This is a genomic window from Gramella sp. MAR_2010_147 (assembly GCF_900105135.1).
GTDB lineage: Bacteria > Bacteroidota > Bacteroidia > Flavobacteriales > Flavobacteriaceae > Christiangramia.
The window spans coordinates 692,056-807,398 of the sequence record NZ_LT629741.1 but is presented as its reverse complement, the minus strand read 5'-3'; the positions used below and the strand labels follow the sequence as shown (position 1 = coordinate 807,398).

The following is a 115,343-nucleotide window of genomic DNA, read 5'->3' as shown; positions in this document are numbered from 1 at the left end:
AAAACAAAATTTAATATAAATCGATAAAAAACATATAAAATCGATGAAATGCAATTTTTCTCCATTAATAGAATATTTCTTTACATTTATAGGTGCTTATGAATTAGAGATTAATAAAAATGAAATGTATATATTTCCAATAGTCTAAGAATAAATCTCAAAAAATGCTAAACAAAACACATATAACAAACTTGAATTTAAGGAATGTAGACCTTGGTATATTAATTTTTAGAATCGCCATCGCTACATTAATGCTTACACATGGCTATCCTAAACTTATTGATTTCTTTGGTTCAGATGAATTAAAATTTGCAGACCCAATTGGCCTTGGGGAAGAAATATCATATACGCTTGTTGTATTTGCAGAATTTGTATGCTCTGTATTTATTGTATTAGGTTTTCTTACAAGATTTGCGGCAATTCCTCTAATAATAACTATGGCCGTTGCGGCATTTATAGTTCATGTCCCAGATGGATTTATGAAGCAGGAATTACCTATACTGTATATGTTTGGATTTATTTTACTGGCTTTTACAGGAGGAGGGAAGTATTCATTGGATTTTTATATTAATAAGAACAAAAAATAACAGCATAAAAAAAGGAAAGCGAAAGCTTTCCTTTAATTTTTCTGTTTAAACGTATTCTTAGTTTTTAGCTACTGAAGCGTCACCTTCAAGCATTGCAAAGAATTTATCAAGATTTGGAATTATTACAATTCTTGTTCTACGGTTTTTAGCCATATTGTCTTTTGAAGAATTCTCAACCAGTGGTTGGTAGCTACTTCTACCAGCTGCGATCAATTTAGATGGTTCTACGTCATATTTATCCTGTAACAATCTAACAATTGATGTGGCTCTTCTAACACTAAGATCCCAGTTGTCTTTTATATAAGACTCTTTCACCATGGTTCTGTCATCTGTATGACCTTCAATCATCACTTCCATAGCCGGTTCACTATTAATCACTTCAGCTAGCTTTTTTAATAATGGTTGAGCTTCTTTAGTAACTCTATAGCTTCCACTTCCAAATAAAAGTTTATCAGAAACATTAATCATTACTACAGTTTCATCAACACTAATATCTATATCTTCTTCATCTGCACCTTCAGAAATATTCTGCTTTAGATTGTAAGACACGGCAAGGTTGATAGAGTCTTCAAGAGTCTTCGCGCCTTTCACCTTCTCAGGATCTATTTTTGCGATTGTACTCTTCATTTTTTCCTTGGTATTCTTAGACATTACCGTTAGGTCATTCATTTCCATCATACCATCATTCTCAGTTCTAAGAGAATTAATCTTGGCATTATAGTCAGCAACTCTTTCTTCAATACGAGCATACTTTTCTTCGATCTCCTCTTTCTCTACACGAGTTTTCTGCAGGGTACTTCTGGTGTCATTCAATTCACCCTCCAGTGCTACATATTTCTTTTTAGAAACACATGAGGTTAGCATGGTCGCTGCTAATACGGTTACAGTTATTACTTTTTTCATAAATCGGATTTTAATGTTTAATTGTTTGATTATTTAGTTTTTTAATCAACTCTTTAAAGACTATAATAATGCCAGAAGAATTAAATTTAAAGAGGCTGGAGCCAGATGAAAGTTCTGTTTAATGCCGGCAGGAGCTTTAAATGGCTGTTTTTATTGGTCTCAAAGGATTTTAATTGGATTAGAAAAATTGAATCTTTTAGTTGGATCAAACTGGATTGTTTAATTGAATAAATATTAAAACTTGTGGAAATTAGAGGGAAATGTGTACAAATTTTCCACAAAACAGGGTCATTTCTTGCTTCGACAAGTCAGGTTATGTGGTAATTTGTAGGCAATTTAACACAAGTTTATTAGAAATTAGGAGGGTATAGTTTCGCTGTAATAGCTCTAAACGATAACTTTGAGATTTTCTAAAATTGAATAATTGAAAAGAAACAAAAGAATATTTTTTAAAACTCTAAAAGTACTGGGAAAGATTCTCCTTGGGATCATTGTTTTCCTTCTTTTGATCATTCTCTTTGTTCGTAGTCCCTGGGGGCAGAATATTATCAAGGACAAGTTTATTTCTTCTGTTGAAAAAAAGACCGGAGCGTATATAGAACTGGATAAGCTATTTATTCAGTTTAACGGGAATATTCAGGTAGACCAGTTATATATTGAAGATCCACAGGGAGATACTATTGTTTATGCTGAAAGTATCTCTGCCAATATTCCATTCTGGCCTATAATAAAAGGTAATAGTTTTAGTCTGGAAGAGCTGGATGCTACAAATTTAAAAGCCAGAATTTTCCGTAAAGATTCTATTCGTGGCTTTAATTATGAATTTTTGCTGAATGCTTATGCTTCAGACACTACTCATACAACTACTGTAAGTGACACTAGTGCCGCTCCAATGGAAATTAATATTGGAGATATCAATCTGAAGAATTTTGATATTACTTATAAAGACGATGTATCTGGTATAGATTCCAAGTTTAAATTCGATTTACTACAATTAGAGTTTACTGAAACTGATCTTGAGAACATGGTTTTTAAAGCGAACGATGCCATTTTAACCAATGCTCAGGTAAATTATGTACAAACCAGGCCTTTTCCAGAAAGTGATTCTGAACCCTCGCCGATGCCGGTGTTTGAAATTTCAAATATCGAGTTTTCTAATGTTAGTGGAATTTACAATTCTGAACCCGATTCGCTATTCACTAATTTCCAGATCGCTAAATTAAATCTGAGTGCTTCAAGGTTCGACCTGAAAAATAATGCGATTCTTAGTAACTCCATCCTGCTGGCCAATTCTGAAGTTGATTTAAGGATGAAGCAACAAGCTACTACTGCGCCTTCAAATAATGTTGAAACTTCGTCTTCATTTGAATGGCCAAATTGGAATGTGGAAATTGGTAGTATCGATCTCAATGATAATGATTTTGATTACATGGTGAATGGAGCCGACGTTAAAAAGGGAGTGTTTAATGCTGATGCTATTAGCCTGGAGAGCCTAATATTTAAAGCTGAAGACATTGCATATAAACCGGGTGAGGCTAAGACAACTATCGATAAACTTCAATTTAATGAAGGCTCAGGAATTGAAGTGAATAAATTAAATATCCAGGCATTGGTAACAGATGAGCAAATGAATTTTTCAAACCTGGATGTTGCGGTAAATACCAATAGTTTATCTGGAAACCTCCATATTACCTATAATTCTCTCAATGATTTTATGGAGAACCCGGGAACTGCCAGCTTGAATCTCAAGCTCGAAAATGTATATTTCAATGTTAGTGATATTTACCGTTTTCAGCCAGATTTACGAAATAATGAATATATAAATTCTCTGGCTGGATCTCCATTACGCGGAAACTTAAACGCTTCGGGAAAACTTGATAATCTAGATCTTAAATCACTTAATTTAAAGTGGCGCAACACCAGTTTATCCGGAAATGGAAGCCTTGTTAATTTACAGGATCCTGAAAATTTAAATTTCAATCTGCCCTATGTCCAGATGAACTCTAAACGCAGCGATCTCCTCAAATTTGTGAAAGAAGAAGATCTTGGTTTAAAATTACCGGAAACAATATCGCTTAAAGGTAGTTTCGCCGGAAATGCCAGTGAGGTACGAACAAACTCTCTTCTCAATACTTCAGATGGAAGCCTGAAAATAGATGGCGATTTCGCGATGGGAGATCAAATAGTATTTGATGCAGAGATCCAGGGAGATAGTATTTCGCTTGGAAATCTATTGCAAAATAAGGCTTTGGGAGATATTCAACTAAATATTAAGACTACCGGGAAGGGTAGCTCTATAAATGATCTCAATGCAACACTGGATTCTGAAATAACTACTTTTTCCTATAAAGATTATGAGTTTAGATATATCGATATCAATGGAGCCCTGAAAAATGGAAAAGGTTCGGTTAATTTAATTTATCAGGATACCAATCTGGATATGGAAGCTCAAACCCAAATCGAGTTAGATTCGGTTTCTCCACGGTTTGATTTTAATGTATATATGGATGGTGCAGATTTGGGGAATTTAGGCATCACCCAAAAGAATATAAAAACGGGTTTCACATTAGAGGGCTGGTTTGAAGGTAATTCCAGTGAATTTGAGATGGAGGCCAAAATCATCGACGGGGTAGCCGTTTATAATAATAAAACCTATTTATTGGGTAGTTTTGACGCCTCTGCATTTGTGCGAGAAGATACCACCTCGGTCAAGGTAGAAAATAGAATACTGGATTTAGATTTGCAGTCCAATGCCAGTCCATTAGCTTTTTCTGAAGCGATTAACAGGCATTTTAAAAGATATATAACAGAGAATTACCAGGAAGATTCTATCACTAATCCTGTAAATCTTAAATTAAATGCCAGGATAAGTGAAGCGCCCATACTAAACGAAGTTTTTGTTGTAAATCTTGAAGAACTGGATACTGTAGATGTAAATGTTGACTTTAGGGAGCTTGATCGCGAGCTTGATGCTTCGGTATCAATTCCGTACATCAATTTCTATAGCAGCCAGATTGATAGTTTACAACTAAATATGCAATCGGATCCCGATAACTTAAAGTTTGATCTTGCATTTAATGAATTAAATGCCGGTCCGCTAGCGATCAAGAGAACAGATTTGCAGGGAGAGGTATTAAACCGAAAGTTAAACCTGGATTTTTCCTCTTTCTATGAAGACGAACAAATTGTTCATGTAAAATCTGAACTAAACTTTCAAGGGGACACCCTGGAATTCCATGTAGATCCACAGGATCTTATCCTGAACAAAAATCAATGGAATATAGATACTGCTAATAAATTGAGCTATGGAACAGAATATTTGAGTTTCTCTAATTTTAGATTGTTCAGGGAAAACCAGGAAATGATACTTAGCAACGCGAAACCGGGTGTGGAAAAAGAGCATTTAAGTCTTGATTTTAAAAACTTTAAACTGGCAGCTTTACTGAATTATCTGAATCCTGAAGATCAATTAGCAACTGGGTTTCTAAATGGTAATATTGTTTATGAAGAACCATTTGGCAAAACAGGTATTCTCGCAGATTTGGCTATCAATGAGTTTAAAGTAATGAATGTAGATCTAAACACTTTAAGCCTTAAAGGGAACTCCAGCGGTTTTAGTGATTATGATTTTGAAATGGCCATAAAAGGTGGTGAAGTAGATCTGGATCTTACCGGTACCTATGCTGCTGCTGAACCTTCAGCTATACTGGACATGAATCTTGACCTTAATAAGATTAAAATGTCTGCTCTTGAAGGCTTTTCCCAGGGAGAGATAAAGAACGGAAGTGGAAGTTTTTCAGGAAATATTACGCTAAACGGTACTTTATTAGAACCAAAGTATGAAGGTAAGCTTGACTTTAACGATGCTAAATTCAATATTGCGATGTTAAATGCAGACTTTGTCCTTCCAGATGAAAACCTAAGACTGGATAACGCCGGCGTTTATTTTGAGGACTTTAATATCAATGATGCCAACAATAATTCTGTAGTTGTAAATGGTGAAATAATTACCACAAGCCTCTTAAACCCTGGTTTCAATTTAGACATACAAGCCAGTGATTTTAAATTACTAAATTCTACGGAAGAAGATAACGACTTATTCTATGGTAGTGCAGTAGTAGATGTGGATGCTCAAATATCTGGAGATCTTAATTTACCAAAGGTAGATATGGATATCGATATTAAGGAGAGTACAAATTTCACCTACGTGGTACCTGAGACAGAATTACAAATTAAGGAACGTGATGGAGTGGTGATCTTTGTGAATAAAGAAGACCCTGATGCTATTCTTTCTCAAACCGAAGAAGAGTCTTATGTAATTTCTGGATATGATATTTTTTCCAGAATTTCAGTAGACGAAGGGGCAACCTTTAATGTGATCATCAATGCCGAAACCGGAGATAAATTTCAGGTTCAGGGAGAAGGAGATCTTATCTTCAATATGTATCCCAATGGTCGTACAGCTTTAACTGGTATCTATGAAGTTAATGATGGTTTTTATGAAATGAGCCTTTACAATCTTGTTAAAAGAAGGTTTGAGATCGCAGATGGAAGTCGTGTTTCCTGGGCAGGAGATCCTTTTGATGCACAACTAGATGTGAGAGCTATTTATAAAGTAGAAACATCGGCTTCTTCACTTATGGCAGCACAAACTTCGGCAACTGGAAACAGGGATAGATTTAGACAGGAAATCCCATTCCTGGTCTATCTGAATATTGATGGAGATTTGATGGAACCAAAGATTTCATTTGGTCTGGATATGCCTGAAGAAGAACAGGGAGTAGCAGGAGGAGAGATATTTGGCAGAGTTCAGCAACTAAACAATCAGGAACAGGAATTAAATAAACAGGTGTTTTCATTATTGGTCTTAAACCGTTTCTTTCCAGAATCGGGTAGCGATGGTAGTAGTGGAGGTACCATGGCCGTTGCCAGGGATAACCTAAATTCAGCTTTATCAGATCAATTGAATATGCTTTCCAGTAAACTTCTTGGAGAAAGTGGAGTTCAGCTAAATTTTAATGTAGATAGTTTTACCGATTATCAAGGAGAAAGCCCGGAAGAAAGAACTCAACTTGGCATAAGCGCTCAAAAAGCCTTTCTTGAAGATCGATTAGTGGTGGAAGTTGGGAGTGAGGTAGATGTGCAGGGCGGAAGTCAGCAAGGGCAGGCGGCAAGTCCTTTAATAGGGAATGTAAGTATTTCTTACTTGCTGGATGAAGACGGAGTATGGCGTTTAAAGGGTTTTAGTAAAAGTCAGTATGAAAATGTGATCGATGGGCAGCTTGTGGTTAGCGGAATTGCTCTAATTTTCACAAAAGAATTCAACAAATTTAAGGAGATGTTCGAGAAGGCCGTGATGGAGAATGTGAAAAATGAAAAGGCTAAAAAAGAAGAAAGTACAGGAGATGAAAATTAAAGATCTTAGCATATTATTTATTCTTATAGCACTATTCCAGGCCTGTAGTGTGGAGAAGTTTATCCCTGATGATGAATTTTTGTATACCGGAGCTGAAATTAAAATAGATTCAGATACCACAATTACAGATAGACCACAGTTAAGAACTGAGCTTGAAAATGTACTGCGGCCAGAACCGAATACGCAGGTTCTGGGAATGCGTCCCGGACTTTATTTCCATTATAAATCACAGCGTGAAAAGCCAGGCTTTATTAATAAATTCCTGAACAAGAAATTTGGGGAAGCACCAGTTTATCTATCTGATGTAGACCTAAAGAACACCGAAGATCTTCTTTTAAACAGATTAGAAAATCGTGGGTTTTTCTACAGCAGAGTGAGCTCAGATGCAGAGACGAATGAAAATTCAAAAACAGCCTCCACATCTTATACGCTTACAGTACCAGATCCATACACCATGGAAACCTATCAGTTAGATTCAGATACTCTGCTGGTTTACCAGGATATAAAAAAAGATATTGATAAAACCTTAATGAAAGAAGAAATGCGTTTTGATCTACCCAAATTGAAACTAGAACGGGAGCGTATAGACATCAATCTCAAAAAGAAAGGCTATTATAATTTTAACCCCGGATTTTTAATTTTTGAAGCTGATACTAATCAATATGATCAGAAGAAATTTGATCTATTTTTAAGACTGAAGAAAGATGTTCCTTCAAAATCGGTAATTCCCTATCAAATTTCAAATGTAAATGTCTACCCAAATTATAATATTGATGAGGATTCAGTCACTAAGAATTATAAAAGGTATAAAGACAAAAACTATTTTCAGGAAGAACTTCTTTTTAAACCGGAATATTTAGATCCTTATATTCTAATTGAAACAGGAGACACCTACGATCCTGAAGTCTCACGAAACACCAGCAGACGTCTTGGCACTATTGGTTCCTACAAATTTGTGAATATACGCTATGATGAGATTGATACGCTGGCAACCGATAGTATAGGATTGCTGGAAGCCAATATATTCTTGTCTCCGCTTAAAAAAAGAGCAATAAGAGCAGAATTACAGGCTGTGACAAAATCTAATAGTTTTGCAGGCCCACATCTGGCACTTTCATTTTTAAACAGGAATTTATTTAAAGGAGGAGAAAGTCTTAAAATATCTGCCAATTTAGGTTATGAATTTCAAATGGACTCCGGAGGAAGTCTACCTGGTAGCAGCTCACTACAGCTGGGACTCACAAACGATCTAATTATTCCACGATTATTATTTCCTGTAAAATTCAGCAAAGACTTTTTTAAATATGATATTCCAAAAACCAAAATAAGCCTCGGAGGAGATTATCTAAGGAGAAGTCAATTATTTACACTGGCCTCGCTTAATGCATCTTTTGGTTATTTGTGGAACGCCAATAGATATGTGTCTCATGAGTTTAATCCAATTAGTCTTAATTATGTTAGTCTAACTGATGTCACGACAGAGTTTGGTAAAATTTTAAAAGCGAATCCATTCTTGGAAAGCAGTTTTGACCAGGAATTTATAGCTGGTCTTACCTATTCTTTTATTTATAACGGACTCATAGACGGAAATAAAACGAATGCTTTTTTCCTGAATGCTAATGTTGATATTGCCGGTAATTCGATGAGTCTATTGGGCAAAGAAGCCGAAGATGGGAAAAAGGAAGTTTTTGGTCTGGAGTATGCACAATACGCCAAACTGGATTTGGATTTAAGATATCATTTGAGGTTAGGCAACCAACAGGTGATCGCCACACGTTTATTTGCAGGTTATGGTCGTCCTTATGGAAACTCAGAGGTGATGCCGTTCAGCAAACAATATTTTTCTGGCGGACCTTACAGTGTAAGGGCATTTAGAACAAGATCCTTAGGCCCCGGGACATTTAACCCGGCAGAACCAGATCAAATTCCCGATAATCCAGAAGAAGAAATTAGTAATACAGGTTTTCGCGATCAAACCGGAAATATTCGTTTTGAGGCCAATGCCGAATATCGATTCCCCATCATCACCTATTTGAATGGTGCTTTTTTTGTAGACGCCGGTAACGTCTGGACTTCTAACGCAAAGCCCGAAACAACCAATTTAAACGGAGACGGTTCAGGAAAATTTGAGTCAGACTTCCTGAATGAACTGGGAATAGGGGCTGGAGCAGGATTACGAATAGATATTCAGAGTTTTGTAATAAGGTTTGATCTGGCGTTTCCAATGCACGACCCAAGAAAACCTATAGGGGATAGATGGGTAAACGATTTTGGCAATCCCGTATTTAACTTTGCTATTGGGTATCCCTTTTAGTGCTGGAGTTTACTACCAAAACAAAGATCACCCGCATCTCCCAGTCCCGGAACTATATAGCCATTATTGTCAAGTTCATGATCTATGGTGGCAATCCATAATTTAGAGTTCTCTGGAAATTCAGTTTTAAGATATTCAACACCTTCCATTGAAGCAATAACGGAGACAAGATGAATTTTATCGGGTATCCCCATTGGTTTTAATGCATTAAGAACATTGCTAAAGGATCTTCCGGTCGCTAGCATGGGATCTGCCAGAATAAGCGTTTTTCCTTCAAGAGAAGGAGAGGCAAGATATTCGACGAGAATTTCAAATTTTTCATCATTATCTGGATGATGTCTATACGCCGAAATAAAGGAGTTTTCAGCATCATCAAAATAGTTCAATATTCCCTGGTGAAGCGGCAATCCTGCCCTAAGAATAGAGCAGATAACCAGTTCATTTTCAGGTAAGAGAATTTTCGATTTTCCAAGTGGCGTTGTGATTTCGGCTGTCTCATATTCAAGCTCCTTACTTAGCTCATAGGCCATGATCTCACCCAGTCTCTCAATATTCCTGCGAAAACGCATCCTATCTTGTTGAATGCCGGTATCTCTCAACTGGGATATGAATTTATTAGCTATAGAATTAGTCTTGAGTATTTCTTCAACCTGCATCGCGATAATTTAAGATTTCAATATCAAATTTAAGACTTTCACTTCAGAACAGAAATTTAGATAAGCATAGAAGTATTTCTTTCTTATAATCAAAAGTTTAGGTTTCACTGCAATATGTAGTAGCCTGGATCAAAAATTGAGATATTTTAAAAATATTAATGTAAATTTATAGGACAACGAACTAATAATCAGAATTATGCTTAGAGATTCAAAAGCATTTACGACCTATTCTACTAATAAATTTGACATTTCAAAAAAATTCTATCAGGAAACACTTGGTCTAAAAGTAAATGAAAATGAGATGGGACTTCTTGAATTAGAGTTGGTAAATTGTTCGGTATTAATTTATCCCAAAGAAGATCATACTCCTGCTGCTTATACAGTGCTTAATTTCTATGTTGCAAATATTGAGGAAGAAGTTGACCTACTTACAAAAAAAGGAGTTCAGTTTGAAAAGTACGATGGTGAAATTAAAACCGATTCCCGGGGGATTTATAAGGGGAAAGTAGGGCCTGAGATTTCATGGTTTAAAGATCCTGCCGGTAATATATTATCGCTTATACAAAAGGGAAATAAAAGTTTATGGCAAAGAGAGAAAAGTTGTTAATGGAGTTGAACAATGCCTTTGCTAAATGTGATACAAAGTTTTTAGCAGATAATGTGACTGATGATATCATTTGGAACATAGTAGGTGAAAAAACGATTTCTGGAAAAGAGGAGTTTGAGAAATCACTGGCAAGGATGAAAATTGGCGGACCATTGAATATTGTAGTAACTGATATGATCACCCATCAAGCAAAGTCTGTAGTTGAAGGGGTAGTGGAGTTTAATGTTGAACCTGGCAAGAAAAGAATGTATTCATTTTGCGATGTGTATATTTTTTCAAAGTCAGATAATAAGGTGAAAGAACTTAGAACCTATGTCACCCAGATAAAAAAAATATAAGAAACATGAATTTACAGGTAGAATCATTTATTTATAAAAACTCTTAATTATTTAAATATGAAAACATTAATAGCATTTTTAAGCTTTGTATTTTTTGGTGCAATTTACATTGGAAATAATATTTGCACCAGTAACGAAAGCTCCTGCCCGGAGCAGAAGGTGATTGAAAACAAAATTGATGTATTTGAATATTTAGACGAAACTCAGGAAGCATTAATTGAAAGCACCCAGGATCTGTCTGAAGAACAAATACAATATAAATCAGATGAAAATAGCTGGTCTATTGCTCAAATTATTGAACATATCAATATTGTAGAAGGATCTTTAAAAGCATTGCTGGAGAACAAGATAAAGGAAGGGATACCAGATATGAAACCTGAAGTTAAAATGAGCGATGAGGAGATCGTTGGTTTCATTACAGACAGGTCTCAAAAGATTCCTACTCAGGATCAATTTCAGCCATCTGGGAAATTTATGAGTGCTGAAGAAGCTTTGGAATCTTTTAAGGATCAAAGGGAAAATATCGTTGACTGGCTCAAAGATTCAGATATTGATATGAGAGCATTTGCAAATGAATTCCCTTTTGGAACGATAGACGGTTATCAAACGGTTCTATTTATGGCTGGACATACAGAACGTCATACAGTACAGATAGAAGAAGTTAAAAACAACCCTGATTTCCCTTCGGAATAAATATATGGGATTAAAAAATACAAGTCAGGAGTCATAAATGTTTGGGTCCTGATTTTTTTTATGGCTATTAATGGGTCTGCGCATTGATAATTACATTTTAATTTAAAAAACCTCAAGTTGAGCTGGCTAAATGACCTAAAGAAGTTTCTTAAACTTCTAAAACTGGCTATTGTAGGACAGGAGCAGGATTACACTAAAATTAATATCAAACGTGCAATTTTGTTACTATCGGTTCCAATGATCTTAGAAATGATCATGGAATCTTTATTTGCTGTCGTAGATATCTTTTTTGTAGGAAGACTTGGCGAAGATGCACTTGCCACCGTAGGCCTCACCGAAGCGGTTGTGATTATTATTTATTCCATAGGAGTTGGGATTAGTATGGCTGCCACTGCCATGATCTTAAGACGTTTTGGTGAAAAAGACTATAAAACGGCAGGAAGTACCGCATTTCAATTATTAATTTTTGGAGGCTTTATTTCGGTTATTCTGGGAGTTATTGGGTGGATATATGCTGAGAATATCCTTAGGTTAATGGGGGCCTCTGAAAATGTAATTAAAACAGGAGCGGGCTATACCAGGATTATTTTCGCGGGAAATACAGCCATAATGTTACTTTTTCTTATCAATGGTGCATTTCGTGGAGCCGGATTACCACATCTTGCTATGCGAACTTTATGGTTATCTAATGGTTTAAATATTATACTGGATCCGCTTCTCATATTTGGTATCGGAAATTTTACAGGGTTTGGACTGGAAGGAGCTGCGATTGCCACCACCACAGGTAGAAGTATTGGGGTACTTTTCCAGTTATATCATTTATTAAATGCCAAGCATAAGTTAGTTATTCTCAAAGAGAATATGATCTTTCAATTAAAGACCATTAAAAAAATAATATCAATTTCTATTGGAGGGATGGGGCAGTTCCTGATAGACTCTGTAGTCTGGATCTTTCTTACCAGAATTGTTGCTGAATTTGGAAGCAGTGCGGTAGCCGGGTTTACCATCTCCTTTAGAATCTTAATGTTCAGCCTTATGCCGGCATGGGGACTATCTGCTGCTGCGGCTACTTTAGTAGGGCAGAATATGGGAGCTTTTAAGTTGAAGAGAGCAAAAATATCGGTATGGCTTACAGCAAAATATAATGCCTGGTTCCTGGGCTTTGTTACCCTATTATATGTATTATTTGGAAACATCTTTGCATCATGGTTCACTCCAAATGAGCAGGTACAGCAAATAGCTTCGATGGGGCTAAAAATCGTGGCCCTGGGTTATATTTTCTTCGGAATTGGAATGGTTATGGTTCAGGCATTTAATGGAGCAGGGGACACCAAAACGCCCTCATATATCAATATAGCTATTTTCTGGTTTTTGGAAATTCCCATGGCTTATTTTTTAGCTGAATATTTTCATCTTGAGATGCTGGGAATCTTTATCTCTATTGCTTTTTGCCATTCATTACACGCTCTGGTTAGTCTATGGTTCTTCAGAAGAGGAAAATGGGCTGAAACAAAAGTTTAGTTATAGTTTTATAACATTTAAATTTTGGCTGTATTTTTGATATATTACAAATGCCATAAGATTAAAACGATGCGTTCTAAATTACTTTTTATTCTTTTTTTGAGTATAGGCCTTACGGGATTTTCGCAAATTGAAATTCCGCGAACAACGAATACCGGGCCCATTATTAAAGCTGAGGAATCAAAATCTACAGGATTTCCAATTCTCAAAAGAGAGGATACCGAAACCGAAAGTAGATTTCTTAAAGAAAAACCTAAGCCTATAGACCTTAGAGATAACCCCAATGGTTTAATGACAGAGGCTGATGTTATTAAGAAAAGATGGGCTAAGGATAATGAGATCAAAGAAGAGTTTAGAAAGGATCAAAGTCTGGGCAATGTAGTTACGCAGGGCAGATTTGTAGAGGTTTATTGCAGGGATCATCAGTATATAGACGGGGATAAAGTTCAGATTTTTGTGAATGGAGAGCTGGTAGCCGCTAGTGTTAGGCTTAATGCCGGTTTCACCCCAATTTTAGTCACTTTACAGGATGGATTTAATAGTATTGAATTTGTCGCTCTTAATCAGGGAAGTTCCGGACCTAACACCGCCGAATTACGTGTTCTAAGCGAAAAAGGAGAACAGTTAGCTGTCAAAGAATGGAATCTCTTAACGGGGGCAAAGGCTGAACTAATAGTAGTGAAGAATTAGAAAATTATAATTTCTAGTTATTTTGAATAGAACCTCAAAAGTAGCTCCTATATCAATTTTAATTATATACTGGTCTACTTCAGATTAGAATTCACTTTTTAGAACTTTTAGATTATAGCATCTTCCAAATATTCATGATCTTTTTTGAATATTTAAAACTTAAACCATTGAGGAGGTCAGAATTGTTAAAGAACGAAATTTGTCATATTAGGTTTAGTTCTTTAGCCAGATTTATGGCATTCTAGATTAAATCCAATAAATTTTCTTTCACAATTTTCATTAACTTAGAAGGACTAATATTTTGATATGAAAAAAGTTCTTATTGGCTTAGATTATAATCCAAATTCAGAAAAGGTAGTTAGAGAAGGATATGAACTTGCTAAAAAGCTGGATGCTGAAGTCTGTTTAATTCACGTTTTGGCAGATGTAAGTTATTATGGAGTTAATTATCCTAGTTTTATGGGGTATGAAGGTTATAATGAACTGGCTGTAGATTTGAATGTTATTTCAGAATTAAGAGAGGTAGCTCGAAATTTTATGGAAACAGCCGCAGGACATTTAAATGATCCTAAAGTTTCTACCCATATGGCGGAAGGGCCAACTTCTACCGCTATTCTGGCGTATGCAGAAGAATGGGGAGCAGATATGATCATTCTTGGAACTCATAGCCATTCTGTCTTGGAGAAAGTTCTAATGGGGACAACCGCCAGCCATATCCTTGAAAGGACAAAGATCCCGGTTTATTTATTACCCATTAAAAAATAAGACACTCAAATCCCACGCACCTATAATCTTCTGTTAATCATTTGAAATACAATAATGTAATAAGTATATTCCTTTTATTATTAAATGTTTAACTCAAAAAATAAAATTATGGGAATCGTAAAAATCATTGAAGTTATAGCAACCTCAGAGAAAAGTTTTGAAGATGCAACTCAAAATGCCGTTAAAGAAGCGGCTAAATCTATTAAAAATATTAAATCTGTTTATGTAAAAGAGATGAAAGCTCACGTAAATGGTGATGCTATAACCTCTTATGCGGTAAATGCCAAAATTTCCTTTGAAAAGAATGCGTAACCGAAATTAGCGGATTTTAATTAAAAATTCTTTAGCCAAAGGATCAGAATTTATTAGGATCTGGCCATTTCCATCATACTGAATAGTTCAAATTATAATTTTCACAGGTGTGTATTGGATAAATTAAATTTACTAATGGTAACGGTAGATAGAAATTGTAAAATCCAGGCAGAGAATTTAGTGAAATCAATAGAATATAAAAATGGCCGGAATAGTTTTCCGGCCGTTTTTGTTTCTGTAATTATAATATAGTTTTAACTTATATAAGTACTATTGGTTTTGCTTATTTCATAAATTAATCCCTGTTTCAAATCAATTTAATCTTGGAAGAATATAGGATATTTACTATTGGAGCTTCTGCTGGTGGAAGAGTGGCCATTGAAAAAGTTTTTGAGAAAATTCCGGCAGGTATAAATGCATCATTTCTTATTGTGGTTCATTCATCATTTGATATGATTTCAAGCTTTTCTAAACATTTGAATCAAAAAATAGCTCTGGAAGTTTTGGATGCCCAGGAAAATATGAAAATTGAAACGGGTAAAGTGTATGTAAGTGCATCTAATCAACATATGGTAATAATGAATGAGAGAATTTCCAATTCTAATGGCCCCAGGGAAAACCTTTTTCGTCCTTCCATTGATGTTCTATTCAGATCTGCGGCGGTAGCTTTCGGAAATCGAAATGTGGGAATATTACTTTCAGGGAGATTAAATGATGGCACCGTTGGACTGGAAGCTATAAAAAAATGCGGAGGATTAACTATAATCCAGGATCCGGAAACAGCTGAATATTCAGGAATGCCCTTAACCGCTCAGAAATTCGTAGATATAAACCAATGTTTGAATTTAGAGGAGATAGGAAATTTTATTGTCGATATTGTAGATAAACCATTACCGGACAAAAAAGACATTCCGTATTCTCTAATCAGAGAATCAGAGATTGCTACAAATCAGAAGTCAGATTAAAACTGAAGATTTTCTTGGAGAGAAAGTTGCCCTTAGTTGTGCTAGTTGTGGCGGGCCATTGTGGAAGATTAAAGAAACCAATATTGAACGATATCGCTGTCATGTGGGACATTCCTTTTCTCAGGAATCACTTCTATTAGCTCAAAACGAAAATCTAGAGGAAACTCTATGGGTCTGTCTTCGAACTCTGGAAGAAAAGAAGATTCTTATGTTGAATATGTCGGAAAATTTCAAAAATAAAGGCTCCAATCAAATTGCCCGATCCTATTCAGATAAGATCAAAGAAGTTGACGAGCATATAGACAGGTTACGACAATTGATGGATATCAGAGATTAGGAAAATGAACTAGCAACTAGAACTGCCAGTAGTCTTTTAAGAAATGAAATTTTGGAGTTTTAACTATTGATAGACATGATATAGAGCAAGTATTGATATTGCAGATGTTTTCGAGAATTTAATTGGATACGAATAAATTTTACAAGTCTCAGCATTAAATCTTTTATTATCTCGTTGCTATCACTATCTTTACAAAAATTTTGATGCAGGCTAAAATTAGCCATTGCTCTCTCTGAATTAAACCTTCAAAAGATAATCTTACACATTAAATTTTCCTGGTATTCGTTTAGTTGGTTCAAAGTATCAAAATTTGAAACGAATAGTAATTAAAATTTAGTGAATGGCAAGATCCGGACAAACCCAAAACAAAAGAGAAAAAGAAAAAAAGAAGCTTAAAAAGCGTAAGGAAAAAGAAGCTAAAAAACTGGAGAGAAAAGAGAACTCTAACAAAGGTGGTTCTTTTGAAGATATGATCGCTTATGTAGATGCAGATGGGAATCTAACAGATACTCCACCAGATCCATCACAAAAAGTAGAAGTTGAAGCTGAAAATATTGAGATCGCTATCCCAAAGAAAGAGGATAGAGAATATGACGAACCTGAAACAGATACCGAAGGAAAAGTTTCATTTTTTGATCATTCTAAAGGTTTTGGATTCATTATTGGGAAAACGACCGGTGAGAAATATTTTGTACACGTAAGCGGTCTTATAGACGAAATAGACGAAAATGACAAGGTAAGCTTTGAACTTGAACAAGGTATGAAAGGGCTTAACGCTGTACGAGTTAAGCAGATCTAAAAGTCTTTTCTTTTAGTTTAGTAAACTATAAATTATCCTGAATCGTAATTTATTGAAAATTAATAGATTATTGTGATGCACACTGAACATTTAAATGTACATTTGCGTTGTTAAAATAATTTAGTTTTCTTCACTTAAGTAAATCCGTTCAGGATATTCAAGTTTTAGTCACTTCAGTATTTAGACATTATATAAAATAGTACCAGTATCAATAATCCAAAATTTGCTCAAAGAAGAGCTTCCGAATTTTCCAAGACTTTAAGAAGTCGGGTAAATTCTTATTTTAAAACTAATAAGATTAGTAAGCATGCTAATTGGAGCATGATCATAAAAACCATATTGATGTTATTGGTTTTCATTACTCCATTAGTGATCATTAATACAGGAATGATCTCAAGTATTTGGTTGGTCTTCACTTTATACATAATCAGTGGTTTTGGAATGGCAGGGATAGGAATGGGAGTTATGCATGATGCCATTCATAATTCATATTCCAGAAATCAGAAAGTAAATCAATACCTAGGATATACCTTAAATCTTATTGGAGCAAATGCAAGTATCTGGAAAATACAGCATAACGTATTACACCATACGTATACGAATATAGAGGAAGCAGATGATGATATTAATCCTCCTTTTTTCTTAAGATTTACTCCACACACCAAAAGATACGGCATTCATAAATTTCAGCATATCTACTCATGGTTTTTCTATGGACTTTCAACAGTTTCCTGGGTGACCGCAAAAGATTTTGTTAGAATGACCCGCTTTAAAAAAATGGGATTCTTTAAAAGTGGGAAAGCTTTTAATAAGGAACTTGCTAAGGTTATTTCATGGAAGGTACTTTCTTTTAGCTTTGTGCTGGTTTTACCCATTATTATGGCTCCCGTTTCGTGGTGGATCATTGTACTGGCATTTATTAGTATGCACTTTGTAACCGGTTTAATGATTACAACGGTATTTCAACTGGCACATATCGTACCTACAACAGAATATCCTTTGCCTAATGAAGAAGGAGTTGTTGAGGGGGACTGGGCAAGCCATCAACTTTTTACAACAAGTAATTTCTCACCAAAAAGCAGGCTATTTTCCTGGTTTATTGGTGGATTGAACTATCAAATAGAACACCATTTATTACCAAATATCTGCCATGTTCATTATAGGAAAATATCACATATAGTAGCGGAAACTGCAAGAGAATACGGTTTACCCTACCATAATAAGCATAATTTTGCATCAGCTGTTGGAGAACATTTTAAAATGCTTCGGCAACTAGGAAAGGTAGATAGCTTAAGTGCAGGATAAAAAATAGATTGGATGTCGTACAATCTTATATCAAAGACGACAAATTTATAATAATTAATAAGTATAGTAATGCAAGAAGGTAAAGTAAAGTTTTTCAATAACACCAAAGGATTTGGTTTTATTAAAGCTGACGATTCAAACGAAGACATCTTCGTACACTCATCTGGTCTTATCGACGAAATTCGCGAAGACGATAGAGTACAGTTCGAGGTTGAGCAAGGCAAAAAAGGTCTTAACGCTGTAAACGTTGAAGTAATTGACTAACTAATTATTTTAAGATTTCACTTGATTTCTGAAAATAATATAGATTGGATGTCGTACGATCTTAAAACAAGAACGGCAAATTTGTAACAATTAATAAGTATAGTAATGCAAGAAGGTAAAGTAAAGTTTTTCAATAATACCAAAGGATTTGGTTTTATTAAAGCTGACGATTCAAACGAAGACATCTTCGTACACTCATCTGGTCTTATCGACGAAATTCGCGAAGACGATAGAGTACAGTTCGAAGTTGAGCAAGGCAAAAAAGGCCTTAACGCTGTAAACGTTGAAGTAATTGACTAAGTAATTTTTTTAAACTCTATTTTTCAGAGATTTTAAAAATTGTAAGATCGCCTGCCGTGTGATCTATAATCTTAAACGGCAATTAAAACAATATAATATATATAGTAATGCAAGAAGGTAAAGTAAAGTTTTTCAATACTACCAAAGGATTTGGTTTTATTCAAGCTGAAGGATCAAACGAAGACATCTTTGTACACTCAAGTGGACTTATTGATGATATTCGTGAAGATGATAAAGTTCAGTTCGAAACTGAACAGGGAAAAAAAGGATTAAACGCAATTAATGTTGAGCTAATTGACTAATTAGTTTATTCTTTTTAAAAACAGAAGCCATCTTTATAGATGGCTTTTTTTATACTTTAAAGTGAGAACCTGATGAAATAGTTTACACTTTAGCATTCTAACTGTCCAGAATCTTTTCAAAGCACCGGCTGTTTTCCCTATGTTCATATGGAGAGTAATTTGGAATTAAATTATAGTTATTCCTATGATATAAGCCTATCGCTTCCTTTTGTCTATGCCCGGTTTCAAGAATACATTTTCTATATCCTAATTCTTTAGCCCAAACTTCCAGAAATTCCAGAATTTTACTGGCATATCCCTTATTCCTGGAAATTGGTATTACGTACATCCTTTTAATTTCAACTGCAGATTCCGAATACTTTTTTATTGCACCACATGCAACAGGTGTATTGTTTTCATAAAGAATAATTACGTGCTCGATAGCGTCTAACTTATTAAACTGGTCGTAGAATTCGTGTTCATCTCCATCAGATATTGCCAGATAAGCATCAAGTTCATTTACAAGTTCTATGAAATCTGAATTACTGGAATTGGTCTTCAGGATTTTTACCATGGTAATATTATTAAGAGTATAAAGTTATAGCAATTTTTCAGAACCCTCGCTAAAATCCATATATCTGAATTTGTCGATTTGTTTATGATTTGTATATTTGTGCCATGGAAATAATTGAAATTAATAAAGCTCTTTCTAATGAAACCAGGATGAATATCCTTAGGTGGTTAAAAGATCCAGATGCTAATTTCAAACCTCATGCAGATCTTGGCCATTTTAATGATGGGGTATGTGTTCAGCATATAAGAGAAAGGGCGGGATTATCCCAATCTACTATTTCAACATATTTAACCCAGATGCAGAAAGCCTCTCTTATAATACCAACCAGACATGGCAAATGGACCTATTATAAAAGGAATGAGAAAGTAATTACAGAATATATAAACGCATTGAAAACAACCATATAATTTTTTTTAAACCTAAAATAAATCTATATATCTCGATTTATAGATAAAACACTTACATATAAATGACGATACAAAATAGCCAGTGGTACTACATAAAAAGACCTGAAGCCCAGATTGGTAAGGAGAACTATAAACTTAGAACAGAGTCTCTTGACAGTTCAAAGATGCAAGCCGGAGAAATACTTATAAAATCGAAATATATAAGCGTAGATCCTTACATGAGAATTCACCAGTCCATTCATGATACCTGGGAAAAACCACAGGCATTAAATACCCTCCAGGGCGGTGGAGTAGTAGGGGAGGTAATTGAATCTTCATCAGCAAAATTCAAGTCCGGCGATTTTGTAAACGCTTATAGCGGTTGGCAGGAATATGCTATAATAAATGAGAGCGATGCTAGATTACTATATCCTGAAAAAGCACCTATATCAACATCGCTTGGAGTACTGGGTATGCCCGCACGTGTTGCATATTTTGGACTACTTGAAGCTGGAAAGCTAAAATCATCAGATACAGTGGTTGTAAGTGGAGCGGCAGGAGCTGTTGGCTCAATTGTTGTCCAAATCGCAAAAATAAAAGGTTGCAGGGTTGTTGGTACAGCAGGCACTCAGGAAAAGCTGGATTATCTTAAAAATGAAATTGGAATTGACGCTGCTATAAATTATAAAGAAAATAATAGCCTGAATGCCATGACAAAGGCACTTCAAAATGCATGTCCAGATGGTATAGACGTTTATTATGATAATGTAGGAGGAAATATCACAGACGCTGTTTTTAACCTCATAAATAAAAAAGCGAGAATCCTTATTTGCGGACAAATATCTCAATACAATCATGGTTTGGATGAGCCAGGAATGGGCCCAAGATTTCTTCACAAGATGCTATATACCCGGGCAACTATACAGGGAATTCTCTCAAGGGATTATAAAGAAAGAATGCCGGAAATGTTGGATGAAATGTCGCCATGGGTAAACTCTGGAGAATTAAAATATGAAGAAACTATTATTAATGGTTTTGAAAATTTACCGACAGCATTAAGCGGGCTTTTTGATGGGATTAATAAAGGTAAATTACTGGTTCAGGTTTACTAGTAATTCTTCAAAAAATTATAGATTATATTTTATGATTTTGTTAGTGCAAAACTTTTAAATGAACTTTTAATTTTAGAGAAAATTAAAATTATGAAAAAGATATCGATGTTAATTACAGGATGTTTCATGACTGGATTAGTAAGCTGCCAGGAGAATAAAGAAGATACTGAAAATTCTGCTCCAGAAGCTGTTCAAATGTCTTTTCAGAAGAAATATCCCGGAGAAAATGATCCCGACTGGAAATTGGATGATCATGGGTACTGGGAATCCCAATTTAAACAAGATGGCGAAAAATATAGAGCTGATTTTAACGAAGATGGTTCCTGGATAGAAACTGAAAATGATATTAAAGAAAAAAATTTGCCTGAAGCGATTAAAAAAGAAATTAAGAACAATTATTCAGAATATGAAATCACAGAAGTTGAGCACGTAGTTAGTGCAAAATATGGAGAGTTTTATGATGTAGAATTTAAGCAAAAAGGTAAGAATAAAGATGTCATGTTTCGTGGAGATGGGACAGTGATTGATAAATAAATTTTCTATATCTAAAAATTTATCCTAATTGTGAACAAGGAAGTAGAAAAAATCGGATTTGGCGGTGGTTGTCATTGGTGTACTGAAGCTGTTTTTCAGTCTTTAAAAGGAGTGGAAAAGGTAGATCAGGGCTATGTTTCAACTACCATGAAACCTGAAAAGTTCTCTGAAGGTGTGTTAGTTTATTTTAATCCTGATGTAATAGGTCTGAAAAAGTTGGTGGAAATACATCTTCGAACCCATAAAAGCACTTCAGATCATAGTATGAGATCTAAATATTTATCTGCGATCTATGTATTTTCACATCTACAATATCATGAAGTGAATTCTAAATTATTAGAATTTGAAATCAATCCTAAAAACAAAATTATTACCAAAGCTTATTTTTTCGGTTCTTTTAAAACGTCCAGAGAGGAAATTAAAAATTATTATCAAACAGATCCTGAAAGACCTTTTTGTACAAAGTATATAGAGCCCAAACTAGCCATTTTACAGGATCAATATCAGAAGTACCTTAAATAGTGTTTTTGATTTTTTAATTGTAGTCTATATTTCCTTAATACGTTTTGAACTATAATTTATATTATGTAAAATAGAATATTTATGTCTGGTATATAATTATATACTATACCTCGATCTTTAATTCTATCTTTAGAAAAAAAGGTGGATATCTAAAAATTCTACTTTTACTATTCAACTCTAAAATTAATATACGTGAAAGAAATATTGTAATTCATATCTTCCATATTGAATCAAGGTATTTTCACATTGAAAACAAAAGCTCTGTACTTTAACAATGCCACAAAAATAGTAGCGCCAAGAGCATTTCCAATTAGAGCGGTGACCAGTGTTTTTAAATAAGTCAGAAAGTCAATATTTGGTGAAACCAACATACCGGCAAATATTTCTATATGACCAATAATACTATGGTGTAATCCTGTAAATCCCATAATCGCAGTAATTATATAAATTATAAAGATCTCTGCCGTAGTCTCTTTTGAAGAAGTTACCAACCAGCTAAGTAACCCCATTAACCAACCGGCAAGCATAGCACTTACAAGTATGGTAGCAATATCATAGTCTACAAAATGTTCTCCAACTTTAGCAATGGTCTCAACATCAAATATACCTAAATTTGGCCCAATCCAGGATAGGGTTAATGCTATGAGCATCCCTCCTACTAAATTTCCAAAAATTACTATACCCCAAATTCCGAATAAACTAAAAATACTTCTTTTGCCATTTAATACTGGGAGGGTTAGCAGAGATGTTTGCTCTGTAAATAAAATAGATTGTCCCAGCACGACCATTATAAAGCCAATTGGATAAACCAGGGCTATAAATTTAAACACAGTTTCTTCGGCGACCTTTCCTTCAAAATAAAAGAAAACAGAGCAGATCATTAGAAAACTAAAACCTATTTCTAATCCCGCAGTAAAGGAACTCAAAAGAATGCTCCTTTTACTTCTATCATAGGTCTCACAGCCTTCAATTATTTGTTCTTTTAGGATCTCACCGTGGGTTTTTGTTTTTGTACCATCATTACTTTCAGATTTTTCTAATTCTTGGTCTACTTTTTTCTGCTCTATTTCTTCTTTTTCCAATTGTTCTAAAGTTTCTTTAAATATAAGTTTAAAATAAAAAATCCGGAAACAGGATATTGCTTCCGGATCAGCTTGATTTGATAGCTCTTTTTAATGTTGAATCTCTTCAGTTATTTAAGACCATATTTCAATAGCCTCTTTTCGGCATAATTGTATCATCTTAAATTCTCTATGTCTTTTTTCGGCTATTGAATCATAATACATTTCGCTGTACTTAAAACCATATTCCCTGGCATCTTCAGCTGAAGCCCCAAAGTAGATATAATCAAAATCTGCCCAATAAGCAGCTCCTAAACACATCATACAAGGTTCGCAACTGGTAAAAAGAACACATCCCTGTAGACTACGGGTATTCAATTTTCTGCAAGCTCTCTGTATGGCTTTCAATTCAGCATGCTGGGTACAATCTCCTTTACTAAGAACTTCATTACGGGATTCAGCAATAATTTCATCTCCCCTGGTAATCACTGCACCAAAAGGACCACCATTTTCCATATCCCTTCCTTCCCGGGCTAATTCTAAAGCCCTGCTCATCATCTTCTTTTGTAAATCTTTTGTTTTCATAACTTAGCAAAACTACGAGATAACGAACGGCTCAGCATGAATTTTACAATATTTCCATAGAGTTTAAGTACATTTTAAGCTTATATTCAGGAAGTCTAAAAATAGTGCTAAAACTTTGCCAAATCTAGCCTAAGGTACTTGGTAAGCCATTTGGAAATAGGTTTATTTAATCAAATAAAAATTGAACTTTATGGAAACTATATTTGAGTTTGTAAATATTGACAAAAGTCAGAATCTGGAAGCTTTTAGCCAGAAAAAATTAGATAAATTAGAAAATAAGTATGATTGGATCGTAAGAGCCAATATTTATTTTAAAAGGGATGAAAATCAAAAACCAAATGGATACATCACAGAAGTGAGATTAAGTGCTCCTGGACCGGAGATATTTGCTCAGTCTAATGAGAATTCTTTTGAAGCTTCTATTGCAGAAACTGTAAGAGATCTGGATAGACAATGCGAAAAGCGAAAAGCTAAAATGAGCACTCATTAATCAACGGAAATTTCAAATAAAAAAAGCGCTTGTTTTACAAGGGCTTTTTTTATTCATTATGATTTCAGAGTTATCAAGCTTTCAATCCTTTTTTATCTAATTTTTCTTTAAAATCATTTATAATTCCTCCTTTTAGCAGAACATTTATCTGGCGATCACTCATCGTATGTTTCGTCTCAAACTCTTCATTACTACCAGATTTCTTTTCTACTATGACTTTTATATTGTTTCGGTTTTCAATATCCTTCTTAAGATCTTTGAATTTTACAATATCTCCCTGTTCAATTTTATCATAGTCTGAAATATCTAAAAACTCCAGGGGTAAAATACCAAAATTTACCAGATTCTGCCACGCGATTCTCGCATATGAATTAGCGATAACAGCAACCTGTCCTAAATATTTTGGAGCTAATGCCGCATGTTCCCTACTCGATCCTTGAGCATAATTATCTTTAGCGACTACAATATGGCCTCCAAATTCCTCTTTAGCCTTCATCGCTCTATCATAAAAAGTATCATCAATTACTATATAGGAATATTTACTAATCTCCGGTAAATTACTTCGGAATGGTAAAACTTCTGCTCCAGCCTTTAAAATACCATCAGTCGAAATATTATCTCCCATTTTTAATAGAACCGGAACTTTATAATTGTCCAGAATTGGATCTATATGGGGTAATGATTGAATATTTGGCCCCTTCTTTAACTCCACATTCGTTCCATCCTCTAATGGAGCTACCAGCATTTCGGTATTAATAATTTCTAATTCAGGTTTTTCAAACTTAGGATAACTCATATCATAAAGCTTTTCCATATCTCTGGGATCAGTAATTTTACCAGTTAAAGCCGAGGCTGCAGCAGTTTCCGGACTGCACAAGTACACCTGATCATCTGCAGTTCCAGATCTGTCTGGGAAGTTTCTTGGCATGGTTCTCAAACTTATGGTATTAGAAGCTGGTGCCTGTCCCATACCAATACACCCCATACAACCTGACTGATGAAATCTGGCTCCTGCTGTAATTAAATTCGCAAAAGCTTTATTATCTATCATATTCTGAATCATTTGTCTGGAAGTAGGATTAATGTCAAAAGAAACATCATTATTTACTGATTTACCTTTTACGATTGCACCGGCAATCCAAAAATCCCGTAAACCCGGATTTGCTGAAGAGCCAACAACCACCTGACTAATTGGTTTACCTGCTACTTCACTAACCGGCACCACATTTCCTGGACTCGTTGGTTTTGCAATTAAAGGAATAAGGTCATCAAGAATTATCTCGTCGTGGAAATCATATTCACAACCATCATCAGCTTTTAGTTCAGACCAGTCCCCTTCCCTATCCTGAGATTTGAGAAATCTTTTCGTTTCTTCATCACTTGGAAAAACAGTGGTAGTGGCTCCAAGTTCTGCTCCCATATTGGCGATCACATGCCTATCCATAGCGCTTAAATGCTTTAGACCATCTCCATAATATTCTATCACCTTACCTACGCCACCTTTTACATCGTATCTTCTTAGCATTTCGAGAATAACATCTTTTGCACTCACCCAGTCTGGTAAATTCCCAGTAAGTTTCACTCCCATCACTTTCGGCATTTTCACAAAATATGGCTGACCTGCAATAGCTGCTGCAACATCCAAGCCTCCGGTACCAATAGCAAGCATACCTAGCGATCCTGCCGCTGGAGTATGACTATCTGATCCGATCATGGTTTTTCCTGGTTTTCCAAATCGTTGCATATGTACAGGATGGCTTACACCATTTCCTGGTCTGCTATACCATAATCCAAAACGTTGTGCTGCGGAAAGCAGAAATAAGTGATCATCAGCATTTTTAAAATCGGTTTGAAGAAGATTATGATCAACATATTGAACTGCAACTTCGGTCTGTGCTTTCTTTAAACCCATTGCTTCCAGTTCCAGTTGAACCAAAGTTCCGGTGGCATCCTGTAGAAGAGCCTGATCTATTTTTATCCCTATCTCTTTTCCAGGTTCCATTTCCCCTTCTAAAAGATGTTCTTTAATAAGCTTTTGTGTTACATTAAGTTTTGACATAGTTGGAAATTTAAACTTTAAATTACCAACTTTTCGTGGAAGAACATCTCCATTTAACAGAACCTTAGCCTCCATATCCAGGTTTTAACCCTGAAATTAATTTCAGGAAATGGTCAATGATCAAATTAGCTTATATTTAAATCTCAAATAAAACTTAACATGAATACTATTGTGAAAAGAGCTATTACGGGTGGTGTCGTTTCCACCATTGTGATGGGAACTGGAACATTTATTCTAGGCCAGATCTCGGGTTATAAAGCTATGGAATTGTTACAAAATTCTATGTCTGGAATTAATATGTTATGTAATACAGTAATTTTAGGTTCAACTACTATTCTGGCTCTTATGCTAACCTTACTGGGGCTTAGTAGATCTTCTGAATCTAGATTAACAGATAGACATTATAAAGATGTATTAATGATTGCAAAATATGATACCGTTCTAATTGTGGTTGCGGTGATCACTTTTCTAATGCTCAATTTACCAATAAGTGAATCCAATGAAGTGGGAGCCAGTTGGTATGAAACCATATACTATACCAGTTTGGGAATGGCGGCTTTACTTGGTGGAGGATTTATTGCTGTGGTTATGATGTTATATGGAACCATCACGAATGTGATATTAATTGTAGGTCTCAATATTAAAGATCATCCTCTCATTTCAAAAGAAGAAGCTGAGGAACAGGAACAGGAACAGGAACAAAAAGAGGAAGAGGAAGAGCAAAAAGAAAAGAAAGAAATTAGAAATTCCAGTAATTAAAAAAGGGCATTTAGAAAGTATTTCATGCTGACGGATTTGCTGAATTCAAGGCAATCGTGATCAGGCAGTAACTTCCGAAATAGCCCTTTCTATAATTAATTTTATAAACTAGCTTTTACCTAACTTATTCAGAATATCAATTTGACTGCCTTCCTCTAGATTAAATCCTGGTTTTCCCTTTCTAGGAAATAAGAAAGTAAAAGGAGTGTCAAATGCTGCCCAGCTTTCGGCTAATCCAAAGTCATTATTTTCATTTTTCTTCTCAGGTCTAATAAATGTATTCAGTTCTGAATCATAATCAGATCCTACGGCATCTTCTCCTGGAAACAACATTCCGTCATTAATTTCAGTATAAACCACTACAGAAGTACCTTCACTTCCAGGAAGATCAAAAATATTAATGTCGAAGCTTTCTAACACCTTATCTCTTGCAGTAATATCTTTCGTTTTGAAATCATCCTTGAAGTTGTTTCTTGGATGTGCATAAACAGGTGCACCACCAGCATCTTCTGAAATTGTTTTAAGATCTCCATATGCAGATTTTAAAATTCCGTCACAGGTAATTAGAATTCCTTTGATATTATATCCTTCTTCTACAAGTTTCTTAATAGCTGGCTTTGAAGATTTTTCAACAACATCTATAAGAAGCATATCTCTTCGATTCAAATGTCTTATCGCGTAGCCCTGATTAAAAACTCCATTTTCCTTTTCTCCCTTTATTATAAAAGTGTCGGGGATCAATTTTAGAAATTTCCCGGTTTCACCTTGTTCAATAAACTCTGCCGATTGGCTGTGAAGCACCTCCATTTTATCTACTGTCTTCATAAATAATTGATTTTTGTTTGACGATTGAAGATACAAAACAGGGAGCGGGACATCAACCCAGTTTTTAAATGTTTAACTGCTTTTATGAGTTAATTAACGGAATAACGAAAGCCGTAAAATTCCCGTGATGACTTAACGAAATAGGCAGGATTTTATCTTCGTTTTTCAGATGGATTGAAGGTATCCCGTTGCAATTTTTTAATAAGCTTACAAATGCTTCGTCCAAAGAAAATACTGATGCCAAATTTTGAAGAAGTTTTTTTTCTGAATAAAAGTCATTATAGTAGATCTTTTGAAAATTTTGTTCTGAATGAACACTACTATGAATATATTTTTCACTCACTTCGGTATGAACAGGATAGATTTGGTCATTTGTTCTCACGAAACCTGAATTGCTTTTAGGATCTAACGAGCAAATATATTGTAGCGGATTTAATTTTCTAGACAAATTGAACTTTCGCTGATGCGCTTTATAGGCTGCTTCCTTCATAGACCAGAATTGCCAGAGCGCCATTTCAGGGTGTTTTGATGTTTTAATTGTATTGATCTCTCCTTCTGAAAAGACCTTTTTTAAATACCGGGTATTCTCCTGCTTTTTTGAGGACAATGAAATACTAAGATCTATAATATCATTACCTATCAAGAAGTAGCCAGTTTTTTTTGAATAATATTTTTCGCATCACCCACGGTTAACATACCTTCCATAGAATCATTATCTATTTCAATATTAAATTCGTCTTCCACATCAAGAACCACATCTACAAGATTTGCAGAGTTTATTTGAAGGTCGTTCAGAAAATCTGTTTGTTCCTGGAAATTATTTAAACCTTCCATTCTTTGAACATAAGGCTCAACGATCTTTTTAAGCCTCGCAATTATATCTCTTTCAAGCATTTTATTCTAAATATTTTTTAAACAATACAACAGCATTTACATCTCCAAAACCAAAACTGGCCTTTGCCAAAATATTGATTCTTTTTTGAATTTTCTGCCTTGGAATTTTAGTCGGGTCAATCAATTCTAAAATTTCTGGATGAACGTCTTCACAATTCCTATTTCCGAAAATAAAACCTTCATAGATCTGGAGGACCGATGCTACACACTCAATAGATCCGGAAGCACTCAAGCAGTGACCTATCATTCCTTTTAATGAATTGATAAAAGGGAATTCTAAACCTTTTCTTTTCAGAGCTTTGGTCCAATTTAAAATTTCAGCTGAATCCCTTGTGGTAGCAGTCAAATGGCCATTGATAACATCAATATCATCAGCCTTAATTTCACAATTTTCTAAAGCCTTTTTTATACAACGTTCTACCGCTTCATTATTGGCAGCAGTCATGCTGCCCCCTCCTCGCTGGCCACCGCTATTAATTTCTCCACCTAAAACTTCGGCGTATATTTTTGCTCCCCTTTTTTTTGCTGATTCTAAATCTTCCAGGACCAAAGCTCCTGCACCGCTACCGGGAACAAATCCGGCGGCAGATGCACTCATAGGTCTGGATGCATTTTCAGGATCATTATTATACTTGCCAGGAAGAATACGCATCGCATCAAAACCTCCCCATACATATGGGCCGTGATCTCCGCAGCTTCCAACAAGCATACGTTTTGCTTTGCCATATCTAATTCTGTCAAACCCCATAAGTAAGGCTTCAGTCCCGGTGGTACAGGCCGAAGAGTTTGTAGTTACCTGATTTCCACAGCCCAGAATTCCACCTAGATATGCACTAATCCCACTGGCCATGGTTTGTATAACACTGGTACTTCCCAGTCTCCTGGTTTTACCTTCGTCTATTAAATGAATTGCTTCCCGGAATTTATCTACACCCAGAATACCGGTTCCAAAGATAATTCCTGAGTCCCAATCTGGAGTGTCTCCCTCCGTAATTGAAAGACCAGCATCTTTCCAGGCATCTGTTCCTGAAATCACTCCATAAACTATTCCGCTACTGTTGAGTCCACGAAGTTGAAGAGGCGTAAAATACTGGTTCAGTAGATCTTCTGAAATTTCTGGCTTCCCTCCTATATGGCAGCTAAAATTTAGTTTTTCCAATTCAGAGAAAAACCGGATACCACTTTTAGTCTGTTTTAGGGCATTTGCAAAATTTTCCAGGCCAACCGCATTCGGTGCAGCTACACCCATTCCGGTAATAACAACTTGTTTACCCATTTAGTAATCCTTATTTCTGATTTTTAACTATCATCCCAGCTATAACCCCTTTGCAAACAAGATTGCTCCCAGAATCGATCATTTTAACCTTACATTTGAGCTTATTAAATCTAAAATATTGCTTTTCTGAAACTACCGTGATTTTCTCTCCGGGATAAACAGGTTTTAGATATTCTATTTCAGAAGAGGATAATGCAATCCTGGGTTCATCAAAAATTTTTTCGTCAGCATTTAATAAATAGATACCCAGACTTACCACACCAATTTGAGCCATACATTCGGTTAAAATAACCCCGGGTGTCACTGGATTTTCTTTAAAATGACCTTTATAAAAATCAAGATCTGGGGAAAACGTATATTCTCCTATTATTGAATTTTCATCAACTTGTAATATCCTGTCTACAAACAAAAATGGTTTTGAATAAGGTAAAAGTGCAAGTATTGATTTGCTATCCAAATGCTTTTTGATTTACATTAAATGTTCGCCGCCGTTAACCGGTATAATTGTTCCTGTGATCCAGCTTGCTTCATCTTTACTTAATAGATAAACCGCATTGGCAACATCATCCGGGACGGTTAATCGTCTAAAAGGATTATGTTTTAAGGCATGCACTCGTAAGGTTTCATTACCCGGAATCATCTGGAAAGATCTGGTAACGGTAATCCCTGCCTGGATACAATTGGCCCTTATCCCATGCTTGGCAAATTCCAGAGCCATACTCCTGGTAATTGCCTCTAGTGTAACTTTTGCTGCTGAAACCGCAGCATAATTTTTCCAGGCCTTTTTATTACCATCACTAGTAAATGAAATCACACGGGCGTCTTTGGTAAAAAGATTATTTCTAAAAATTGCCTGCGTCCAGTCATATAAACTCAACGCCATAGCGTCTATGGTTAACTGAAAATCTATATTTCCCAATAGGTTATCTTCACCAATCATCGGCTTTAAATTACCTTTGGCTATACTATGAAGCAATGTTCTTACTCTGCCTTTCTCTCCAAGTAATTCTTTGATTTTGACTACCAGTTCTTCTCTACTTTCTTTTTTAACGGCATCTGCATTAAAACTTTCAAATTTCACTCCCGATTGTCTAATTTCATCGAAGGCTTCTTCTATATCGGGAATTTCACTTCTTCTATCACGATGAATAATAATAATATTCATACCGTGTTTTGCCAGTTTCTTTGCACTGGCGTAGCCAAGACCGCTACTTCCGCCTAGAATAAGCGCCCAATATTCCTTATCTTTAAATTCTGCTACCATTCTATTAAAATTCTTTGTGCTGAAAAACCCGGTCCAAAACTCAACATGATTCCCTGTTCTCCCTTCTTAATTTCTTTATTCAGAAAGCGTTCAAGGACATATAGAACTGTTGCACTGCTCATATTGCCATAAAGTCGTAAAACTTCGCGGGTATCATCTATATTCTTTCCTAAGTTACCAAAAAGATCAGAAACTGCCTGTACAATTTTTCTTCCACCGGGATGAAATATTAGATGATCTACTTTCTCTATAGAAGAACCATGCTTTTCCAGAAATGGGTAGATAATATCGGGGAAATGATTTGAAATTGTTTCCGGCACGGCAGGGTCGAGTATCATTTGCAGTCCATTATTCGTAAGATCAAAGCCCATCATTTGAGTTGCGTCATAGAAATGATACATTTCCTCTCCGACAATTTTGGGTCCCTGGACAGCTTCTTCTGAAGAAAGTAAAACACAGGCAGCTCCGTCACCAAATATAGCAGCACTCACCATATTGGCCATACTAAAATCATTCAGTTGAAAAGTCGCTGTTGGGCTTTCAACTGCGATCACGGCAGCGCGTTTTCCCGGGTTGGATCTCAAAAAATTATAGGCATAGATCATTCCTGAGATTCCTGCGGCACATCCCATTTCGGTAACAGGTAATCTGGTAATATCCTGTCTTAGATTCAAGTCATTAATGAGATAAGCATCCAGTGAAGGGATCATGATTCCTGTACAGCTTACGGTAATGATATAATCTAAAGATTTGGGATCCCAGTCAGCATTATTTAAAGCTTTCTCAAGTACCTTTTTACCTAGCTTTTTTACCTCCCGCACATAGATATTGTTCTTTTCTTCAAAAGAGGTAGCTGTAAAAACATCTTCAGGAGACATAATAGAATAACGTGTGTCTACACCGGCTCCTTCAAAAATCTTTAGAATTTTTCTTCGGTACCTTTCATCCTGATCTACAAGCCAGTCTTCAACCAATGGCAATACATCTTTTGTATCTTTTGAATATTCCGGCAATTCTTTTTCAGCTCTAACAATTTTTACGCTCATAAGATCAACAATCTTTTTTAATAATCCATTGGTATCGAAATGCCCATTTCCAGGATATTTCATGATTTTCTGCAGGGACTTTCTTAATAAAACCCTGAATATCTCTTTTTTTGAACCCCCTAAGAATCGAGGTTAAACCATCCTTTCTGGCAATTTCATTATTCACAAAAACAGTACAGAATGCCTGAAATAAAATATATGCAGTTTTGTTTCTGTGTAGATCGTTTATGACAACGCCCAAATTAGACTGAGAAACCAACTGATTTATTAAGCTTATGATCTGCCTATCTTTGAAATGATGTAGGGTAAGAGTGCACAGTATAATGTCAAATTCCATTTTTTTAAATGCTTCACTAAAAATATTTATACTCTCAAAACTTACATTTTCATATTCTCCTGATAATTCTTCAGCTATCGCTATTGCATGAGTATTTGCGTCGATCCCTGTTAATTCAAAAATAAAATCATTTTTTTTACCCCAATCAGCAATTTCCCTAAGTATAGCTCCATTGCCACAGCCTATATCTGCAATTTTTACAGGCTTAGATTTTGTTTTGAGTAATTTATTTAAACCATTAATGGTGACCTGGTTCCCTCCAAGCCATGCATTGATATTTTCCAGGTCTTTTAAAGTTCTACGCAACTCCTGGCCCTGGAGATCAAAATCATCCATGATTTCACTCTCATCGGTTCTTCGGGAAGTATCTATCTTAAACATGCACCTGTTTTCCATGCGTTTTCCGAATAATCATTGGAAGTATTCCTGGAACTTTACTCAGGAAACTATGTGAGAGATTAGATAGCGAAGTATTCAGTAATATTTTTTGAAGGAACCTTCCCGCTTTTATCCTCGAACTAAAATTATAATTCCATTCACTTTTATAAGTTCGCTCTATATCTCTTCGGGTTTTATATTTGTGTTCATAGAACAAAATAATATTCTCTGAAGCTATTTTTGCACTGTGAATAGCCATTGCCATCCCGTTACCACATAACGGATGTATCAGTCCGGCGGAATCTCCAATCATTAAAATATGATTTTCAATAATGGATTTTTTATCAAAACACACCTGGGCTATACTTAACTCTTTATCAAAAGTCATTTCAGCGTTATTAAAGAATTCTTTTAAATGCGGATTCTTCATTAACACCTTCGCTTTATAGTCATCTGTATTCTTATAATTTTTAAAACTTTCATAGGTTGCCAGGTAGCATACATTTATGGTCTTCAATTCGGTTTTTGAGAGTCCACAATAACCTCCATTAAAATTATGAAGGGATACCAGATCATCTGGATAAAACTCAGGTTTTGTTTGATAATGAGCCTTTACGGCGAGCCAGCCCGATTGATCCTGAATAAATTTTCTATGTAGTTTTTTATCAAGGTTTGATCTTTTACCAAAAGCTCCTAAAACAAACTCAGAAGTTATTATCTCTCCATTAGATGTGGTCACTGTAAATTGATCATTCTTAAAATCAACCCTGGTGACCAATGTTTTAATGATATGTCTGCCTGATTCTTTTAGCTTCTTATACATAAGATGATCGAGTGAGTAACGACTTACCCCAATTCCGCCCATTTCGAGATCGCAGTTAATTGTTTTTCCTGAAACTGAAGAATATCGCATTCTATTGATTTGTGGAGCATTCAAGCTGGAAATATCGATCTTCAGCCAATCCAAATATGTTAGAATTTCCTGTGAAAGGTATTCACCGCAAACCTTATGATGAGGATAGCCCTCCTTTTCTACAAGTATAACATCAATATCATTTTTACATAAATGAAGTGCCGCTGTTAAACCGGCCAGGCCTCCACCAATAACAATTACCTGAGTCTTTTTCACTTTTTGAAGTTACTTAAAAGAATAAAAAAATCCCGGGAAATTCCCCGGGATTCTTAAAACTTATATTTCAAAAGAGATTAATTATTATCATCCTGCATTTCAGCCTCTTTTTTAGCCTGCTCTTTTAATTCTTCATTGGCTACGATAGCAAGCTCTACTCTACGGTTCTTAGAACGACCATCGGCAGTAGTATTATCATACTTTGGTTGAGATTCACCATACCATTTAGTAGTAAATCTACCTCGATCAATTCCATTATCAACAAGATAACCAGTTACAGCCTGGGCTCTGTTCTTAGAAAGCGTGAGGTTATAACTGTCACTACCAGTGTTGTCTGTATGTCCTTCCACCAATACATTAGATTGCGGGTATTCTTTAAAGATATCTGCAAGTTTATTAAGTGTTGCTTGAGATTTGGCATTGATATTATACTTTTCAGTATCAAAATAAACTCCACTACTTTCGTCAAAAGTTACGTTTATACCTTCACCAACACGTTCTACTTCAGCTCCAGGAATTTCTTCTTCAATCTTCTTGGCTTGTTTATCCATTCTATCACCAATAATGGCCCCGGCAGCACCACCAACTACGCCTCCAATAATAGAACCTAATGCAGTATTTCCATCACCGGTGTTATTACCAATAACTCCACCTATCACGGCTCCACCTGTAGCACCTATTACAGCACCTTTTTGTTTGTTATTCGCATTTCTTGTCGCTTCGCAACCAAACAAAAGGCTTGATACGAATAAGATTGCGAACATTTTATTAAAAACTGTCTTCATAGCTAATTTATTTATTATTTAGTAAAATTCATTCTTATGGTAAAAGGAGATCCGTCTAAACTTACTGTTTGCTCCCAAACCATATTGGTATCAGTTAAACTTTTAAGACTCAGTCTGAATCCCTGATTACCGGTAGTAGATTTGTAATTATCATTTGTTGGCTTTAGCAAGAAGTCATAAACCCCTGCAGGAGTATTCTCCTCATCTATAGACCAAATAAAATAATTTGTTTGCCCATCACAGCCTACACCATTTACAGTATAGGTACCACGATTGTTATTCGAAACAAAATCCCAGGTACTATTTCTAAAACAGGAAGCAGAAGCTTCATTAAATAGAGTTACATTAAAATCTCCCGGGTTATTAGGATAAGTAATACTGGTAAGGATCCAATCACCGTCAAAAGTTTTACGTGCTTCTTTTGCCACTTTGCTGGTTCCACCGCATGACGCAATGAGCGCAGCAATGGTAAATAAAATTAAATACTTCTTCATTTGTAAGTTTGATTTAAACTAAAAATCCAATGCGCACTCTATAAAGAACACATTGGATGATATAAACTGATTTTTAAATTATCTTCTGAATAATCTACTTAAAAGGGAAATCACTAGCAATACAAGGAAAATGTAGAAAATGATCTTAGCAATATCTGCAGCTCCTTCGGCGACACCACCGAATCCAAAGATTGCAGCAATGATCGCGATAATCAGAAAAATAACGATTAAACGTACCATAATTTATAGATTTAATTGATTAGTTGAATCTAAATTACTGTAGGTCTAGCCCGTCAACAAAAGATTATTAATAATTTAACAGTGGATTTGTTAAGGATTCTTAATTACTTTAGTGTTATTATAAAAGCGTATTAATATTCTATCAAATCTTTCAATTTCATTTTAAATCGCTCTTTGGGCAAATATTGTTGTTCGAGTTCATGTGCAAAAGGAATTGGAGTATCCATGCTGCCCACCCTTATAACAGGTGCATCAAGACTTTCAAAACATCTTTCAGAAATAATCGCTGAAATTTCAGCAGCAAAACTCCCAGTAACTGAATCTTCAATAAGAATAATCGCTTTGCTGGTTTTGGTAACCGATGCACAAATGCCATCTATATCCAACGGTTGCAGACTTCTAAGATCAATAAGATCTGCTTGTTCATATTCCATTTCGTCTAAAACATCTATAGCCCAATGAACTCCCAAACCGTAAGTTATAATGCTAACTTCATTGCCTTCCCTAATTTTCGAGGCTTTTCCGAAGGGCAAGGTGTAATAATCTACCGGCACGTCCTGTCTTATACTTCTATATAGGCCTTTATGTTCGAAAAACAGCACCGGATTGGGATCATTAAAGGCTGTGTTAAGAAGTCCTTTGGCATCATATGGAAATGCTGGGTAAATAACTTTTAAACCGGGAACCTGTGTAAACCAGGCTTCATTGGTCTGACTATGGAAAGGTCCTGCTCCAACACCTCCACCACAGGGCATTCTAATTACTACATCGGCATTTTGATCCCATCTGTATTTAACCTTTGCCAGATAATTCACAATGGGGTTGAAACCAGAACTTACAAAGTCGCTAAACTGCATTTCCACCATAGCCTTCATTCCGTTTATTGAAAGCCCCATGGCAGCTCCTACCACAGCAGATTCACAAATTGGTGTATTGCGTATACGATCCTTGCCGAATTCTTCTACAAAACCCTCTGTAATTTTAAAAACACCTCCATAATCTGCAATATCCTGTCCCATCAAAACAAGATCATCATGCTTTTTCATAGATTCTCTTAAGGCCTTGGAAATAGCATCTATAAACCTAATGTTTTCATTTTTATTTTTTGGTGCAAATTCCTGGTAAACAGAATTTTCAAACACATCATTTAACTCTTTAATTGAATCAGTAACGATCTGATCTTCAGAAAAAGCTAACTGCAGGTTTTCATCTATTTCAGAAAGAATATCACTTCTAAATTTTTCTTTTGTATCGTCATTCAGAATATTTTCTTTGAGTAGGTATTCTTCAAAATTTTGAACCGGATCCTTTAACTGCCACTCATCCATGAGTTCCTGTGGTACATACCTGGTCCCACTTGCTTCCTCATGCCCGCGCATTCTAAAAGTTTTAAATTCAATTAAAACCGGGCGAGGTTCGTTTCTAACACTCTCTACTATTTTAGAAATTTTAGTGTATACTTCGAGAATATTGTTTCCCTCAATAATATGAGACTCCATCCCGTAGCCTGCACCTCTATCGGCAAGATCTTTACAGCGATATTGTTCGCTGGTTGGAGTAGAAAGACCATAACCATTATTCTCAATACAGAATAAAACCGGTAAATCCCAGACTGAAGCGATATTGAGAGCTTCATGAAAATCACCCTCACTGGTTCCTCCCTCCCCGGAAAAAACTGCTGTTAACTTTTTTTCTTTTTTCAATTTATGAGCCAGCGCGATACCATCTGCTACTCCAAGCTGAGGGCCCAAGTGTGAGATCATACCCACAATTTTATACTCCTGGGTTCCGAAGTGAAAGCTACGGTCTCTACCTTTAGTGAATCCTGAAGCTTTTCCCTGCCACTGAGCAAACAAACGATTCAATGGTATTTCTCTACTCGTAAAAACCCCCAGGTTTCTATGCATTGGCAAAATATATTCGTCTTTATTTAAAGATTTTGTAACACCAACCGATATTGCCTCCTGGCCTATTCCGCTAAACCATTTTGATATTTTACCCTGCCTTAAAAGAATGAGCATCTTTTCTTCTATCATTCTGGGTTTCAGCATAGACTTGTAAAGATCTATTAAAACATCATTTGATAGTTGGGTATCCTTATACTCTATTCGTAAAGATCTGGTGTTATTTGAAAGCATAAAATAATTTTATATCTCAAATGTAACCAAATTTCTATATGCTAAGAAAAATATAAACAATCGGCATATCCCTTTATTTTACTTAACTTTGCCTGTTACCATAAAATTAAATACTGCTTAAAATGGCAATGAATAACATACCTAGCGTAAATCTGGCCGACTTTCTATCAGATGATCCAAAGCGCAAAGAAAAGTTCGTAAACGAGATTGGTAAAGCTTATGAAGAAATTGGTTTCGTGGCCTTGAAAAATCACTTTCTAAGTGATGATCTTGTGGAAGAACTTTATAAAGAAGTAAAATCATTTTTTGATCTTCCTGTTGAGACAAAACAGAAGTATGAAATCGAAGGCCTTGCAGGGCAAAGAGGATATATTTCTTTTGGAAAGGAACATGCTAAAGGTAAAAAAGAAGGAGATCTTAAAGAATTCTGGCATTTTGGTCAGGAACCTTCTGAAGATGCGAACCTCACCGAAGAATATCCTGAAAATGTAAAAGTGGAAGAATTGAAAGATTTCAACCACACAGGAATGGAAGCATATAGAATGCTTGAAAAGACAGGGATTTATGTACTAAGAGCTTTGGCATTATATATAGGCCTTGATGAGCATTATTTTGATCACTGGGCAAGTAACGGCAACAGTATATTAAGACCTATACACTACCCTCCTATTCAGGAAGAACCTAAAGGAGCGGTTAGAGCTGGTGCGCATGGAGATATTAACCTAATCACCTTATTAATGGGAGCATCTACTGGAGGTCTCCAGGTTTTAAGGAAAGATGGAGAATGGATAGATGCTATTCCCCAGGAAGATGAACTGGTTATTAATGTGGGTGATATGTTGGAAAGACATACCAACAATAAATTGAGATCTACTATTCACAGGGTTACAAATCCACCTAAAGATCAGTGGGGAAAACCAAGATACTCTATTCCTTTCTTTATGCATCCCAGAAGTGAAATGAAACTGGATTGTCTTGAAGAATGTATTGATGAAGACCACCCGAAGCAATATGAAGACATTACCGCTGGTGAGTTTTTACATCAGCGTCTTGTAGAGATAGGCCTTAAAAAGTAAGAAAGATGGCAAAGAAGAAATTAGGCCTTGAAGATCTGGGAGGTTTCGTTTTTTCCACAAATGATGATTTTGACGAATCTGAATATAATGATGGAGAACACAGTGAAGAACTTTCTCCAAAAGATCAGCAGCTTGAAGCTCATTTTAGCAATAAAGGTCGTGGTGGTAAAACAGTTACTATCATCAAGGGCTTTAAAGGTTCTGATGAAGATCTAATTGCTTTAGGCAAAATGCTTAAGAAAAAATGTGGTGTAGGAGGTTCATCTAAAGATGGAGAGATCATAATTCAGGGAGATCATAGGGAAAAAGTAATGAAAATACTCAAAAAAGAGGGATATAAAGTAAAGCGTGTTGGAGGTTAACCTAACACGCTTTTTAGTATTATAAAATGGAAACTAAAACCCTACACATTGTAAACGGTGACAGTCTTGCTGAGCAGATGCAGGAATTAAATTTGCCTGGTGAAATCGTCATTTGGAGAGAACTGCTTTGTGAAGGGCCTACCCGAAAAGAGATAAATTCTGAATTTTTTAAAGCAAGGAAAAAATTCCTTCTTAAGGCTTATAATATTTCTTCAGAGAATTACGAAAAGCGTTTTATTTCTGAAATAAAAAGGCTTAAGTCTCTAAAAAATTATGACAATGTGGTTCTTTGGTTTGAATTTGATCTTTTTTGTCATATAAATATGCTGGCGGCAATTAGTTTTTTAAAAGATAAACATGGTGAGATCCCTATATCCCTTGTTTGCAGTAAGAAACTTCAGGGCGAAAAAGAACTGCAACCTTTATCTCAACTTAATCTTAAGGAACTGGAGAATCATTATAAGAATAGCATTCAGCTTAATGTTGAAGATATTGAAGTAGCCGTTCTTATCTGGGAATTATATTGTGGTGACAATCCTTTGAAACTGAAACCCCAGATAAAGGTTAACACTAATTTTGAATATTTATCCAGTTGTATTAGAGCACATGTTGAAAGATTTCCCAATAGTATTACCGGAATCAATTCTTTAGAAAGAAACGTTCTTCGACTTATAGAAAATTATGACATTAAGAATGAGAATCATCTTTTAGGGTATGCGCTACAATATCAAGGATATTATGGCTATAGCGATACCCAAATGAAAAGGCTTATTGAAAAGTTGTCTATTTTCTTCGAGAAAACAGAAAATAGAATTGTTCTTACTGAACAGGGAAACCTGGTACTTGCAGGCAAAAAGAATTTTTACAGAGATCTCAAAAATGAGGAATATTTTGGCGGTGCTGAAATGTATGATTTTCTCTATGAATCTGAATCTCACCGATTATTAAAATTATAGAATGAGTTTAGAAGCTTCAGAATTAATCCTCAACGAGGATGGTTCTATTTATCATCTTGGTTTGTTACCACAAGAATTAGCCAATACTATTATTACCGTTGGCGATCCGGCAAGAGTTTCCAGAATAAGTGTACATTTTGATGCTATTGAGGTAAAAAAACAGAAGCGAGAATTTTGTACACATACCGGAACCTATAAGGGCAAAAGAATTACAGTGATGTCTACCGGGATGGGAACCGATAATATTGATATAGCTCTTACCGAATTAGACGCCCTGGTGAATATTGACCTGGAAAACAAAAAGATCAAAGACGAGCTTACGAGCCTTGATATTATTAGAATTGGTACTACAGGGTCTATTAGAGAAGAAATATCTATTGGTAGTTATATAATTAGCGAACTGGCTTTAGGATTTGACGGTCTTATGCATTATTATAAAGACGATTCTTTTTTAAGAAAAGATATTGCAGATGCTTTTGTTGAACAAACAAACTGGTCTTCTAAAAAGGCCCTTCCCTATGTGGTTGAAGGAGGAAAAGATCTTATAAATAAATTTAATTCTGAAATAACCATCAAAGGTTTTACAGGCACGAATGTTGGATTCTATGGGCCGCAGGGAAGAGTACTACGTGCTGCGGTTCCAGATGATAAAATGAATGATAAAATCGCCGGTTTCAAGTTCAAAGGACATGCAGTAACCAATCTTGAGATGGAAACTTCAGGTATTTATGGCATCTCTAAATTATTAGGCCATAATGCTGCTTCTCTGAACCTTGTACTTGCCAATCGTCCAAAAGGTGAGTTTCTTGAAAACGCTTCAGAAATGATGGATAATTTAATCAAGTATACCCTTGATAAGATTGTTCAATAAAGGCCTTATTTAACAATATATTAAAAGCAATGCTTGGTCTACTTTGTATTTTTGATCAAACAACTGATAGTCCATGGAGCAACCAAATGAAGAACATTTTAGACACAGAGATCTAAATTGGTTAAGTTTTAATGAAAGGGTTCTTCAGGAGGCCGCAGATAAGATAAATCCTTTATATGAAAGGATTAAGTTTCTGGCCATTTTCTCCTCTAATCTTGATGAATATTTTAGAGTACGGGTGTCTCAACTACGCCAAATGAAAAGGGTGAAGAAAAGCATCCGTAAAAAATTAGCACTTCGCCCCTCTAAAATCACGAAACAGATCATCCAGGAAGTAAAAGATCAGCAAGATGTCTTTGGTGATATTTATAAAAACCAGATTATCCCTGAATTGGCGGAAAATGGAATCCATATTCGGGATGCAAAGCACTTCAACCACACGCACAAAAAATTTATTGAAACATTATTCAATAAAAAGATAGAGAAACATATAAACCCTATTATTCTTGATCTAGAAAAGGAAAATGAGTTATTCCTTGAAAATTCAGTACTCTATTTTCTAGTCACTTTTGAAAACGAAGATAAACTGGCGGTTGTTAATATTCCGGTTGAAGAATGTGGTCGTTTTGTAATGATGGAAGACGTTAAAAACGAGCTCAATATCACTTACCTGGATGAAATTGTAAGACATGAGGCTTTTAAGATCTTTCCAGAAGATAATATTACGGGTATCTATGAGATTAAACTTTCTCGGGACGCTGAACTTTATATAGACGACATCTACGAAGGGGTACTGGCAGAAAAGATCTACACCTCCTTAGAACAACGTACAGATGGACAGCCTACCAGACTTCTGTATGACGCAAAAATGCCTAAAGATATTCAGAAGAAAGTAAGAAAACTTTTAAAGCTTGGGAAAATAGATATGATGCCGGGCGGGCAGTATCATAATTTCAAAGATTTCTTTTCTTTTCCAGATCCTACAAATAATAAAAAATTACATTTTAAAGACCTGCCTGCTCTTCCTCATAAAACATTAGATAAGAGCAAAAACTATTTTAAAGATATTGCAGAAAAAGATCAGTCGCTGCATTTTCCATACATGTCTTTTTCGTATGTGGAAAAGTTTGTAGATATGGCTGCTGAAGATGAAAAGGTGACGGAAATTAGTATTTCATTGTATCGTGTTGCTGATGAATCCCAATTGACAAACTCCCTGATGAAGGCTCTTGAAAATGGCAAAAGAGTGACAGTCTTTGTGGAAGCAAAAGCAAGATTTGACGAGGAAAATAATATTAGTTGGGGACGCAAATTTGAAGAAAAAGGAGCTAATGTTATTTATAGTTTTCCTAAAGTAAAAGTACACTCTAAGATCATGCTTATTTCCCGGCAGGAAGGTGATGAAACTGTAAGGTACGCCTATATAGGAACCGGAAATTTTAATGCAGAAACATCTGCGATCTACTGCGATCATGCAATTTTTACGGCAAATAAGAATATCACGAAAGAGCTTTATAGATTATTTAAAGTATTGGAAGGTGAACTTATAATTCCAAGAGAGAAGAATCTCTTAATCTCTCCGTTTTCTACCAGGCAGGAGTTTGTTAAACTCATTTACAATGAGATAGAAAATGCACGAGAAGGGAAAAAAGCTAAGATCACTGCCAAAATGAATAGCCTGGAAGATGAAGAAATGATTCAACTTCTATATAAAGCAAGTCAGGCAGGTGTTGAGATTAGAATGCTCATACGTGGATTCACCTGCTTAATTCCCGGGATTAAAGGTTTAAGCGAAAATATTTATATAACCAGCGTAGTAGACAGATTCCTGGAGCATGGAAGAATTTATCTTTTTGAAAATGCCGGTAATGAATTAATGTTTTACGGAAGTGCAGACTGGATGAACAGAAACCTGGATAGAAGAATAGAGGTTATTTCTCCGGTGCTGGATGAAGATATTAAGAAAGAATTCAGGGAAATCTTGGATATTCAATTAAACGATAATGTAAAGGCGCGTATACAGGATCCCGAAGAGAGCAATAAATATGTTGAGCGTAAAAAAAATGAAAAAGAGATACGATCGCAATACGAGATATATAATTACCTGAAGAAAAAGCACGAATCATGAAAACGATCAAAGTAGGTGGTGTACCAGAACATTTTAATCTTCCATGGCATCGCTGTATAGAGAACGGGAAATTTAGAGAAGCAGGTGTTGATGTAATATGGAAAGATTTTCCAGAAGGAACCGGAGCAATGTGCAAAGCTTTACGATCTGGAGAGATTGATGTCGCGGTAATCCTTACTGAAGGTATTATCAGGGATATTATTAATGGAAATAACAGCAGGATCATTCAAACCTATATTTCGAGTCCACTCATTTGGGGGATTCATGTAAATGCGGGATCTTCCTATAAAAACCTAAAGGACCTCAAAAACACGAAAGCTGCGATAAGTCGAATGGGCAGCGGTTCTCATTTAATGGCTTATGTGAATGCAGAACATTTAAACTGGGACACAAAAGAACTTCAGTTTGAAATTGTTAATAATCTGGAGGGAGCTATTGACGCACTTAAAAAAGATGATGCCCAATATTTTATGTGGGAGCATTTTACCACAAAACCCCTTGTAGATGATAAGACCTTTAGATTAATCGCAGACTGCCCTACTCCATGGCCATGTTTTGTGATAGCAGCTTCAGATAAAAGCTTGGAAAAGGATTCTAAAGAATTAAAGATCATATTACAGGTATTGAATAAAGAAACTGAAAGCTTTAAACTTCAGAAAAATATCGATTTTGAACTTTCCGAAAGATATGGACAGAAACTTGAAGATATAAGAAAGTGGCTGGATCTTACTAGCTGGAGTCAGGAGCAAATAAGTTTAAACGATCTGGAAAAGGTTCAGCAAAAACTACTGGATTTAAATCTTATTCAAGATAAAAAAGATTCCAAAAAAATTATCCATAATTTTAAGTAAACAATTTCACGAGGCTCTTCCCTGAGAATGGTGGATTTGAGCAAACTTTTTATTTCTATACATTTTATTCATTTCAATTTAAACATTACATCTTTCAACTTTACCTCCTATAATTGGTTAATATTCAGTATATTATAAAATAAATTATATTTACTTTGTATATTTGCATGAATATATTTTTTCTGCAAAAAAAAGCTTATTTAAGCATAAGCTTAAGCTATCCTCCCCCCTAATTTAGCCCCAATCGTCAGTTCTTGCATTGCTGCTGGAAGTGTGTGAAAGTTTTATTTAAAAAGGGTATCATGAGGGCAAAATTAGTTTTACTATTATCTTGTTTAATTATTTCAGGTTATAGTGTAGAGGCTCAGATATTAAAGAAACTAAAAAAAACGGTAGAGAATACTACTGAAAAAGTCCTGCTTAAAAAAACAGAGCAAAAGACAGAACAAGTAGTTGAAAGCTCTTTTGATAGCGTTGTAGACCCGAATCCTGTTAACGTATCTTCTCCAAATCAGGTAAAGACCAGCTCCTATAGCGTAGATCCTGGTGCGAATAAGGCAAAACTCATAAATACAGAGGCTAAAAGATCTTTTTATACATCAGACGTTGTTGTTTTGACATCTGATAGCGAAGGAAAAGGGAGTGAATATTATTTTGATAGTGATGAAATTGCCGCCCGTGGAGTTTCCCCAGATAATGATACACCAATTTTTATTGATAGTGAAGGTTTTCAATATGGCTACAACGACCATGAAGAACGCTGGGAGAAAACCGGTATATTTAAATCTGATGCGATGGCATTTATGATGCCAATGATGTCTATTGGCATGTTAAAGCTTCCACCGGAAGCAACCCTTGAAGCAACAGAAAAGTTTAAGGAAAAAGGAATGAATCTCAATACATTCCAAATAGTTGAATGGGCCTTTATTTATAAACCTGAACATTTCCGAACACATGAATATACAGAAACTACCGGAGCATGTCCCGGTGGAGGAATCTGTCCTAAATTTCTATATAACGATCCTGAATATGAAGGTTCATGGGTATTATTCGATGAACAAGGACGTCTTTCTGAGATCTATGCAAATGTAAATACTCAACAGATAAAAGGAGATGGAACTTATAAATTCCAGTATGAACCAGTAACAGTGAATGTTCCAGCTGCAGTAGAAGTCAAACAGCCATTTCAGGATCTTTTCTCGAGAGGGCTCGATGCAAATCCTGATAATTCCGGTGCTGATAACCGGGTCTCTTCAAATAATGAAAGCTCGGAAAATACAAATCCCAATGAAAAGATCGCGGTTGTAGACCCTGAAAATCCATTGAGTTTTCCTGGTGTTACTTCGGTGGTACAGACCCAAGGAAAAAAGGTCACTTTAATGTTGAATACTGAAACCATGGCCATGAAGATGGACTTTCATGATCCTAAGGTTGAACCTATCTATTTTGATAGAGAAAACAACATCTATATGCAGAGTAATGATGGATGTGTAAAAGCAAAACTAGACCTCAATAAGGCTTTTTCTCACGTAGAAGAAGGATTAAAAGGGAATACTCTTCCCAGTGGTATTAATATGGAAAAAACAAGAGCAGATTATTATAAGAATAATTTCGGAATGCTGAATGCTCCATCTAATTTTCCACCCATAACCGGATGGGCCTATTTTTACAATCCTAAGATGTTAGAATCTCATAGTGAACTTGTAAAAAGCACTGTTAATTGTGATGATGGAACCTGCCAGAAATTTACGATGATAAACGGAGATGGAAAAGACAGCTATATATTATTTGATAAATATGGTAGGCTCAAGAAAATCTATTCTATGGAGGCAAAAGAGGGTTCTGTAACCTATACCTACCCTTCCCATAATGACATTAGAATCCCTGAATTTCAAAATTGTCAGGAAATAGATATGAATGAAAATGTTTTTGGAAAAATGATGGGAGGATAGAAGATTAAATCCCCCACTTTATGATAATTTTCCAAAGGATCTTCATAAAATATGAAGTGCCATTATTGACCCATCTCACCATAAGAACTACAATCCTACTTCTTGCAATATTATGTAGAAGATCTATTGACTAACACTGTTTTAAACAGATTAATTATTAATGTTTAACCAAAATTTTATATTATGAAAAATTCAAACCAACAATCAATTAATCTTAGAACAATCTATCTGTTGCTTTTAAGTTTTACTACGGTTTTCTTTGTTTCGTGTGAAAAAGAGACCAGTGAGCTACCTGGAGTGGTATCAGATCTAAAAGCGAACAGGAATATAGATGCAGGTCCTTACGAATTTCCAGGAGCCCTTGTATTTGACATTTCAGCAGCACCAGACGGAAGTATTCTCGTTGGACTGAATGAATTTTCAGGAGAAAGAAGTATCAAACTTATAAAAAACGGAGAGATCTCTACAATGATAGGTTTGGATGTTGCCAGTGATGTACACGGAGTAGAATCTATTGGTGCTGGAAATGCTTTTTTTACTACTGCAGGAACAGACCTTGCCACCACAGGAGAATTATATAGAGCATCTAAGGGTAAGGTTAGGATGGTAGCAGATCTGGCTAAATTTGAAAGGGAAAACGATCCGGATGCCTTCGAAGGTCTGCAATGGAAAAATCAACAATGTGAAGAAGAATTTACTGATAATGGGGAGTTAGTTTTTTCTGCTGGTCCACAGAATAATCCTTACAAGGTTACAGCTTTTGATGGTGAAACAGCCATTGTTGCAGATGCTGCAGGAAACACTATACTACAGGCGACTACACAGGGCAATGTAGATTGGAAAGCTATTTTAACACCTCCCTTAAATCCTGAAGGCGAATGGATGCAATTATTTGAAACGACTGATGGCAATGAGGATATCACTTGTTATGTTCAACCCGTACCAACTTCTGTTGCCATAGGGGATAATGGTTATGTATATGTGGGAGAATTAACAGGTGGTACCCCGGCAGGACTTCCTGTAGGTCTCTCCAGAGTTTGGAAAATGCCTGCCGATGGTTCTAATCTGGTTTGTTCTGAAATTAATGGTTCAGCAGATTGCAACGTACTAATTGCTGGATTAACTTCAGTAATTGATCTTGAAATAGGGCCTGATGGTCTTCTATATATAGTTCAATTTGATTCTAACAGTTGGTTATCTTCCGTAGTTCCTGATATCCCGTGGGGTGGTGGTTCCATTATTGCTGTTAATACGGAAACGGGACTGGTTGAAAAAGAAGTAGCAACCGGACTGGTTTATCCTGGAGCTATTACTTTTGATAAAAAAGGAAATCTTTGGGTATTAGAAAATAAATTATTTATCGGTGAATCCGCGATTGTTAGAATGCTCGAATAATTAATTAGTTTGGTAAAATAGGCCGGCAATTCTGTCGGCTTTTTTATGTCACGAAATTAATGATTACGGGGGATAGTTTAAATTAATTTTACTGGATTGCTAAACTTTTTTTAGTGTAATTTAAATAAATATGCCTGGGAATCAATCACTAAGACAATACACTTTTAAAAACAAAATTTTCACTCAGAATTTATCATATAATTTTTAGCTCTAAACGATAGTTTTTTATACCATTAATCCTATTTTTGATTGCGAAATCAATTAACGATTATTAAATGAAAAGATTATTACTCCCCGTGTTGCTACTGCTTTTCTGTTTAAATGTCCAGGCTCAGCAAGAAGATGAAGATGGAGAAAGAAACAACGAAACCGGCTTTTTGAAAGATGAAAATTTCGGCAAAAACGAATTAAGTATTAATGCCTTATCGCTTATTGCTGTTGGAGCTTTAGATATAAGTTATGAACGCTATATCAATGAAGATTCAAGCTGGAGCACCGAATTTTGGGTTCAGTTTAATGAAGAGATCGCAGATGAATTCTATCGTGATATCGCCTTAACCGGAAAATACAAACATTTTTTTAGTTCTAATTATGCACGTGGATTCTATGTACATGCTTTCGGAATGATCTCCAATGGGGATTACGGCGAAGAGTTTTATTATGTTGGAGATGAACTCGTAGAACAAGAAGAGATGAGATTTACAGATTTCGCACTAGGATTTGGAATTGGTGGAAAACTAATTTCTTCTGGCGGATTTAAAGCAGATTTTAGTGGAGGTATTGGAAGAAATTTATTTAATTCAAACTCACCTACCATTGTAGGGCAAATTATGGTAAATCTGGGATACAGATTCTAGTATTATAGATTAATTACAGAATAATTATATAGCCGACAAAATTATCTGTCGGCTATATTAGTATTACCAGTCTATTTCTTTTCGGCCATTTTGCTTCAGATAATTATTCGCTGTACTAAAATGTTTATTCCCAAACCAGTATCCTCTGTTCGCACTCAAGGGTGATGGATGACCACTCGTTAGAATAAGATGCTTAGAAGCATCAATAAATTTAGCTTTTTTCTTGGCATATCCACCCCAAAGTAAAAAAACTACATTTTCCTTTTTTTCAGAAATAGTTCGTATCACTTGATCTGTAAAAGTTTCCCATCCTTTCTTTTGATGTGATCCTGCCTGATGAGCTCTAACCGTTAAAGTAGCATTCAAAAGCAAAACTCCCTGACTTGCCCAGCGTTCAAGGTTTCCTGTAGGAGGGACAGGTTTATTCAGGTCGCTTTCTATTTCTTTGAAAATATTAATAAGCGAAGGCGGAATAGGAATTCCGTCTCTTACAGAAAAGCACAAACCATTGGCCTGATTCACTCCGTGGTAAGGATCCTGCCCCAGAATAACCACCTTTGTTTCCTGAAAGGTAGAATGATCGAATGCGGCAAAAATCTCAGGTCCCGGAGGAAAACATTTATGTTTTGAATATTCGTGTTTCACATAACCTATAAGATCTTTAAAATATTCCTTTTCAAATTCATTTTCAAACTCGTTTTTCCAGCTTTGGTGTATTCTTACGTTCATTAGAATTAAGTAACTTTGCAGTGCCTCAAAAGTAGGGAAAATTGATATGATAAAAATAAGTTCCAGGAGCCTTGATGATCTTGAGTTTCCGGTAGTGTGTGATCAAATTAGTGAATTATGCGTGACCGGGCAGGGAAAAGAAAAAGCTCTTAGCATTCAACCTTATCCAAGTTTTAAAAAAACAGTTTTCGGTCTAAATCAAACTAAAGAATACTTTGATTCGAAAACGGTAGATCAGCCGATACCTAATCATGGTTTTGATTCTATTCAACCGGAAATTAAAATGCTGGGTATTGAAGGCTCGGTTATTGAAATTGGCGGCTTCAGAAAAATAGCCTCTATTACCGAAACTGTAAACTCTCACTTAAAGTATTTCAAAAAATTTCAGGAAAACTATCCTGTATTATCTGAAACGGTTTCTCATATTGAATTTGATTTAAGTCTTACTGACAGGATAAACGGAATCATAGATAGGTTTGGTGAGATGAAAGATGATGCATCTCCCCTGCTTCAAAATTTAAGAAGATCAATTAATTCTGTAAAAGGAAAGATTAATTCCAGTTTTAATTCGGCTTTAACTACCTATCAGTCTTACGGCTATCTGGATGAAATTAAAGAAAGTGTTGTTGAAAATGTAAGGGTTCTTGCTGTTAGTTCCATGCACCGTCGCAAAGTAAAAGGCGGCATTATGGGTAACTCCAAAACTGGAAGCATTGTTTATATTCAACCAGAAGCTACCTATCAATTTACAAGGGAGCTGAATAACCTTGAATATGAAGAAAAGGAAGAGGTAAAAAGAATCCTGAAAGATCTAACCGAGTTTTCAAGACCTTACCGGGAGATATTAATAGAATACCAGGATTTGCTCAGTGATATGGATGTAATTTCCGCCAAATCTAAATATGCTGAAAAAATAAATGGGGTCCTGCCAAAGATCACCAGGGAAAGAGAACTTCATATTCAGGATGCCTATCATCCATTACTTTATTTAAGCAATAAGAAAAAAGGAGAAAAAACCTTTCCGCAGAGTATCGAGTTGATGCCTAATAACCGCATCATGGTTATCTCCGGGCCCAATGCCGGCGGTAAGAGTATTACCCTTAAAACTGTTGGTTTATTACAGGTGATGCTACAAAGCGGACTCCTTATTCCTGTACATGAATATAGCCGGATGTGTATTTTCAAGAAAGTACTTACAGATATTGGCGATAACCAGTCTATAGAAAATCATTTAAGTACCTATAGCTACAGGTTGAAGAACATGAATTATTTTCTCAAAAAATGTGATGATAAAACCCTGTTCTTAATTGATGAATTTGGTACGGGGAGTGATCCTGAATTAGGGGGCGCTCTGGCTGAAACATTTCTTGAGGTCTTTTATGAAAAAGGCTCTTACGGGATCTTAACCACACATTATGCGAATCTCAAAAAGCTGGCAAGTGAACTACTAGAAATGAGCAATGCCAACATGATGTTTGATAATAAAACACTGGAGCCCATCTATAAACTTATGGTTGGGGAAGCCGGGAGCTCTTTTACTTTTGAAGTTGCTCAGAAAAACGGAATTCCGTACAGTCTTATTAACAGATCTAAAAAGAAGGTAGAGCGTGGTAAAATACGTTTTGACAGAAGTATTGCGAAACTTCAGAAAGAAAGATCTGTGCTAAGAAAAACAACAGATTCTTTAAAGCAAAAAGAAGAAAAAGCTGCTGCACAAAAAGATAAACTTGAACAGGTAAATTCGAAAATACAGCAGAAATTAGAGAACTACCAGGAGCTCTATGATGCAAACCAAAGACTTATCTATTTAGGTCAGAAAGTGAACGATCTAAGCGAAAAGTATTTCAGCAACAAAAAGAAGAAAGAACTTATTGGTGAATTCTTAAAGCTTGTGGAAATTGAAAATTCAAAGAGAAAGAAAGAAACTGCTAAAGAGCAAAAAAGAAAGAAGGCACAGGAAAGACAATTAAAGCAGGAAGTTCAGAAAAAAATAAAGCCAATTAGAGAAAAGAAGCAAGAAGAGAAAAAGAAAGAAGAACAGATTAAAAAGCAGGAGGCTAATAAGCCTAAGGCAAAACTTAAAATAGGAGATCGCGTTCGTCTGGAAGATGGAAAAGCTGTGGGTTCAATAGATACGATAGAAAAAGGAAAAGCTATCGTAAATTACGGAATGTTCACCACCTCGGTTGGACTGGAGCAGTTAGAACTCGTGCAATCGGCTAAAAAATAAGATATGAGCAATATTCCTAAAAATAAAAAGATCGTGCTCTTTGACGGCGTCTGTAATCTTTGTGATGATGCAGTTCAGCGCATTATCAAACATGATAAGAAAGATATATTCAGGTTCGCCTCCCTGCAAAGTAACATTGGCAAAAAACTAGTAAAAGAACGAGATTTGGATCCGGAAGAATTAGATTCTATTATTTTAATTGAGCCCGGTGTAGCTTATTATAAAAAATCAACCGCAGCTCTGGAAATTTCCAGGGATCTTTCTGGTGGATATTCACTTTTAAAACACTTTCTTTTTATTCCTGAATCATTGAGGGATGGAGTTTATGACTTTATAGCAAATAATCGCTATAAATGGTTCGGGAAGAAGGAACAATGCATGATCCCAACTCCCGAACTAAGATCTAAATTTCTGGACTAAACTTTTTCTGTTTCAGTAACAGGTTCAGTTTCCGGATGATAATCATCATCCCAGTTCTTTACGTTAGGAGGCCCCATCATATCTACAGATTTAGCAACCATTAAGGATACAGCGGCATCACCAGTTACATTAACGGTTGTTCTACACATATCCAGGGGTCTGTCTACTGCAAATATCAGGGCTAAACCAGCCTCAGGAATCCCGGCCTGAGCAAGCACTATCACCAACATGACCATTCCTGCTCCTGGTACAGCAGCAGAACCTATAGAGGCAAGGGTGGCAGTTGCTATAATTCCTAACTGGGCTCCAATACTAAGATCCATTCCAAATGCCTGGGCGATAAAAACAGCTGCCACAGCTTGGTAAAGGCTGGTTCCATCCATGTTTATGGTGGCGCCAATTGGCAATACAAAACTGGTGACTTCTTTATGTACTCCCATATGCTCCTCTACCCTTTCCATAGTAACCGGTAATGTCGCGGCACTAGAGCTGGTGGAAAATGCCAGTAATTGTGCAGGTGCAATTCCGTTGATAAAGAAAGAAGGTGTATTTTTTGTGAATACCCAAACTAGAAGAGTATACACCCCGATCATCAGGGCTAAACCTATTAATACGGTTAAGGCATACATGGCAAGAGCCGCAAATAGATCAGCACTTGGAGACTCTACCACCAGGGCTGCTAACAATGCAAAAACACCATAAGGCGCCGTAAGCATTATGAGATCAATCATTTTCAGGATGACTTCATTAAAACCATCAAAGAAATCCTTTACCGGTTTAGCTGTTTTTTCCGGAATAAGGATCAGTCCGATTCCGAAGAAAATAGCAAAAAATATCACCTGCAACATATTCCCATTATCCCCTGCTGCTCCAATAATATTGCTTGGCACAAGATCTTCCAGCGCCTGTAAAGGTCCTGCATCCTTTTGCTTCTGCGCATCAGATATCCTAACTGAAGCATCTCCTTCATAACTGGTAATAAGGTCACTTCGGGTATCTTCAGAAATAGTACGTCCCGGACCAATTAGATTTACAAGAAGAAGCCCTATTGAAACTGCTATCACTGTAGTAATGATGTAGGTGGCAATAGTTCGAGTTCCCATCTTGGAGAGCTTGGAAATATCCTTAAGATCAGAAATTCCTTTTATAAGTGAAGCCAGGATTAACGGCACTGCAATTAATTTTAAGGCATTGATAAAAATATTACCAAATGGCTTGATCCAATCGCCAACAAATTCTGCTCCCCAACTAAAATTAGTCATGATAAGGGCAAAAACGACCCCGGCAGCCATTCCTAATAGTATCTGCCAATGCAGTGCAAGTTTTTTCATGTTCTGGTATTTCTAATAATTAGATTTTCGATGATTTATTATGAAGGTAAAAATCGGCAATAACTAGAGCGGCCATAGATTCCACGATAGGCACAGCTCTGGGAACTACACAGGGATCATGTCTTCCTTTACCCTGCATTACCACTTCTTCACCTTTAGAATTAATAGTGCGTTGTTTCTGAATTAGTGTAGCAACAGGTTTAAAAGCCACTTTAAAATAGATATCCATTCCGTTGGAAATACCTCCCTGAATACCACCACTTAAGTTAGTTTTCGTAGAGCCATCTTTATTAAAATGATCATTATGATCGCTTCCTCTCATTTTGGTGCCATCAAAACCACTGCCATATTCGAAACCTTTAACGGCATTAATGGAAAGCATGGCTTTACCAAGCTCTGCATGTAATTTATCAAATACAGGTTCTCCTAAACCTTTGGGTACATTCTTTATCACACATTGCACAGTGCCGCCAACCGTGTCCCCATCTGCCCTTATATCCTTAATATAGGCTTCCATTTTACTTGCCATTTCAGCATCTGGACAACGCACCGGATTTTTTTCAATTTCCGAAAAATCAAGTTCAGAATAATCCTTTTGTAATTCCATAGTTCCTACAGAAGATACAAAAGCATTAAAACTAATATCTTTAAGTAATTGTTTAGCCAGACTTCCAGCCACCACCCTGCAAGCAGTTTCCCTGGCTGAAGATCTTCCTCCACCACGATAATCTCTTACCCCATACTTTTCGTCATAGGTATAATCTGCGTGAGAAGGTCTATAGGTATCTTTAATATGAGAGTAATCCTTAGATTTTTGATTAGCATTCTTAATAATGAATCCAATAGGGGTCCCGGTAGATTTCCCTTCGAAAATTCCAGAAAGAAATTCAACTGTATCAGGCTCATTACGTTGAGTGACGATAGCCGATTGTCCCGGTCTTCTCCGGTCCAGGTCATTTTGAATACTTTCAAGGTTAATTTCAAGACCGGCAGGACACCCGTCTATAACTCCGCCTATAGCTACACCATGTGACTCACCAAAGGTGGTTAGTTTAAATAAGTTACCAAAGGAATTTCCGGCCATTCAAATGATTTTGAACAAATGTAATTTTTTAAGAACATAATTAAAAATGGAATCTAATTTAATGTTATAGTAACAAATAGTTCTCATTTTAAAATTTAATCAATAATTCTTAATTCTGCGCAAAGAACTACTGACTGATTTATGAAGTATTTATATAAATTATATTTAGATATCAAAAAAAAGCCATGAAATAAGGTCATGCTGAATATCTCTCATGTGACCAAAGTTGCCGGCAAGTTAACTTTTGAAGGATTTTAATAAAGGTTAACCTGAAAATATGGTAAATGACAAAAGCACGTAGAGGCCACAATTCTAAAAACAAACTGTTCTTATTTCTAATAATCAGAAAAGGTTTTAACACCATGAGACTTGTGACTGCCTGAAAATCTTACATTACTGTAATATAAATAAAAAAGCTTAAATATTTTATTCAGCCTAATGAAGTTGAAACTACAACTCCCAGGGGCGCAAGATATAGCAATATAATATAGGCACAACTAAGGCTTGACGGGATGACTTTTCAGAATTGAGTTGATTTTTTCAATCAATGTTTCCATGTCAAAGGGTTTGGAAATAAAATCTACCGCCCCTGCTTCCCTACAAATATCGTCTACATTATGCAATGCCGACATCATAAGGATTGGAACATGGGCAACTTCTTCATCTCCCTTAATCTGAGCACAAACGTCGGTTCCATCAACACCTGAAATTAATTTATCTAAAAGGATCAATTCTATATCATTTTCCAGAATATTCTCTTTGGTCTTTCTGGGTTGCTGAGAAACAGTAACTGTATGATCATTAAATTCCAGTATATCTCTGAGCATAAAACCAATAGTCTGGTCGTCATCAACAATTAGGATCTTTGCCATTTTTTAATCTTTATTTATTGGTAATGTGAAAATAAATTCGGAGCCCTCCCCCACTTCACTATGAACTATAATTTCTCCAGAATGTCTTTTTATTATTTCATTGGAAAGGTATAAACCTATTCCAAAACCTGCATATGTATAATCCTTATTACCTGCTATTCTATAAAACCTTTTAAAAATTTTATTCTGTTCTTTTTTTGCGATTCCTATTCCAAAATCTTTAATACTTACTCCAACATGGTCATCTTTTCTTTCGAACACCTTTATTATTACCTTATTACCATTAGGGGAATATTTAAAAGCATTGGTAACAAAATTTATTATAACCTGGCCTATTCTATCCTTGTCTGCATATACTTCGCATTGATTCTTATGTTCTAATTCTATTTGAACTTCCTTATTGGAATAGGAAATATCTTCAATGATATTCTCCACATGTTCATTCAGGCTGAAACTTTCTTTCTTAAGCTGTAATTCTTTTTGCTCTATCCTTGATAAATCGAGCATTTCTGAGATAAGCCTAATAAGTCTTTCTATTTGAATTTCTATTTTGTTAAGATAAGGCTTAACCGGTATTTTTTCATTATCTCTTTCTTCCTTCTCTTCTGAGGGAAGCATTGAAAGTAATAATTGTATATATCCTTTAATGGAGGTAACCGGGGTTTTTAATTCATGACTAACCAGCTTTAGAAAATCCTCTTTTCTTTTTTCTTCCTCTTTAAGCTTATGTATTTCTGTATTAGAAGCAATCCACGAGCTTATAACTCCTTCTTCATTTCTAATTGCTGTTGCTCTTGCAAGATGCCACTTCGCTTTTCCGTCTTTATTAAAAATTCTTAATTCAACATCCATATCTTCTCCAGATTCTAGGCTCTTTGCTACCAATTCTTCTGCTAGCTGCCTGTCATCAGGATGAATTAAGGATTGCCAGGGGTTTTCTACCAACTTTTCAAAACTTTTACCAGTATAGCTGACCCAGCTATTATTATAAAAAATTGGTTCTCCAGTAGCTGAAATCATTGAAATTTTATGAGGCATGAAATTTACCAGGTCCCGAAATTCTTTCTCACTTTCACGAATTTTTTTATTAAGAATTCCATGCTGGGTTACATCCTGAGCTATGACCGCAACCCCATCTACTTTGCCATGAATATTGTGCTGAGGCTGATAAACGAAATCAAAATACCCAAGCTTCATTTTTCCTTTATGATCATGCATAATGGGACGTTCCTGCGCGACATATGCCTCCCCGGTTTCATAAACCTTATTAAATATTTCAGGCATACCCTGACCGATCATTTCAGGTAGGATTTCAAATAATGGTTCCCCTTCTATCTCACTACCTTTCCCCCAAACTGATTTGATCGCATCATTAGCGATTTCAACAATCATATCTTTGCCCCTTAATATTGCAATGAGCGAATTTGAAGAGTGAATTAATTGTCTAAACTTAAATTCGCTTTCTTTGATCTTCTCGTGATATTTCGCTTTTGGTGTAACTTCCTGAGCTATGACTGCTACGCTATCAATTTGATTATGCCTGTTTTTTTGGGGTTGATATATGAAGTTGAAGTAAACTAATTCCTTTTTATCCTTCCGGGTTATATAAACAGGCATTTCGTAGCCGTATTGGGGCTCCCCCGTGTCCAGAACACCATGCAGTAAAGATTCTAATCCTTGTTCTCTTATATCTGGATGTACTTCAATCAGAGGTTTCCCTATTACCTTTTCACTCTTCTCCCAAAAATCCAATATTGGTTTGTTAGCCGTTTGAATTAGTAGTTCTTTCCCTTTTAATAAGGTAATCATGGAGGGTGAAGAAAGGATGAGTTCTCTATAGGAGTGAATTTCGTTTTTTAGTCTTTCATTTTCCGAATTAAGCTCCTTATTCTTTTTTTGGATAACGGCTACCTTCCGCTCACTTTCAATTAATTTCTTTTCTAAGGTTTGAAGACTTAATTCTTTATCCATTCCTGGTAATTACAGTTATCCCTATCGCTATTTGACAGGGTTAAATTTAGGGTTTTAGAGGTCTACTGTATTAATTTTAAAAAAGTATTAACATTCAGGATTTTTTCAATGCTTTTCTTAATATGCTAACAGGATGCTGAGCTATTCTTCCGGTACCATCCTTGATCTGATGCCTACAACTGGTTCCGTTAGCAGAAATAATTACAGCTTTATCAGCTTTTCTAATGGCAGGAAATAAAGAGTTCTCACCAATTCTCATGCTTATTTCATAATGTTCCTTTTCATAGCCAAAAGAACCCGCCATCCCACAGCAACCTGAAGGGATCATCGTTACTTTATAGTTTTTAGGGAAATTAAGAATATCAAAGGTTCTGGAAACATTAGATAAGGCTTTTTGGTGACAATGTCCATGAATTTTGATCGTGGCCGCTTTACTTGTAAATTGCTCCTGTTTGATATTTCCTAAAGCAATCTCTTGTTTTAGGAACTCTTCAATAATTAAAGAATTCTTCGCTACTTTTTGAGCTCCTATCTTATCATCTGCCAGTCTTAAATACTCATCTCTAAAACTCAAAATAGCAGAAGGTTCCACTCCAATTAAAGGTGTTTTATCTGAGATCAGCTCTTTAAAGATACTCACATTTTTATTGGCCAGTTCCTTAGCTTTATTTAAAAACCCTTTTGAAATCTGGCTTCGTCCACTTTCAGGATGATCTATAATTAATGTCTTGTAACCCAACCTGGCCAGTAAATTCAATGCATCTTTCCCAACTTCTACATCCAGGTAATTCGTAAATTCATCATTAAAAAGATAAACTGTTTTAATTGAATTTTCTATTTGAAACCGGGCTATATTTTTAAGATAGTATTGTTTTAAAGTTTGTTTAGCTATCACCGGTAACTCCCTTTCCTTAGCGACGCCCAGTAGATTCTTTGCTATTCCAGATGTAAAAGTATTGGACATAATAAAACGCGAGATTTTCGGAAATTTAGAAGCTCTGGCATTCTGCTGGGTAATATTGGCAAAAGCTTTATCCCTGAAACCGGGATTATTACTTTGGTGATATTGATGCAAGAATTCCGCTTTTAATGCAGCCATATCTACGTTAGAAGGACATTCGCTCTTGCAACCCTTGCAACTGATGCATAGATCTAAAACCTCTTTCAGTTCAGGATGATCAAACCGATTGGTTTTATTTGAATTTGTGAGAAATTCCCGCAGTGCATTTGCTCTTGCTCTGGTAGTGTCTTTTTCATCCTTAGTAGCGCGGTAACTTGGACACATGGTGCCACCGGATTCAACAGATTTTCTACAATCTCCACTTCCATTGCATTTTTCAGCAAGCCTTAGAATCCCATCGGTATCAGAAAAATCCATGATGGTTTCTATTTCTGGCTCTTCCCTGTCTGGAACGTATCTCAACAATGAGTCCATTGGCGGGGCATCCACTATCTTTCCGGGATTAAAGATGTTATCAGGATCAAACGTGAATTTTATTTCCTTGAGCAGCTCGTAAATCTTTTTACCGAACATCAATTCAATAAATTCGGCTCTCACTCTACCATCTCCATGTTCGCCACTTAAGGAGCCATTATACTTTTTAACCAATGTGGCAACATCCTTTGTAATATTTCTGAATAAGGCTACATCCTGAGATTTTTTAAGATTAAGAATAGGTCTTAAATGAATCTCCCCTGCCCCGGCATGCGCATAATAAACCGCCTGTTGGTCATACGATTCCATAATCTTACTGAAATCTGAAATATAATCTGCCAGCACAGGTATGGCAACTGCAGTGTCTTCTATACATGCCACCGCTTTTTTATCACCTTTTAAATTTGCCAGCAAACCAAGACCTGCCTTTCTTAACTCTAAAGCCAGATGAATCTGTTCATCATAAAGAACCGGATAGGCATAACCTAGACCTGAACTTGATAAGGTTTCCAGTAAGGCATCCACCTGTTGTTGCAATTCCACTTCAGAATCACTTCTAAGTTCTAACATTAAAATTCCCTGTGGATCTCCTTCAATAAAAAAACGATTATCCCTGTACTTATGACTCTCTTTAGTACAGTCTAAGATCACCTTATCCATCATTTCACAGGTGTAGAGAGAATGCTTCATCACAGGTACAACCGCCTGCATGCAGGCATCTACACTGGAAAAATGAGCAGCTACCATTGCCGCATTTTCTGGAGGCAGCTCATCTAACTGCAAGGTAATTTCAGTAATAAAGGCCAGGGTTCCTTCACTTCCCGCTATTAATTTTGAGAAATTGAAAGCTTGCCTGGATTCACTAAATATTTCTGTATTCAACAAATCATCAATGGCATAACCAGTATTTCTTCTATGAAGTTGGGATGGCGGGTAATTATTTAGAATCTCATCCTGATTTGCTTTATTTGTTAATTGAGCATCAATAAGACGATATATTTCGCCTTCTAAGTTTGATAACTTCAATTTTTCCTGGTATTCTGAAAGGCTAAGATCCTTAAATTCAGCTTTAGTCCCATCGCTTAATAAAACTTTAAGCGATATGAGCTTATCCCGGGTAGTTCCATATTTTATGGAAGTCGTTCCACTGGAATTATTACCCACCATACCCCCAATCATACAGCGATTGGAAGTTGATGTATTTGGTCCAAAAAACAATCCTGATTTTTCCAGTGTTCTATTAAGGTCATCTCTAATAACACCAGGCTCTACAACAACCCGTTTTTGGTCTGGTTCTATTTTAATAATATCGGTAAAATGTTTTGAAACATCAACCACTATACCATCACCCGTACATTGTCCGGCAAGAGAGGTTCCTGCCGTTCTTGGAATCAAAGAAGTACCATGTTTCTTTGCAAATTTGATAAGCTCCAAAAGATCCTTCTCATCCCGGGGAAAAGCAACTGCCAATGGAATTTCACGATATACTGAAGCATCTGTAGCATAAATACTTTTCCATAATTCATCATAATGTAATTTTCCAGATAAATTGCTGGAAAGGTCTTCTAGCGCATTCTTTAATTCCATACTCAAATTTAAAAGTTTTCCCTCATCTTACTTAACAGTTTTTTAATTAATATTAACAATACATTTGCTCGTACCTGCGTTGTTGTGTTAGTATTCAACATAAATTTGTCAACATCAAACAAAAAAATCAAACATGAAAAAATTAGTTCTTTTGGCAGCTTTTACTATGGGAGCTGTTTTATTTAGCAACCTTAAAGCTCAACAGATATCAGCAAATGCTCTTGGTCTAAGAATTGGTGACGGCGGTGGTGTTGGCGCTGAAGTTTCTTATCAAAGAGCCGTAGGAGGCGATAATAATCGTCTGGAATTTGATCTTGGATGGAGAGATGGAAATAATTATGATGCGATTAAGCTTGTAGGTCTATACCAATGGGTATGGAACATAGAAGGTGGTTTTAACTGGTACGTAGGTGCAGGTGCAGGTCTTGGAAATTATGACGACAACAGACGTGATGATGACTTTGACAGAAATGATGGTTTATTTGCCTTGATCGCCGGGGATATTGGTATTGAATATAATTTTGACATTCCACTGCTATTATCTTTAGATCTAAGACCAGAGATTGGATTTTCTGATTATAAAGATCATGATGATTTTACACCAGACATCGCATTTGGGATAAGATATCAATTTTAGATTTTCTTGAATAGGTTTAAGAAAAGGAAAAAGGTGAGGATTAAATTCTTCACCTTTTTTTATGCTTTAACCAATGCTTTCTCATAAAGCTCTTCGTACATAGGAACAATCTGATTAATATCAAATCGCTCTGCAGCATCTCTGGATTGCTTCTTAAACTTCAGCAACCTGTCATTATCTTCAAGGATAGAAAGAGCACTTTTAGACATACCTTCCACATCACCTACATCATGTAAAAACCCTGACACACCCTCAATATTAACTTCAGGTAAACCACCTGTATTAGAAGATATTACAGGGACTGACTGAACCATAGCTTCAAGTGCAGCCAAACCAAAACTTTCGGTTTCTGACGGTAATAAGAACAGGTCTGAAAAACATAAAATCTTATCTATTTCGTTACTCTGTCCTAAAAACAACACCCTGTCCCTAATATCTAATTCTTTAACCAGTTTCTCTGCAGTTTCCCTTTCAGGCCCTTCCCCAACCATCATTAATCTTGCTTTCACCTTCTTTTGAACCTCAAAAAATATCTTTACCACATCTTCTACACGTTTAACTTTTCTAAAGTTACTCACGTGAGTAATAATCTTTTCATCATCATGGGCCATTAACTCCCTTTGACAATCGGTAAAGATTTTTTGCTTAAATTTTGATACATCTATAAAATTAGGAATAACTTCTATTTCCCTTCTAATATCAAAGAATTTAAGAGTGTCTTCTTTTAAGCTTTTTGATACCGAAGTTACAACATCACTATTATTTATACTGAAAGTTACGGCTGGTTTATAAAAGGGGTGATTTCCCACCAGCGTAATATCGGTCCCGTGCAATGTGGTGACCATAGGGATATTTACACCTACTTCTTCCAGCATTTTTTTTGCCATATAGCCCGCATACGCATGCGGAATTGCGTAATGCACATGCAATAGCTCAATTCCATAATTCTTCACTACGTTTACCAGTTTACTACTCAAAGCAAGCTCGTATGGCTGGTAATGAAAAAGTGGGTACTCCGGTACATTCACTTCATGAAAGCGTATGTGACTGGAGATAGTCTCGAGTCTTACCGGTTGCTTGTAAGTCACAAAATGAACTTCATGCCCTCTTCGAGAAAGGGCTAAACCCAATTCGGTAGCTACAACTCCGCTACCTCCAAAGGTAGGATAACAAACAATGGCAATTTTCATTGGTTAAAAATCTATAGATTCGTATATCACTTTCTGGATCTCAGACCTAATATCTTCACGTATCAGTTTTCTATTATTAGAATCAGGATACGTTCTGTTAGATAAAAATACATAAACAATTTCTTCTTCGGGATCGGCCCAGGCAAAAGTCCCGGTAAATCCGCTATGTCCAAAACTCATCATTGAAACACAATTACAGGTAGGCCCTGAATCTCCAAGTTGTGGTTTGTCGAATCCCACACCGCGCCTTACATCATCTTCGCAATAATAACAGGTGTTATATTTGTCTATAGTTTCTTTTTTAAGAAATTGCTCTCCTCCGTAAGACCCTCCATTTAAATAAGTCTGCATGATCTTAGCGACATCATTGGCCGTACTAAACAGTCCTGCGTGTCCTCCTATTCCACCCTGCATCGCAGCTCCCTGATCATGCACATAGCCTCTAACAACCTGGCCTCTCCACAGTTGATCATTTTCGGTAGGTGCTATTTGCAGACTGTCAAATCTGGTTCTTGGTAAATATCCGGTATAATTTGCCCCGAGCTTTTTATAAAGATGTTCCTGGGTTATATTCTGCATGGACGAGTCATAATAAGCTTCCAGGTAATATTTCAGTAAATAATACGGCAGATCACTATACTTATACTGAAGTCTTCTCTCTAGTTTGCTGTTTCTGATAGTATTTAAAATAGTATCGCCGATGTCTTTTCTTATATACATTTTATCGGCTACCTGTGTATTATAATCTTCAGAAGGAAGGTTTCTGTAATATAAAGTAGACAGTTTTTTGGTTTTAGAATCTAACGTAGAAATATAAAAGGGAATCCAGGCCTGTAACCTTGCATAATGCATTAACATATCCTGTAACCTGATGTTTTTCTTATTAGAGTCTTTAAATGCAGGCAACAGATCGCCTAATTTAGTATCAAAATCAAGAACCTCCTTTTCATCTAACTCCATAACCAGGGGTAACGTCGCAAGGATTTTTGTTAAAGAGGCCAGGTCATAAACCGTAGTGTCTGTAACCGGTAATTCCTTTTCATACGTCTGAAAACCAAAATTCTTATCGTAAACCACTTTTCCTTTCCTGGCAACAAGAATTTGAGCTCCGGGAGTCATTTTTTCATCAATCGCATAATTGATTATGCTATCAATCTTCGTCAACTTAGCAGAGTTCATCCCGACACTTTCCGGGGAACCGTACGCTAGTCTGCTTATATTCCTGGTATTGAAGCCTGTACCCACAGGAAATTCATTCTTTATACTTACAGGAAGTTTTCCCCTCGCATCTACGGCACCAAATAAAACCTGAGCTACTTTCTTCTGAGCTACAGGGTGATTTTGATATCCAACGAGTATACCTTCCAGATTAGCAAAACTCTTTATATCCAGCAATGCATACGGACGGGTAAACAACGAAAGTACTGTTTTATTTTGCCTGGCTATTTCATGCAGCCAAACTAATTCTTTATTAGAAAACTTATAGGATGCCCATGGACTACTGTTAGATTTATGAAACCCAATAATCACATAATTATACTCTTCTAGTTTGGTGAGCAAGTCTGGTAATTTTTCAGCCTTTACCCAATCAACTTTGGTATATTTTCTCATCTGACTCAAAAACTGACTCCCATCATCATCCCCAAAATTCACATAAGCTATCTTCTGCTTAGCCAAATTTTTCACAGGAACCACGGCCTTATTGTTTTTTACCAGTGTAATCGCATTTTCATAGAGATCCTCCAGTAATGTTTCATCCCTGGCAGTATATAATTCTTCAATTAAAAAGTTTGTTTTAACAGGCTTGAAATTATTGAGCCCTACTTTATACTTAGCATAAAGTATCTTTTTTACGGAAAGCTCTAACCTTTCTTCAGATACATTTCCTGAATTCACTGCCTCTATAATACTTTGAGATGCTTTTCCAATATCCTCACTCATCAGGAGTACATCGTTCCCGGCAAGAAAAGCTTCCAGATCTACTTCTCCAGGTTCCTTATCTCGAGAAACTCCTTTCATATCAAGAGCATCGGTAAAAATCAACCCATTAAAGCCCATGTTGCGTTTTAGAATGTCTGATATAATAGACCTGGATAGTGAAGCTGGGTTTTCATCTCTAGGATCTAATGAGGGAACATTTAGATGAGCTACCATCACACTGCTTAAACCTTCAGGAATAAGCTCTTTATAAGGGTATAGTTCTATATCGTCAATCCTTTCCGAAGAAAAATTAACGGTTGGTAAAGTTTTGTGTGAATCTGAATCGGTATCTCCGTGACCGGGAAAATGCTTGGCGCTACTTAAAACACCTTCTCTATGCATTCCGTTCATAAAAGCAAGTGCTTTTTCAGTAACATTGATCTTATCTTCACCAAAAGACCTGTTTCCAATAATAGGATTATCAGGATTAGTATTAATATCTACAACCGGAGCAAAATTGAAATGAACGCCAAGTCTCCTTGTATGTTTTGAGATAGCAGCCCCAGCTTGTTCTATCAGTCTATTATCCTGTATGGCGCCCAGCGTCATATTCCATGGTAGTGCAAAGGTACTGTCAAGCCTCATCGCTAAGCCCCATTCTGCATCCATCCCTACCAACAATGGAACTTCAGACATTTCCTGAAACTCATTGGTAAGTTGTGCCTGTTTAACCGGTCCACCTTTTGAAAAGATCAATCCTCCAATATGATTTTCCCTGATCTGTTTTCTTATACTATCAGCTTCGTTCTCATTCTTAGACCAGATACTGGCCATAAATAGCTGGCCAACCTTTTCCCTGATAGTCATGGAATTGTATACACTATCTACCCATTTTTTTTGCTGAGGATAGTCTTCAGCAAATAACGGACTTGTAGTCTGTGAAATTCCCTGGTAAGAAATTAGGAAGAATAGTATGACTGTGTAAAAACTTGGGACTTGTTTCAACTTCATTAATTCATAAAACGTTTATGCCAACTTTCAGATGCCGGAACCTCCCAGTCTGAAAGATATTCGGCTTTATTATTTACAAGGTTATTAAATACAATGGTATTAGATGAAACCGCTTTCTGTTTAACCATCTTCCTGAAATCTGCAAGACTTTTATAAGCGACAAAATCTCCCTGTTTATAAGAAACATTCATCTTGTCTAATAGATCAACATTATAATCTTTCTCTAATTGCTGAATAAATTGAACAGAAGCATCTATTGAACACCCGGAGGCAGCATTTAATTGCTGGTCTAGTGCCAAAGTGATAAAGCGGTTGTATTTAATATCGTATGAAGCTTTGAGATCGGCGCCATGAGCGGTCCACTTTTCAATGAACACATCAAGTTTAGGGGTGATCTCCTGTAATTCTTCCTGGGTAAAAGACCTGTTGGCCTGATAGATCCATACTCGGGAACTATCGGGAAGGCTTTCAAATGGTACTAACATATAGGCTAAAATTGAATTGTTACAAATCTAATTTATTTAGCCATGAGGTCAAATATAGTACCCTGTTTTAACTTTTAGAATTTTTATTTCCCAAACCCAGAACTGTGGAAGAAAATATCCTCATTTTTCAAAGAGGGAAAAGATAAATTAGAAAAACTAATAAGAAAGCATTAGAGAAAATTACTAGATTAAAGATCTTCAGCGTTTGCGATCATTTCAGCAACGTCCATTACCGCCACACTGTCTTCTTTTTCCTTATTCTTTACGCCATCTGTCATCATTGTATTACAAAATGGACAACCGGCAGCTATGATCTCTGGCTTTGTTTCCAAGGCTTGCTCGGTTCTTTCAATGTTCACATCTTTGTTTCCTGGCTCAGGCTCTTTGAACATTTGACCGCCTCCTGCACCGCAGCAAAGACCATCTTTCTTACATTTCCGCATTTCAACAAGCTCTACCTCTAATTTTCTTAGAAGATCCCTTGGAGCTTCGTATTCACCGTTTGCCCGTCCAAGATAGCAGGGATCGTGGAAGGTGATCTTCTTACCTTTAAATTTTCCGCCTTCTACTTTTAATCTTCCTTCATTAAGAAGAGCTTTAAGGAATTGGGTATGATGCATCACATCATAATTCCCGCCAAGGGCAGGATATTCGTTTTTAATGGTGTTAAAACAATGTGGGCATGCAGTAACCACCTTCTTGATCTCGTAACCATTCAGAACCTCGATATTCGTAGCTGCCTGCATTTGAAAAAGGAACTCGTTCCCCGCTCTTTTTGCAGGATCCCCGGTGCAACTTTCCTCGGTTCCCAAAACGGCAAAATCTACACCAGCCTGGTGTAATAATTTTACAAAGGCCTTACTGATCTTCTTTGCGCGGTCATCAAAACTTCCGGCACAACCAACCCAGAACAAAACTTCCGGCTTTTTACCTTCTGCCATATATTCGGCCATTGTAGGAACCTTAAGTGCTTCTGCCATATTGTTGATCTTTATTCTTAGTTTCTTAAATTATTTCTCTTCTGCCCACTTTAAACGATCCATTTGATTATAAGGCCATGGCGCTCCATTATTTTCAATATTGGTCATCGCAATCGCCAGTTCATTTGGAGCGGCACTTTCTTCCATCACTAAATATCTTCTCATATCCAGAATGATTGAAAGCGGATCAATTCCTATAGGGCAAGCTTCTACACATGCATTACAGGTAGTACATGCCCAAAGTTCTTCTCTCAAAATATAATCATCCAGTAATTTCTTACCGTCATCTTCAAATTTTCCATTTTTGTTAATGATTTCTCCAACCTCCTCTACCCTGTCACGGGTATCCATCATGATCTTTCTGGGAGATAACTTTTTCCCTGTTTGATTTGCGGGACATTCTGAGGTACATCGCCCACATTCGGTACAAGTGTAAGAGTTTAATAATTGAACCTGATTAAGGTCAAAAATATCTGAAGCTCCAAATTTATCCGGTTCTCCTTCATCTTCCCCTTCAGCAGGAGCGGCAAAAGGATCGGCATTTGGATCCATCATTAATTCAACTTCTTTCTTAACAGATTCCAAATTATCAAATTCTCCCTGCGGAGTTAATTTTGATAAATACACATTAGGAAAAGCAAGAAGTATATGAAGGTGTTTAGAATAGTATAAATAATTGAGGAAAAATAAAATCCCCAGGATATGCAACCACCAGGCAGTTCTTTCAATGATTATTAACGTAGCATTACTTAAACCATCTAAGAATGGTAAAAGGAACTGACTTACAGGAAAGCTTCCCAGGATTCCAGCTTCAGAAGCATAATGATCTGCGCCATTCAATTGTAATTGATAATCTGCCGCATTCATCAAAAGAAACAACACCATTAACACCATTTCAAAATAAAGAATATAATTGGCATCATTTTTTGGCCAGCCTTTTAATTCTCTAGCTAAAAATCTTCGAATATGAGTAATGTTTCGTCGAATCCAGAAGATCACTACCCCTACAAATACTAAAAGTGCGAGTATTTCGAAACTTGCGATAAGAACATCGTAAAAACCACCCATGAAAGAGAAAATACGGTGGGTTCCAAAAATCCCATCTATAATAATCTCCAGAACTTCAATGTTTATAATAATAAAACCAACATATACAATAATATGAAGAAAACCTGCGATAGGTCTTTTTACCATCTTGCTTTGACCCATGGCTATTCTCGCCATTTTGGCGAATCTTTTCCCAGAATTATCAGAACGGTCTACTTCTTTACCAAGTTTTACGTTTCTAATTACTCTTTTAATATTTCTGGCAAAAAAGCCAATTCCTGCCACCAGGGCAATTACAAAAAGGATCTGCGCAACAATTTGCATGGTTGGTTATTTTAAAGAATCATTCGGCTCGTCATATGGCCCCGGGTTTTTACCAAATACTGAAAAATGAACATAACGTTTAGGATTCAATTTTATATCCTGTAGCAATTGCTCCAGTTGTTTGGTCGCCCTGTCAAGATTGTTATAAACAGCATCATCATTAATAAGTTTTGCCGCGGTCCCTTCACCATTATTCAGCTTGTTTGAAATCCCTTCAAAATCGGCTATCACCTTTTCAAGGTCTCCGGTGATCTTATTAATGTTCATATTTGTAAGTGTATCTGAAAACTTATTAAAGTTCGTAGACATCTCATCAAGATTAGTAAATGTTCTATCCAGTTTTTCAGAATTTCCTTTTACAATACCCTGTAATTCATCTGCGGTAACTCTAAATGAAGATACGGTTGCGTCAAGATTTCTGAAAGTTCCTCTTATATTATTTCGGGTAGAATCATCTAAAATTTCAGTGATTGCCGTAAGCATGGAGTCTGCACTTACTATGGTTCCTTCTAATTTATTTTGAAGAGGAGTTAGTCTGTCATTCACAAGCTCCATGATTCCTTCTTCCTTGGAGCCATTAAGCGTGTCTCCAGATTTCGCCATCCCCATATTTGCATTATATTCCGGGACAATAGCTAGAGATTTACCACCAATAATGCCTCCCCCATAAATCTGGGCCTGGCTATTTTTCGAAAACTGAAAGTCATTTTTTACGGTAAAGGTTACTAACAGGTCTCCAGAGGTGTTAAGGAAATCGATACTGGTGATCTGTCCAACCTTAAGCCCGTTAATTGTTACCTCTGAAGATGGAGATAAACCTTCTACATCATCATATACCGCATAGAAAGTTCGACTGTTATCCAGTAGATTCTCTCCCTTCAAAAAACTATAACCAAAAATTAAGATCACTATAGCAGTGATAGCTAGTAAGGCAGTTTTGACCTCTCTGGAATATTTCAAAAGCAATTTTTTTAGTGAATACGCACAAATTTAGAAATAAAAATAGAAAAGCCGTTCTATTTAAGCCTAGATTTTAACGCGTCATTAACCGTTATTTTTTGCTCATCCTTAAAGGCTACAATATAACTTGTTGTATATCCTTTCTTTATAGCATCCTGGTGAAGCTGTTGAATTTTTAAATAATCTGAGGTTTTACCGTAATAATACTTAAACAATTTTCCCTCTTTACTCCGGTCAATACCACTTAACCCCTTAAAATTATATGGTTTTGGATCTAACTTTTTGGAGCCTGCAGCTAACTGAACTCTAAAAACCACATTATCATAAATTTGCTGAGTAGCAGGTTTGCTTTCTGTTTTAGTATGATCTACCGGATGGCTTTTAGCAATTTTCTCTAAAAGACCAAGGTTTATGGTGTGACTGTATTCTACAATTGCAGCAGTAATAGCCCTTGCCATATCTTCCTGACCTTTATTACTATCTAAATAAGGCCCTTCCTGGTTATTGGTTAAAAAACCGGTTTCTACTAAAACGCTCGGCATATAGGTTTGATGTAATACAATTAAACCCATTTGCTTCACTCCACGATTCACCCTCTTAAGATCATTTGTAAATTCCTTCTGAACCATATCTGCCAGTAAGATACTTTGATCCAGATATTCTTCCTGCATGATGGTTAAGCCTATCGTAGATTCTGGTGAATTTGGATCAAAACCTTCATAGGTCACCTCATAATTTTCCTCAAGATAAATTACAGAGTTCTCCTTTTTAGCAACTTCAAAATTAGTATCACTTCTATTTAACCCTAGAACGAAAGTTTCGGTTCCTTTAGCCTGTGAGCTATGGGAATTACAGTGTACAGAAACAAAAAGATCGGCATTGGCTTCATTCGCAATTCTTCCTCTTTCAAATAATTCTACAAAGACATCGGTTTTTCGAGTATATACAACCTTAACCCCATCATATTTTTCAAGAGCTTTACCTATTTTCAAAATAATACTAAGCGCAATATCCTTCTCTTTAAAACCATTCCCCATATTTCCAGGGTCTTTACCTCCATGACCGGCATCCAGAACCACAACAAATTCATCTTTATTTGGTGGTACTTCTGCCGAAAAGACCGAATTAGAAACACTGAATAAAACAAAAGTGAATACGAAAAGTTTAAGTAAGTTCGTTCTCATAAAAAGCTAACGCTAATGTGGGGTGAATATTTTAATTAATATTTTTGCTGCACTCTCAAAACTCAGCTAAAAAAATATATGTAATTTTGAATTTGCAAAAAGCAAGCCAATCTGTACAAAAATAGCACTTAAAGCATTGCAAACAAATATCCCTAATAGTCTTTTTTGCTTAGTTTTCACGCTGTTCTTTTCCCTTGTTTTATACCCACAGGAGGTTGAAACATCTTCTATTCCGGTAGAAGCAGAAAAGGATTCGATAGCGCCTGCGATCAATCCTCAGGAAATCTCCCAGCAACTGCAACAACAGGATACTATTGCAAGAGATACTGTGAAAAAGCCTCAATTTCTTACCGATATTGTAAACTACACCGCTAAGGATTATATGCGGCTGAGTCCCAAAACCAATAAAATGTATCTCTATAATGAAGCTAAAATTGTATACGGAGATATGATCATTGAAGCTGGCTTGATCATTATAGACAATGAAAAAAATGAAGTATATGCATATGGTATAAATGATTCTACAGATACTTATTCTCAAACTCCAATTTTTACCCAGGCGCAAAGAAAAGTAGAACCTGACTCTATTAGGTTCAATTTTGATTCTCAAAGAGCTTTAGTCTATAACTCAAGAACCCAGGAATCTGAATTTAACGTGAAAGGGATGGTCACCAAACGTGAGAACGATTCTGTTTACTTCATGAAGAATGTTAGGTTTACCACTTCAGATGATATTGATGATCCAGATTATTTCTTTTATGCCCGGAGAATAAAATTTGTACCGGATAAAAAGATCGTTTCCGGGCTTGTAAATATGTATATCGCAGATGTTCCAACTCCATTAGGTCTGCCTTTTGGCTATTTCCCTTTAACAGATGAAGAAACATCCGGCTTTATAATCCCCTCTTTTGGAGATAGTCAGTTTGGCTATAATTTACAAAACGGAGGATATTATTTTGCCATAAGTGATTATGTAGACCTGCTTACTTTGGGTAGTTACTATACAAATGGGTCTTATACTTTCGAGTTTTCATCAAATTACGCCAAGCGATATAAGTATCGTGGAAATGCACGTGTGAGATATGAAAAGTTATTTAACAGTGAACGTGGTTTTCCCGATTTTAGTGAACGCTCCAGTTACAATATCCAGTGGTCTCACAGCCAGGATGCCAAAGCCAATCCTACTTCCAGGTTTTCGGCTTCGGTAAACCTTGGTAGCCAGGAATATTATCAGGAGTCAATAAATCAGGCGAATATTGGAAATCAACTGGTAAACACCTTAAGTTCTTCTGTTTCTTATAGCAAAACATTTCCCGGAGATCCCCAGGTAAATTTAAGCCTGGCAGCAAGGCATTCTCAAAATACACAAAGTGGCCAGGTAAATCTCAGTTTACCTACACTTCAACTAAGTATGGACAGGATCTATCCTTTTGCTTCAAAAGGAGGTGCTAAAAATGGAATTATTGAGAATGTAAATTTTCAGTATAGTTTAAGGGGCGAGAACCAGATGAATACGGTCGATTCTTTATTTTTTAAACCTGAAATGTTTAGAAATGCGAGACTGGGAGCTCAACACTCCATTCCTCTTTCTACAAATTTCAAGATATTGAAATTTTTAAGTGTTAGCACAGGAACCAGTTATGAAGAGACCTGGGTTTCCAAAACTTTCGAACGAAGTTATGATCCGGTTCTGGATGATGTGGTAATTGATACTATTAGGGGTTTTGACTCCTACAGAACCTATAATTTTAACGCGAGTATAGGAACAACGGTCTATGGTTTAAAAAACTTCGGAAAAGATAAAAAGATACAGGCAATTCGACATGTAATGCGTCCATCTGTTAGTTACAACATCAATCCAGCGTTCGATCAATATTACGACACCTATGAAAGAGATGATCTAACAACCGAAGATGAGATAGAGCTTGTGGATTATTCAAGATTTGATGGCACTCTTTATGGGGCTCCTGGAAGAACTTTTTCGAGTTCTATTGGATTAAGTCTTAGTAATACCTTTGAAGCAAAAGTGCGAGATAGAGATAGTACTGCGACAGAACCTAAAAAGATCACGCTCTTAAATAATTTTAGCGTAAGTACCAGGTACAACCTTGCAGGTGACTCTTTAAATTTATCACCTATTTCTATTCGGGGTTCTATCCCAATTGTTCAAAATAAACTGGACATCAATTTTGGAGGAAGCCTGGATGCCTATGCGCTCGATAACAATAATAGACGAATTGATAAACTGAATATTGAAAATGGAGGCAGTCTGTTTAGACTAACCAATGGTAGTGTGAATTTTGGATACTCTTTTAGCAGTAAGGATTTTGAAGGTGGAGAAGAGGAGGAAACTGACGAGTTGGAAAACGAAACCTTTAGAAACGGTGGCAGACCTGATGATCTTTTTGGAAAGGGAATGGGTCCAGACGGGGAACTATTTGAAGAAGATCCTTTTGAAGGGAAAGAAGAAGAAAATGAAAGCTCCTGGTACAACTACACAATCCCCTGGGATGTTAGACTTGCTTACTCCATGAATTACTCAAATAATGCCAGGCAGAGTGAAGTCTCTGCCCACTCCATTATGTTCAACGGTAATGTAGAACTCGCTCCAAAATGGCAGGTAGGTATTAGTTCTGGTTATGATTTGGTAAACAATGGAGTTACCCCTACGCAACTTAGGTTTCAAAGGGATCTTGATAGCTGGTTAATGAGTTTTAGCTGGGTTCCTTTTGGAAATAGAAAATCATGGAATTTCCTAATAAGAATTAAATCCAGCGTGTTGAGTGATATTAAATATGACAAGAGACGTGCACCAGACAGAAGGTTGTAGTAAGTAGAGAGCAATTTTTAAATTCAATTCAAATCTTAATTCAGAAATATGAAAAGAATTATTCAAACCAAAAACGCCCCGGCACCCATTGGGCCATATAATCAGGCGGTATTTGCCGGAAATACTTTGTATGTTTCGGGACAAATCGCCATAGATCCTGAAAACGGAGATCTAAAAACCGATGATCTGGAAGAAGAAACCGTACAGGTTCTGGAAAACTTACAGGCCATTCTTAATGAAGCAGGACTTACTTTGGAACATGTGGTAAAAACTTCCATTTTCATAAGTGACATGAATAACTTCGGTAAGATTAATGAGGTCTATTCCCGCTATTTTGATTCAGAAAATGCTCCGGCCAGAGAAACGGTGGAAGTAGCGAATCTTCCAAAATTTGTAAATGTAGAAATAAGTGCTATTGCAGTGAAATTCTAATTACTCAGTCCTTTTATCAATAAACTGGCAGTTGCAGGATTCGTTGCGAGGGGCACATTATGCACATCACACAAACGCATGAGCATAAAAATATCTGGTTCATGTGGATGCTTATCCATAGGGTCCCTGAAAAATATCACCATATCAACCAGGCCTTCAGCAATCCTTGCCGCAATTTGGGCATCACCTCCCAGCGGACCTGAAAGTAATTTTTCTACTTCATAGCCGGCAGCTTCTGTCTTGGAACCTGTAGTTCCCGTAGCAATGATATTTAATTGTTTAGAATGTAATATCTCACGATTTTCATTAAGGAACTGTACCATTTCAGGTTTTTTACCATCATGGGCAATGATCGCTATCGTTTTCATCTGTTATTATATTTATTTTTCCTGGTTCAGTACAAGTAGTTATAAAACAATTGGAGCAACATTGAAAATTGCCTGAATCTTTAATCTAAGTAGATAAAATCTCAGAAATCCTCAATAGATCTTTATTGATATTGTGTTTTCCTTTTAATGCCTGATCCAGGCTACAGGATTCCATTTCATTATTCAGCATTCCCACCATCAGGTCTTTTTTACCATCTAAGAGCAACTCCACCGCTTTTACAGAAAGTCTACTGGCAAGTACCCTATCAAAACAACTAGGTCTCCCTCCTCTTTGAATATGTCCCAGAACAGTTACCCTGGCATCATAATAAGGAAGGTTCTTTTTTACATATTCTGCCAGCTCAAATACATTTTTACCAATCTTATCACCTTCAGAAACCACTACGATGCTAGATGTTTTACCTGCACGTCTACTTCTTTCCAGCGAATCCAGAAGTCTTTCCAGGCCTAAGTCTTCCTCAGGAATAAGAATCTCTTCGGCTCCCGCACCAATCCCGCTATTTAGGGCTATAAAACCGGCATCACGTCCCATAACCTCCACAAAGAATAATCTGTTATGAGAACTGGCAGTATCGCGAATTTTATCAATCGCTTCCACAACAGTATTTAGCGCAGTATCATAGCCAATAGTATAATGAGTCCCATAAATATCATTATCTATAGTTCCCGGAACTCCAATTACGGGGATCCCGTGCTCCTTACTGAAAACCTGGCCCCCACGAAAAGTACCGTCTCCTCCAATTAAGATCATAGCATCAACATCAGCCTCTTTTAAGTTTTTAGCAGCTTTGGCCCTCCCCTCTTGAGTAAGAAATTCTTTTGAGCGGGCAGATTGCAAAATTGTTCCGCCCTGATTTACAATATTTCGAACGCTTCTAGCATTCAGATTGATTGACTCACCATTGATCATTCCCTGAAAACCTCTGTAAAAACCAACACAATCGGTATGGTAATAAGCACAGGTCCTTACAACGGCTCTAATTGCAGCATTCATTCCTGGTGAATCTCCTCCAGAAGTCATTACTCCAATCCTTCTCACTTTTTTACCCATAAAAATTTATTTGAATTTTAAATCTACAAACTAAATTTTAGATTTTAATGTCCTTTTTATTTACTCCAAAGTTAGCAGGACAGAATAGAACGCTGATTAAATAAACATTAAAAATCTCAATTTTCGTCTGCTGAAGGGAAATTGATATAATCTGGAGCGAGGGATTTAGCAGACTCTTTTCTTTCCTGATCTGAATCTAATTCTGCTATTTCTGTATTGGCAATCTTTCTTATAAGTTCTTTAAAAGTATCGAAATCTACCTTATATGAAAGTCCAACTCCCTGGGTGAACCCTATTTCTTCTCCAATAAACTGTATATTATTTTCCCTGTTGAAAACCTTTGCCCGAAGTGTTCCATCTTCATTTAATAAGAATTCTATCTCAAGATCGCCAATAATGACCGACTCTGTAACTCCACCAATAGGAACTCCCACCTGGCCATTTATAATTACCCGATCTGAAATTTGAGTAGAAAGTGTAAGACCAAATCTATCTACTGTTTGCTGGTCTGGGGTACGGTCTCCCTGAACGTAATTTACACCTACCTGAAATTTTCCTTCATCATTAGCAAAAATATCATTCACTATACTGGAAGCACGTTCAGCCAAAGTGCCATAAATCGCTGCACCCCGAAGACCAAATTCACTGTAAAAAGTTCCCTGGGTAACGAGAAACAGGGCTTGTAATTCCGTAGTTGCCCTATCATCAATTCTATATTGCAACTCAGATTTCACCGTAGAGCTGGCACTTGGAAAATCAATTTCGAAACCAATGTCTGGTTGTTCAATTTTACCCTGAAGATTTATTACAACATCCACAGGAATCTTACGGTTAACGGATGGATTTTCTAATAATACTGCGGGATTGGCGTTTAAAGAATAAACCGCACTAACATCTAATTGAGCATCTGTAGGATCACCGTCCCAATTTATACTACCGCCAGATTCTACCGTAAAAACTTTTTGAACAAGACCGGCATATTTAAAATTGTAAACACCTTCATAAACAATGAAGTCACCCCACATATTAAACTTTCCGTTGGTATTGATCTCCAGTAAAAGATTTCCTGAACCTCTTCCCCTCAAAGTACTTCCACTGGTTTTATCTACTACCACTTCAACTTCAGCGTCGTTGGTGATATCAAGATCAAAGATCATTTCAATTCCCTTCACCTCTGGCAATTCAAGCTCCTCTCCTGCTAGTCTCGCAGCCTTTTCTTCGGGGCTTAAAAACCTGATAAAAGAATTATCACCCACAGATTCGGTATCGCTAAGAGGGATCTTAAACACCGTGCCTCTTTCAGTCGCTGCATTTACATCAATAACCAATTCATCTGTAGGGCCTTTAATAGTTGCCTCACCATCAATAAATGCTGTTCCATAATACAATGCATCTTCATCTGCTTTTGTATCCAGCACCAGCATTCTATCTGAATTTAACGAAAGATCGAGAAACCATTCCGAAAAGTTTCTGTGAGAAATAGTTCCATCCAGAACTCCTGCAGTTTTATATTTTGTGTCTACAATATCTATATTATCAAATACAAATTGCTGTTTCGTTAGATTTACCCTGGTTTCATCCTGAAAATCTATATCTACATTTAAATAGGGGATCTTTAATCCCGCTTTATTTAGTCTCAGACTTCCGGAGAAATTGGGATTTTTATAGTTCCCTGTAACAAATGCCCTTCCAGAAGCAAATCCTCTAATATCTGTAAGCACGTCAGCTCCCAGGGCTGTAAAAATGGACATGTTTAGCCTGTTAAGGTTTACTTCCAGGTCTATAGCAGGTTCATTACCACTTACGTTAATTCCTCCAATTGCCGAGAGGGATTCTAAGCCTTTCTTCTGAAGGACCGCATATACCGAGTAATTGGTAAGATCTGTATTCCCCTGTACATCCATTTGAAGATTCCCCATATAAGTGTCATTTACCTGAAGTGAATCTATTTTAAGATTGGTATTTGGATAATAGGCACCCTTTTCCTGCAGCAGATCCAGATCTCCGTTTAAGGTTCCGGCGAGGTCGAGACTATCAATTTCAGGAGTGATTTTACCAATATCTACATTAGAGAATTTCATTTTGAAATTTTTATAGGTAGAATCCCGCATCTCTCCACTTAAGCGTATTTCTTCATTTTGATGGCTCATTACCAGGGAATCTATTTTAAGATCCCTGAAATTATTATCAAACACTATTTTATTACTTCTATTATTCTCTTCATTCAAAAACCAGATCTTGTCTTTAAATTTAAAATCTGACTGTTGAATACCCACCACAGATTTGTTATTCTCGTTAATGGTATGGAATAAATTTAGATTAAATGCATCATCATTCCCCCCGCCTCCTTTAAATTCTGAACGGATAAAAAGCGTATCTCTCTGGGTTACGTTAATAAAGCTGAATTCAGAAAAATTATAAAAATCAGTAGCGACACTATCGGCTTCAAAAAAGGTATTATAAATAGGATTGGTATTATCAACTTGCAGATTGATTTCTTCCACCATATTGTTAAAAATATCTATTCTAGGAGATTTAAATGTCAATCTAAATTCAGATTCGTCAGACTCTACCCTGCCACGAATAAACGTATTGGGAGCAAGCTCAATCTCAGGATAAAACACTTCCACGATCTGATTATAGATATCAAAATCAAACTCCATATACTGGTTAGTCGTGATGGTTTGTGCTTTATAATTGGTATAAATACTACCAATAGAATTTTCTACAAGAGCTCCAACTTCATTAAGCTTGAAAACCCCCTTAACCTCTCCATTAATAACATCTGGAGAATTAATGGTAATGGTACGAACAGGACCCTCAAAACTTGAAGAAACACTAAGGTCATCAAAATAATAGAGATCATTTTGATTTTTATAAGACGTATTTAAAAGTAAGATATCACCAAAAGCATTATCAATATTGGTTCCCTTCATATTCATGATCACATCTCCCTTAAAAACCGAAATGCTATCCCTGTTTACAAAGTTAAGGGTGTTCAAATCTGCATATTCAACTGATGCTTCAAAGTCATATACATTAATATCTTCTGAAACATCAGCAAGACCATTAAATTCCATTTGAAGATTTGGATCATCAGAAACGAAATATCCATTAAATAGAGGATTCCGTAGATTCCCTATGACCCTGATGTTTTTGTAGGTATAATTATTATATGTAAATCTTGAAATAGCTCCTTTTAGCTGAGTGTTAAGATCTTCACGGGCAAATCCACCTCCGTCAAAATCCAGGTTAAAACTGGTTTTGCCAAATTGGTTATTATCTAACAGCCTCCCAATATTGAAGTCTTTAAAAATAAGTTTCCCTTTGTATGTAGAAGCTGAAGAGCTATTATAATTACGCAAAATAAAATTGGCATTTGCAGAGCCTAACTGGCTGCTCAAGATCACATCTGCATCCAGGGATGAATTGGTCACGAGCGTATTCCCTTTTAAATTCACATTGCCAAAATCCCGAAGGGACTCAGGTAATTTTCCTCTTAGCGCACCGGGAAGAAAATTAACCATGTCATAATAATTCGTATTGAAATCTGAAAAACTTCCGTCTAAACTAAAAGTATCAGGCTGCCTGGAAAAGGAACCTTTGATCTGGAAGTCTCCGTAGATCTCAGTCCTATCAAGCCCTTTCAATTTAAAATTATCAAGTTTGAAATCATTTAGCGTTCCGGTGAGCTTTGTTTCAAATTGCAATAATTGATCATCACCAAAACCGTCATAAAAAGCCTGAAGATCATTACTGGATAGTATACTTTCTCTGAAATCTGCTTCTACCTGCACGAGATTTTCAAAATCTGAAAAATCTGAAAGATCATAATTAAAATAAAGATCAGCATCTATTAATGAAGCCGGCGTTTGAAGCTTCATGCCTACCAGGTTCATTTTATTAGGATCGTAATGAAACTGGGTAGAAAGATTATCAATATCAATCCCGCGATGTTCATACCCCTTTAAACTTCCAATATCAATATCTATATTCTCATCATCTATTTCTAATTCATTCGCATAAATACTTAGATTATCTACAACAAGAACATCTTGTTTATCTAGGTTCTCGTCTATATAACTATACCTGCTATTAAGGATTTGAACATTTTGTGCATGAAGTTCAAAGTGAGTGGAATTTCCAGTTGGCTCTTTTCGCAGCTTTTCTATAAGAATTCCAAGGTTATCTTTATCCTCATTCTTATATCGCTTCATTTCCATATTTAATCCATCAATACGCGTATCGCCTAAATTTGGAGAATTGTTAATAAGATTGGTGAAGCTAAGTATAGAAGACCTAATCTCTTTTGCAGTTAATAACGTGTCGGCATGATGATCTTCCACATAGATATCATTGAGTTTTATATCCCCGAAATAGCCAAGAGAAACGCGGCCAATAGAAAGGTTTACATCATTTTTTTCACGAACGGAATCGGTAAGCCTTTTAGCCACAGATGTTTGCACTGCAGGAATAGAAAATACTATCAATAAAATAATGAATAACAAAACGAGGGCTACCATCGTTTTAGTTAGTATTTTCAAGAATTTTTTGATACGTTATTATGTTTTAACTTTGCTACAAATTTACAACTTCTAAGTCCAATAATTTCTGATGCCAGATCAAAAAATAAACATTCTTGCTATTGAATCTTCCTGTGACGATACAGCTGCTGCTGTACTTTGCAACGGAAAAATACTGTCTAATATTGTTGCTACCCAGGAAGTTCACAAACAATATGGAGGAGTAGTTCCTGAACTGGCCTCCAGGGCACACCAGCAAAACATTGTTCCTGTGATCCATCAGGCATTGGCAAAGGCAAATATCGATAAAAAAGATGTTTCTGCAATCGCCTTTACCAGGGGCCCCGGATTAATGGGATCTCTTCTGGTTGGAACTTCTTTTGCCAAGTCACTTTCCATGGGATTAAATATTCCGCTTATTGAAGTAAATCATATGCAAGCCCATATTCTTGCTCACTTTATAGAAGAAGATGGTTTTGACAAACCACAGTTTCCTTTTTTAGCAATGACCATTAGCGGTGGTCATACCCAAATCGTCATGGTGACAGATTATTTTGAGATGAAAGTAATTGGGGAAACTATAGATGACGCTGTAGGTGAGGCTTTTGATAAAAGCGCAAAAATATTAGGTCTTCCTTACCCCGGTGGACCTTTAATAGATAACTATGCCCGGGAAGGCAATCCAAAGACTTTTAAATTCCCAAAACCTAAAGTGGACGGATTGAATTTTAGTTTTAGCGGATTTAAAACTGCGGTTCTTTATTTTGTTCAAAGAGAAACAAGGAATGATCCTGATTTCGTAGAAAAAAATCTCAAGGATATATGTGCCTCTATTCAATATACCATCATAGGAATTCTAATGGATAAGTTAAAAAAAGCCGTTAAAGAGACCGGAATAAATCGAGTTGCCATAGGCGGTGGGGTTTCAGCTAATAGCGGTATTAGACAAGCCTTGAAAGATGCTGAAAAAAGATGGGGGTGGACATGCCATATCCCAAAATTTGAATATACTACAGACAATGCGGCCATGATTGGAATTGTAGGCTATCATAAATATCTTAAAAAAGATTTCGCAGATTTTTCTGTAACCGCACAATCCAGATATAAGTTTTAATATGCAGTTATTTTATAATCCTGATATCAAAGAAAAGGATACGCAAATTATATTTCAGCGGGACGAAAGCAAGCATATTGTAAAGGTGCTTCGGAAAAAAGAAGGTGATATTTTACATATCACCAATGGAAATGGCTTGTTATTCGATGCAGAGATTATAAAGGCAGATATAAAACAATGTCTTGCAAAAATTATTTCAGTAGAAAAACAACCGCCTCCACCCTACTATCTTCACATGATTGTAGCCCCTACAAAAATGAATGACAGGTTTGAGTGGTTTCTGGAAAAGGCAATGGAAATTGGGGTACATGAGATCACGCCTGTTATTTGCGATCACAGCGAACGGAAAGTCGTAAAATTGAATCGTTTTGAACGCGTTCTCCAAAGTGCCATGAAACAATCTTTACATTATCAAATGCCAATTTTGAACGAGCCTGTAAGTTTTTCAGATTTTATTGGTGAAAAAATTATAGGTTCAAAATATATTGCTCACTGTGAAGAAGAAACGGGAAAAGCCTATCTTCAGTCTAAAGTGAAACCTGAAGAAAATATTAATATTTTAATTGGACCGGAAGGTGATTTCAGCAAAAAGGAAATTTTAGCGGCACTGAAAAATAACTGGGTGGCAATAAGCTTGGGTGACAGTAGGTTGCGCACAGAGACTGCGGCAATAGTTGCATGCCATACTGTTGCAATTACCAATCAGAAATTATAAAATGCCAAAATTGAAAATCTCCATATTCATCTTTCTACTGAGCATTTCTTTCTTAAGTAATGCTCAGGAAATCGCTGTTTTAAAATATAGTGGTGGCGGTGACTGGTACTCCAATCCCACAGCCTTGCCTAATCTGATAGAATTCTGCAATGCCAATATCAATACTCAAATAAGTGCGAAACCGGAAACCGTAGAACCGGGCAGCACCGATATTTTTCAGTTTCCATTGGTACATATGACAGGTCATGGAAATGTAATATTCAGCGACCATGAAATTGAAAATCTGAGAAACTATCTTTTAAGTGGTGGTTTTCTTCACATCGATGATAATTATGGGATGAATGAATATGTTAGAAAAGAAATTAAAAAGATGTTTCCAGAGAAGGATTTTGTAGAATTACCTGCTAACCATCCCATTTTTTCATCTGCTTTTAATTTTCCTAATGGTCTTCCCAAAATCCATGAACACGATGCACTTGCTCCACAGGCATTTGGGATTATAGAAAACGACAGGCTCATTTTACTCTTTACTTTTGAAAGCGATCTTGGAGATGGGTGGGAAAGTCCCGAAGTTCATAATGATCCCGAGGAGGTACGCCAGAAAGCCTTGAAAATGGGTGCTAATATTATTAAATATGCCTTTGAAAATTGATTGATCAACTTACACATCACGAAACGTCTTTTCAAAAAAGAGAATTTCCAATCGTTCTTTTACTGGATAATATTACAGGGGAAGCAAACCTTGGCAGTACCTTCCGCCTGGCAGATGCTTTTGGAATTCAAAAAATAATCTTTTGTGGAAGTAAACCCAACATTGAAAGTAACAGGCTTAAACGCACTGCCAGAAATACTCATAAAACGGTCAACTTTGAATTTTTAGAGGATTCATCTCAAAGCATTAAAAATTTTAAAAATCAAGGCTTTAGAGCTATCGCAATAGAGATTACTTCCAAAAGTCAAAAAATTGAACATTTCAGTATAAAAGACAAAGAGAACATCCTTTTAATCGCTGGAAATGAACGTCATGGAATTAGCAAAGAGGCTCTAGAACATTGTGATGAACTATATCATATTGAAATGTATGGAGCAAACAGTAGTATGAATGTGGCACAATCTATAGGAATCGCGTTATACGAAATCACCAAAGCATTCAACAAGTTTGCTAAGAAATAATATATTTACGGCGTGAAAGCACATGATTTTGCAAATGGGATATTAAGAGCTACCGGTATCATGATTGGTATTGTGTTACTACTCTATTTTTTGTGGGAAATCCAATCGGTCATTATTTATGTAGCTATAGCTGGAGTTATCGCACTGATTGGCAGGCCTATCGTTATCTTTCTTCGTAATAAATTACGTTTACCCAATCAATTGGCCGTTATTACCGTTCTGGTACTGGTGCTAGCGATTTTTGTCGGAGTTATTTTTGTCTTTGTTCCAATTGTAATTGAGCAAAGTAAATATTTAGGACAAATAGATATTGAGGCATTTAAAAGCGATTTAAACGACCTTAATGATCAAATTAACAACTACCTCGGTATCGAGGAGATCAATATCATTGAAGGACTTAAGAGGAGTGAGTTTGTACGGAATTTCGATGTTAGTCTCATTCCACAGTTTTTAAATAACGTATTTGGAATCTTAGGCGCAACAATGGTAGCAGTCTTTTCTATCCTGTTTATTTCATTTTTTTTCCTGAAAGACAGTAAATTAATGCTGAATAGTATTCTTGTTTTTGCCAATCGCGGGGATGAACAAAAGTTCCAGCGAGTTTTTAACAAGATCAAAGTATTGTTATCCAGATATTTTGTTGGATTAACCATGCAAATAATCGTATTGTTTATTCTTTATACCATTTTGCTTTCAGTTTTTGAAATCAATAATCCAATCGCGATCGCCTTTATTTGTGCATTTCTAAACCTTGTTCCTTATTTAGGGCCTTTACTGGCGGGAATTTTAATGGCCTTATTTGTAATATCCAGTTTTCTGGGAGCAGATTTTAGCAGTATTATTTTACCAAGATTAATTTATGTTATGCTGGGATATGGAATTTGCCAGTTAATAGATAACTTTATTTCCCAACCTATGATTTTCGGGGCGAGTGTAAAATCACATCCACTGGAAATATTCCTTATTATTTTAATTGCCGGTTTAATGTTTGGAATTACAGGAATGGTGGTAGCAGTGCCTTTTTATACGGCTTTAAAAGTGATCGCTAAAGAATCACTTAGTGAATATAAGATCGTGAAAAGGCTAACCAGAGACATGTAGTATGTTGAACAAGGCCATCCTTGATCCCGAAGTTTCAAAATTCATCAGAGAGAATCGCAAGAAAGATCTACCAGGCCTTATTTTAAAAGGAAGTCCGTTTCAAGGGGTCAGTATCCAGGAAATTGCCATCCAGATCAATGGCATGAGAATAGCTGAAAAGAAACTTCCTGAGTTCTACCAAAACCTCGATATTCTTTATCCTCCTAAACTCAACTTAGAACAGACCTCTTCTGAAATAACAGCAAAATATAAAGCATCTATTATTCAGGGAAATACCGGAATAGATCTCACTGGCGGTCTTGGAGTAGATTCCTATTTTCTATCAAAGAATTTTGAACAATTTGATTATTGTGAAATCAATATGCCACTTGCCGAAATTGCCCGGCATAATTTTAAAGCGCTGAATGCTGAAAATATCACAGTTCATAATGGCGACGGACTTTCATTTTTGAAAGAGTCAGGAAAAAAGTTTGACTGGGTGTATGCAGACCCTGCCCGAAGGGATGATCATGGAGGAAAAGTTTTCAAATTTGATGATTGTGAACCAAACATTCCTGAAAATCTGGAAAGCATCTTTGAAAGATCGGAGAATTTACTACTGAAAAGCTCCCCTATTTTAGACATTACTGCTGGAATCAAAGAATTAAAGCATGTACGCGAAGTACATTTAGTCGCGGTTAGAAATGAGGTAAAAGAATTGCTCTGGGTTTTAAAAAAAGATCATGCAGAGAATCCCATTATCAAAACTATAAATTTTGAAAAGAATGAGATCCAGAAATTCCCTGAAGTAACTACTGAATCAAAGCGGGCAATTGAATTTGGTCTGCCTGAGAATTATCTATATGAACCCAATGCGGCTATCATGAAAAGTGGGTTATTCAATCTGGTGGGTATTAAAACCAACACAAAAAAAATTCATCAACATTCTCATTTGTATACTTCGTCAGAATTAAAAAATTTTCCAGGAAGAAAATTTAAAATCGAAGATATAAAGGAATATAAGGCATCTCACTTAAAGCAATACTTTAAGTTTAAAAAAGCCAATATTACTACTCGTAATTTCCCTGATTCTGTTGAAAATATTCGAAAAAAGTTCAAGATAAGGGAAGGCGGTAATGATTATATCTTCTTTACTACAAACCTGAACGATGAGAAGATAGTAATCTTCTGTAAAAAAATATAGTTATCTATAATCTCTGAAAATTTGAGGTTTTCTGCTTCCTTCTGGAAACTTTAAATACGAAATTTTTTCGATTTTCGTAGGTTGAATTTCCGGAGTTACATTTAGCTGTGATCTGAAATAATCCTTTAGTTCCTTAATCCTGATAAAGGTGTCTGGTACCCTCACTTGAACCTTGTCATTACCGAATTCATCCAGGCTGGCTTCGATCACATATGATTGAATTATATCATAATTATTCAATACTTCAATGATATGCTGAGGGTATAGACTAGTACCTTTTAATTTGATCTTTTGCTGTTTCCTGCCAATTACAGCGCTTAATTTCGTTGTATTTCGTCCGCAATTACAATTTGAATCATTGAAGGTCATCATATCGCCTGTTGCAAACCTCAATAAAGGCATGGTTTGAGTTCCAAGCGGGGTGACCACTAATTCGCCAACTTCTCCGGGTTTCACCTGTTGTCCCTTTTCATTAAGAATCTCTGTATAAATTAGATCTGCAAGAACGTGATTACCTTCATGTTCAGCACATTCAGTAAAGGCTGTAGACATTTCGGTAGATGCGTAAGTGGAAAATAATTCTATATTCCACTTTTCGGTGATCTTCTTGCCCAGTGCATTCAAATTAAAGTCCTGATCTCTTAAAGGCTCGCCGATACACACAGCCGCTTTTACAGAGGAATTTTTATAGTCTATATTATTTTTCTCTGCATATTTGATCAACTTAAGCAAAAAAGAGGGTACTGCCACAAGGTAATTCGGCATGAATCTGTTAATACTTTCCCATTGCAGTTGCGGCAATCCGCTACCAGTTCTTATAATTCCGGCTCCGAGTTTCCTTAAACCAAGAAAGTAAGCTAGCCCGGCCATAAACCTTCTATCCAGCGTAGTAGTGATCTGAACTTTATCAGATTTAGTTACTCCTGCCATTTGAAAGGATCGAAATTCATTTTCAGCTAGACGATCCAGATCGGCATCATTCAATGCAAAATTAACCGGACTTCCTAAAGTACCCGAAGTGGTCACAAAATCAATAATATCGGCCTCTGGCACCGCGATAAATTCTGAATTGTGTCGCTGAAGATCTTCTTTCGTGGTGACAGGTAATTTTTGAAGATCTTTAAAAGAACTAATTGCAGAAATATCAATAGAACGATCTTTAAACAATTGTCTATAATAAGGAGAATTTTCAGAAATATATTTCAGTTGCTTTTTCAGCAATGTCCATTGTTTAGTTTGGATAATTTTGAGATCCTGGAAATATAAATCGTTCATATTATAATTTTCGGTAACTTTTTTTGATCATTTTATCGATCATTTCAATATTTGGAAGTGTGGTAACTACACGCTTTTTAGCCTGCTTAAAATGGATTATAGCTTTACGAAAATCTCTTTTCTGAAAATAAATTTTCCCTGCCAAATACCAAGCCTCCCAGAAGTCAGGGTTTAACTGAATTAATTTTTGAGTAATTTCTTCTGAAATTTTTTTATCCTGTGAAATTTGATTTTCAACTTCAATTTTCAGCTTTCTGAATTCTTCATAATCCCGAAATAATTCTGATTCTAGAAATTCACTTGCCGGGATATTATTTTGAACACTCGCCACAGACCTTGAAACCAACCCGTTATCAAATTTGGTAAAAACTTCATCCAGATCATAGGCAACGAATTCTCCCATTTGATATGGATTTGAAGAAACCCATACTTTTCTTTCTTCAGGCCTAAAGACAATACCATGATGCGCCAGTAGCTGATTGATCGCCTTTTCATTTCCTAAACCTAAGTTTTCATTATTAAGCCCCTTCATATTCCTTAAAATAGCGACCGCTTTCTGCGGATCCAATTTTTCAGTATTTGAAATCAATTGCTGCATTCTATCATAACGGTATTTTGAATGACTTTCTTCAATGGTTTTCAAATTTCGGATATCCTCCAAATACGGCTCGCTTTGAAAATGATTGCTACAAATTAACTTATTAGAATTTTCAACTTCAAACACTCCAAAATCAGATGGTGAAACTTCAATTAAAATTGCCTTTTTTTCATCGCCACTTCCTACCATAATAGATTCTGAAACAAAGACTTCCCTTTTTCTGGCAATTTGAATAGCTTCAGTAGTACTGGATGCATATTGTAAAATTTCCCTGGCTACCAGGCTAATTGGTGTTTTTGCCATGAAAGGCATTTTAGATTTACCGGCATTAATGGTGACGGTGATCCCTTTTTCGTTCATTCCGCTTACTGCTCCAATCATTCCGCCCCAGGTGTACATCATAAATTTATTTCCTGTATCTGGATTCACAAAAGCCGCGATCTTTTGTTCTCCAAATTCATCACCCGCATAAAAATCAAAGTTCCTGCCTATTAATAATTCTCCATCTTTGGTTTTAGAATCCCAGGCAGCAAAAGAAGTGCAGCCTACCAGCATTAGATCCTGTAAAGCATGGCCAATATCGTGCGCCCCATGAAAATAAAGCATCCTTACATAAGCCGGGGCAAAATCGTTATAGCGTGCAAGTCCGTAACGAGAAACCCCGTAAATTTCCTGTTTGTATTCTTCTGGAACATGTAAATACATTTTTCGATTGAACCAGGAAACAACAGATTTTAGAAAACCTCTGTAATTATCTGAAGGGACCAACTCCTGGAGTTTATTCATAAAAGCAGTTTCCTGGTGGTGTATCAACTCCCGTGTAAGACTTCCGTTAGCCACTCCCCTTTCCAAGGCATCCCCTTCAAGGTAAAGTTCCCAAATTCCTTGTTTATTCTTAAAAAGCTGATTCCTGCCTAAACTATAGAAGTTCTCACTATGCTTAATTCGTGCGGTGCCTATAGACTGAATACCGGAAATATCAGGTCTCTCCTGCAGAGACCTTTTTACTCCGCAGGAAGCAAAGAATATCAACAAAAGCAATATAGAAAGTAACCTTATTTGCATTTATTCAGTTTTTCTTAGCACCAGGATATTATTCTGGCGGTAAACGATCTCAAAATTAAGATCCAGCAACCATCTATTGGGAAGGTCTGAGTCTATAAAGATCACCTTCTCAGCGCCTCGTTTTATCAAATCTCTAAGCTCCTTTTCCTCTTCTAAATTCCCATGAATCACATACACTTTAGTTTCCGGGATTTCTGCCAGATTATTATAAAACAGAATATCTGCTGTTCTGGCTCTTCCGGTACTCTTTGCAATGTTAAGTGAACGTACATCTGTTTCAAAAGCATGGATCCTGGAACTTTCAAATTTATAAGAAAGAAACAAGGCTAAAATTCCGTAACCGGAATTGATAACCGTAATATTCTCACCGTTTTCAATATACCTGCTTACACGCAGATTCTTTTCCCTTAGAAGTCTAAATTTTTTCTTGACCAGTAGGTAAGAAGATTTGTACCTGTAATTATCCAGGACCGCTCTTTTTTGATATAATTTTTCACTTTTGCTCTGACTAATTCTACCTCTAAAATCACTAAGCTTCTTTAGATAAAACGGCGCTCTTCCCTTGTCTGCTCTATTTAAAATCAATTTCCTGAAAATTCCTCGCTGTAGTACAAAACTGACTGATACTGCAGTAAGTACTCCAATAATGGAAATTACAGAAACAGATTTTAGTGCCGGGTGCTGAGCAAATATTAGTGCTCCCATCCCTAATAGTGTAGTAATTACTGAAATTAGGATTGAAGATTGATAGGTTTTCAACTCAGATTTTCCGGTTTCATATTCTTTTAAGCAGGCGTTGGTGATAAAAATGCTATAATCCAACCCTAAGCCGAAGATAAAAGTAGAAATGATAATATTGAGGATATTGAATTCAATTTCCAGCATAGCCATGATCCCTAACGCACACACCCACGTGATGGCAATGGGCAGCAAGGTAAAAAGGCTGATTTCAAGATTGCGATATGAAATAAGTAGTACAATGAAAACCGCCAAAACCGATATCATAATCAGTTTATTAAAATCTGCCCTCAGATTTCCCAAAAAACTCTGATTCATCGCTTTACGATCCAATGCAATGATTCCAGGTTCCTCCTTAAAGTTAGCAACGAATGCATCAGCTTTTTCTTCTTCCAGGCTAATTGTGCTTGTAACAATTGCGAGCTCCTGGCCTTCAGAAATAAAATCATCCAGATAAAGGGAACCGGCATTTTTAAAATCTTTGAGGCCTATAGTTTTAAAATTAGTATCCAGTTGATCATAGAATTTACTGAAGGTTTCAGGTTTAAAGCTATATCCTGAAGAAATCTCTAAAAGTTTTTGTCTCAAGCTATCCCTTTTTGAAACGGACCAGAAAGAATCCCATTTTTCAATCTTTTCAGCCTGGGTCGTTGTAGAATGTATCACTCCGCCAATACTGCTAAAATTATTTATTACTCCGTCATTTTCTAACTCCTTGAGTTTATGATATAGCCTGCTATTTTGTTGCAACGCTTCGTCTATAGAATTACCGTAAGCCACCATATAAACATTTTTTCCAGATGTTCCGGCAAGACCTTCCAGCTTATTTTCAAGCTCCTTGATCTCTGTGGGCTGATAATTTAATTTGGAGAGGTCACTATTAAACTCAACTTTATTAAAAAAGAAAAGTGAGATCACGAAGATGACCATTAGCGCTACCAGTAAAGACTTAACCCTGGAATAATCTATCGAAGCTATAATATCAAGAAAAGTAGTTCTTTGGGTTTTTTCAGATCCCGGAGCATATAACGACGGAATTATTATCAACGCGAAAATGGAAGAAAACAACACGCTAATAGCGGCAAAAATCCCTAAATCATTTAAGGCTTCACTTTTTACAAAAATCAGACATAGAAATGCAATCGCAGTGGTAGCACTACTCATCAAAACGGGTTTGGTAATATCGCCATATAAGTGTGCTATATCCCTGTTATTTCTGAAATGAGTTAGAATATGCAGGGCATAATCCAGTGTGATACCAAGTAATATCGCACCAATCCCTAATGAGATAGCAGAAACACTCCCTTTAAAAATACTTAGTAATGCAATAGCTGAAACCCCCGCCAGGACACTCGGTAAGAACAACAAAAGCGGTACATATATTTTTCTGTAGAAAAAAACGAGTAGCAATAAAAGCAAGCTTATTGCAATACTCATCGTTATTCGAATGTCTGTTTTAATACGATTGGCATTCGCCAGAGAATAAAGCACCCCTCCAAAATAAGTGGCATTTATAGAGACAAAATCCTTATTAAGGGTATTTACTGTTTCTTCCAGGGAATCCATGAACATTTCATTTTTATTCGTTTCAGAAGCGGGAAAAACCGGATCTAAGAACAAAATGATATGCTGCCTGTCTTTGGTAACTAGGTAATTCTTATAAATACTGAAGTTATCACCCACCTGTAATTCCTGAAGTTTTTCAAGACCTAAACTTGTAAAGCTAAGAGGGTCACTTAAAAAATAGTCCTTGGTAACAAAGCCTGTGGGCGACATTAACTGCCGGTAGCCAGATGCAATTCGATCATCTACACTATCTCGATAAAGTCTGTTTTCAATCTCTAAATAATCATCTTCATCTAGAAAAATCGGCAGATTCTCATAAACGAAATTATAGATCTGTTTAATATCCTTATCCGGGACTTTCCCTTTAATTTCAACTATATATTCTGAATAGTCATTTTCGAGAATCTTGGTCAACTTATTTGCGTAGATTACTAAAGAATCTGGAGTGACTTCTTCAGACTCTGCAGAAATACTTACGATAAGCTTATCTGAAAAATCTGATTCTTTTAAAACCTTTTTCAGCAATTCCTGTTCTTCACCTGCAGGAATCAGTTTTGTTATATCTTCTTCCAGATCGATGTTCCAGGCAAAAAAGGAAATGAACAGGATATATAATAAGAGGATTAAAAAACCAACAATCTTGTGGTTCTTCAAATAGTTATAAATATTGAGAAAAGCTCTTTGCATTAAGGTTTTACCACCTGCTTTTGGTTAAAGATCGAAAATAGAAAATAAAATACAATCCACAGGCTTATAGCCATTACAATCGCAAGAGCCATACTCCCCATTATGTATTGCCATAAGCCCATAAAAACATCTGTTCCGGTATCAAAATTTTGAAGTTTCAAGTCCCAATCAAAACCTTTTCCGGTGAGTAAAGAGCCAAACTGGAAACTGGCATAGATAATTATAGGAATAAAAGGGGGTATGCTTATATTAGAGAATAAGAAGGCTATAACCTTATTTAATTTGAAAACCGCAGCCAGGGTGAATACCAGAAGGGTATGCAAACCCCAAAACGGAGAAATTCCTACAAAAATGCCTAAAGCGATCGCTGCTGCTTTTTTATGAGGTGGTTCCTGACTCTTAATAATATCTTCCTTCCAGAATTTCTTGAAACCTTTATTTTTGAAATCCTGGTATTTATTTCTTGGGTGAATGTAAAAGAAGCTCACTAAAACAAACCACATATAAAGCAAAACAATACGCACAATATCCCAAAATGGTCTGAAATGGGATACCCTTTCCCCTTCCTGGTAAAGTACTTTAATTGGAATATTTTTTACTTCTGTTTTTCTCCAGGCGGCTTTTACCAGAACTTCAATTTCCAGCTCAAATTTCCAGGTAATGAGTTTCAGAGAGTTGATGAGTTGAACGGGATATAACCTGTACCCGCTTTGGGTGTCATGAAGTTCTATTCCGGTAACGACCAAAAACCAGAAATTTGAAAATCTGTTTCCTGTGCTGCTTTTACCGGGAATTCCATCACGCCCCATATTCCTGTCTCCAACCAGTAAAACCTCAGGATCTCCTGGTTGCCTGGATTCAAGTTCAGTAAGAAATACGTCGAGATCATCTGGATAATGCTGCCCGTCAGAATCTATCGTAATAGCATAATCATAGCTTAAATCTTCTGCAGATCGAAACCCGGTTTTAAGGGCCATGCCTTTCCCCTTGTTTTCTAAATGCTCTATATGGTGCAATTCCAGATGTGATTTCAGGATTTCCGAAGTATCATCAGTAGAGCCATCGTTTATAATGATGATCCTGTTCGTGTAAAGCTTAAGGTCGGCTAAAAAACTACCAAGGGACTGTGCGTTATTGTAGGTTGGTACAATCACACAGCAGTTAAGATCTTCAAATCTTTTCTGAAAAACCGGTTCTTTTTTCACCCTAAAATACTTTCCTGCAAAAGTATTATTTATTCAGAGAGGAACATAATAGAAAGGTAGAATTAGCAGGTTTTATAAAGAGAACTAATCTTCAGCACAATCCCATCCTTATTCTTTGCAACTCCTTTAAGTTTAATGAATTCTCCGGTTTCGGTTAAATTGGATTCAAGGATAAGCGCTGCGTCATGAGTAGGATCAAAAACTGCTGTAAATTTTACATTTTCGGCTCTTACCAGTTGAAGTTTCTTATCAAAGATTCTTTCAGCTTCCTCCTTAAACAACTGCATTAGCACTACTCCAGGAGTTACCGGCCTGCCAGGAAAGTGACCTTTATATATTTCATGATCCTTATTAACTTTTAAGGTTGTAATGGCATCATCTCCCGCCAGGGAAGTATTGGAAACTTTATAAAAGTCTTCTAAAATCATAGTTTAAATTTAGAAAAAGCAAGATACTTTAGTTTTGAAAAACTGAAGCGGGAATAGGCTGATTAATTTTAATATTCTCCATATTTATCTCGGTAAAATCCTCTGAAGGATCTATAAGTCTTATAGAATTAATAAGATGCTCTTCATTGAAACTAATCCAGATTTCTTTAAACATTTCCTTTAAATTTCCATCTTTAGGGACAATTAGCGCCTTTATATGCGCTCCAGAACGTTGATACGTGATATCAAAATCCTTATCGGCCATCAAAATTTTACCATTTACACTACCGGCAACCAACTTCCCCATTTTATTAAAAAGCTCATTTGACGAAAGATCGACTTCTGAAAATTGCCCTTCTTCCTTTATAAAAAGCTTAGAATCCTTAAATAAAAGCTGATATTGATAAGGTTTCATATATTCCCATTTCAGGGTATTCGGAAATCTATAGTACACTCTACCCTGACTTTCTGGGCTGCCATCCATCATTTTCATGTGTTTCTTCTGAGTGAATTCAGCCGAAAAACTTTTGATCTCACTGGATTTATCGAGGACGCTTGATTTAAAATCCTGCTTTTCAGCAGAACTCATCGCCCCATTTTGAGATAGCATACTAAGACTGAAAAGAAAAATGCAAATTTTAATTATACGCATGAATATCAAATAATTTATCAGCTCTTACTGTGCTGAAATTTTGTTGTTCTAAAATAACCAATAACTGTTCCAATATCACGGCAGTTTTTGGCAGATTATCATGTAAAAGAATTAGATCTCCCCGCTTAAGGTCTTTGGTGATCCTGTGAATGATTTTTTCCGGTGATTTGGTAATAGCATCATAAGGCCTCACATTCCAGCCGATCACCTTATGCCCCGTTTTTTCCAGCGCTTTCTTGGTCTTAGGATTAATGATCCCGAAGGGTGGTCTAAAAAGATTCATTTTAACACCTCCAAGTTTTGCCGCGACCTTATCACAGCGCTTTATTTCATCGATGATGGTTCTCGTAGGCAAAAAACCCATCTTGCGCGTATGAGAAAAGGTATGATTGCCAACAATATGTCCTCTCGCTATTATTTCTTTAAATATTTCAGGATATTTTTCAATATTGCTGCCAATGCAAAAAAATGTGGCTTTCACCTTAAACCGATCCAAGATCTCTAGAATTTCCAAAGTATTTTTTACAGGCCCGTCATCAAAACTTATGGCAACAGCATTTTCAGGATAATCAGGGTTCCGGTTATATGCATTCACGAAGAAATTTAACTGAACATTGGTTGAAAGTACCAGTATAAGAAGTATATAGACAATAGCGATCAAAAGCAGCGGCCAGAAAGACCATATTCCCTGATAATACAGCGCTATTGTGAAGACTGCCGCAACTGCAAAAACAGATTTAATAAGCTTAAAGATCAAAGGCTTTGTAAAAGAATTAGTCCGTGGTTTTTCCCCAGGTATTGATTATATATCAAAATATTTCGGGGATTAGCGCAATTTAAGGTATTCAATTTAAAAATATCAGAAATTTTCTTTTCCTTCAGGATTCGTGAAGCAAGTATTAATGCATAAGAAGAAACCGAATTGTTCTCTCCAATCAAATGTTTGTAAGCCACATGACATTTATCTGAAAATATACTATCCTGCAATTCTTTGTAATAATGATCAAACCTGGCATCTCCATTATTTCCCAATACGACTACATCTATTTCTGAAACCGAAGTATTGTTTCTTTTTAAGAACCGATCGATTTCTTGGGTAATATTGGATACTTCTAAAGAATTTAAAATTGCTGCATCTTTTAATTCACAATAAGAATTATCAGTTATCTCAGAACTCAAAGAAAAAAAAGCGGCAGATTCTGAAATTATCGTACCAGAAGTTTCAGAGCTCAATAGTTCCAGGTTATTAATATTTTCTGTTTTAATCTGCGCATCCAGCCTTTGAAAACCAGTAAATTTATTAGAGATTTCATCCACACCACCAACCAGAACATGCTTTATATTTTCATCTTCCAGTTGTAGTAATCCATCAATTAGTGCACTTTCAAAAGAAACAGCATTCTGGGTAAAGGTCATGTTGTATCCCTTACATTTTAAATCCAATGCGATCTGTCCCGCAACTGTATTGTGAGTAGACTGAATGAAAGAGGTAGGGCTTAATAAGCCTTCTTCAGAATCCAGCATATTCATCATGAACTTTTCAGTATCCTGTAAGCATCCCTGACCTGTTCCTACAATAATAGCATCTGGTAATTCTACACCAGCCTCCAACAGAGCTTTTTTAGAACAAAAAAGTCCCATTTTCACAGCTTTAGACATTCTGCGAAGCATCATGGGTTTTATTTGAGACTTATAATCGACTTCTATAGCCGGCATAATATTTTCCTCATATTCCGTTAAGTTCCCATCCTCGAAAATATTTTCATACTGGGGAGAGATCGACGATATTCCATTGATATAGGCTCTATGCATCTTTATGAAATATTAAAGAGGTGCAATTTCCGCCAAATCCAAAAGAGTTGGAGAGTACTGTATTGATATTGGTTTTTAGAACATTAGTGACCGGAATTAATCCAGTTTCGGTCATTTTAGCATTAAAATTCAAATTAGGATAGATTTCTCCATGATTAATTGAGAGGAGGCTGAAAATTGCTTCCAACGCACCTGCTGCTCCCAGGGTATGGCCGGTAAATCCTTTCGTAGAACTGAAATTTGGAACAATATTACCAAAAACTCTATTTAAAGCTATACTTTCTGAAAGATCGTTATTCTGTGTTCCTGTCCCATGGGCATTGACATAATCAATTTCCATAGTTGATATTTTAGCTTTTTTTAAAGCTTTTGAAATCGCCTGGAACGCACCTTCTCCATCCTCAGATGAAGCAGTTTGATGGAAAGCATCGTTGGCATTCCCGTAACCAATGATTTTTCCCATAATATCCTTCTTTCCTATACAATCTTCGGCTTCTAGCAACAAATAGGCTGCGGCTTCCCCAAGATTTAATCCGTTACGATTATTATCAAAAGGGCAGTTTTTATCCTCAGAAAGAATTTTAAGTGAATTGAATCCGTTCAAGGTGAATTTCGTCAAACAATCTGTTCCTCCAACGATCACTCGTTTAAATTTTCCCGACTCTATCATTCTGGCACCCATCATAATGGCATTTGCAGAAGAAGAACATGCAGTACTAATTGTGGTAACGAAGCCTTTCAGACCAAAATATTCTGCTATTTTTTCCGTAGTAAATCCGGGATGTTGCGCCTGAATATATTTCCTGAATTCCGACTTATCCTTAAAATCGTAGAAATGTTGTTCGGTTTTATCAATTCCACCAACGCTGGTTCCCGAAATCAATCCCATGTCTTCAGGAAATTCATCAAAACCAGAAGTTTTAAGTAATTCTCTGATCGCGTGAATACCGATCAAAGCAGCGCGCGTACAGGAGTGATCTTTAGGTAAATTCAGAATTTCACTCAACTCTGAATCACTTAATTTGATCTCTCCAACCGGTAAATTTGTATGATTAGTTGAAAGGATTTCCGGGTATGAAATTCCGTCCTTTCCATTTTTGAGAGATAAAAGCGTTTGGTCAATGTTTCCGCCAATTGCAGAAGTTATTCCCATTCCGGTAACGGCAACGCCTCCCATAAATTATTTAGTGCGGTTTTTTTCAATATATTCGGCCATACTATTTATGGAATTAAAGATCTCTTTTCCCTGGTTCGGGTCATTGAGTTTAATACCATAATCCTTTTCCAGAAGCACGATCAATTCAAGGGCATCTATACTATCCAAACCCAGGCCATCTCCAAAAAGATGCTCGTCATTCTTAATTTCGCTAACCTCCATATCTTCGAGGTTAAGTTGTTCAATAATACTTTTTTTTAATTCGGTATGCAGGTCACTCATGTAGGTAAGTATAATTTCTTTAGCTCCTCTTCGTTAAAATCGGTTCCGCCGCCAGGGGCAATTTGCCACAAAAATACATCATATTCATTATTGTGCAAGTTCACCCACCCACAAAGCAAGTTTTCGGCTTTTTTCTGTTGAAATAAAGCGGTGCAATAATTAATAAACAAACCGGGATCGAAAGCTTCGGAAATAAAAAAACAGTTTTCAGATTTCAGTTGATGACGAATACTGATTTCTCCTAACATTATATTTGGTAAGGTATAAACGAAAAGAGAGGGCGAAGGAAAATCTTTCAGGCTCTCTGCAAAAGCAGTATCAGTTTCCAGGCTTGAGGCTGAATTTGCAAAAACCAGTGCGGTCTCTTTATTTTGAATATTTCCGTTAGTCAATAATTCTACACCCAGATATCCCAATTTAGAAAGGCTATCCATTTTAAAGAATTTTGGATAGTTCAGGTTTTGTTCTTTATAAATCTCTTTTAAAAATTTGTTTAGATTCAAATCACGATCTACCTGAAAAACCAATTCTCCGTTCTTAAAAACTTTTGAATCCCGAATCTTTACTGAGTTCTGTATGAAAAGTTCGCTGCTCATCAACTTTCCTTTTTTAGTAACATCGCAAGATTACAACCTCCAAAGCCAGAAGCTGTTTTTAAGGCTAATTTTAAATCTTTTTGCTGATTTTTCTGAATGATATTTAATTCTTTGGAAACTCCAGATTCTGTAAAATTATGGGATGTAAGCAGTTCATTATTAAGCAAACTATGTTTTGTTAGAATACTTTCTATTAAAGCTGAAGTTCCCAGGGTATGCCCGAAATATCCTTTAAAACTATTGATCGGAACATTTTCCAGACTGGCACGATGAAAAGCATGTGATTCCATTTCATCATTATAAAGGGTGGCCGTACCATGAGCAGACAAATAATCTACTTCAGAATTCTCAATATCACTTCTCTTTAATAGCCTGGAGATACTTTGAAATAATCCTTCTCCGGTTTTACTGGGACCTGAAATATGATTGGCATCATTAGCTGTAATGGCATCAATATATCTTACCTTATCTAAGTTGTTAGATTTATCTGGCCCAATTAAAACTGCTGCAGCGGCTTCACCCAGGCTCACTCCTTTTCTATCATTTGAAAATGGCCGGCAGGGTTCAGGACTAATGGCTTGAAAAGACTGAAAGCCTGAAAGAACAAATTCTGAAACCAGGTCTCCACCGGCTACTATAGCATTTTCAAATCTTCCAGTTTCAATAAAATCATTCGCAGTTTTAATAGCCAGTGCACCGGAAATACAGGCATTGGAAATTAGGATTGGCTTTTGTTTGAATCCGAAAAAATCGCCTACAACTTCGGCCATTTTCCAGAGATATAATCTATCTGAAGGGAATTCATTTTTATTTAACTGATCAATATTTCCTTTAGTCGTGGAAATGATCAATCCAGTTTTATTGAAATCTATTGAACGAGCATTATCAAGAACCTGATGAACTGCTAGAATTAGTAACTTTTCAAGTTTGGTATATTGTGAAGGCTCGCCAATCTTATTAAATTTCTCATCGATCAATGCCTGCTCGATCAAACCGGCGTAATATCCATTTTGAAAAACGCTTAAATTAGTATGCAATTTAAGAGCTGATTCAGAATTACGAATCGCTTTAAGATTTGCTTCCGTGCTAAAACCAATCGGGGAAATTATAGAATCATGTAGAAGATAGTTCCTGCTCATTTTATCAATCCCATTTTCTTTTTCCAATCTAAGAAAAACGGTGGATTGATCAGAACCAATTCTGAATTTTTATCGGTAAAAACCTGAACGGTTTTACCGGTACAGATTAATTTCTCTGAACAAAATATCTGGTATTTAAAAATGATCTTTGCTGCTTCAGTATTTACAAAGTGAGTCTCTACTTCAAATTCATCCCCATACTGTAGCGGAAGTTTGTGCTCGCATTCCGTTTTCACAATGGGCATTGTAAATCCATTATTTTTAGCATCCAGATAAGAAATTCCATGCTTTTTACTGAATGCTTCTCTGGCTTCTTCAAAATACTTGAAATAATTGCCATGCCATACGATCTGTAAAGGATCGCATTCATGAAACCGAACTTTTAATTTTGTAGTGGTTTTCAATGTAGAATTACTCATTCAACAGTTACGGTTTTCATTTCTGAGGTCGCAATTACCTCTCCCCTTTCATTTTCAGTTCTGGCAGATACTGAAGTTACATTCATGATCTCATGCAAAATTTCTACGTAGGTTTTCAACTTTTCACCAACTTCAGGCAATCCAAAAATTTCTACCGTTTTAATCACGCCAATAAAGCCAGTTTTCGGTTTTGTTTGTCCGCTAAGCGAACCCTGATAACCTCTATGCAAAGACATGCTTTGGGCCATATGTTCTATCAATCCACTTTCCGCGAGTTTATTTTGGTCCAGCATTACACTTTCCTTCGGAATTGTAAAACCGGTAACTCCCGTTAAATTTGTGTATTCATAAAGAGTATCCACAAAAACGAAAGGTTCTTTCTGCGGAATAAGGTTGATAATTTCCTCGTGTGAGGTAATTGGATGATGTAAAAGATTTTCTGCCATTTTAACTAAAATCATTCCAGTAATCGTAGTAATTATACCACTGATGAGGATATTTTTTTACCATTTTTTCAAGATCGTCAAGATAAGATTTTAAAAGTTCCCGTGCAGTAAAGTCTTTAGGTTTATATGGTCTCGCATAAAAATGATAATGAAAATTCTTCTCTCGCATTAAATGGACAAAAAGTACAGGAATCTTATTTCTCCCCGCAAGTTTAAATGGGCCTTGAGGAAATTTCACCTGTTCGCCCAGAAATTCCGCTTTATAGGTTTTGGAATGTTTTAAATACCTGTCGGCTGCAAATACAAGAAGTTGATTATTAGCAAGGGCTTCTTTCATTTTAAAGATATGGCTTAGATCGTCTTTTAGAACTATGATTCTGACTTCTGAAGTACCGGTCACAGATTCTAAATACCTCTTGATCTGCTGATGTTCAAAATCTGTCACCACAAGATTCACAACGGCCTGCGAATGTCGTTCTTCAAAAAAATGTTTAGCCAGATTAAAATTGCCAATATGAGCGGTAAGCAGAATTCCTCCTTTATTCTGCGGTAAAAGATTATCAATATGTTCTACACCATCAAATTCAAAGGTGAATTTATGTTTTAAGCCACTGGTAATTGCAATTCGATCAAGCTGAATCCTTCCAAAGGTAAAATAGCTTTTGTACACGCTAAAAGCGGCGCTCATTCGAGAATAGCCGAGTCTTTTTCTGAAGAGGTAATAGGTGCTTCTGGTAGAATTAAAAGAAAAAAAGATAAAATATAAGGCAACAAAAAGGAGTATGAAATATGCCGAATAAAGTCCGGTCTTTTTTATAATCTGCACGTAAATTTTGAAGCCTAAAAGGGTGCCTCGGGATTGTCCTCTCCAGGTTGCCATAACATTAAGAATATAAACCCCCGTTGATATTGATCACCTCCCCGGTGATATAAGAAGATTTCTCTGAAGCAAGAAAACTCACCAGGTTGGCTACCTCTTCAGCTTCACCAAAGCGATTTAAGGGAATATGCTTTTTAAACTCATTTTCATCAAAATCTTTGGTCATATCAGACTGAATAAATCCCGGAGCTACTGCATTTACCGTAACTTTCCTTTTTCCAATTTCCTGGGCCAGCGCTTTTGTTGCTGCGATCACCGCTCCTTTTGCTGCTGAATAATTTACCTGCCCCGGGTTTCCTTTTAATCCTGAAAGAGAAACGATGTTGATGACTCTTCCAAAACGCGCTTTCAGCATATCTTTTAATACTGCCTGAGTAAGATTGTAAAAACCCTGCAAGCTTGTATCAATTACAGAATTCCACGCTTCTTTATTGGTGAAAATAAACAGACCATCATTAGTGATTCCAGCATTATTAACAAGGATTTCGATCTTAGCATCGGGATTTTCAGACTTCCATTTTCCCAAAGATTCCTGAGTTGAATCACTATCTGCAACATTAAATTTTAAGATGCTGCATTTCAGTCCAGTTTTCTCTATTTCACGCTGAGCAGCTTCAGCAGCCTCCGTATTGGAATGATAATTTAAAAGGATGTTATACTGCAATTCTTCAGCAAGTTTCAAGCATATCGCTTTGCCTATTCCTCTGGAGCCGCCTGTAACCAATGCATACTTCATAACTAATAAGCTTCGTTATTTTTCAAATATTGTTTGAGCTTATTCATCTCTTTATATAAAGGTCGATCTTCTTTTATCTTTGGAATGAGCTGTCTTAAATCCTTTATTTTTGATCTTGTCGCTGAAGATAATTTATCATCAAAATCTAAGTAATAGAGGGCCTGGACAATGGTAGCAACTTCTGTTGCGAGCACCTCAAAACTGTTATCTATTACCTTTCTGGTCATATTCGCTGCATTTGCGCCCATACTCACAATATCCTGATTATCGTTATTATTGGGAATACTATGAACATACATAGAATTGGAAAGCGTCTGATTTTCAGCAGTCGTAGAAACTGCCGTAAACTGAGCTCCCTGCATTCCGAAATTTAGTCCCAATTTTCCCATATTTATAAATGGTGGAAGAATATCGTTAAGTTTCGCATTTAAAAGATAATTGAGTTGCCTTTCAGCCAGCATGGAGGTTTTTGTAATTGCCAGCCGTACTTTATCCATTTCAAGAGAGACATAATCACCGTGAAAATTTCCGCCATGGTAAACATGTTTGGTCTCCACATCAATTATAGGATTGTCATTCGCTGAATTCACCTCTTCCATCAATATTTTCAGGGAGGTCTCCAGAGTATCTGAAACAGGTCCCAGAATTTGCGGAACACATCTCAAACTATAATATTCCTGAACCTTTTCCTTGAAAAATGTATTTTTATCGGCGCCATTTGAATACAAATGCTCATCCCTATCCCGAGTGAGTTTTGAGTCGGCCAGATGATTTCTCATATCCCTGGCTATCCTTTGCTGGCCGGGATGAAGTTTGGATGCATTTAATTCTTCTGAAAGATGATCATCATAAGCTTCTACAATTTCGTTAATTACCGCACTACAATAAACTGCCCAGCTTAACAGGCGTTTTGAGTAAATTAGGTTTACAATGCCAATACCTGTCATGGCAGAAGTACCATTCATGACGGCCAATCCTTCCCTGATTTTAATTTTAGCCGGTTGAATTTTGAGTTCCCTAAAAACCAATTTAGTATCCCTGCGTTCTCCCTGGTAGATAACCTCCCCTTCTCCAATAAGTACCAGAGCCAAATGAGCTAACTGAACCAGATCTCCGGAAGCTCCTACACCGCCATGTTCAAATATAACAGGAATTACATCTTTATTAATTAAAGCAATAAGTGTCTCAGCTACAGATTTATGAATACCCGATTTTCCCAGACATAAAGTATTCAACCGGGCAAGCATCAGCGCTTTTACATAAAGGGGCTCCATCAATGCACCCGCGCCAGATGAATGACTTCTAATAAGATTTAACTGTAATTTGATCTTATCATCATCATCGATCCTGTATTGCGCCATAGGGCCAAAGCCGGTGTTAACACCATATATGATCTTATTCTGAGAAAAATTCTTTAAAAATTCAAAACTTGAATCAAGTCTTTTAAGAGTGGCCTCACCCAGTTCAATCTTCTCATTTTCAAAAAGAACATGGTAAAAATCAGAAAATTCAAGTGCATTATCTAAATTCAGCATATACCGTTTCTGCTAGTAATTATAGGTTTGGGATCGCTGTTAAAGCTTTTAACAAATGTAGCATAATTAATAGAAAACATACTTAAAGATCGTCGTTGATATTTCAACATAAAAAGCGAGAGGTGCCATTATCTCATTATATTTTAAGCGAAGTTAAATACAACCTTAACAGATATCTTCAAGTTTAAATAATGGTTAGATATATCTGATGAAATAAATAATTCAAATGTAGAACCATACATTTGATTATGATTAGTATTGAACGATTAGGTGCAGTAGATTTTTATATATAAACATCTGGCCAGAAATCTTACTAATCATTTTGCTAATATCTCACGAAAAGTCCTGACAATCTAGTCGGGACTTTTCATTTAGTTTTATTCCCAGTTTCTATTTAAGTTTGCTCATAAACTCCATGTATTTTTATGCATCATGAAATCAGAGATATTGTAATTATCGGTGCCGGACCTTCAGGAAGCATTGCAGCAGGATATTTAGAAAAACAGCGTGCCTCTTTTTTGGTTTTGGAAAAACAAAAATTTCCAAGATTTGTAGTTGGAGAAAGTCTAATTCCACGCTGTATGGATAATTTTTCAGAAGCGGGATTTCTGGAAGTTTTGAAAGCCTACGGATTCCAAAAAAAATATGGAGCCCGTTTCATTAGAAAAAATGAGATTGCTGAATTTGATTTCAGCAAGAAGTTCGGGAATGGCTGGAACTGGACCTGGCAGGTTCCCAGAGCAGACTTTGATAAAGTGCTTACTGATAATCTTAAATCTCGAGGTGTGGATATTAGATTCGAAACAGAGATTCTTTCAATTTCCAGAACGGGTGAGCGATGGCAAATTCTGATTAAAAATAATTTAGGGGAAGAAACTGAAATCACCTGTAATTTTATCATTGATTCCAGTGGAAATGGCCGTGTACTTGCTAAACAATTTAATCTGGAAGCGCCTCCAGTAATATATGATCACTCCTCCATTTTTACCCATATCAAAGAAACCCAAAGACCTGAAGGTATAGAAGGAACGCAAATAACCTTTGAGGTTCTGGATACCAAAACCTGGTTCTGGTATATTCCATTTTCAAACGGAGTCTCCAGTCTGGGTTTTGTAGGTCCCAATACCTGGTTTGAAAATTTCGGAAATGAGACCGCAGAAGCATTCAAAAAAATGCTTAAGGAAACTGATTATTACCGGAACCGCTTTGACCAGTATCCCTTTAAGTTTGAACCGATAAGTTATCGCAATATCTCAAAGAATGTAAAAAATGTTTATGGCAATGGATTTGCCCTTACAGGAAATTCAGCAGAATTTCTTGATCCCGTATTCTCTTCTGGTGTTGCTTTTGCAACAGAGTCTGGATTACTGGCTTCTAAATTAGCTCTGAAAGAGATCCAGGGTGAACCTGTGGACTGGGAGAAGGAGTATTCTGGTTATATCAAGGATGGTGTAGATGTATTTGCAACCTATGTAAAAGAGTGGTATTCAGGAAAACTTCAGGATATATTTTTTCATACTAAACCCAATACTCAGATAAAAGCTCAAATTTGTGCCGTTCTTGCGGGATACGTTTGGAATAAAAAGAATCCGTTTGTACGAAATCATCAAAAAGCAATTACCAATCTCCATCACCTTATACAGATGGAAAAACTATAAATTTTGATAAAATATAAAGTAATAAGTCTTCGTCTTTCCCTACAATTATTACTCCTTCTCTTCTATTTTCTTCTGTTTCTACAGCCCAGAAATTTGCAAATACCCCTACGTATAGAAACTTTGCAAACCCTGAATATTTCAGAATAAATTTTGACAATGATATTTTCGCCCATTCCGACGATAATTATACACAAGGCATCAGTCTTGAAATTGTAAATTCCATTTTCAGGAAAAACCCTGTAAACTATCTGTTTTTTAAATCTAAAAATAAAAGTCAGTACGGGATCAGCCTGGAACACTTAACTTTCACTCCAGATGTGATTAGTAGTAAAGAGATCCAATATGGAAATCGTCCCTTTGCTGCGACCTTATACCTCAAGTCTTTTAAAATAACTGATAATCTCCAACGAAAAGAAAGGTTATATTCATCTTTTCTTATGGGCGTTATAGGCCCCAGAGCCTACGGTAAAGAAGGACAGACTCTGATTCACGAAGCTACAGATAATTGGATTCCATATGGATGGAGAAACCAGCTGGGCAATGATGTTCTTATTAATTATGAACTGAATCACGAAAAACAGCTGCTAAATTTCAAAGATCTTTTATTCCTGAATTCTGACCTTGGTTTAAGGCTTGGAAGTATGTATACTGATGTTTCAGTTGGATCGTCCTTAATGCTGGGTCTTTTCAAATCTCCACTATCTATAAACGCGAATAAGGGTAAATTTCAAATCTATTTATACAGCAACCCTAAAGTTTATATTGTTGGTTACGATGCTACTTTACAAGGCGGACTTTTTAACTCCAATAATTTGTATACTATTGGATCTTCAGATATTACGAGACTTAAGGCAAAAATGGATTATGGAATTGTTATAAAATCTGGCTTCTTTTATCTTGAATATACCCGAAGCCAGATTACCAAAGAATTCAAGACGGGTAAAACTGAAGGATGGGGCGGTTTGAGATTGGGCTTTAGAATTTAAAAAATACTCATGTTTCAGTTTTAATTGTAATCAAGGTATCTAAGATCAAAAATTAGAAGAAATTTTAAAAAAATAAAAAGTCTATATCACTGAGCATAAGTTGACTAATTTAAAGTGTATTTTAAATTGAAGGATTTAAAGGAAAAAAGGAATAAAAACTTTGGATGGTTTACAAGTAAAAGTTACATTTGCAACCGCAAAAATACTTGCGAAGTTCTTAAATATTGGAGAGGTGGCAGAGTGGTAATGCAGCAGCCTGCTAAGCTGTCATCCTTCGGGATGCCCGGGTTCGAATCCCGGTCTCTCCGCCAGATTTTTAGTCTAAGGTTTTTTATTCTCTTTTTCGACCGGAAAAATTGGGATAAATTTCCTCCGCTTCCCGGCTACTTTTTTAAGTGATTTGGAACGGAAAAGACTAAAAATAGTTAGTAATTTTTCGGGGTGTAGCGTAGCCCGGTCATCGCGCCTGCTTTGGGAGCAGGAGGTCGCAGGTTCGAATCCTGCCACCCCGACTAAAAGCCTGTTAATCCTTGTATTGACAGGCTTTTTTAGTTTTAAAAATACCCTGGATATATGTGCCAGCATTTTCTAATTGAATATTAATCGCAAGAATGAATCCCGTTAACACCAGATCATTTTTTCTTCAAAGAATTAAAGACTGAAATACCATACTTTCTCTACGCCGTAATTTTCCGTTACTTAGCCTTGATCAAACTTTGTTGTTACTATATGTAACAACTGGCGCCATAAAAATTAAATAATTTTAGGGATACTTATCCCTAAAATATTACCGCTAATTACTTTCGAATTTTCTAAAAGAAAAGTAACATCCTTGCGTTGATTTTTCGCTTTTTGCTTTAATACAAATAGCATGAAAATCCCTGATACATCAAGGACCTCTAAATCATTTAAATCTAAAATTAAATTTTCTTTACTTTTTAGAATCTCCTGCAGCTGTTTTTCAACTTCAGAAACATTTTTTTCATCTAACCTACCCCGTAATCTAATTACATCATTGTTTTCATTCTCTAACATAGTCCCCAATTTTTTTAAAAGAAACTGTAAGGCTGAGCACGTAGGGTATGTCAGAAGGACTAAATCCTATTCTCCTTACAGAATCCGGTCTAAATTAAGATGAATACCCCGTGGAATGGGATTTTTTATTTAAATGGCAAGTATTAAAGGATGAACGGTAAGTGATTAAAAGTAAACGAATTATATCTATAATAGATTTAACCGTGAAAAGAGCTGATTCTTGTATCTCCTGCTAACAGGGATTAGCTCTTTGTTCACTAAAATACTATTATCCTGAATATCAATTATTCTTCTTAAATTGATAATAAACGATCGATGCACTCTCATGAATAATGATGCTGGTAATTTCTCTTCAATTTTTTTTAAGGACGAATAAATCAGGTAAGTATCTGTAGAAGTTTTAATTTTAATAAAATTACCCTCAGCTTCAATAATATTGATATCTGGAATATTAATTTTAATCAGGCGCTTATCTATAGTGACATAAAGGTCATTTTCCCTGGTATTATTGGATTTAGTTTCGCTGTCTTTGTTAATAATTGAAGTATTTTGATGCTTTTTTATGGCTTTAGAAACCGCTTTTTGAAATCTCTCTTTTTGAATAGGTTTTAGTAGATAATCTGTTGCATTAGAAAGCTCAAAGGCTTTTAAAGCATAATTTTTATCGGAAGAAACAAAAATGATCTGCGCATTAGACTTAACAGATTTAATGAAATCAAAGCCAGTAAAGTCTGGCATTACTATATCAAGAAAAATTAAATCTATCTGGTTTTCTCCTGAATTTATATACTTTAGGGCATCTACAGGACTATCTAATAACACTAATAAATTAAGCGCTGGCTCCAGGCTAATTAACTGTTCTAATATTTTTCTGGGCAATTCCTCATCATCAACAACTACACAATTCATATACCTATTAAGATTTTGTATTGAAAAGACACTTTAGTTACATCAATAACCTACGTCCTGCTAACGTGGATCAAAAAATTAAATATCTTTTAAAAATACAAAAAATCAGTTTTTAATCTAACACTTAAGGATAAAATTAAGATTTTTCTTTACTACTCAAACCTGTTCTCCCCATAGCTCCCCAATTCTTTTTCCCATTTATAAGATCCCAGTTTCCCTTGACCGAGGCCCACATGATAAAAGGATGATACAATATGGGCTCGAGTAATATAGTCCCCAATAATCGAAGAATATATTTTGGCTTTTTATATTGTTGAAAAGAGAACTCTTCGAAAAAAAGTGCTGTTATAGAGAATAAAATAGCAAAAGAGTACACCACTCCAAAGAATATAAGATAGACTCCCCAGTTCAAATCACTAAATACGATTAGAAATATTAAATAGAAAAGTCCTAAAAATTCTATGAGCGGAGCTAGCCATTCAAAAAAGAACCAGTAAGGAGTACTTAATATTCCTAAAACTCCGTATTTAGGGTTAAAAAGCATCTTCTTATGAAGCCATAAAGTTTCGGCCGTACCGCGCGTCCATCTATTACGCTGGCGATGCAAGATCTTCCATTTTTGGGGCACTTCTGTCCAGCAAAGCGGATTTGGAACAAAACCAACCGTATATGGAATTTCCTTTTCTCTCATTTCCTTTCGCATTCTCACCAGGAGCTCCATATCTTCCCCTACGGTATCTGGATTATAACCGCCCGCCTGGATCACTACTTCTTTATCAAACATTCCAAAGGCTCCGGAAATAAGTAATAATCCGTCTAACCTGGACCAGGCCATCCTTCCCATCAAAAATGCCCTGAAATATTCTATAATCTGTGCCCTGGCCAGAAAAGTATTGGGTAGTTTCACCTCCAGAATTCTTCCATCTTCAATGGTGCATGAATTTGCAACACGTATGATTCCGCCAGAGGCAATTACTTTCTTTGTATTATTTAAAAATGGTTTAACCAGTTTTAATAATGCATCATTTTCTAAAATACAGTCTACATCTATACAGCAAATTATTTCATTTTCGCATACATTAATTCCTGTATTTAATGCATCTGCCTTGCCTCCATTCAATTTATCTACAACCGTTAAATTTTTAAAAGATTTATTCTTTGACTTATAGACTCCTTTTACTTTTTTAGTTGGAATAAAAGGATGATAAAGAAACGCTTGCCTATGCATATCAAATGTAGTTAACAACTCCTGTAGCGTATTATCGGTGCTGCCATCATTAATGATTACAATTTCGTAAGACGGGTAATTAAGCGTTAAAAGAGAACGCACATTTTCCACCACATTTGCTTCTTCATTATAAGCTGGCGCGAGGATGGAAATTGCTGGAAGGTTTGAAGATTGAAGAAGTGCGAATTCTGCCTGAAAATTATTTTTCCTTTTATAATCTCTAATTTCCAGAAAAGAAAATACAGCGGCAAAAGTGTATCCTGAAGAAATGATAATTCCATAAAACAAAAATAACCAACTGGCAATTTCTGAAATTTGATAGATACTCAAAGCCTATTCTTTTGAACAATTAGAAATTATTCGCAATATATTATTTATACCGCAGAAACCTGAAGTTCTTTATTCCAATTGTTCTGGAGCTTGAAATATACCTGCTTGCTGTTCCAATCCTCTGCAGGGATCATATTCCCAAATCTTCGCAAGTCATCAAAAGACCCAATTTTTCTAATGATTTTAAGCATATAACTTTTTATGGCAGGAGATTCTCCCGAAAAAGAATTAAAAAAATGTTTCATGAGTTCTGGATAGCCCAGTATACCTAAGCTGCGAATTGCTTCCCTTCTTAAATCTTCCTCTTCGCTCTTTAGAAAAGGTATTATAAGGGACAAATTTTCATATTGATTATATTCTCCAATCATTTTTATTGAAAAGCTTTGCAAGCTTGTTAAACTACTATCCAACCATCGTGAAAAATCTGGAATCTCTCCGGTATAATTGCTTTTAAGGCACTCCTCTATATATATTTGCTCCCAGAGAGTTAATGGTTTTTTAATTTTATCGAAAAAAGAAAGAGGCTCACTTTCAGATAAATGAATGAAGTATAGAATGGCCTGCTGTTTTAATTCGTCTCTTTCAGAATCTATAAACCTTTCAATTATTGTATGAAATCTTGCAAGGTTTAACTCGGAAGCTATATAAATAGCTCTTGCAACCTTATACCATTTACCACTTTCCAGATCTCTTTCTACAAGATTGCTCAAGTTCCATTTAAAAAATAGCTCTTTAATACTTTCATTGGTACCCCCTTTAAAGTTTTCCTCAAATATCAAGAGTACTTTTATCGCCACTTTTTGATCCAGAGATGTTGTGATATTTTTGTTTTTAAAACTTTCAATTTCAGCATCCGTGGGTTTGTTTTTGTCAAAAAGATAGACTGTTATAAAGTCTGAAAATAGCTCTTTAAGTCTTTCAGTTTTGCGATCTATAATAATTTTAGTTGACCTAAGATATATAATGGCCACAGTAAATCCCAGCGTAATTACCAGGAAAAGCACCACAAGCAGTAAGTTTAAGTGTAGAACCCAGTTTCCTTCTGCTATTATATCTCTTAGTTGTGTGATCAAAGTTGTCGTTTTAACCGGAAAAGCTGTTTTTCTTCAAAAATCTTTTTACCCTTAAAGACAATTCATTAGGATTAAAAGGTTTTGTTATAAAATCATCTACTCCAAGATTAAAGGCATCCATGATAATATTTTCCTGTTTTGAAGTTGAGAGAACAATGATAGGGGTGCCCGGCAGATTTTCTTTGATATACTGTATCAATTGATTTCCCGCTACGAAGGGCAACATCAAGTCTGTTAATATGAGATCAAAAGATCCTTCTTCCAGAAACTTAATAGCTTCTCTTCCATCTACTGCTATAGCCACATCATAACCATCCCTGTTTAATTTAAATTCCAGCGATTTGACGACCATTGGGTTATCTTCAATAACTAATATCCTCTCCATTTATAGCTTTTTTTGGGGTAAAATCTATTTCAAACTGATACAATATTTTACTAAAAATTGCTTTTAGATCCAGAATCAATGTAGGAAGTTGATGATTTTCCAGATCGTAAGTGAGCTTATTACAAATTTCTGTACCCTCACTGTTTTCAATCATTTCAAAAGAAGGCTTGATATTATGAGCAACTTTTGAAGCATGCAAAGTATTTTTATTTTCGTTCGCTATTTCTAATTCTTCCAGCTTGGTTTTTACCGAAGATTTAAAAATCTCTATTAATTCTGTAACAAATTCCATGTCCCCCCCTGAAATTTCTTTTAAATAATTTAAAGAATATAAAGGCGCATCATCGATGCTTTCTGAAATAGCACCTTCAAGTAAATAGTTGAGAAAAGGTTCTAAGGATGCCTCAGTGAAAGGCTTGGAAATATAATTTTCGCCTTTCAGTACTTCTGAAGATGAAATATAGATTGGAATATCTTTTTTAAGCTCTTGTCTAAGATAATCTGATGTTTGGATAGCATCCAAAGGTTTGGAAGAATGCTCAATCACCATCACATGAGCCAGGTTATTTTGTAACCATTGAACTGCCTCAAAGCTATCGCTTAAAACTTCAATTTTCGCATTTACGAATGTATCCTTCAATACATCGATAAAATATTGACTTTCAACTTGTGAACTTTCAACAAGAAGTATGGATAATGGAGATTGTAGGTTCAGTTTATTCATAAGGGATGCATTTGGGAAAATAGAGCCCTGATTTAGTTTTCAAAGGTAGTTTTAATATAAATATTAAAGCTACAAATTCATCTTAAAATCGTGCAAAACCAATGGTTTAGTCTAATTTTGAACAATTTAGTACTATTTTCTTAATAAGAATATAGGAAAGTATAAATAATGATCTTAGCTGTGCAGGATAAAGTTTTGTTAGTTAGCCGTTATATTTAAATATTTAATCATCATTTCTTTAATATCTTCCAGTATTACTGGCTTGGGAAGATAATCATTCATTCCTGCCTCTATACAACGTATCCTTTCATCCTTTACTGCTCGAGCTGTAAGAGCGATAATAGGAATGTAAGAATTTTCTTCTTCTAATTTCCTGATTTCTTCTGTTGCTTCAAATCCACTCATAACGGGCATTTGAATATCCATAAATATAAGATCCAGCTTATTTGCCTGGAATTGACTTACTGCTTCTTCCCCATTTTCCGCCTGAATAAGATTTGCGTTAGGGAGTATTTTCTTAATTATGGAATTGGCCAGAAATTTATTTACAGGGTTATCCTCTACGATAAGAATATTATAGACTTCTGAAAAATTCACAGAATCTTCTATACCTTCATTTGATCTGTTTTCAAATGATGTTGGCTTTTCCATAGAATCTATCATATTATATAGTGTATGGATCTGGATTGGCTTTGTAAGGTGATAATGTACCTTTAATTCTCTACAGGCATTGATGATCTCTTCATCCTCTGTAGAACTATGCAGCAATATTACCGGAAGTTTCTCAGCATCTATATTCAGTTTATTTCTAACCTGATCTATTAGACTAATACCATTCATATACGGCATATTATAATCTATTATAGCCAGGTCAAAATTTTGATCGCCCTTTGTAAGTACATTTAAAGCTTCTATTCCATTAGCACATTCAACACATTTTATCTGGTTTGGAGCCAGCATTTCCCTTAAAATAATTCTGTTATTGGTATTATCATCTACGATCAATACGTTTTTAATATTCTTTGGAGCTGAAGATTCATAGGTCACCTCCTCATCTGTTTTCAATTTAACCTTAAATGAAAATGTACTCCCCTCATTTAAAACACTCTTTAATTCCAGCCTGCTATCCATAAGATTTAATAACTTATTGCTAATAGTAAGGCCAAGACCACTACCTCCGTATTTCCTGGTAGTAGACGCATCTTCCTGGTCAAAAGCATAGAAAATCTTCTTTAAATTTTCAGGAGCTATCCCAATTCCCGTATCTCTAATAGAGAATGTGAATATTAATTCATGTTGATTTCCGGATATAGCTTTAGAAGAAATGTTCAACTCTATTTCCCCTTCGTGGGTGAATTTTACTGAATTACCCAGGAGATTTGTTAAAATCTGTCTCAAACGTACTGCATCTGCATATACATATCTTCTTAGAGATGGAGAGATATTAAGTAAAACCTCCAACCCCTTTTTATGTGCCTGATGCTTTACAATGTCTATGGTTTGGTCACAAAGCTCTATCAGGTCTGTTCTTTCTTCACTTAATTCTAATTTCCCTGCTTCTATTTTTGAAAAATCCAGAACATCATTAATAATATCTAATAATGAATTTGCAGAGTTATAGATCGTCTGCATATACTTTTGTTGCGAATTTTCGAGCTCACTACGCATGAGGAGATCTGTGAAACCAATAATTCCGTTAAGTGGCGTACGAATCTCATGACTCATATTTGCAAGAAACTCAGATTTAGATTTACTCGCGGCCTCTGCTTTTTTCTTAGCCTTAATTAAAGAAACCTCCATTTTCTTTAATTTTGAAATATCTGTAGCAACACCTAAATACCCGGTGATCCTTCCTTTGTGATTGGTAATAGCGGTAACAACCAGTTGTACTGGAAATTTACTCCCATCCTTTCTAATATAGGTCCATTCCCTGGAATCGTAATGCCCACGTCTCGCCTGAAAAGTAAATACATCAAAACCTCTGATTTCCTGTTTGTATTTAGCGGTTAATTCATCACCTCTTTGTTCTACCTCATGAACTTCATGAATTCGGCCTACATTAAGAACATTTTTCACCTGCTCTTCGCTATAGCCCAACATATTTTCAGCGCCTTTATTAAATTTAGAAACCACCCCATTTAAGTCGGTTTGAATAATTGAGACATGGGTCGTTGCATCCATTAAACTTTGGAGCTCATTTAAACTTTTTTGTAAAGCTCTCTCAGACTGGATTCTTTTGGTAAGGTCGGATATTTGTCCTATAAGGTATATTGGAATTCCGTTGTCATCTGTTACAGCAGAGACACTTAAAAGTCCATATACAGTTTTTCCGTTTTTATGAATAAATCTTTTCTCTACACTATAAGTATCTATCTCTTTTTTGAATAATGACTTAAGTTGCGCAGTATCCTTTCTTAAATCTTCATGATGAGTTAATTCACTTGACTTTTTATTCATGAATTCCTCTTTTGTATACCCAAAAATACTGGCAAGATTCTGATTCACCATTTGCCATTCACCATCGGGTGTAACCACCCCCATACCAATAGGAGAATATTCAAATGCGGTTTTAAATCTTTTTGCATTTTCACTCGCTCTAAATTCTAATTCTTTCTTTTCGGTTATATCTTCTACCTGGGTAATGATAAGACTTTCTCCAAGCCCATTGGAACGAATAATAGAAGAATTGGTTCGGCACCATATAACCTCTCCATTTCTGTTATAAAATTTTGATTCGAGTTGATACGTATCAAGTTCTCCAGATATTAACCTTGTTCTATGTGAAACAGCATCTTCCAGAAAATCAGGATGGATAAGATCTTTAAACGTTAACTGCATCACGTCTTCCTTCTTTGCATCTTCGTATCCAAATATTCTTAGGGTAGCAGGGTTAATTTGAAGCAATTCTCCAGAAGTTTTTACGAGAATGTTTCCAACTGCAGAATTTTTGAAGATCATTTCATACTGTTCCCTGGTTCGTTCATATTTGAGCTGATTTCTCTTTTCAGCATCAATATCCTGAAAAGCTCCATAAACCCTTACACACTGACCATCTTTAAATTCTGGTTTGCCAAAAGATCTTACCCATATCTCCCTATTATTAGCAGTAACGATCTTTAATTCAGAATCGAAAGGAGTGCCATTTGATATGGCATTATTGAACAATTCTGTGATAGTATCTCTACTCCAGCCTTCGCTATAAAAATTGATTCCTTCGCTTAGTGCAGGTTCATAGTCCTGGCTAACTTCATGGATATCTTTTGTAACTTTCGTCCAGGTTACCTTATTCTTTACTAAATCTACTTCCCATCCCCCAACTTTTGCTAGTTCATTAGTCTCATGATAAACGGTCTGTAAATTTTTAAATTCTCTCTGCTTCTCTTTTAAGATATTTTCATCAGCTGGTTTCTCCGATGCTTCCTGAAATTTAATTATGAAAAGCTCGTCATCACTTAATGAGGATATATTTTTGCAAGTAGCCAGTAGAGAAATAGTGCCACCAGATTTTTTTTCGAAATTTATGGTAGCTTCAACTTCAGATTTTTCGTCATCTGCCCTTTCCAGTAAACTTTGAATGGTTTCTTTAACCGTATGTGAGCGGATAAAAGGTGAGTTTTCACCTATATATTCCTCGTTGTCCAAGGAATAATTTAATTCTTTAAAGAAAGCATCATTCACCCATAAATTTACGGGAAAGCTTTTATTCAAGATCCAAAACCCACAAAAGGTGTCCCGAGTGAGCCAATCCAGGACTGAGGGATTAGACGAAATTTTTTGAAAGTAGTTAGCTTTTAGATCCTTACGTTTAGACATGGGAGCAGGTTAAATATCAAGTAATTTAATAAATCTAGATAATACCTTAACTAAATGTCTTAAAGAAAATAATTAATATGACGTTTTAATACGTATCACTTATCAGGAGTAATACTCGTTGCTGGATATTTTGCTTTTATAAACATATAAACACCATAGCCTATAAAGCCTATAGCTACAATACCTAATATTGCAGATCCAAATTCATTTTGAATAAAACTAAAAGCATCTGTTTGAGTACTTATATCACTCCCGCTAGATAATCCTGAGTTTAGTGTTAAGTAAGCCATTAAACCTATTACTAATCCTCTGGCCGTATGTCCAAATTTACCAGCGTTTACCAATAATTTTTGTTCTTTTCTATTCATTCCAATTTGTTCAATTTCTTCCTTGAACTTATTAGAATAGGCTCGATAAAGATCGTACCCCGCCTTTATAGCCATTCCAACACCTATAATTATGGCGACTATTTTACCATTAGAACCAGACATCAATGATCCCATCATAGACCCCGAACTACCTGAACTACCACCAAATGCCAATTTAAAAGCGTAAAACGCAAAACCTCCATAAATTAAGCCACTAATAAAATAAGCTACACGCTTTGCATATCCCTTGGTATTATTCTCCAGGTCTTTAGGATTCGTAAATACCTGATACATTCTCCAGAAAACATATCCTAACAGTCCAACACCTAAAATTATGAGTAGAATCTGGCCATATGATTGTTGAGCGAGATATCTCAAAGCTCCTTTGCTTCCGGTTTGTTGTCCACCTTGTCCAAAAGCAGCAAGTGCAGTAAGAATACCAATTAAACAGTATACAGCTCCTTTTGCGGCCATACCGAAGCGGGCGAAATTTTTCTTTTTGCTCATTTTATTCTTTTGGTTGATTAATCTTAATTAAAGTTATAGGAAAATCATTATTTTCTTGAAGATTTGGACAAACTTTATATTTATTTTGGCTAATTACGAAGGGTCTGGTATTGAGTTTAGCATGCAAAAAATAAAGAGTATTTCTGTATATCTAATTTTTATCATCTACTATACAAAATAAAATCTCATGATTAAATACACCTAAAAGTGTAGCGAGAATTAATGAATACACAGCCCGAAAAAAGCTGTTTTGAAATTTAGACAATCCAGTTTTTGATAAGGTGATAATTGAAAATTTCAGGGATAATTACTGTAAAAATTCATTAGTACAGGGTTGTAATGAAAACAATCAAAGCGACGCTTATAATAAAAATGATCAATCTAATATGATCTTCCCTTTTTGCTTGTGAATCCATAATAAAAGATTTATTAGAATAGATTCTGTTCAGGAAGATATGGGTGGAGTTAAGTGTGCACTATAAATCTTAGTGTCTTTTTAAATATACATCTATTTTTCTTAAAACTGAAACTTATATTTTCTCAATAAATTTCTGGTGATCTTTCAACCACTTATCCAATTTCATTTTTTTCTCTTGCGAAGCTTTGGAGTGATCATCCTTTTGATACCATTCATCATGGTTATATTTCTTCACAAAAGATTTTTCCGTTGAAAATATACGGATTCCGAATAGCCTGTAAGAAATCAAAACCTTCACTTCGTATGCATCTCTTGTTTGTGAGACTTTTATTAACTTCATTTTCCTCCCCTGTTTTTGACACTCAAATTCTCCAAAACTCCATACAACTCAATGGTG

The 115,343-nt window shown here is 36.0% G+C and carries 106 protein-coding genes and 2 tRNA genes; 47 read left to right on the top strand and 61 right to left on the bottom strand.

Annotation, left to right across the window (positions count from 1 at the left end):
* The first annotated feature begins 191 nt into the window (after positions 1 to 191).
* A complete protein-coding gene (locus BLT95_RS03545; RefSeq protein WP_231896404.1) occupies positions 192 to 587 on the top strand; it encodes a DoxX family protein in 396 nt (131 codons plus the stop codon).
* 57 nt (positions 588 to 644) lie between these two features.
* Here the strand turns inward: BLT95_RS03545 and BLT95_RS03540 are convergent, their stop codons facing one another.
* Positions 645 to 1,490 (bottom strand): OmpA family protein, encoded by an 846-nt coding sequence (locus tag BLT95_RS03540; protein ID WP_089664762.1) that lies wholly within the window; start codon positions 1,488 to 1,490, stop codon positions 645 to 647.
* Between the two features lie 424 nt (positions 1,491 to 1,914).
* On the opposite strand from BLT95_RS03540, the gene BLT95_RS03535 reads away from it, so the two are divergent.
* Positions 1,915 to 6,906 carry a translocation/assembly module TamB domain-containing protein gene (locus BLT95_RS03535; protein WP_089664761.1) on the top strand — a complete coding sequence of 1,664 codons (4,992 nt, stop codon included), beginning with the start codon at positions 1,915 to 1,917 and terminating at the stop codon, positions 6,904 to 6,906.
* A complete protein-coding gene (locus BLT95_RS03530) occupies positions 6,896 to 9,220 on the top strand; it encodes a BamA/TamA family outer membrane protein (RefSeq protein ID WP_089666836.1) in 2,325 nt (774 codons plus the stop codon). Before BLT95_RS03535 ends, BLT95_RS03530 begins: the two co-directional genes overlap by 11 nt.
* Here BLT95_RS03530 and upp read toward each other — a convergent pair.
* Entirely contained in the window at positions 9,217 to 9,876 is a 660-nt protein-coding gene (upp, locus tag BLT95_RS03525) for a uracil phosphoribosyltransferase (RefSeq protein ID WP_089664760.1), read from the bottom strand. The two genes, BLT95_RS03530 and upp, sit on opposite strands and share 4 nt — an antisense overlap.
* A 196-nt stretch (positions 9,877 to 10,072) precedes the next feature.
* Here upp and BLT95_RS03520 point away from each other — a divergent pair, with 196 nt between their 5' ends.
* From BLT95_RS03520 to BLT95_RS03455, 14 genes are all read left to right on the top strand, one after another.
* Positions 10,073 to 10,483 carry a VOC family protein gene (locus BLT95_RS03520; RefSeq protein WP_089664759.1) on the top strand — a complete coding sequence of 137 codons (411 nt, stop codon included), beginning with the start codon at positions 10,073 to 10,075 and terminating at the stop codon, positions 10,481 to 10,483.
* Entirely contained in the window at positions 10,459 to 10,821 is a 363-nt protein-coding gene (locus BLT95_RS03515) for a nuclear transport factor 2 family protein (protein WP_157718008.1), read from the top strand. Before BLT95_RS03520 ends, BLT95_RS03515 begins: the two co-directional genes overlap by 25 nt.
* A gap of 57 nt (positions 10,822 to 10,878) precedes the next feature.
* Positions 10,879 to 11,514 carry a DinB family protein gene (locus BLT95_RS03510; protein WP_089664757.1) on the top strand — a complete coding sequence of 212 codons (636 nt, stop codon included), beginning with the start codon at positions 10,879 to 10,881 and terminating at the stop codon, positions 11,512 to 11,514.
* A 117-nt stretch (positions 11,515 to 11,631) separates the two neighbouring features.
* A complete protein-coding gene (locus BLT95_RS03505; protein ID WP_197676991.1) occupies positions 11,632 to 13,035 on the top strand; it encodes an MATE family efflux transporter in 1,404 nt (467 codons plus the stop codon).
* 69 nt (positions 13,036 to 13,104) lie between these two features.
* Positions 13,105 to 13,725 carry a hypothetical protein gene (locus tag BLT95_RS03500; RefSeq protein ID WP_089664756.1) on the top strand — a complete coding sequence of 207 codons (621 nt, stop codon included), beginning with the start codon at positions 13,105 to 13,107 and terminating at the stop codon, positions 13,723 to 13,725.
* 306 nt (positions 13,726 to 14,031) lie between these two features.
* Positions 14,032 to 14,490 (top strand): universal stress protein, encoded by a 459-nt coding sequence (locus BLT95_RS03495; RefSeq protein WP_089664755.1) that lies wholly within the window; start codon positions 14,032 to 14,034, stop codon positions 14,488 to 14,490.
* 108 nt (positions 14,491 to 14,598) lie between these two features.
* Entirely contained in the window at positions 14,599 to 14,802 is a 204-nt protein-coding gene (locus tag BLT95_RS03490) for a dodecin family protein (RefSeq protein WP_089666834.1), read from the top strand.
* A 323-nt stretch (positions 14,803 to 15,125) separates the two neighbouring features.
* Positions 15,126 to 15,767 (top strand): chemotaxis protein CheB, encoded by a 642-nt coding sequence (locus BLT95_RS03485; RefSeq protein WP_157718007.1) that lies wholly within the window; start codon positions 15,126 to 15,128, stop codon positions 15,765 to 15,767.
* Positions 15,742 to 16,104 (top strand): hypothetical protein, encoded by a 363-nt coding sequence (locus BLT95_RS03480; RefSeq protein ID WP_089664753.1) that lies wholly within the window; start codon positions 15,742 to 15,744, stop codon positions 16,102 to 16,104. The genes BLT95_RS03485 and BLT95_RS03480 overlap by 26 nt, the downstream gene beginning before the upstream one ends.
* Before the next feature lie 340 nt (positions 16,105 to 16,444).
* Positions 16,445 to 16,903 carry a cold shock domain-containing protein gene (locus BLT95_RS03475; RefSeq protein WP_089664752.1) on the top strand — a complete coding sequence of 153 codons (459 nt, stop codon included), beginning with the start codon at positions 16,445 to 16,447 and terminating at the stop codon, positions 16,901 to 16,903.
* Between the two features lie 342 nt (positions 16,904 to 17,245).
* Positions 17,246 to 18,208: an acyl-CoA desaturase gene (locus BLT95_RS03470; RefSeq protein WP_231896403.1), complete on the top strand. Its 963-nt coding sequence runs from the start codon at positions 17,246 to 17,248 to the stop codon at positions 18,206 to 18,208.
* A gap of 69 nt (positions 18,209 to 18,277) precedes the next feature.
* Entirely contained in the window at positions 18,278 to 18,472 is a 195-nt protein-coding gene (locus tag BLT95_RS03465) for a cold-shock protein (RefSeq protein WP_011709462.1), read from the top strand.
* 105 nt (positions 18,473 to 18,577) lie between these two features.
* On the top strand, positions 18,578 to 18,772 hold the full coding sequence (locus tag BLT95_RS03460) for a cold-shock protein (protein ID WP_011709462.1): 195 nt from the start codon (positions 18,578 to 18,580) through the stop codon (positions 18,770 to 18,772).
* A 107-nt stretch (positions 18,773 to 18,879) separates the two neighbouring features.
* A complete protein-coding gene (locus BLT95_RS03455) occupies positions 18,880 to 19,074 on the top strand; it encodes a cold-shock protein (RefSeq protein WP_089664750.1) in 195 nt (64 codons plus the stop codon).
* A gap of 97 nt (positions 19,075 to 19,171) precedes the next feature.
* On the opposite strand, the gene BLT95_RS03450 is transcribed toward BLT95_RS03455, so the two are convergent.
* A complete protein-coding gene (locus tag BLT95_RS03450; protein WP_089664749.1) occupies positions 19,172 to 19,627 on the bottom strand; it encodes a GNAT family N-acetyltransferase in 456 nt (151 codons plus the stop codon).
* 104 nt (positions 19,628 to 19,731) lie between these two features.
* Between BLT95_RS03450 and BLT95_RS03445 the strand changes: the two genes are divergently transcribed.
* The 4 genes from BLT95_RS03445 (at position 19,732) to BLT95_RS03430 (ending at position 22,181) form a co-directional block, all read left to right on the top strand.
* Entirely contained in the window at positions 19,732 to 20,034 is a 303-nt protein-coding gene (locus BLT95_RS03445) for a winged helix-turn-helix domain-containing protein (RefSeq protein WP_089664748.1), read from the top strand.
* A gap of 62 nt (positions 20,035 to 20,096) precedes the next feature.
* Positions 20,097 to 21,125, top strand: coding sequence for an NADP-dependent oxidoreductase (locus BLT95_RS03440; protein ID WP_089664747.1), 1,029 nt, complete (start codon positions 20,097 to 20,099; stop codon positions 21,123 to 21,125).
* 90 nt (positions 21,126 to 21,215) lie between these two features.
* On the top strand, positions 21,216 to 21,659 hold the full coding sequence (locus BLT95_RS03435) for a PepSY-like domain-containing protein (RefSeq protein ID WP_089664746.1): 444 nt from the start codon (positions 21,216 to 21,218) through the stop codon (positions 21,657 to 21,659).
* A gap of 30 nt (positions 21,660 to 21,689) precedes the next feature.
* Complete coding sequence (locus tag BLT95_RS03430; RefSeq protein WP_089664745.1) at positions 21,690 to 22,181, top strand: peptide-methionine (S)-S-oxide reductase; 492 nt, start codon at positions 21,690 to 21,692, stop codon at positions 22,179 to 22,181.
* 230 nt (positions 22,182 to 22,411) lie between these two features.
* Here the strand turns inward: BLT95_RS03430 and BLT95_RS03425 are convergent, their stop codons facing one another.
* Both BLT95_RS03425 and BLT95_RS03420 read right to left on the bottom strand, forming a co-directional pair.
* Complete coding sequence (locus BLT95_RS03425; protein WP_089664744.1) at positions 22,412 to 23,263, bottom strand: formate/nitrite transporter family protein; 852 nt, start codon at positions 23,261 to 23,263, stop codon at positions 22,412 to 22,414.
* Between the two features lie 114 nt (positions 23,264 to 23,377).
* Positions 23,378 to 23,827: a nucleoside deaminase gene (locus tag BLT95_RS03420; protein ID WP_089664743.1), complete on the bottom strand. Its 450-nt coding sequence runs from the start codon at positions 23,825 to 23,827 to the stop codon at positions 23,378 to 23,380.
* A gap of 190 nt (positions 23,828 to 24,017) precedes the next feature.
* On the opposite strand from BLT95_RS03420, the gene BLT95_RS03415 reads away from it, so the two are divergent.
* Positions 24,018 to 24,317 carry an HPF/RaiA family ribosome-associated protein gene (locus tag BLT95_RS03415; protein WP_089664742.1) on the top strand — a complete coding sequence of 100 codons (300 nt, stop codon included), beginning with the start codon at positions 24,018 to 24,020 and terminating at the stop codon, positions 24,315 to 24,317.
* A gap of 73 nt (positions 24,318 to 24,390) precedes the next feature.
* Here the strand turns inward: BLT95_RS03415 and BLT95_RS03410 are convergent, their stop codons facing one another.
* Positions 24,391 to 26,376: an aconitate hydratase gene (locus BLT95_RS03410; RefSeq protein ID WP_089666833.1), complete on the bottom strand. Its 1,986-nt coding sequence runs from the start codon at positions 26,374 to 26,376 to the stop codon at positions 24,391 to 24,393.
* A 159-nt stretch (positions 26,377 to 26,535) separates the two neighbouring features.
* Between BLT95_RS03410 and BLT95_RS03405 the strand changes: the two genes are divergently transcribed.
* A complete protein-coding gene (locus tag BLT95_RS03405) occupies positions 26,536 to 27,135 on the top strand; it encodes a hypothetical protein (RefSeq protein WP_089664741.1) in 600 nt (199 codons plus the stop codon).
* A gap of 108 nt (positions 27,136 to 27,243) precedes the next feature.
* Here BLT95_RS03405 and BLT95_RS03400 read toward each other — a convergent pair whose 3' ends face one another.
* From BLT95_RS03400 to BLT95_RS03340, 13 genes are all read right to left on the bottom strand, one after another.
* Entirely contained in the window at positions 27,244 to 27,960 is a 717-nt protein-coding gene (locus tag BLT95_RS03400) for a hypothetical protein (protein WP_089664740.1), read from the bottom strand.
* Positions 27,961 to 28,042: 82 nt separating this feature from the next.
* Positions 28,043 to 28,603: a 4'-phosphopantetheinyl transferase superfamily protein gene (locus BLT95_RS03395; RefSeq protein ID WP_089664739.1), complete on the bottom strand. Its 561-nt coding sequence runs from the start codon at positions 28,601 to 28,603 to the stop codon at positions 28,043 to 28,045.
* Positions 28,600 to 28,854, bottom strand: a complete 255-nt coding sequence (locus BLT95_RS03390) for a phosphopantetheine-binding protein (RefSeq protein WP_089664738.1) — start codon at positions 28,852 to 28,854, stop codon at positions 28,600 to 28,602. The genes BLT95_RS03395 and BLT95_RS03390 overlap by 4 nt, the downstream gene beginning before the upstream one ends.
* Before the next feature lies 1 nt (position 28,855).
* Positions 28,856 to 30,130, bottom strand: a complete 1,275-nt coding sequence (locus tag BLT95_RS03385) for a beta-ketoacyl-[acyl-carrier-protein] synthase family protein (protein WP_089664737.1) — start codon at positions 30,128 to 30,130, stop codon at positions 28,856 to 28,858.
* 10 nt (positions 30,131 to 30,140) lie between these two features.
* The gene (locus BLT95_RS03380) at positions 30,141 to 30,587 is read right to left on the bottom strand and encodes a FabA/FabZ family ACP-dehydratase (RefSeq protein ID WP_089664736.1); all 447 of its coding nucleotides are present in this window, start codon (positions 30,585 to 30,587) and stop codon (positions 30,141 to 30,143) included.
* A gap of 12 nt (positions 30,588 to 30,599) precedes the next feature.
* Complete coding sequence (locus BLT95_RS03375) at positions 30,600 to 31,394, bottom strand: SDR family oxidoreductase (RefSeq protein WP_089664735.1); 795 nt, start codon at positions 31,392 to 31,394, stop codon at positions 30,600 to 30,602.
* Positions 31,388 to 32,440 carry a type III polyketide synthase gene (locus BLT95_RS03370; RefSeq protein WP_089666832.1) on the bottom strand — a complete coding sequence of 351 codons (1,053 nt, stop codon included), beginning with the start codon at positions 32,438 to 32,440 and terminating at the stop codon, positions 31,388 to 31,390. The genes BLT95_RS03375 and BLT95_RS03370 overlap by 7 nt, the downstream gene beginning before the upstream one ends.
* A gap of 4 nt (positions 32,441 to 32,444) precedes the next feature.
* The gene (locus BLT95_RS03365; protein ID WP_089664734.1) at positions 32,445 to 33,158 is read right to left on the bottom strand and encodes a methyltransferase domain-containing protein; all 714 of its coding nucleotides are present in this window, start codon (positions 33,156 to 33,158) and stop codon (positions 32,445 to 32,447) included.
* Positions 33,151 to 34,284 carry an NAD(P)/FAD-dependent oxidoreductase gene (locus BLT95_RS03360; RefSeq protein WP_089664733.1) on the bottom strand — a complete coding sequence of 378 codons (1,134 nt, stop codon included), beginning with the start codon at positions 34,282 to 34,284 and terminating at the stop codon, positions 33,151 to 33,153. Before BLT95_RS03360 ends, BLT95_RS03365 begins: the two co-directional genes overlap by 8 nt.
* Before the next feature lie 77 nt (positions 34,285 to 34,361).
* On the bottom strand, positions 34,362 to 35,069 hold the full coding sequence (locus tag BLT95_RS03355) for an OmpA family protein (RefSeq protein ID WP_089664732.1): 708 nt from the start codon (positions 35,067 to 35,069) through the stop codon (positions 34,362 to 34,364).
* 14 nt (positions 35,070 to 35,083) lie between these two features.
* Entirely contained in the window at positions 35,084 to 35,563 is a 480-nt protein-coding gene (locus BLT95_RS03350) for a lipocalin family protein (RefSeq protein ID WP_089664731.1), read from the bottom strand.
* A 78-nt stretch (positions 35,564 to 35,641) separates the two neighbouring features.
* Positions 35,642 to 35,803 (bottom strand): DUF1328 family protein, encoded by a 162-nt coding sequence (locus BLT95_RS03345; protein ID WP_026934355.1) that lies wholly within the window; start codon positions 35,801 to 35,803, stop codon positions 35,642 to 35,644.
* Between the two features lie 131 nt (positions 35,804 to 35,934).
* Positions 35,935 to 37,941, bottom strand: a complete 2,007-nt coding sequence (locus BLT95_RS03340) for a dehydrogenase E1 component subunit alpha/beta (protein WP_089664730.1) — start codon at positions 37,939 to 37,941, stop codon at positions 35,935 to 35,937.
* Positions 37,942 to 38,069: 128 nt separating this feature from the next.
* On the opposite strand from BLT95_RS03340, the gene BLT95_RS03335 reads away from it, so the two are divergent.
* The 9 genes from BLT95_RS03335 (at position 38,070) to BLT95_RS03295 (ending at position 48,389) form a co-directional block, all read left to right on the top strand.
* Positions 38,070 to 39,017 carry a 2-oxoglutarate and iron-dependent oxygenase domain-containing protein gene (locus BLT95_RS03335; RefSeq protein WP_089666831.1) on the top strand — a complete coding sequence of 316 codons (948 nt, stop codon included), beginning with the start codon at positions 38,070 to 38,072 and terminating at the stop codon, positions 39,015 to 39,017.
* A gap of 5 nt (positions 39,018 to 39,022) precedes the next feature.
* Positions 39,023 to 39,379, top strand: a complete 357-nt coding sequence (locus BLT95_RS03330) for a translation initiation factor (protein ID WP_089664729.1) — start codon at positions 39,023 to 39,025, stop codon at positions 39,377 to 39,379.
* A gap of 26 nt (positions 39,380 to 39,405) precedes the next feature.
* Positions 39,406 to 40,335 (top strand): DUF1835 domain-containing protein, encoded by a 930-nt coding sequence (locus BLT95_RS03325; protein ID WP_089664728.1) that lies wholly within the window; start codon positions 39,406 to 39,408, stop codon positions 40,333 to 40,335.
* Position 40,336: 1 nt separating this feature from the next.
* Entirely contained in the window at positions 40,337 to 41,206 is an 870-nt protein-coding gene (locus tag BLT95_RS03320; protein WP_089664727.1) for a nucleoside phosphorylase, read from the top strand.
* 73 nt (positions 41,207 to 41,279) lie between these two features.
* Positions 41,280 to 43,334, top strand: a complete 2,055-nt coding sequence (ppk1, locus tag BLT95_RS03315; protein ID WP_089664726.1) for a polyphosphate kinase 1 — start codon at positions 41,280 to 41,282, stop codon at positions 43,332 to 43,334.
* Positions 43,331 to 44,185 (top strand): substrate-binding domain-containing protein, encoded by an 855-nt coding sequence (locus BLT95_RS03310; RefSeq protein WP_089664725.1) that lies wholly within the window; start codon positions 43,331 to 43,333, stop codon positions 44,183 to 44,185. The genes ppk1 and BLT95_RS03310 overlap by 4 nt, the downstream gene beginning before the upstream one ends.
* 302 nt (positions 44,186 to 44,487) lie before the next feature.
* Positions 44,488 to 46,137, top strand: coding sequence for a hypothetical protein (locus BLT95_RS03305; RefSeq protein ID WP_089664724.1), 1,650 nt, complete (start codon positions 44,488 to 44,490; stop codon positions 46,135 to 46,137).
* A gap of 183 nt (positions 46,138 to 46,320) precedes the next feature.
* Positions 46,321 to 47,532 carry a ScyD/ScyE family protein gene (locus tag BLT95_RS03300; protein ID WP_089664723.1) on the top strand — a complete coding sequence of 404 codons (1,212 nt, stop codon included), beginning with the start codon at positions 46,321 to 46,323 and terminating at the stop codon, positions 47,530 to 47,532.
* A 275-nt stretch (positions 47,533 to 47,807) separates the two neighbouring features.
* Entirely contained in the window at positions 47,808 to 48,389 is a 582-nt protein-coding gene (locus tag BLT95_RS03295) for a hypothetical protein (protein ID WP_089664722.1), read from the top strand.
* Between the two features lie 63 nt (positions 48,390 to 48,452).
* Here the strand turns inward: BLT95_RS03295 and ung are convergent, their stop codons facing one another.
* Entirely contained in the window at positions 48,453 to 49,118 is a 666-nt protein-coding gene (ung, locus tag BLT95_RS03290; RefSeq protein ID WP_089664721.1) for a uracil-DNA glycosylase, read from the bottom strand.
* Between the two features lie 46 nt (positions 49,119 to 49,164).
* Here ung and BLT95_RS03285 point away from each other — a divergent pair, with 46 nt between their 5' ends.
* Both BLT95_RS03285 and BLT95_RS03280 read left to right on the top strand, forming a co-directional pair.
* Positions 49,165 to 51,348: a DNA mismatch repair protein MutS gene (locus BLT95_RS03285; RefSeq protein ID WP_089664720.1), complete on the top strand. Its 2,184-nt coding sequence runs from the start codon at positions 49,165 to 49,167 to the stop codon at positions 51,346 to 51,348.
* Positions 51,349 to 51,351: 3 nt separating this feature from the next.
* Entirely contained in the window at positions 51,352 to 51,768 is a 417-nt protein-coding gene (locus tag BLT95_RS03280; RefSeq protein ID WP_089664719.1) for a thiol-disulfide oxidoreductase DCC family protein, read from the top strand.
* Here BLT95_RS03280 and BLT95_RS03275 read toward each other — a convergent pair.
* From BLT95_RS03275 to BLT95_RS03255, 5 genes are all read right to left on the bottom strand, one after another.
* Positions 51,765 to 53,099: a dicarboxylate/amino acid:cation symporter gene (locus BLT95_RS03275; protein WP_089664718.1), complete on the bottom strand. Its 1,335-nt coding sequence runs from the start codon at positions 53,097 to 53,099 to the stop codon at positions 51,765 to 51,767. The genes BLT95_RS03280 and BLT95_RS03275 overlap by 4 nt on opposite strands.
* 19 nt (positions 53,100 to 53,118) lie before the next feature.
* Positions 53,119 to 54,183, bottom strand: a complete 1,065-nt coding sequence (gene aroC, locus BLT95_RS03270) for a chorismate synthase (protein WP_089664717.1) — start codon at positions 54,181 to 54,183, stop codon at positions 53,119 to 53,121.
* 497 nt (positions 54,184 to 54,680) lie between these two features.
* The gene (locus tag BLT95_RS03265) at positions 54,681 to 55,055 is read right to left on the bottom strand and encodes a response regulator (protein ID WP_089664716.1); all 375 of its coding nucleotides are present in this window, start codon (positions 55,053 to 55,055) and stop codon (positions 54,681 to 54,683) included.
* Between the two features lie 3 nt (positions 55,056 to 55,058).
* The gene (locus BLT95_RS03260; protein ID WP_089664715.1) at positions 55,059 to 57,026 is read right to left on the bottom strand and encodes an ATP-binding protein; all 1,968 of its coding nucleotides are present in this window, start codon (positions 57,024 to 57,026) and stop codon (positions 55,059 to 55,061) included.
* A 94-nt stretch (positions 57,027 to 57,120) separates the two neighbouring features.
* A complete protein-coding gene (locus tag BLT95_RS03255; RefSeq protein ID WP_089664714.1) occupies positions 57,121 to 60,048 on the bottom strand; it encodes an FAD-binding and (Fe-S)-binding domain-containing protein in 2,928 nt (975 codons plus the stop codon).
* 133 nt (positions 60,049 to 60,181) lie between these two features.
* Here BLT95_RS03255 and BLT95_RS03250 point away from each other — a divergent pair, with 133 nt between their 5' ends.
* Positions 60,182 to 60,685 (top strand): hypothetical protein, encoded by a 504-nt coding sequence (locus BLT95_RS03250; RefSeq protein ID WP_089664713.1) that lies wholly within the window; start codon positions 60,182 to 60,184, stop codon positions 60,683 to 60,685.
* 59 nt (positions 60,686 to 60,744) lie between these two features.
* Here the strand turns inward: BLT95_RS03250 and bshA are convergent, their stop codons facing one another.
* From bshA to BLT95_RS03215, 7 genes are all read right to left on the bottom strand, one after another.
* Positions 60,745 to 61,875 carry an N-acetyl-alpha-D-glucosaminyl L-malate synthase BshA gene (gene bshA / locus BLT95_RS03245; protein WP_089664712.1) on the bottom strand — a complete coding sequence of 377 codons (1,131 nt, stop codon included), beginning with the start codon at positions 61,873 to 61,875 and terminating at the stop codon, positions 60,745 to 60,747.
* 3 nt (positions 61,876 to 61,878) lie between these two features.
* Complete coding sequence (locus tag BLT95_RS03240) at positions 61,879 to 64,806, bottom strand: glycoside hydrolase family 3 N-terminal domain-containing protein (RefSeq protein WP_089664711.1); 2,928 nt, start codon at positions 64,804 to 64,806, stop codon at positions 61,879 to 61,881.
* Entirely contained in the window at positions 64,806 to 65,291 is a 486-nt protein-coding gene (locus BLT95_RS03235; RefSeq protein ID WP_089664710.1) for an ABC transporter ATPase, read from the bottom strand. The genes BLT95_RS03240 and BLT95_RS03235 overlap by 1 nt, the downstream gene beginning before the upstream one ends.
* A 188-nt stretch (positions 65,292 to 65,479) precedes the next feature.
* The gene (locus BLT95_RS03230; RefSeq protein WP_089664709.1) at positions 65,480 to 66,271 is read right to left on the bottom strand and encodes a (Fe-S)-binding protein; all 792 of its coding nucleotides are present in this window, start codon (positions 66,269 to 66,271) and stop codon (positions 65,480 to 65,482) included.
* A 30-nt stretch (positions 66,272 to 66,301) separates the two neighbouring features.
* Positions 66,302 to 67,642, bottom strand: a complete 1,341-nt coding sequence (locus tag BLT95_RS03225; protein ID WP_089664708.1) for a (Fe-S)-binding protein — start codon at positions 67,640 to 67,642, stop codon at positions 66,302 to 66,304.
* A gap of 6 nt (positions 67,643 to 67,648) precedes the next feature.
* Positions 67,649 to 68,602, bottom strand: a complete 954-nt coding sequence (locus BLT95_RS03220; RefSeq protein ID WP_172822562.1) for an MlaD family protein — start codon at positions 68,600 to 68,602, stop codon at positions 67,649 to 67,651.
* A gap of 56 nt (positions 68,603 to 68,658) precedes the next feature.
* Entirely contained in the window at positions 68,659 to 69,786 is a 1,128-nt protein-coding gene (locus BLT95_RS03215; protein ID WP_089664704.1) for an N-acetylmuramoyl-L-alanine amidase, read from the bottom strand.
* A 136-nt stretch (positions 69,787 to 69,922) separates the two neighbouring features.
* Here BLT95_RS03215 and BLT95_RS03210 point away from each other — a divergent pair, with 136 nt between their 5' ends.
* Positions 69,923 to 72,616, top strand: coding sequence for a putative LPS assembly protein LptD (locus tag BLT95_RS03210; protein WP_089664701.1), 2,694 nt, complete (start codon positions 69,923 to 69,925; stop codon positions 72,614 to 72,616).
* A 48-nt stretch (positions 72,617 to 72,664) separates the two neighbouring features.
* On the top strand, positions 72,665 to 73,048 hold the full coding sequence (locus BLT95_RS03205; RefSeq protein ID WP_089664699.1) for a RidA family protein: 384 nt from the start codon (positions 72,665 to 72,667) through the stop codon (positions 73,046 to 73,048).
* On the opposite strand, the gene BLT95_RS03200 is transcribed toward BLT95_RS03205, so the two are convergent.
* From BLT95_RS03200 to BLT95_RS03190, 3 genes are all read right to left on the bottom strand, one after another.
* Entirely contained in the window at positions 73,045 to 73,416 is a 372-nt protein-coding gene (locus tag BLT95_RS03200) for a methylglyoxal synthase (RefSeq protein WP_089664697.1), read from the bottom strand. The genes BLT95_RS03205 and BLT95_RS03200 overlap by 4 nt on opposite strands.
* A gap of 85 nt (positions 73,417 to 73,501) precedes the next feature.
* The gene (gene pfkA, locus BLT95_RS03195; protein WP_089664695.1) at positions 73,502 to 74,488 is read right to left on the bottom strand and encodes a 6-phosphofructokinase; all 987 of its coding nucleotides are present in this window, start codon (positions 74,486 to 74,488) and stop codon (positions 73,502 to 73,504) included.
* Positions 74,489 to 74,604: 116 nt separating this feature from the next.
* Positions 74,605 to 79,032, bottom strand: a complete 4,428-nt coding sequence (locus tag BLT95_RS03190; protein WP_231896402.1) for a translocation/assembly module TamB domain-containing protein — start codon at positions 79,030 to 79,032, stop codon at positions 74,605 to 74,607.
* Positions 79,033 to 79,102: 70 nt separating this feature from the next.
* On the opposite strand from BLT95_RS03190, the gene tsaD reads away from it, so the two are divergent.
* Genes tsaD through BLT95_RS03160 form a run of 6 tightly spaced genes read left to right on the top strand, consistent with a single transcriptional unit; the run spans position 79,103 to position 84,297 of the window.
* Entirely contained in the window at positions 79,103 to 80,125 is a 1,023-nt protein-coding gene (gene tsaD, locus BLT95_RS03185) for a tRNA (adenosine(37)-N6)-threonylcarbamoyltransferase complex transferase subunit TsaD (RefSeq protein WP_089664694.1), read from the top strand.
* Between the two features lies 1 nt (position 80,126).
* On the top strand, positions 80,127 to 80,840 hold the full coding sequence (locus tag BLT95_RS03180; RefSeq protein WP_089664692.1) for a 16S rRNA (uracil(1498)-N(3))-methyltransferase: 714 nt from the start codon (positions 80,127 to 80,129) through the stop codon (positions 80,838 to 80,840).
* Between the two features lies 1 nt (position 80,841).
* The gene (locus tag BLT95_RS03175) at positions 80,842 to 81,492 is read left to right on the top strand and encodes a DUF4159 domain-containing protein (RefSeq protein ID WP_089664689.1); all 651 of its coding nucleotides are present in this window, start codon (positions 80,842 to 80,844) and stop codon (positions 81,490 to 81,492) included.
* Positions 81,489 to 82,013 carry a TrmH family RNA methyltransferase gene (locus BLT95_RS03170; protein ID WP_089664687.1) on the top strand — a complete coding sequence of 175 codons (525 nt, stop codon included), beginning with the start codon at positions 81,489 to 81,491 and terminating at the stop codon, positions 82,011 to 82,013. Before BLT95_RS03175 ends, BLT95_RS03170 begins: the two co-directional genes overlap by 4 nt.
* 12 nt (positions 82,014 to 82,025) lie before the next feature.
* Positions 82,026 to 83,114, top strand: a complete 1,089-nt coding sequence (locus tag BLT95_RS03165; RefSeq protein WP_089664686.1) for an AI-2E family transporter — start codon at positions 82,026 to 82,028, stop codon at positions 83,112 to 83,114.
* A 1-nt stretch (position 83,115) separates the two neighbouring features.
* Positions 83,116 to 84,297, top strand: a complete 1,182-nt coding sequence (locus BLT95_RS03160) for a class I SAM-dependent methyltransferase (protein WP_089664684.1) — start codon at positions 83,116 to 83,118, stop codon at positions 84,295 to 84,297.
* Here the strand turns inward: BLT95_RS03160 and BLT95_RS03155 are convergent, their stop codons facing one another.
* The 17 genes from BLT95_RS03155 to BLT95_RS03075 all read right to left on the bottom strand — a co-directional run bounded on the left by BLT95_RS03155 (position 84,298) and on the right by BLT95_RS03075 (position 101,512).
* Positions 84,298 to 85,572, bottom strand: coding sequence for an AMP-binding protein (locus BLT95_RS03155; RefSeq protein ID WP_089664682.1), 1,275 nt, complete (start codon positions 85,570 to 85,572; stop codon positions 84,298 to 84,300).
* Between the two features lies 1 nt (position 85,573).
* Positions 85,574 to 87,235 carry a C45 family autoproteolytic acyltransferase/hydolase gene (locus BLT95_RS03150; RefSeq protein WP_089664680.1) on the bottom strand — a complete coding sequence of 554 codons (1,662 nt, stop codon included), beginning with the start codon at positions 87,233 to 87,235 and terminating at the stop codon, positions 85,574 to 85,576.
* Entirely contained in the window at positions 87,236 to 90,226 is a 2,991-nt protein-coding gene (locus BLT95_RS03145) for an MMPL family transporter (protein WP_089664678.1), read from the bottom strand.
* Complete coding sequence (locus tag BLT95_RS03140) at positions 90,226 to 91,431, bottom strand: DUF2062 domain-containing protein (protein ID WP_089664675.1); 1,206 nt, start codon at positions 91,429 to 91,431, stop codon at positions 90,226 to 90,228. Before BLT95_RS03140 ends, BLT95_RS03145 begins: the two co-directional genes overlap by 1 nt.
* A gap of 62 nt (positions 91,432 to 91,493) precedes the next feature.
* Positions 91,494 to 91,859, bottom strand: a complete 366-nt coding sequence (locus tag BLT95_RS03135) for a hydroxymyristoyl-ACP dehydratase (protein ID WP_089664674.1) — start codon at positions 91,857 to 91,859, stop codon at positions 91,494 to 91,496.
* A 28-nt stretch (positions 91,860 to 91,887) separates the two neighbouring features.
* Complete coding sequence (locus tag BLT95_RS03130; RefSeq protein WP_089664672.1) at positions 91,888 to 92,511, bottom strand: outer membrane lipoprotein carrier protein LolA; 624 nt, start codon at positions 92,509 to 92,511, stop codon at positions 91,888 to 91,890.
* Positions 92,498 to 93,268, bottom strand: a complete 771-nt coding sequence (locus BLT95_RS03125; protein WP_089664669.1) for a polysaccharide deacetylase family protein — start codon at positions 93,266 to 93,268, stop codon at positions 92,498 to 92,500. The genes BLT95_RS03130 and BLT95_RS03125 overlap by 14 nt, the downstream gene beginning before the upstream one ends.
* Positions 93,265 to 94,323 (bottom strand): beta-ketoacyl synthase chain length factor, encoded by a 1,059-nt coding sequence (locus tag BLT95_RS03120; protein WP_089664667.1) that lies wholly within the window; start codon positions 94,321 to 94,323, stop codon positions 93,265 to 93,267. Before BLT95_RS03120 ends, BLT95_RS03125 begins: the two co-directional genes overlap by 4 nt.
* Entirely contained in the window at positions 94,316 to 95,500 is a 1,185-nt protein-coding gene (locus BLT95_RS03115) for a beta-ketoacyl-[acyl-carrier-protein] synthase family protein (protein WP_089664665.1), read from the bottom strand. Before BLT95_RS03115 ends, BLT95_RS03120 begins: the two co-directional genes overlap by 8 nt.
* A 3-nt stretch (positions 95,501 to 95,503) precedes the next feature.
* Complete coding sequence (locus tag BLT95_RS03110) at positions 95,504 to 95,761, bottom strand: phosphopantetheine-binding protein (RefSeq protein ID WP_089664663.1); 258 nt, start codon at positions 95,759 to 95,761, stop codon at positions 95,504 to 95,506.
* The gene (locus BLT95_RS03105) at positions 95,758 to 96,357 is read right to left on the bottom strand and encodes a 3-oxoacyl-ACP synthase (protein ID WP_231896401.1); all 600 of its coding nucleotides are present in this window, start codon (positions 96,355 to 96,357) and stop codon (positions 95,758 to 95,760) included. The genes BLT95_RS03110 and BLT95_RS03105 overlap by 4 nt, the downstream gene beginning before the upstream one ends.
* The gene (locus BLT95_RS03100; RefSeq protein WP_089666829.1) at positions 96,357 to 97,496 is read right to left on the bottom strand and encodes a beta-ketoacyl synthase N-terminal-like domain-containing protein; all 1,140 of its coding nucleotides are present in this window, start codon (positions 97,494 to 97,496) and stop codon (positions 96,357 to 96,359) included. The genes BLT95_RS03105 and BLT95_RS03100 overlap by 1 nt, the downstream gene beginning before the upstream one ends.
* Positions 97,493 to 97,915 (bottom strand): thioesterase family protein, encoded by a 423-nt coding sequence (locus BLT95_RS03095; RefSeq protein WP_089664660.1) that lies wholly within the window; start codon positions 97,913 to 97,915, stop codon positions 97,493 to 97,495. Before BLT95_RS03095 ends, BLT95_RS03100 begins: the two co-directional genes overlap by 4 nt.
* Entirely contained in the window at positions 97,912 to 98,361 is a 450-nt protein-coding gene (locus tag BLT95_RS03090) for a hypothetical protein (protein WP_089666828.1), read from the bottom strand. Before BLT95_RS03090 ends, BLT95_RS03095 begins: the two co-directional genes overlap by 4 nt.
* A 1-nt stretch (position 98,362) precedes the next feature.
* Complete coding sequence (locus BLT95_RS03085) at positions 98,363 to 99,241, bottom strand: lipid A biosynthesis acyltransferase (RefSeq protein ID WP_089664658.1); 879 nt, start codon at positions 99,239 to 99,241, stop codon at positions 98,363 to 98,365.
* 4 nt (positions 99,242 to 99,245) lie between these two features.
* Positions 99,246 to 99,977, bottom strand: coding sequence for a 3-oxoacyl-ACP reductase FabG (gene fabG, locus BLT95_RS03080; RefSeq protein WP_089664656.1), 732 nt, complete (start codon positions 99,975 to 99,977; stop codon positions 99,246 to 99,248).
* A gap of 2 nt (positions 99,978 to 99,979) precedes the next feature.
* Positions 99,980 to 101,512: an aromatic amino acid ammonia-lyase gene (locus BLT95_RS03075; RefSeq protein WP_089664654.1), complete on the bottom strand. Its 1,533-nt coding sequence runs from the start codon at positions 101,510 to 101,512 to the stop codon at positions 99,980 to 99,982.
* A 425-nt stretch (positions 101,513 to 101,937) separates the two neighbouring features.
* On the opposite strand from BLT95_RS03075, the gene BLT95_RS03070 reads away from it, so the two are divergent.
* The 4 genes from BLT95_RS03070 to BLT95_RS03055 all read left to right on the top strand — a co-directional run bounded on the left by BLT95_RS03070 (position 101,938) and on the right by BLT95_RS03055 (position 104,668).
* Positions 101,938 to 103,170 (top strand): NAD(P)/FAD-dependent oxidoreductase, encoded by a 1,233-nt coding sequence (locus tag BLT95_RS03070; protein ID WP_089664653.1) that lies wholly within the window; start codon positions 101,938 to 101,940, stop codon positions 103,168 to 103,170.
* Between the two features lie 44 nt (positions 103,171 to 103,214).
* Positions 103,215 to 104,156, top strand: a complete 942-nt coding sequence (locus BLT95_RS03065) for a lipid A deacylase LpxR family protein (RefSeq protein WP_089664651.1) — start codon at positions 103,215 to 103,217, stop codon at positions 104,154 to 104,156.
* Between the two features lie 226 nt (positions 104,157 to 104,382).
* A tRNA-Ser gene (locus BLT95_RS03060) sits at positions 104,383 to 104,467 on the top strand.
* 126 nt (positions 104,468 to 104,593) lie between these two features.
* Positions 104,594 to 104,668 (top strand) — tRNA-Pro (locus BLT95_RS03055).
* 241 nt (positions 104,669 to 104,909) lie between these two features.
* Here BLT95_RS03055 and BLT95_RS03050 read toward each other — a convergent pair.
* The 9 genes from BLT95_RS03050 to BLT95_RS03010 all read right to left on the bottom strand — a co-directional run bounded on the left by BLT95_RS03050 (position 104,910) and on the right by BLT95_RS03010 (position 115,286).
* Entirely contained in the window at positions 104,910 to 105,191 is a 282-nt protein-coding gene (locus tag BLT95_RS03050) for an STAS domain-containing protein (protein WP_089664649.1), read from the bottom strand.
* 186 nt (positions 105,192 to 105,377) lie between these two features.
* Positions 105,378 to 106,100: a LytTR family DNA-binding domain-containing protein gene (locus tag BLT95_RS03045; RefSeq protein ID WP_089664646.1), complete on the bottom strand. Its 723-nt coding sequence runs from the start codon at positions 106,098 to 106,100 to the stop codon at positions 105,378 to 105,380.
* Between the two features lie 136 nt (positions 106,101 to 106,236).
* The gene (locus BLT95_RS03040; RefSeq protein WP_089664644.1) at positions 106,237 to 107,658 is read right to left on the bottom strand and encodes a glycosyltransferase; all 1,422 of its coding nucleotides are present in this window, start codon (positions 107,656 to 107,658) and stop codon (positions 106,237 to 106,239) included.
* A gap of 44 nt (positions 107,659 to 107,702) precedes the next feature.
* Entirely contained in the window at positions 107,703 to 108,731 is a 1,029-nt protein-coding gene (locus BLT95_RS03035) for a hypothetical protein (RefSeq protein WP_089664642.1), read from the bottom strand.
* A 10-nt stretch (positions 108,732 to 108,741) separates the two neighbouring features.
* Positions 108,742 to 109,116: a response regulator transcription factor gene (locus BLT95_RS03030; protein WP_089664640.1), complete on the bottom strand. Its 375-nt coding sequence runs from the start codon at positions 109,114 to 109,116 to the stop codon at positions 108,742 to 108,744.
* Complete coding sequence (locus BLT95_RS03025; protein WP_089664638.1) at positions 109,094 to 109,840, bottom strand: hypothetical protein; 747 nt, start codon at positions 109,838 to 109,840, stop codon at positions 109,094 to 109,096. The genes BLT95_RS03030 and BLT95_RS03025 overlap by 23 nt, the downstream gene beginning before the upstream one ends.
* Positions 109,841 to 110,038: 198 nt before the next feature.
* A complete protein-coding gene (locus BLT95_RS03020) occupies positions 110,039 to 113,653 on the bottom strand; it encodes a PAS domain S-box protein (RefSeq protein WP_089664636.1) in 3,615 nt (1,204 codons plus the stop codon).
* A 95-nt stretch (positions 113,654 to 113,748) separates the two neighbouring features.
* The gene (locus BLT95_RS03015) at positions 113,749 to 114,528 is read right to left on the bottom strand and encodes a DUF1206 domain-containing protein (RefSeq protein ID WP_089664633.1); all 780 of its coding nucleotides are present in this window, start codon (positions 114,526 to 114,528) and stop codon (positions 113,749 to 113,751) included.
* A gap of 530 nt (positions 114,529 to 115,058) precedes the next feature.
* Positions 115,059 to 115,286 (bottom strand): hypothetical protein, encoded by a 228-nt coding sequence (locus tag BLT95_RS03010; protein WP_089664632.1) that lies wholly within the window; start codon positions 115,284 to 115,286, stop codon positions 115,059 to 115,061.
* Positions 115,287 to 115,343 lie beyond the last annotated feature (57 nt).

Excerpts from the sequence above, each read along its gene's own strand:
- BLT95_RS03160 (WP_089664684.1), top strand. The coding sequence starts at position 83,116 with ATGTTGAACAAGGCCATCCTTGATCCCGAAGTTTCAAAATTCATCAGA.
- BLT95_RS03420 (WP_089664743.1), bottom strand. The coding sequence starts at position 23,827 with ATGAAAACAAAAGATTTACAAAAGAAGATGATGAGCAGGGCTTTAGAA.
- BLT95_RS03240 (WP_089664711.1), bottom strand. The coding sequence starts at position 64,806 with ATGAAGTTGAAACAAGTCCCAAGTTTTTACACAGTCATACTATTCTTC.
- BLT95_RS03180 (WP_089664692.1), top strand. The coding sequence starts at position 80,127 with ATGCAGTTATTTTATAATCCTGATATCAAAGAAAAGGATACGCAAATT.
- BLT95_RS03405 (WP_089664741.1), top strand. The coding sequence starts at position 26,536 with ATGAATACTATTGTGAAAAGAGCTATTACGGGTGGTGTCGTTTCCACC.
- BLT95_RS03085 (WP_089664658.1), bottom strand. The coding sequence starts at position 99,241 with ATGGCAACCTGGAGAGGACAATCCCGAGGCACCCTTTTAGGCTTCAAA.
- BLT95_RS03205 (WP_089664699.1), top strand. The coding sequence starts at position 72,665 with ATGAAAAGAATTATTCAAACCAAAAACGCCCCGGCACCCATTGGGCCA.
- BLT95_RS03365 (WP_089664734.1), bottom strand. The coding sequence starts at position 33,158 with ATGTTTAAGATAGATACTTCCCGAAGAACCGATGAGAGTGAAATCATG.
- BLT95_RS03150 (WP_089664680.1), bottom strand. The coding sequence starts at position 87,235 with ATGCAAATAAGGTTACTTTCTATATTGCTTTTGTTGATATTCTTTGCT.
- BLT95_RS03410 (WP_089666833.1), bottom strand. The coding sequence starts at position 26,376 with ATGTCAAAACTTAATGTAACACAAAAGCTTATTAAAGAACATCTTTTA.
- BLT95_RS03020 (WP_089664636.1), bottom strand. The coding sequence starts at position 113,653 with ATGTCTAAACGTAAGGATCTAAAAGCTAACTACTTTCAAAAAATTTCG.
- BLT95_RS03490 (WP_089666834.1), top strand. The coding sequence starts at position 14,599 with ATGGGAATCGTAAAAATCATTGAAGTTATAGCAACCTCAGAGAAAAGT.
- ung (WP_089664721.1), bottom strand. The coding sequence starts at position 49,118 with ATGAACGTAAGAATACACCAAAGCTGGAAAAACGAGTTTGAAAATGAA.
- BLT95_RS03155 (WP_089664682.1), bottom strand. The coding sequence starts at position 85,572 with ATGAACGATTTATATTTCCAGGATCTCAAAATTATCCAAACTAAACAA.
- BLT95_RS03440 (WP_089664747.1), top strand. The coding sequence starts at position 20,097 with ATGACGATACAAAATAGCCAGTGGTACTACATAAAAAGACCTGAAGCC.
- BLT95_RS03390 (WP_089664738.1), bottom strand. The coding sequence starts at position 28,854 with ATGCTTGAAAGAGATATAATTGCGAGGCTTAAAAAGATCGTTGAGCCT.
- BLT95_RS03330 (WP_089664729.1), top strand. The coding sequence starts at position 39,023 with ATGGCAAAGAAGAAATTAGGCCTTGAAGATCTGGGAGGTTTCGTTTTT.
- BLT95_RS03010 (WP_089664632.1), bottom strand. The coding sequence starts at position 115,286 with ATGAAGTTAATAAAAGTCTCACAAACAAGAGATGCATACGAAGTGAAG.
- BLT95_RS03135 (WP_089664674.1), bottom strand. The coding sequence starts at position 91,859 with ATGATTTTAGAAGACTTTTATAAAGTTTCCAATACTTCCCTGGCGGGA.
- ppk1 (WP_089664726.1), top strand. The coding sequence starts at position 41,280 with ATGGAGCAACCAAATGAAGAACATTTTAGACACAGAGATCTAAATTGG.
- pfkA (WP_089664695.1), bottom strand. The coding sequence starts at position 74,488 with ATGGGTAAAAAAGTGAGAAGGATTGGAGTAATGACTTCTGGAGGAGAT.
- BLT95_RS03515 (WP_157718008.1), top strand. The coding sequence starts at position 10,459 with ATGGCAAAGAGAGAAAAGTTGTTAATGGAGTTGAACAATGCCTTTGCT.
- BLT95_RS03370 (WP_089666832.1), bottom strand. The coding sequence starts at position 32,440 with ATGAGCGTAAAAATTGTTAGAGCTGAAAAAGAATTGCCGGAATATTCA.
- BLT95_RS03260 (WP_089664715.1), bottom strand. The coding sequence starts at position 57,026 with ATGGATAAAGAATTAAGTCTTCAAACCTTAGAAAAGAAATTAATTGAA.
- BLT95_RS03340 (WP_089664730.1), bottom strand. The coding sequence starts at position 37,941 with ATGCTTTCAAATAACACCAGATCTTTACGAATAGAGTATAAGGATACC.
- BLT95_RS03385 (WP_089664737.1), bottom strand. The coding sequence starts at position 30,130 with ATGGGTAAACAAGTTGTTATTACCGGAATGGGTGTAGCTGCACCGAAT.
- BLT95_RS03275 (WP_089664718.1), bottom strand. The coding sequence starts at position 53,099 with ATGAAAAAACTTGCACTGCATTGGCAGATACTATTAGGAATGGCTGCC.
- BLT95_RS03300 (WP_089664723.1), top strand. The coding sequence starts at position 46,321 with ATGAAAAATTCAAACCAACAATCAATTAATCTTAGAACAATCTATCTG.
- BLT95_RS03475 (WP_089664752.1), top strand. The coding sequence starts at position 16,445 with ATGGCAAGATCCGGACAAACCCAAAACAAAAGAGAAAAAGAAAAAAAG.
- BLT95_RS03455 (WP_089664750.1), top strand. The coding sequence starts at position 18,880 with ATGCAAGAAGGTAAAGTAAAGTTTTTCAATACTACCAAAGGATTTGGT.
- BLT95_RS03030 (WP_089664640.1), bottom strand. The coding sequence starts at position 109,116 with ATGGAGAGGATATTAGTTATTGAAGATAACCCAATGGTCGTCAAATCG.
- BLT95_RS03075 (WP_089664654.1), bottom strand. The coding sequence starts at position 101,512 with ATGCTGAATTTAGATAATGCACTTGAATTTTCTGATTTTTACCATGTT.
- BLT95_RS03495 (WP_089664755.1), top strand. The coding sequence starts at position 14,032 with ATGAAAAAAGTTCTTATTGGCTTAGATTATAATCCAAATTCAGAAAAG.
- BLT95_RS03145 (WP_089664678.1), bottom strand. The coding sequence starts at position 90,226 with ATGCAAAGAGCTTTTCTCAATATTTATAACTATTTGAAGAACCACAAG.
- tsaD (WP_089664694.1), top strand. The coding sequence starts at position 79,103 with ATGCCAGATCAAAAAATAAACATTCTTGCTATTGAATCTTCCTGTGAC.
- BLT95_RS03335 (WP_089666831.1), top strand. The coding sequence starts at position 38,070 with ATGAATAACATACCTAGCGTAAATCTGGCCGACTTTCTATCAGATGAT.
- BLT95_RS03530 (WP_089666836.1), top strand. The coding sequence starts at position 6,896 with ATGAAAATTAAAGATCTTAGCATATTATTTATTCTTATAGCACTATTC.
- aroC (WP_089664717.1), bottom strand. The coding sequence starts at position 54,183 with ATGGCCGGAAATTCCTTTGGTAACTTATTTAAACTAACCACCTTTGGT.
- BLT95_RS03465 (WP_011709462.1), top strand. The coding sequence starts at position 18,278 with ATGCAAGAAGGTAAAGTAAAGTTTTTCAATAACACCAAAGGATTTGGT.
- BLT95_RS03070 (WP_089664653.1), top strand. The coding sequence starts at position 101,938 with ATGCATCATGAAATCAGAGATATTGTAATTATCGGTGCCGGACCTTCA.
- BLT95_RS03295 (WP_089664722.1), top strand. The coding sequence starts at position 47,808 with ATGAAAAGATTATTACTCCCCGTGTTGCTACTGCTTTTCTGTTTAAAT.
- BLT95_RS03435 (WP_089664746.1), top strand. The coding sequence starts at position 21,216 with ATGAAAAAGATATCGATGTTAATTACAGGATGTTTCATGACTGGATTA.
- BLT95_RS03265 (WP_089664716.1), bottom strand. The coding sequence starts at position 55,055 with ATGGCAAAGATCCTAATTGTTGATGACGACCAGACTATTGGTTTTATG.
- BLT95_RS03050 (WP_089664649.1), bottom strand. The coding sequence starts at position 105,191 with ATGTTAGAGAATGAAAACAATGATGTAATTAGATTACGGGGTAGGTTA.
- BLT95_RS03540 (WP_089664762.1), bottom strand. The coding sequence starts at position 1,490 with ATGAAAAAAGTAATAACTGTAACCGTATTAGCAGCGACCATGCTAACC.
- BLT95_RS03285 (WP_089664720.1), top strand. The coding sequence starts at position 49,165 with ATGATAAAAATAAGTTCCAGGAGCCTTGATGATCTTGAGTTTCCGGTA.
- BLT95_RS03510 (WP_089664757.1), top strand. The coding sequence starts at position 10,879 with ATGAAAACATTAATAGCATTTTTAAGCTTTGTATTTTTTGGTGCAATT.
- fabG (WP_089664656.1), bottom strand. The coding sequence starts at position 99,977 with ATGAAGTATGCATTGGTTACAGGCGGCTCCAGAGGAATAGGCAAAGCG.
- BLT95_RS03320 (WP_089664727.1), top strand. The coding sequence starts at position 40,337 with ATGAGTTTAGAAGCTTCAGAATTAATCCTCAACGAGGATGGTTCTATT.
- BLT95_RS03130 (WP_089664672.1), bottom strand. The coding sequence starts at position 92,511 with ATGCGTATAATTAAAATTTGCATTTTTCTTTTCAGTCTTAGTATGCTA.
- BLT95_RS03090 (WP_089666828.1), bottom strand. The coding sequence starts at position 98,361 with ATGGCAGAAAATCTTTTACATCATCCAATTACCTCACACGAGGAAATT.
- BLT95_RS03355 (WP_089664732.1), bottom strand. The coding sequence starts at position 35,069 with ATGAAGACAGTTTTTAATAAAATGTTCGCAATCTTATTCGTATCAAGC.
- BLT95_RS03310 (WP_089664725.1), top strand. The coding sequence starts at position 43,331 with ATGAAAACGATCAAAGTAGGTGGTGTACCAGAACATTTTAATCTTCCA.
- BLT95_RS03025 (WP_089664638.1), bottom strand. The coding sequence starts at position 109,840 with ATGAATAAACTGAACCTACAATCTCCATTATCCATACTTCTTGTTGAA.
- BLT95_RS03325 (WP_089664728.1), top strand. The coding sequence starts at position 39,406 with ATGGAAACTAAAACCCTACACATTGTAAACGGTGACAGTCTTGCTGAG.
- BLT95_RS03305 (WP_089664724.1), top strand. The coding sequence starts at position 44,488 with ATGAGGGCAAAATTAGTTTTACTATTATCTTGTTTAATTATTTCAGGT.
- bshA (WP_089664712.1), bottom strand. The coding sequence starts at position 61,875 with ATGAAAATTGCCATTGTTTGTTATCCTACCTTTGGAGGTAGCGGAGTT.
- BLT95_RS03520 (WP_089664759.1), top strand. The coding sequence starts at position 10,073 with ATGCTTAGAGATTCAAAAGCATTTACGACCTATTCTACTAATAAATTT.
- BLT95_RS03345 (WP_026934355.1), bottom strand. The coding sequence starts at position 35,803 with ATGGTACGTTTAATCGTTATTTTTCTGATTATCGCGATCATTGCTGCA.
- BLT95_RS03460 (WP_011709462.1), top strand. The coding sequence starts at position 18,578 with ATGCAAGAAGGTAAAGTAAAGTTTTTCAATAATACCAAAGGATTTGGT.
- BLT95_RS03200 (WP_089664697.1), bottom strand. The coding sequence starts at position 73,416 with ATGAAAACGATAGCGATCATTGCCCATGATGGTAAAAAACCTGAAATG.
- BLT95_RS03120 (WP_089664667.1), bottom strand. The coding sequence starts at position 94,323 with ATGCATAGAGCCTATATCAATGGAATATCGTCGATCTCTCCCCAGTAT.
- BLT95_RS03500 (WP_089664756.1), top strand. The coding sequence starts at position 13,105 with ATGCGTTCTAAATTACTTTTTATTCTTTTTTTGAGTATAGGCCTTACG.
- BLT95_RS03045 (WP_089664646.1), bottom strand. The coding sequence starts at position 106,100 with ATGAATTGTGTAGTTGTTGATGATGAGGAATTGCCCAGAAAAATATTA.
- BLT95_RS03100 (WP_089666829.1), bottom strand. The coding sequence starts at position 97,496 with ATGAGCAGGAACTATCTTCTACATGATTCTATAATTTCCCCGATTGGT.
- BLT95_RS03095 (WP_089664660.1), bottom strand. The coding sequence starts at position 97,915 with ATGAGTAATTCTACATTGAAAACCACTACAAAATTAAAAGTTCGGTTT.
- BLT95_RS03215 (WP_089664704.1), bottom strand. The coding sequence starts at position 69,786 with ATGAGAACGAACTTACTTAAACTTTTCGTATTCACTTTTGTTTTATTC.
- BLT95_RS03450 (WP_089664749.1), bottom strand. The coding sequence starts at position 19,627 with ATGGTAAAAATCCTGAAGACCAATTCCAGTAATTCAGATTTCATAGAA.
- BLT95_RS03115 (WP_089664665.1), bottom strand. The coding sequence starts at position 95,500 with ATGGGAGGCGTTGCCGTTACCGGAATGGGAATAACTTCTGCAATTGGC.
- BLT95_RS03015 (WP_089664633.1), bottom strand. The coding sequence starts at position 114,528 with ATGAGCAAAAAGAAAAATTTCGCCCGCTTCGGTATGGCCGCAAAAGGA.
- BLT95_RS03280 (WP_089664719.1), top strand. The coding sequence starts at position 51,352 with ATGAGCAATATTCCTAAAAATAAAAAGATCGTGCTCTTTGACGGCGTC.
- BLT95_RS03415 (WP_089664742.1), top strand. The coding sequence starts at position 24,018 with ATGGAAACTATATTTGAGTTTGTAAATATTGACAAAAGTCAGAATCTG.
- BLT95_RS03375 (WP_089664735.1), bottom strand. The coding sequence starts at position 31,394 with ATGGTAGCAGAATTTAAAGATAAGGAATATTGGGCGCTTATTCTAGGC.
- BLT95_RS03470 (WP_231896403.1), top strand. The coding sequence starts at position 17,246 with ATGTTATTGGTTTTCATTACTCCATTAGTGATCATTAATACAGGAATG.
- BLT95_RS03230 (WP_089664709.1), bottom strand. The coding sequence starts at position 66,271 with ATGGCAGAAGCACTTAAGGTTCCTACAATGGCCGAATATATGGCAGAA.
- BLT95_RS03175 (WP_089664689.1), top strand. The coding sequence starts at position 80,842 with ATGCCAAAATTGAAAATCTCCATATTCATCTTTCTACTGAGCATTTCT.
- BLT95_RS03255 (WP_089664714.1), bottom strand. The coding sequence starts at position 60,048 with ATGGAATTAAAGAATGCGCTAGAAGACCTTTCCAGCAATTTATCTGGA.
- upp (WP_089664760.1), bottom strand. The coding sequence starts at position 9,876 with ATGCAGGTTGAAGAAATACTCAAGACTAATTCTATAGCTAATAAATTC.
- BLT95_RS03445 (WP_089664748.1), top strand. The coding sequence starts at position 19,732 with ATGGAAATAATTGAAATTAATAAAGCTCTTTCTAATGAAACCAGGATG.
- BLT95_RS03235 (WP_089664710.1), bottom strand. The coding sequence starts at position 65,291 with ATGTTAGTACCATTTGAAAGCCTTCCCGATAGTTCCCGAGTATGGATC.
- BLT95_RS03400 (WP_089664740.1), bottom strand. The coding sequence starts at position 27,960 with ATGAAGACAGTAGATAAAATGGAGGTGCTTCACAGCCAATCGGCAGAG.
- BLT95_RS03110 (WP_089664663.1), bottom strand. The coding sequence starts at position 95,761 with ATGAGTGACCTGCATACCGAATTAAAAAAAAGTATTATTGAACAACTT.
- BLT95_RS03250 (WP_089664713.1), top strand. The coding sequence starts at position 60,182 with ATGAAAAAATTAGTTCTTTTGGCAGCTTTTACTATGGGAGCTGTTTTA.
- BLT95_RS03225 (WP_089664708.1), bottom strand. The coding sequence starts at position 67,642 with ATGCAAATTGTTGCGCAGATCCTTTTTGTAATTGCCCTGGTGGCAGGA.
- BLT95_RS03350 (WP_089664731.1), bottom strand. The coding sequence starts at position 35,563 with ATGAAGAAGTATTTAATTTTATTTACCATTGCTGCGCTCATTGCGTCA.
- BLT95_RS03105 (WP_231896401.1), bottom strand. The coding sequence starts at position 96,357 with ATGAGCAGCGAACTTTTCATACAGAACTCAGTAAAGATTCGGGATTCA.